The organism is Agrobacterium sp. M50-1 (assembly GCF_049843495.1).
In the GTDB taxonomy this organism is placed as follows: domain Bacteria; phylum Pseudomonadota; class Alphaproteobacteria; order Rhizobiales; family Rhizobiaceae; genus Agrobacterium; species Agrobacterium radiobacter.
In genome coordinates this window covers 1-114,236 of the sequence record NZ_JBBHZH010000011.1, presented here as the reverse complement: position 1 = coordinate 114,236, position 114,236 = coordinate 1, and the positions used below count along the sequence as shown (strand labels likewise).

At 61.2% G+C, this 114,236-nt stretch carries 102 protein-coding genes and 1 pseudogene; 44 read left to right on the top strand and 59 right to left on the bottom strand.

Annotation, left to right across the window (positions count from 1 at the left end):
- Positions 1-144 precede the first annotated feature (144 nt).
- The 5 genes from lysS to WDZ78_RS21660 all read right to left on the bottom strand — a co-directional run bounded on the left by lysS (position 145) and on the right by WDZ78_RS21660 (position 7,276).
- Positions 145-1,644, bottom strand: coding sequence for a lysine--tRNA ligase (gene lysS / locus WDZ78_RS21680; RefSeq protein ID WP_045022439.1), 1,500 nt, complete (start codon positions 1,642-1,644; stop codon positions 145-147).
- Between the two features lie 252 nt (positions 1,645-1,896).
- A complete protein-coding gene (gltX, locus tag WDZ78_RS21675) occupies positions 1,897-3,354 on the bottom strand; it encodes a glutamate--tRNA ligase (protein WP_425674215.1) in 1,458 nt (485 codons plus the stop codon).
- 245 nt (positions 3,355-3,599) lie between these two features.
- Positions 3,600-5,372, bottom strand: coding sequence for an SLC13 family permease (locus WDZ78_RS21670; protein ID WP_425674214.1), 1,773 nt, complete (start codon positions 5,370-5,372; stop codon positions 3,600-3,602).
- Positions 5,373-5,645: 273 nt separating this feature from the next.
- A complete protein-coding gene (locus WDZ78_RS21665; protein ID WP_425674213.1) occupies positions 5,646-6,407 on the bottom strand; it encodes a TerC family protein in 762 nt (253 codons plus the stop codon).
- Positions 6,408-6,589: 182 nt separating this feature from the next.
- Complete coding sequence (locus tag WDZ78_RS21660) at positions 6,590-7,276, bottom strand: TetR/AcrR family transcriptional regulator (RefSeq protein WP_425674212.1); 687 nt, start codon at positions 7,274-7,276, stop codon at positions 6,590-6,592.
- A gap of 160 nt (positions 7,277-7,436) precedes the next feature.
- Here WDZ78_RS21660 and WDZ78_RS21655 point away from each other — a divergent pair, with 160 nt between their 5' ends.
- The 12 genes from WDZ78_RS21655 (at position 7,437) to WDZ78_RS21600 (ending at position 23,789) form a co-directional block, all read left to right on the top strand.
- Positions 7,437-8,651: an HlyD family secretion protein gene (locus WDZ78_RS21655; protein ID WP_020009090.1), complete on the top strand. Its 1,215-nt coding sequence runs from the start codon at positions 7,437-7,439 to the stop codon at positions 8,649-8,651.
- Positions 8,652-8,685: 34 nt separating this feature from the next.
- On the top strand, positions 8,686-10,269 hold the full coding sequence (locus tag WDZ78_RS21650) for a DHA2 family efflux MFS transporter permease subunit (RefSeq protein WP_020009089.1): 1,584 nt from the start codon (positions 8,686-8,688) through the stop codon (positions 10,267-10,269).
- A gap of 228 nt (positions 10,270-10,497) precedes the next feature.
- Positions 10,498-11,148 (top strand): pyridoxamine 5'-phosphate oxidase family protein, encoded by a 651-nt coding sequence (locus tag WDZ78_RS21645; RefSeq protein WP_425674211.1) that lies wholly within the window; start codon positions 10,498-10,500, stop codon positions 11,146-11,148.
- Between the two features lie 117 nt (positions 11,149-11,265).
- A complete protein-coding gene (locus tag WDZ78_RS21640; RefSeq protein ID WP_425674210.1) occupies positions 11,266-12,288 on the top strand; it encodes a LacI family DNA-binding transcriptional regulator in 1,023 nt (340 codons plus the stop codon).
- 104 nt (positions 12,289-12,392) lie between these two features.
- On the top strand, positions 12,393-13,847 hold the full coding sequence (xylB, locus tag WDZ78_RS21635) for a xylulokinase (RefSeq protein ID WP_425674226.1): 1,455 nt from the start codon (positions 12,393-12,395) through the stop codon (positions 13,845-13,847).
- A 240-nt stretch (positions 13,848-14,087) separates the two neighbouring features.
- Entirely contained in the window at positions 14,088-15,398 is a 1,311-nt protein-coding gene (gene xylA, locus WDZ78_RS21630; protein WP_174055139.1) for a xylose isomerase, read from the top strand.
- Between the two features lie 815 nt (positions 15,399-16,213).
- Positions 16,214-17,593, top strand: a complete 1,380-nt coding sequence (locus WDZ78_RS21625; protein ID WP_425674208.1) for a GH1 family beta-glucosidase — start codon at positions 16,214-16,216, stop codon at positions 17,591-17,593.
- A 245-nt stretch (positions 17,594-17,838) separates the two neighbouring features.
- Positions 17,839-18,468, top strand: a complete 630-nt coding sequence (locus WDZ78_RS21620) for an NAD(P)H-dependent oxidoreductase (RefSeq protein WP_425674207.1) — start codon at positions 17,839-17,841, stop codon at positions 18,466-18,468.
- A gap of 368 nt (positions 18,469-18,836) precedes the next feature.
- Entirely contained in the window at positions 18,837-19,877 is a 1,041-nt protein-coding gene (locus WDZ78_RS21615; protein WP_425674206.1) for a methionine ABC transporter ATP-binding protein, read from the top strand.
- Entirely contained in the window at positions 19,867-20,535 is a 669-nt protein-coding gene (locus WDZ78_RS21610) for a methionine ABC transporter permease (RefSeq protein WP_425674205.1), read from the top strand. Before WDZ78_RS21615 ends, WDZ78_RS21610 begins: the two co-directional genes overlap by 11 nt.
- Positions 20,536-20,568: 33 nt before the next feature.
- The gene (locus tag WDZ78_RS21605) at positions 20,569-21,348 is read left to right on the top strand and encodes a MetQ/NlpA family ABC transporter substrate-binding protein (RefSeq protein WP_020009080.1); all 780 of its coding nucleotides are present in this window, start codon (positions 20,569-20,571) and stop codon (positions 21,346-21,348) included.
- A 197-nt stretch (positions 21,349-21,545) separates the two neighbouring features.
- Positions 21,546-23,789 (top strand): bifunctional diguanylate cyclase/phosphodiesterase, encoded by a 2,244-nt coding sequence (locus WDZ78_RS21600; RefSeq protein ID WP_425674204.1) that lies wholly within the window; start codon positions 21,546-21,548, stop codon positions 23,787-23,789.
- A 217-nt stretch (positions 23,790-24,006) separates the two neighbouring features.
- Here WDZ78_RS21600 and WDZ78_RS21595 read toward each other — a convergent pair whose 3' ends face one another.
- The 3 genes from WDZ78_RS21595 to WDZ78_RS21585 all read right to left on the bottom strand — a co-directional run bounded on the left by WDZ78_RS21595 (position 24,007) and on the right by WDZ78_RS21585 (position 26,608).
- Positions 24,007-24,951, bottom strand: a complete 945-nt coding sequence (locus WDZ78_RS21595; RefSeq protein WP_425674203.1) for a rhodanese-related sulfurtransferase — start codon at positions 24,949-24,951, stop codon at positions 24,007-24,009.
- 276 nt (positions 24,952-25,227) lie between these two features.
- Complete coding sequence (locus WDZ78_RS21590; RefSeq protein ID WP_020009076.1) at positions 25,228-26,136, bottom strand: CHAD domain-containing protein; 909 nt, start codon at positions 26,134-26,136, stop codon at positions 25,228-25,230.
- A complete protein-coding gene (locus WDZ78_RS21585; RefSeq protein ID WP_003505452.1) occupies positions 26,120-26,608 on the bottom strand; it encodes a CYTH domain-containing protein in 489 nt (162 codons plus the stop codon). Before WDZ78_RS21585 ends, WDZ78_RS21590 begins: the two co-directional genes overlap by 17 nt.
- 170 nt (positions 26,609-26,778) lie before the next feature.
- Here WDZ78_RS21585 and WDZ78_RS21580 point away from each other — a divergent pair, with 170 nt between their 5' ends.
- The 4 genes from WDZ78_RS21580 to WDZ78_RS21565 all read left to right on the top strand — a co-directional run bounded on the left by WDZ78_RS21580 (position 26,779) and on the right by WDZ78_RS21565 (position 29,403).
- Positions 26,779-27,417 carry a 2-dehydro-3-deoxy-phosphogluconate aldolase gene (locus tag WDZ78_RS21580; protein ID WP_080864529.1) on the top strand — a complete coding sequence of 213 codons (639 nt, stop codon included), beginning with the start codon at positions 26,779-26,781 and terminating at the stop codon, positions 27,415-27,417.
- 108 nt (positions 27,418-27,525) lie between these two features.
- Entirely contained in the window at positions 27,526-28,221 is a 696-nt protein-coding gene (locus WDZ78_RS21575) for a tellurite resistance TerB family protein (RefSeq protein WP_003505454.1), read from the top strand.
- Positions 28,222-28,493: 272 nt separating this feature from the next.
- The gene (locus WDZ78_RS21570) at positions 28,494-29,180 is read left to right on the top strand and encodes a GNAT family N-acetyltransferase (RefSeq protein WP_425674202.1); all 687 of its coding nucleotides are present in this window, start codon (positions 28,494-28,496) and stop codon (positions 29,178-29,180) included.
- Positions 29,173-29,403 carry a hypothetical protein gene (locus WDZ78_RS21565; protein WP_020009073.1) on the top strand — a complete coding sequence of 77 codons (231 nt, stop codon included), beginning with the start codon at positions 29,173-29,175 and terminating at the stop codon, positions 29,401-29,403. The genes WDZ78_RS21570 and WDZ78_RS21565 overlap by 8 nt, the downstream gene beginning before the upstream one ends.
- Here the strand turns inward: WDZ78_RS21565 and WDZ78_RS21560 are convergent.
- From WDZ78_RS21560 to WDZ78_RS21550, 3 genes are all read right to left on the bottom strand, one after another.
- Positions 29,394-30,443 carry a nickel/cobalt transporter gene (locus tag WDZ78_RS21560; RefSeq protein WP_425674201.1) on the bottom strand — a complete coding sequence of 350 codons (1,050 nt, stop codon included), beginning with the start codon at positions 30,441-30,443 and terminating at the stop codon, positions 29,394-29,396. The genes WDZ78_RS21565 and WDZ78_RS21560 overlap by 10 nt on opposite strands.
- Positions 30,437-31,078 carry a DUF1007 family protein gene (locus WDZ78_RS21555; RefSeq protein WP_020009071.1) on the bottom strand — a complete coding sequence of 214 codons (642 nt, stop codon included), beginning with the start codon at positions 31,076-31,078 and terminating at the stop codon, positions 30,437-30,439. Before WDZ78_RS21555 ends, WDZ78_RS21560 begins: the two co-directional genes overlap by 7 nt.
- A gap of 107 nt (positions 31,079-31,185) precedes the next feature.
- A complete protein-coding gene (locus tag WDZ78_RS21550; RefSeq protein WP_425674200.1) occupies positions 31,186-32,364 on the bottom strand; it encodes a hypothetical protein in 1,179 nt (392 codons plus the stop codon).
- Positions 32,365-32,634: 270 nt separating this feature from the next.
- Between WDZ78_RS21550 and WDZ78_RS21545 the strand changes: the two genes are divergently transcribed.
- Together WDZ78_RS21545 and WDZ78_RS21540 are read left to right on the top strand one after the other, a co-directional pair.
- A complete protein-coding gene (locus tag WDZ78_RS21545) occupies positions 32,635-32,922 on the top strand; it encodes a hypothetical protein (RefSeq protein WP_003505460.1) in 288 nt (95 codons plus the stop codon).
- 541 nt (positions 32,923-33,463) lie between these two features.
- Positions 33,464-34,111, top strand: coding sequence for an outer membrane protein (locus WDZ78_RS21540; protein ID WP_020009069.1), 648 nt, complete (start codon positions 33,464-33,466; stop codon positions 34,109-34,111).
- 3 nt (positions 34,112-34,114) lie between these two features.
- Here WDZ78_RS21540 and WDZ78_RS21535 read toward each other — a convergent pair whose 3' ends face one another.
- Positions 34,115-34,288 carry a hypothetical protein gene (locus tag WDZ78_RS21535; protein ID WP_425674199.1) on the bottom strand — a complete coding sequence of 58 codons (174 nt, stop codon included), beginning with the start codon at positions 34,286-34,288 and terminating at the stop codon, positions 34,115-34,117.
- Positions 34,289-34,322: 34 nt separating this feature from the next.
- On the opposite strand from WDZ78_RS21535, the gene WDZ78_RS21530 reads away from it, so the two are divergent.
- On the top strand, positions 34,323-35,504 hold the full coding sequence (locus tag WDZ78_RS21530) for an MFS transporter (RefSeq protein WP_425674198.1): 1,182 nt from the start codon (positions 34,323-34,325) through the stop codon (positions 35,502-35,504).
- Positions 35,505-35,605: 101 nt separating this feature from the next.
- Here the strand turns inward: WDZ78_RS21530 and WDZ78_RS21525 are convergent, their stop codons facing one another.
- The 3 genes from WDZ78_RS21525 to WDZ78_RS21515 all read right to left on the bottom strand — a co-directional run bounded on the left by WDZ78_RS21525 (position 35,606) and on the right by WDZ78_RS21515 (position 39,111).
- On the bottom strand, positions 35,606-36,598 hold the full coding sequence (locus WDZ78_RS21525) for a WD40 repeat domain-containing protein (protein ID WP_111793182.1): 993 nt from the start codon (positions 36,596-36,598) through the stop codon (positions 35,606-35,608).
- A 483-nt stretch (positions 36,599-37,081) separates the two neighbouring features.
- A complete protein-coding gene (locus WDZ78_RS21520; protein ID WP_425674197.1) occupies positions 37,082-38,197 on the bottom strand; it encodes a CobW family GTP-binding protein in 1,116 nt (371 codons plus the stop codon).
- 113 nt (positions 38,198-38,310) lie between these two features.
- Positions 38,311-39,111, bottom strand: a complete 801-nt coding sequence (locus WDZ78_RS21515) for a creatininase family protein (RefSeq protein ID WP_425674196.1) — start codon at positions 39,109-39,111, stop codon at positions 38,311-38,313.
- A gap of 79 nt (positions 39,112-39,190) precedes the next feature.
- On the opposite strand from WDZ78_RS21515, the gene WDZ78_RS21510 reads away from it, so the two are divergent.
- The 3 genes from WDZ78_RS21510 to WDZ78_RS21500 all read left to right on the top strand — a co-directional run bounded on the left by WDZ78_RS21510 (position 39,191) and on the right by WDZ78_RS21500 (position 42,318).
- Positions 39,191-39,700, top strand: a complete 510-nt coding sequence (locus WDZ78_RS21510) for a MarR family winged helix-turn-helix transcriptional regulator (RefSeq protein WP_003505467.1) — start codon at positions 39,191-39,193, stop codon at positions 39,698-39,700.
- Positions 39,701-39,833: 133 nt separating this feature from the next.
- Positions 39,834-40,856, top strand: a complete 1,023-nt coding sequence (locus WDZ78_RS21505) for a LacI family DNA-binding transcriptional regulator (RefSeq protein WP_003505469.1) — start codon at positions 39,834-39,836, stop codon at positions 40,854-40,856.
- Positions 40,857-41,355: 499 nt separating this feature from the next.
- Entirely contained in the window at positions 41,356-42,318 is a 963-nt protein-coding gene (locus WDZ78_RS21500; protein ID WP_099087099.1) for a 2-hydroxyacid dehydrogenase, read from the top strand.
- A 232-nt stretch (positions 42,319-42,550) separates the two neighbouring features.
- Here the strand turns inward: WDZ78_RS21500 and WDZ78_RS21495 are convergent, their stop codons facing one another.
- The 11 genes from WDZ78_RS21495 to WDZ78_RS21445 all read right to left on the bottom strand — a co-directional run bounded on the left by WDZ78_RS21495 (position 42,551) and on the right by WDZ78_RS21445 (position 55,230).
- Positions 42,551-43,678 carry a Gfo/Idh/MocA family protein gene (locus WDZ78_RS21495; protein WP_425674195.1) on the bottom strand — a complete coding sequence of 376 codons (1,128 nt, stop codon included), beginning with the start codon at positions 43,676-43,678 and terminating at the stop codon, positions 42,551-42,553.
- A 215-nt stretch (positions 43,679-43,893) separates the two neighbouring features.
- A complete protein-coding gene (gene iolB, locus WDZ78_RS21490; protein WP_020009061.1) occupies positions 43,894-44,706 on the bottom strand; it encodes a 5-deoxy-glucuronate isomerase in 813 nt (270 codons plus the stop codon).
- Between the two features lie 95 nt (positions 44,707-44,801).
- A complete protein-coding gene (gene iolE / locus WDZ78_RS21485; RefSeq protein WP_425674194.1) occupies positions 44,802-45,710 on the bottom strand; it encodes a myo-inosose-2 dehydratase in 909 nt (302 codons plus the stop codon).
- 1 nt (position 45,711) lies between these two features.
- Entirely contained in the window at positions 45,712-47,538 is a 1,827-nt protein-coding gene (iolD, locus tag WDZ78_RS21480) for a 3D-(3,5/4)-trihydroxycyclohexane-1,2-dione acylhydrolase (decyclizing) (RefSeq protein ID WP_425674193.1), read from the bottom strand.
- The gene (locus WDZ78_RS21475; protein ID WP_080864515.1) at positions 47,535-49,451 is read right to left on the bottom strand and encodes a bifunctional 5-dehydro-2-deoxygluconokinase/5-dehydro-2-deoxyphosphogluconate aldolase; all 1,917 of its coding nucleotides are present in this window, start codon (positions 49,449-49,451) and stop codon (positions 47,535-47,537) included. The genes iolD and WDZ78_RS21475 overlap by 4 nt, the downstream gene beginning before the upstream one ends.
- 203 nt (positions 49,452-49,654) lie before the next feature.
- Complete coding sequence (locus WDZ78_RS21470; RefSeq protein WP_020809640.1) at positions 49,655-50,470, bottom strand: MurR/RpiR family transcriptional regulator; 816 nt, start codon at positions 50,468-50,470, stop codon at positions 49,655-49,657.
- A gap of 168 nt (positions 50,471-50,638) precedes the next feature.
- Positions 50,639-51,355, bottom strand: a complete 717-nt coding sequence (locus tag WDZ78_RS21465; protein ID WP_425674191.1) for an ABC transporter ATP-binding protein — start codon at positions 51,353-51,355, stop codon at positions 50,639-50,641.
- Entirely contained in the window at positions 51,336-52,100 is a 765-nt protein-coding gene (locus tag WDZ78_RS21460) for an ABC transporter ATP-binding protein (RefSeq protein WP_425674190.1), read from the bottom strand. The genes WDZ78_RS21465 and WDZ78_RS21460 overlap by 20 nt, the downstream gene beginning before the upstream one ends.
- On the bottom strand, positions 52,097-53,104 hold the full coding sequence (locus WDZ78_RS21455; RefSeq protein ID WP_425674189.1) for a branched-chain amino acid ABC transporter permease: 1,008 nt from the start codon (positions 53,102-53,104) through the stop codon (positions 52,097-52,099). The genes WDZ78_RS21460 and WDZ78_RS21455 overlap by 4 nt, the downstream gene beginning before the upstream one ends.
- Position 53,105: 1 nt before the next feature.
- Positions 53,106-53,969 carry a branched-chain amino acid ABC transporter permease gene (locus WDZ78_RS21450; protein ID WP_425674188.1) on the bottom strand — a complete coding sequence of 288 codons (864 nt, stop codon included), beginning with the start codon at positions 53,967-53,969 and terminating at the stop codon, positions 53,106-53,108.
- Between the two features lie 88 nt (positions 53,970-54,057).
- Positions 54,058-55,230, bottom strand: coding sequence for an ABC transporter substrate-binding protein (locus WDZ78_RS21445; protein ID WP_425674187.1), 1,173 nt, complete (start codon positions 55,228-55,230; stop codon positions 54,058-54,060).
- Positions 55,231-55,608: 378 nt separating this feature from the next.
- Between WDZ78_RS21445 and WDZ78_RS21440 the strand changes: the two genes are divergently transcribed.
- A complete protein-coding gene (locus WDZ78_RS21440) occupies positions 55,609-55,980 on the top strand; it encodes a hypothetical protein (RefSeq protein WP_425674186.1) in 372 nt (123 codons plus the stop codon).
- A 27-nt stretch (positions 55,981-56,007) separates the two neighbouring features.
- On the opposite strand, the gene WDZ78_RS21435 is transcribed toward WDZ78_RS21440, so the two are convergent.
- From WDZ78_RS21435 to WDZ78_RS21410, 6 genes are all read right to left on the bottom strand, one after another.
- Positions 56,008-57,741, bottom strand: coding sequence for a M14 family metallopeptidase (locus WDZ78_RS21435; protein WP_425674185.1), 1,734 nt, complete (start codon positions 57,739-57,741; stop codon positions 56,008-56,010).
- A 5-nt stretch (positions 57,742-57,746) separates the two neighbouring features.
- Entirely contained in the window at positions 57,747-58,595 is an 849-nt protein-coding gene (locus WDZ78_RS21430; protein ID WP_004430999.1) for an ABC transporter permease, read from the bottom strand.
- Positions 58,596-58,601: 6 nt separating this feature from the next.
- Complete coding sequence (locus tag WDZ78_RS21425) at positions 58,602-59,525, bottom strand: ABC transporter permease (RefSeq protein ID WP_003505487.1); 924 nt, start codon at positions 59,523-59,525, stop codon at positions 58,602-58,604.
- 88 nt (positions 59,526-59,613) lie between these two features.
- Positions 59,614-61,149: an ABC transporter substrate-binding protein gene (locus WDZ78_RS21420; RefSeq protein WP_425674184.1), complete on the bottom strand. Its 1,536-nt coding sequence runs from the start codon at positions 61,147-61,149 to the stop codon at positions 59,614-59,616.
- 41 nt (positions 61,150-61,190) lie between these two features.
- A complete protein-coding gene (locus tag WDZ78_RS21415) occupies positions 61,191-63,011 on the bottom strand; it encodes an ABC transporter ATP-binding protein (RefSeq protein ID WP_425674183.1) in 1,821 nt (606 codons plus the stop codon).
- Positions 63,012-63,149: 138 nt separating this feature from the next.
- Entirely contained in the window at positions 63,150-63,287 is a 138-nt protein-coding gene (locus WDZ78_RS21410) for a hypothetical protein (RefSeq protein ID WP_425674182.1), read from the bottom strand.
- A 211-nt stretch (positions 63,288-63,498) separates the two neighbouring features.
- Between WDZ78_RS21410 and WDZ78_RS21405 the strand changes: the two genes are divergently transcribed.
- The gene (locus tag WDZ78_RS21405; protein WP_026363369.1) at positions 63,499-63,801 is read left to right on the top strand and encodes a putative quinol monooxygenase; all 303 of its coding nucleotides are present in this window, start codon (positions 63,499-63,501) and stop codon (positions 63,799-63,801) included.
- A gap of 62 nt (positions 63,802-63,863) precedes the next feature.
- On the opposite strand, the gene WDZ78_RS21400 is transcribed toward WDZ78_RS21405, so the two are convergent.
- Positions 63,864-65,765 carry a bifunctional sugar phosphate isomerase/epimerase/4-hydroxyphenylpyruvate dioxygenase family protein gene (locus WDZ78_RS21400; protein ID WP_425674225.1) on the bottom strand — a complete coding sequence of 634 codons (1,902 nt, stop codon included), beginning with the start codon at positions 65,763-65,765 and terminating at the stop codon, positions 63,864-63,866.
- A 119-nt stretch (positions 65,766-65,884) separates the two neighbouring features.
- On the opposite strand from WDZ78_RS21400, the gene WDZ78_RS21395 reads away from it, so the two are divergent.
- On the top strand, positions 65,885-66,580 hold the full coding sequence (locus WDZ78_RS21395; protein ID WP_020009045.1) for a TetR/AcrR family transcriptional regulator: 696 nt from the start codon (positions 65,885-65,887) through the stop codon (positions 66,578-66,580).
- On the opposite strand, the gene aroQ is transcribed toward WDZ78_RS21395, so the two are convergent.
- The 12 genes from aroQ to pcaD form a co-directional block, all read right to left on the bottom strand.
- Positions 66,552-66,995, bottom strand: a complete 444-nt coding sequence (gene aroQ / locus WDZ78_RS21390) for a type II 3-dehydroquinate dehydratase (protein ID WP_425674181.1) — start codon at positions 66,993-66,995, stop codon at positions 66,552-66,554. The two genes, WDZ78_RS21395 and aroQ, sit on opposite strands and share 29 nt — an antisense overlap.
- Positions 66,992-67,861 carry a shikimate dehydrogenase gene (locus WDZ78_RS21385; RefSeq protein ID WP_026363368.1) on the bottom strand — a complete coding sequence of 290 codons (870 nt, stop codon included), beginning with the start codon at positions 67,859-67,861 and terminating at the stop codon, positions 66,992-66,994. The genes aroQ and WDZ78_RS21385 overlap by 4 nt, the downstream gene beginning before the upstream one ends.
- A 72-nt stretch (positions 67,862-67,933) precedes the next feature.
- Positions 67,934-68,692: an amino acid ABC transporter ATP-binding protein gene (locus WDZ78_RS21380; RefSeq protein ID WP_425674179.1), complete on the bottom strand. Its 759-nt coding sequence runs from the start codon at positions 68,690-68,692 to the stop codon at positions 67,934-67,936.
- Positions 68,693-68,721: 29 nt separating this feature from the next.
- On the bottom strand, positions 68,722-69,561 hold the full coding sequence (locus WDZ78_RS21375; RefSeq protein WP_425674178.1) for a transporter substrate-binding domain-containing protein: 840 nt from the start codon (positions 69,559-69,561) through the stop codon (positions 68,722-68,724).
- Between the two features lie 30 nt (positions 69,562-69,591).
- On the bottom strand, positions 69,592-70,431 hold the full coding sequence (locus tag WDZ78_RS21370) for a transporter substrate-binding domain-containing protein (RefSeq protein WP_003505503.1): 840 nt from the start codon (positions 70,429-70,431) through the stop codon (positions 69,592-69,594).
- 40 nt (positions 70,432-70,471) lie between these two features.
- On the bottom strand, positions 70,472-71,122 hold the full coding sequence (locus WDZ78_RS21365; RefSeq protein WP_060727295.1) for an amino acid ABC transporter permease: 651 nt from the start codon (positions 71,120-71,122) through the stop codon (positions 70,472-70,474).
- A 10-nt stretch (positions 71,123-71,132) separates the two neighbouring features.
- On the bottom strand, positions 71,133-71,801 hold the full coding sequence (locus tag WDZ78_RS21360; RefSeq protein ID WP_003505505.1) for an amino acid ABC transporter permease: 669 nt from the start codon (positions 71,799-71,801) through the stop codon (positions 71,133-71,135).
- A 364-nt stretch (positions 71,802-72,165) separates the two neighbouring features.
- A complete protein-coding gene (locus WDZ78_RS21355; RefSeq protein WP_020009038.1) occupies positions 72,166-73,227 on the bottom strand; it encodes a 3-carboxy-cis,cis-muconate cycloisomerase in 1,062 nt (353 codons plus the stop codon).
- Between the two features lie 12 nt (positions 73,228-73,239).
- Positions 73,240-73,860: a protocatechuate 3,4-dioxygenase subunit alpha gene (gene pcaG, locus WDZ78_RS21350; protein WP_020009037.1), complete on the bottom strand. Its 621-nt coding sequence runs from the start codon at positions 73,858-73,860 to the stop codon at positions 73,240-73,242.
- A gap of 2 nt (positions 73,861-73,862) precedes the next feature.
- Positions 73,863-74,603: a protocatechuate 3,4-dioxygenase subunit beta gene (gene pcaH, locus WDZ78_RS21345; RefSeq protein ID WP_425674177.1), complete on the bottom strand. Its 741-nt coding sequence runs from the start codon at positions 74,601-74,603 to the stop codon at positions 73,863-73,865.
- A complete protein-coding gene (gene pcaC, locus WDZ78_RS21340; protein WP_060724453.1) occupies positions 74,600-75,019 on the bottom strand; it encodes a 4-carboxymuconolactone decarboxylase in 420 nt (139 codons plus the stop codon). Before pcaC ends, pcaH begins: the two co-directional genes overlap by 4 nt.
- A 3-nt stretch (positions 75,020-75,022) precedes the next feature.
- Entirely contained in the window at positions 75,023-75,820 is a 798-nt protein-coding gene (gene pcaD, locus WDZ78_RS21335; RefSeq protein ID WP_425674175.1) for a 3-oxoadipate enol-lactonase, read from the bottom strand.
- Positions 75,821-75,914: 94 nt separating this feature from the next.
- On the opposite strand from pcaD, the gene pcaQ reads away from it, so the two are divergent.
- Positions 75,915-76,850, top strand: a complete 936-nt coding sequence (gene pcaQ, locus WDZ78_RS21330) for a pca operon transcription factor PcaQ (protein WP_020009034.1) — start codon at positions 75,915-75,917, stop codon at positions 76,848-76,850.
- Positions 76,851-76,972: 122 nt separating this feature from the next.
- Here the strand turns inward: pcaQ and pobA are convergent, their stop codons facing one another.
- Positions 76,973-78,145 (bottom strand): 4-hydroxybenzoate 3-monooxygenase, encoded by a 1,173-nt coding sequence (gene pobA / locus WDZ78_RS21325; RefSeq protein WP_003505514.1) that lies wholly within the window; start codon positions 78,143-78,145, stop codon positions 76,973-76,975.
- A gap of 117 nt (positions 78,146-78,262) precedes the next feature.
- On the opposite strand from pobA, the gene WDZ78_RS21320 reads away from it, so the two are divergent.
- The gene (locus WDZ78_RS21320; protein ID WP_425674173.1) at positions 78,263-79,186 is read left to right on the top strand and encodes a helix-turn-helix domain-containing protein; all 924 of its coding nucleotides are present in this window, start codon (positions 78,263-78,265) and stop codon (positions 79,184-79,186) included.
- On the opposite strand, the gene WDZ78_RS21315 is transcribed toward WDZ78_RS21320, so the two are convergent.
- Entirely contained in the window at positions 79,156-79,917 is a 762-nt protein-coding gene (locus WDZ78_RS21315) for an IclR family transcriptional regulator (RefSeq protein WP_425674171.1), read from the bottom strand. The genes WDZ78_RS21320 and WDZ78_RS21315 overlap by 31 nt on opposite strands.
- Positions 79,918-80,053: 136 nt before the next feature.
- On the opposite strand from WDZ78_RS21315, the gene WDZ78_RS21310 reads away from it, so the two are divergent.
- The 9 genes from WDZ78_RS21310 to WDZ78_RS21270 all read left to right on the top strand — a co-directional run bounded on the left by WDZ78_RS21310 (position 80,054) and on the right by WDZ78_RS21270 (position 89,451).
- Positions 80,054-80,761 (top strand): 3-oxoacid CoA-transferase subunit A, encoded by a 708-nt coding sequence (locus WDZ78_RS21310; RefSeq protein ID WP_425674170.1) that lies wholly within the window; start codon positions 80,054-80,056, stop codon positions 80,759-80,761.
- Positions 80,758-81,453, top strand: a complete 696-nt coding sequence (locus WDZ78_RS21305; protein WP_425674169.1) for a CoA transferase subunit B — start codon at positions 80,758-80,760, stop codon at positions 81,451-81,453. The genes WDZ78_RS21310 and WDZ78_RS21305 overlap by 4 nt, the downstream gene beginning before the upstream one ends.
- A gap of 10 nt (positions 81,454-81,463) precedes the next feature.
- Positions 81,464-82,669 (top strand): 3-oxoadipyl-CoA thiolase, encoded by a 1,206-nt coding sequence (gene pcaF / locus WDZ78_RS21300; protein ID WP_425674168.1) that lies wholly within the window; start codon positions 81,464-81,466, stop codon positions 82,667-82,669.
- A 435-nt stretch (positions 82,670-83,104) separates the two neighbouring features.
- Positions 83,105-84,133, top strand: coding sequence for a LacI family DNA-binding transcriptional regulator (locus WDZ78_RS21295; RefSeq protein ID WP_425674167.1), 1,029 nt, complete (start codon positions 83,105-83,107; stop codon positions 84,131-84,133).
- Between the two features lie 248 nt (positions 84,134-84,381).
- Positions 84,382-85,311: a sugar ABC transporter substrate-binding protein gene (locus WDZ78_RS21290; protein ID WP_425674165.1), complete on the top strand. Its 930-nt coding sequence runs from the start codon at positions 84,382-84,384 to the stop codon at positions 85,309-85,311.
- A gap of 166 nt (positions 85,312-85,477) precedes the next feature.
- Positions 85,478-86,377: a sugar phosphate isomerase/epimerase family protein gene (locus tag WDZ78_RS21285; RefSeq protein WP_425674164.1), complete on the top strand. Its 900-nt coding sequence runs from the start codon at positions 85,478-85,480 to the stop codon at positions 86,375-86,377.
- 10 nt (positions 86,378-86,387) lie between these two features.
- Positions 86,388-87,398: a Gfo/Idh/MocA family protein gene (locus WDZ78_RS21280; protein WP_425674163.1), complete on the top strand. Its 1,011-nt coding sequence runs from the start codon at positions 86,388-86,390 to the stop codon at positions 87,396-87,398.
- 8 nt (positions 87,399-87,406) lie between these two features.
- Entirely contained in the window at positions 87,407-88,192 is a 786-nt protein-coding gene (locus WDZ78_RS21275; RefSeq protein ID WP_425674162.1) for a TIM barrel protein, read from the top strand.
- Between the two features lie 212 nt (positions 88,193-88,404).
- On the top strand, positions 88,405-89,451 hold the full coding sequence (locus WDZ78_RS21270) for a LacI family DNA-binding transcriptional regulator (RefSeq protein ID WP_425674161.1): 1,047 nt from the start codon (positions 88,405-88,407) through the stop codon (positions 89,449-89,451).
- Positions 89,452-89,460: 9 nt separating this feature from the next.
- Here WDZ78_RS21270 and WDZ78_RS21265 read toward each other — a convergent pair whose 3' ends face one another.
- From WDZ78_RS21265 to WDZ78_RS21240, 6 genes are read right to left on the bottom strand one after another with little or no spacing between them, the layout of a single operon-like run.
- Entirely contained in the window at positions 89,461-90,510 is a 1,050-nt protein-coding gene (locus WDZ78_RS21265) for a carbohydrate ABC transporter permease (RefSeq protein WP_425674160.1), read from the bottom strand.
- A gap of 2 nt (positions 90,511-90,512) precedes the next feature.
- Positions 90,513-91,508: a carbohydrate ABC transporter permease gene (locus WDZ78_RS21260; RefSeq protein ID WP_060725525.1), complete on the bottom strand. Its 996-nt coding sequence runs from the start codon at positions 91,506-91,508 to the stop codon at positions 90,513-90,515.
- A 1-nt stretch (position 91,509) separates the two neighbouring features.
- Positions 91,510-92,613 carry an ABC transporter ATP-binding protein gene (locus tag WDZ78_RS21255; RefSeq protein WP_087746826.1) on the bottom strand — a complete coding sequence of 368 codons (1,104 nt, stop codon included), beginning with the start codon at positions 92,611-92,613 and terminating at the stop codon, positions 91,510-91,512.
- A complete protein-coding gene (locus WDZ78_RS21250; protein WP_425674159.1) occupies positions 92,613-93,965 on the bottom strand; it encodes a glycoside hydrolase family 28 protein in 1,353 nt (450 codons plus the stop codon). Before WDZ78_RS21250 ends, WDZ78_RS21255 begins: the two co-directional genes overlap by 1 nt.
- Positions 93,962-95,056 carry a glycoside hydrolase family 88 protein gene (locus WDZ78_RS21245; RefSeq protein ID WP_425674158.1) on the bottom strand — a complete coding sequence of 365 codons (1,095 nt, stop codon included), beginning with the start codon at positions 95,054-95,056 and terminating at the stop codon, positions 93,962-93,964. The genes WDZ78_RS21250 and WDZ78_RS21245 overlap by 4 nt, the downstream gene beginning before the upstream one ends.
- Positions 95,057-95,069: 13 nt before the next feature.
- On the bottom strand, positions 95,070-97,592 hold the full coding sequence (locus tag WDZ78_RS21240; protein ID WP_425674157.1) for a hypothetical protein: 2,523 nt from the start codon (positions 97,590-97,592) through the stop codon (positions 95,070-95,072).
- Positions 97,593-97,787: 195 nt separating this feature from the next.
- On the opposite strand from WDZ78_RS21240, the gene WDZ78_RS21235 reads away from it, so the two are divergent.
- Complete coding sequence (locus tag WDZ78_RS21235; protein WP_026363346.1) at positions 97,788-99,068, top strand: ABC transporter substrate-binding protein; 1,281 nt, start codon at positions 97,788-97,790, stop codon at positions 99,066-99,068.
- Between the two features lie 252 nt (positions 99,069-99,320).
- Positions 99,321-101,303 carry a phosphatase PAP2 family protein gene (locus tag WDZ78_RS21230; RefSeq protein WP_425674156.1) on the top strand — a complete coding sequence of 661 codons (1,983 nt, stop codon included), beginning with the start codon at positions 99,321-99,323 and terminating at the stop codon, positions 101,301-101,303.
- A gap of 56 nt (positions 101,304-101,359) precedes the next feature.
- On the opposite strand, the gene WDZ78_RS21225 is transcribed toward WDZ78_RS21230, so the two are convergent.
- The 5 genes from WDZ78_RS21225 to WDZ78_RS21205 all read right to left on the bottom strand — a co-directional run bounded on the left by WDZ78_RS21225 (position 101,360) and on the right by WDZ78_RS21205 (position 108,025).
- Positions 101,360-102,583 carry an MFS transporter gene (locus WDZ78_RS21225; RefSeq protein WP_020008927.1) on the bottom strand — a complete coding sequence of 408 codons (1,224 nt, stop codon included), beginning with the start codon at positions 102,581-102,583 and terminating at the stop codon, positions 101,360-101,362.
- Positions 102,583-105,012 (bottom strand): TonB-dependent siderophore receptor, encoded by a 2,430-nt coding sequence (locus WDZ78_RS21220; protein ID WP_020008926.1) that lies wholly within the window; start codon positions 105,010-105,012, stop codon positions 102,583-102,585. The genes WDZ78_RS21225 and WDZ78_RS21220 overlap by 1 nt, the downstream gene beginning before the upstream one ends.
- Before the next feature lie 107 nt (positions 105,013-105,119).
- Positions 105,120-106,088 (bottom strand): FecR family protein, encoded by a 969-nt coding sequence (locus tag WDZ78_RS21215; RefSeq protein WP_020008925.1) that lies wholly within the window; start codon positions 106,086-106,088, stop codon positions 105,120-105,122.
- An 84-nt stretch (positions 106,089-106,172) separates the two neighbouring features.
- Positions 106,173-106,679 carry an RNA polymerase sigma factor gene (locus tag WDZ78_RS21210; protein ID WP_020008924.1) on the bottom strand — a complete coding sequence of 169 codons (507 nt, stop codon included), beginning with the start codon at positions 106,677-106,679 and terminating at the stop codon, positions 106,173-106,175.
- 197 nt (positions 106,680-106,876) lie between these two features.
- Positions 106,877-108,025, bottom strand: coding sequence for an ROK family protein (locus WDZ78_RS21205; RefSeq protein WP_425674155.1), 1,149 nt, complete (start codon positions 108,023-108,025; stop codon positions 106,877-106,879).
- Between the two features lie 145 nt (positions 108,026-108,170).
- On the opposite strand from WDZ78_RS21205, the gene WDZ78_RS21200 reads away from it, so the two are divergent.
- The 6 genes from WDZ78_RS21200 to WDZ78_RS21175 all read left to right on the top strand — a co-directional run bounded on the left by WDZ78_RS21200 (position 108,171) and on the right by WDZ78_RS21175 (position 113,970).
- The gene (locus WDZ78_RS21200) at positions 108,171-109,400 is read left to right on the top strand and encodes an extracellular solute-binding protein (protein WP_425674154.1); all 1,230 of its coding nucleotides are present in this window, start codon (positions 108,171-108,173) and stop codon (positions 109,398-109,400) included.
- A gap of 87 nt (positions 109,401-109,487) precedes the next feature.
- Positions 109,488-110,528 carry an ABC transporter ATP-binding protein gene (locus tag WDZ78_RS21195; RefSeq protein WP_425674153.1) on the top strand — a complete coding sequence of 347 codons (1,041 nt, stop codon included), beginning with the start codon at positions 109,488-109,490 and terminating at the stop codon, positions 110,526-110,528.
- Entirely contained in the window at positions 110,528-111,382 is an 855-nt protein-coding gene (locus tag WDZ78_RS21190) for an ABC transporter permease (RefSeq protein WP_026363344.1), read from the top strand. The genes WDZ78_RS21195 and WDZ78_RS21190 overlap by 1 nt, the downstream gene beginning before the upstream one ends.
- The gene (locus WDZ78_RS21185; RefSeq protein WP_425674224.1) at positions 111,382-112,245 is read left to right on the top strand and encodes an ABC transporter permease; all 864 of its coding nucleotides are present in this window, start codon (positions 111,382-111,384) and stop codon (positions 112,243-112,245) included. Before WDZ78_RS21190 ends, WDZ78_RS21185 begins: the two co-directional genes overlap by 1 nt.
- 46 nt (positions 112,246-112,291) lie before the next feature.
- Complete coding sequence (locus WDZ78_RS21180; protein WP_174070906.1) at positions 112,292-113,188, top strand: glycerophosphodiester phosphodiesterase family protein; 897 nt, start codon at positions 112,292-112,294, stop codon at positions 113,186-113,188.
- Positions 113,185-113,970, top strand: coding sequence for an inositol monophosphatase family protein (locus tag WDZ78_RS21175; protein WP_425674152.1), 786 nt, complete (start codon positions 113,185-113,187; stop codon positions 113,968-113,970). Before WDZ78_RS21180 ends, WDZ78_RS21175 begins: the two co-directional genes overlap by 4 nt.
- 61 nt (positions 113,971-114,031) lie before the next feature.
- On the opposite strand, the pseudogene WDZ78_RS21170 reads toward WDZ78_RS21175, so the two are convergent.
- A pseudogene (locus tag WDZ78_RS21170) lies at positions 114,032-114,236 on the bottom strand (short-chain dehydrogenase/reductase); the annotation flags it as partial.

Sequence of the window (114,236 nt, the reverse complement as noted above, 5' to 3'; positions counted from 1 at the left end):
TCTGCAACGGATTGACTTTATTGGACGTGATTAGGTCCTCGGCACAGGCACGAGGATGACGCCGAAAAAATACGTCCCCTTCGCCACCAGCGAGAAAATCGGGGAGCGGCAGGCGGCCGCGAGGCCGCCCCCGGTTTCGTCTGATCAGTCCGCCTTGTTGCGGCGGGCCGGGAAGAGGATAACGTCGCGGATCGAGGGCGCGTTGGTGAGCAGCATGATCAGACGATCGACACCGATACCGAGGCCGCCGGCGGGCGGCATGCCCTGGTCGATGGCGTCGAGGAATTCGTCGTCGAGCTGCTTGTCCTTTTCGCCGCGGGCATGGGCTTGCTCCAGCTGCTCCACCATGCGGCGGCGCTGTTCTTCGGGATCGTTGAGTTCGGAGAAGGCGTTGCCCACTTCCCAGGCGTTGCAATAGCTCTCGAAACGCTCGACGAGGCGCGGTTCGCCCGGCACTTCCTTGGCGAAGGGCGAGATGTCCTTCGGGAAATGCGTGACGTGGCTCGGCTGGATCAGCGTGCCTTCCACCTTCTCTTCGAAGATGAAGGCAAGGCATTCGCCCCAGGTCCAGTCCTTCTCGACGGCAAAACCGGCGGCCTTGGCGGCAGCGCGGGCTTCTTCATCGGTCTTGATGGCGAGGAAGTCGATACCGGTCGCTTCCTTTACCGCATCGGGCATAGGAACGCGCTTGAACGGACCCTTGAAGGAGATCGTCTGGCCCTGGAATTCAACTTCGGTCGTGCCGTGCAGGGCAATCGCCAGCGTCTCGAACAGCCGCTCCACGAGACCCATGATGTCTTCGTAGTCGGCATAGGCCCAATAGCACTCCATCATAGTGAATTCAGGATTGTGCCTTGTGGAAACGCCTTCGTTGCGGAAGTTGCGGTTGATTTCGAAGACCTTGTCGGAAAGGCCTGATACCAGCGTGCGCTTCAGGAACAGTTCCGGCGCGATGCGCAGATACATGTCCATCTTCAGCGTGTTGTGGAAGGTCTTGAACGGATCGGCCGTCGCACCGCCATAAACGGTCTGCAGCATCGGTGTTTCCACTTCGAGGAAGCCTTCGTCCTCCATGAAACGGCGCATGCCGGACAGGATCTTCGAGCGCTGCAGGAAGCGCAGCTTGGATTCCTCGTTGGCGAGAATATCGAGATGGCGCTTGCGGTAACGCAGCTCGATATCGGAAACGCCATGCCACTTCTCCGGCATCGGCAGCAGCGACTTGGTCAGCATGGTGATTTCTTCGGCGTTGATCGTCAGCTCGCCGCGCTTGGTACGACGCACCTTGCCGGTCACGCCGATGATGTCGCCAATGTCGATCATCGGCAGAAGATTGCGCGCTGTTTCCGGCGTCGTATCCTTGTGGGAGAAGATCTGCACCTTGCCCGAGGCGTCATGGATATCCATGAACATGCCGGAATTGCGCGATGAATAAACGCGGCCCGCCACCGTCACCGTGTCGCCGGTTTCGACGTCGGCTTCGATATCGGCATATTTTTCCGCCAGCTCCGCATTGGTCAGCGTGCGGTGGAAATGCGCCGGATAGACATCGCCGATCTGCTCGCGCAGCAGCGCAAGTTTCTGGCGGCGCACTTCTGTCGCGTCGGAGGAAAGGGCGGTGGTTTCGGTTGTCTTGTCGTTCATTGTGTTCGCCTTTAGCGGGCTTTGTTTGTTGCGGGTGGCCTCTGTGCGCTGGGCTTACCCCCCTCTGCCCTGCCGGGCATCTCCCCCTCAAGGGGGGAGATCGGATGCCGCGCCCGCCCGTTCCATGGGCAAGGTGTCAGCCGCTTGTCGATCTCCCCCCTTGAGGGGGAGATGCCCGGCAGGGCAGAGGGGGGTAAGCCCCAGGCAGAGGGCGTATTCTAGAATGCTGCCGTCACCGCCAGCATCAAATTATCAGCTTCCGCTGCCGACCATCGTGGCCACAACGGCAATCGCCGCCTTCAGCCGCTGGCGCACCACGGAGCGGCCGAGCAGCGCCATGCTGTCAAACAGCGGCAGCGAACGCGACGAACCGGACATGGCGACAAAAAGCGGCGGCGTGACGACGCGCAGCTTCTTGCCCGTGCGTTCGGCGACATCGCGCAGTTCGGCCTCGATCGCTTCCACGTTCCAGTCCGGCATTTTTTCCAGATCGGCGGCAACGGTGGTGAGGATTTCGTGGATTTCCTCCGGCTTGCTCTTCAGGCCCGCAAAGGAGGCCGGCGTCAGGCCGGCATCGCTTGCCAGCAGGAAGCCGGCAAGGTTCGGCAATTCGCCGAGCTTGGAAATGCGGCTCTGCGCAAGCTTCAGGCCCTCGGTCAGGCGTGCATTCTCCATCGCCCATTCCAGCGTGCGGGAGATGAACTCTTCCGGCGAAAGCTTTTCGCGCAGCCAGCGGCCGTTCAGCCAGTCCAGCTTCTGGATATCGAAGATGGCGCCGGCCTTGGAAAGCGCTTCCGGGTCGAACTTCGCCGCCAGCTCGTCCATGGTCAAAAGCTCTTCGCCTTCGGCGATCTGGATGAAGAAGAGGCCAAGGAAGTTCATCAGCGCTTCCGGCAGGTAGCCGAGCGCGGAGTAATAGGAGATCGAGGTCGGGTTCTTGCGCTTGGAGAGCTTGGACTTGTCGGCGTTGCGCATCAGCGACAGATGCATGAACACCGGCTGCTCCCAGCCGAAATAACGATAAAGCAGGATGTGCTTGGGCACGGATGCCAGCCATTCTTCGCCGCGCGCCACATGGGTGATCTTCATCAGATGGTCATCGATGACGTTTGCCATGTGGTAAGTCGGCATGCCGTCGGCCTTGATCAGCACCTGCATGTCGACCGAATCCCACGGGATAGAGACATCGCCGTAGACGCCGTCATGGAAATCGCACGAACCTTCGGTCGGGATCTTCATGCGCACGACGTTGGCTTCGCCGGCGGCAACGCGGGCGGTCACTTCCTCGGCCTTCAGGTGGAGGCAAAGGCCGTCATATTTCGGCGGCTTGCCGGCGGCGCGCTGCGCCTCGCGCATCTGCTCAAGCCGCTCGGGCGTGCAGAAACAGCGAAAGGCATGGCCCTTTTCCAGCAGCTCTTCGGCATAGGGCAAGTACATCGGCTTGCGCTCGGACTGGCGATAGGGACCGTAAGGGCCACCGACATCGGGACCTTCCGACCAGGTGAGGCCGGTCCAGCGCAGCGCCTCGAGCACCTTCTGCTCATATTCCAGCGTTGAGCGGGTGGCGTCGGTATCCTCGATGCGCAGGATGAACTCGCCGCCGTGTTTCTTGGCGAAGAGATAGTTGAACAGCGCGATATAGGCGGTGCCGACATGGGGCTCGCCGGTGGGGGAAGGTGCGATGCGGACGCGAACGCCGGAAGTGGTCATGAAATTCACTCGTCGTGACGTGGCAGTGACATGGGGGCGAAGTAGCCCTTATATCACGGAGTTTTCGTTTGAATGCGGCAGGAAATCATGCGGAAAGACACGTATCACGCGCGCTTTTGCACATTCCCGTTCGGCATCGGCTTAGGCCATATTATGCCGCAGGCGTCAAGGAAATAAGGATATTTGCCGTCTTGCCTCGACGCATTGCAGCGATGCAAGGATGCCGCGCTTTTTCGGGAAAAGTTTCAGGAAACCGGCCAGACGTAAAGCAGCATGGGAATGCTGGCGATGACGATCATAATCGACAGCGGCAGGCCGAGACGCGGATAATCGCTGAAACGATAACCGCCGGGGCCCATCACCAGCGTGTTGCACTGGTGGCCGATGGGGGTGAGGAAATCGCAGCCCGCGCCGATCGCCACCGCCATCAGAAAGGCCTCGGGCCTGAAGCCGAGCGTGGTGGCGAAACCGGCGGCGATGGGGGCCATGACGAGAACGGTCGCGGCATTGTTGAGAAAGGGCGTGACCGCCATGGCGGTGAGCAGGATCATGCCGAGCGCCGCAAACGGCGGCAACCCCTGCGCCGCATGGCCGAGCCAGGCGGCGATCAACTCGCTCGCCCCGCTGGTGCGCAGACTGTCGCTGACGGGAATGAGGGCGGCGAGCATGACGAGGATCGGTCCGTCGATCGATTTATAGACCTCGGTCAGCGGGATCGCGCCGACGACGATCATCAGGAAGGCGGCGGCGAAGAATGCGACCGAGACAGGCACCAGTCCGCTGCCGGCGGCGATCATGGCGGCGGCGAGCACGATGACGGGCAGCAGTGCGCGGCGCTGCACGCCAAGCAGGATTTCCCGCTGCGCCAGTGGCAAGAGCGAAAACTCCTGCAGGACCTGCGGCAGGTTCTTGCGGCTGCCCTGCAAAAGAATGACGTCCCCGGCCTGCAATGTCAGCTCGGAGAGCCGCTGGCTGACGCGCTGGCCGCGGCGGTTGACGGCGATCAGATTGACGCCGCGCGTATAGGAGAGCGAAAGCTCGCGCGCCGAAATGCCGCTCAGCACCGATTCATTGCTGATGACCGCTTCCATGGCAATGAGATCGGCGGTCTTCTGGCCGTTCTCCATCAGCGGCTTGCCTGACAACAGCAGCTTTGCCTGCGAGACGATGCGGTCGAGCCCTTCCGGGCTGCCTTCGAGAAGCACGGTGTCGCCGGCCTTGAGCTTCACATCGGGGAAGGGGGAGATGCGCCTCGGCCCGCGCAGGATGGTGCTGGCGATGACGTCGCCATCGGCCTGTTTGAGCAATTCGCGCAGCGGCTTGTCCGTATAGGTGCTGTCGGCGGGCAGCGTCGCTTCTGCGGTATAGGCCGACTGGTCGAGAATATCCTCCACCGATGCCTGCTGGCGGTTGCGGACCGGCAGAAGGCGATAACCGAAGGTCAGGAAGATGATGCCGATGACGGTCAGTCCCGCGCCGACGGGAGTGAAGTCGAACATCGAAAAGCTCTGCCCGGTCATCTCCTCGCGCAGCCGCGAGACGACGATGTTGGGTGAGGTGCCGATCTGCGTCATCACCCCGCCCAGAAGTGCCGCAAAGGCCATGGGCATCAGATAATAGGAAACGGGGCTGCCGGATTTGCGGGCAAACTGAAAAGCGACCGGCATCATGATGGCGAGCGCGCCGATATTCTTGATGAAGGCCGACATGACAGCGACGACGATCATCAGAAAGGCAAGCTGCAGGCTCTTGGAGTGCATTTCGGGAAAATATTTCTTGATCGTCATATCGACGATGCCGGAGCGCGCCACGGCCGAACTGACGATCAGCGCGCTGCCGACGATGATGACGATATCATCCGAAAAACCGGAGAAAGCCTTCTCGAAAGGCACGACCCCCACCGCCACCGCCACCAGCAATGCGCTGCAGGCGACGACATCGTAACGGAACCTGTCCCAGATGAACGCGACCATCATGCCGGCGATCACGGTGAAGGCGAGGATCTGGTCGGTTGTCATGCTGCCTGTTTGCTTTCGAAGGAGAAAAACGCGCCGTCGCCGGGTGTACGGCGAGGATGCATTGAAACGCAAGCCGCGGCTTTGAGGTTCCGGACGGAAATAAAGATGCCGATCGGTGGAAGCGTGCTTCGCGCAGAAGGCTTTGGATGGCCGCCCATCTGCCTAAAGCTTTCCGTTATCCTCGGCCTTGAGCCGAGGATGAGGCGGTCCTTCATCAATCCGAGACCCGTCTGCAAACGGGCCCCGGAAAATCAGGGGCACGTCACGGCAACATCAATGCACGTCGCCGGCGGCTTCCGCCTTCTTTCGACGCCGCGCATTGCGGGCCAGCATGTTGAGCAGTTCCACCAGCGCCGAAAACGCCATGGCGGCATAAACGTAGCCCTTCGGAACATGGAAGCCCATGCCTTCGGCAATCAGCGTCGTGCCGATCATCATCAGGAAGGCGAGGGCCAGCATGACGATGGTGGGGTTGCGCTCGATGAAGTTGGCAAGCGGCGTTGCGGCCAGAAGCATCACGGTGACGGCGACGATGACAGCGACGATCATGATCGGCAGATGCGGCGTCATGCCGACGGCGGTGATGATGCTGTCCACCGAGAAGACGAGGTCGAGCAGCAGGATTTGGCCGATGGCGGCGCCGAAATTCATGCCCACGGGGCCGCCGACCATGTCTTCCTTATGGTCTTCCGGGTCGACATTGTGGTGGATTTCCTTGGTGGCCTTCCACATCAGGAAGAGACCGCCGGCGATCAGGATCATGTCCTTCCACGAGAAGGCATGGCCGAAGATTTCGAAGACCGGGGTGGTCAGCTGCACGATCCACGCGATGGTGCCGAGCAGGCCAAGCCGCATGACGAGCGCAAGGCCGATGCCGATCTTGCGGGCTTTTTCGCGCTGTTCAGGCGGAAGCTTGTTGGTGAGGATCGAGATGAAGATCAGGTTGTCGATACCAAGCACGACCTCCATGACGATCAGGGTGATGAGCGCCACCCAGGCGGCGGGGTCGGACAGTAGAGGGAGAACGGACTCCATCAGGGAATTTTTCCTTTCAGCAACAAGGCCACCCGAAACATTCGGTGGGTGGAATTTATAGCGCAATACGCGAGAAACAAGGAGACCGCCCCTGTGATGGGCAAGATTTCATCGAAATTTCGCGCAAACCGCGTATCTGACGCCGTGCCGTTGCCGGTCCGTTCGCCCGTTGCTGAATGATTTTACGCCTTGTCGGTTCCGTAGGCAGCCATGAACACGTTAATGGCGCTGCCGATTATCCGGTCCAGTTCCTCTTCGGGAACCGGGCCTTCCAGCTCGCCGAACAGCCGCAGCTTGAAGAAGGTGCCGGTGGAAAGCTCGATATATTGCCGCGCGGCCAACTCCGGGTCATCCACCTTCAGATGGCCGATCTCGACCTGATGTTGGATGAAATCCAACAGCACCGTGCGCACATTATTTGGCGCGGAGAGGAAAAATCGCTGCGCCAGCTTCGGCATGCGATCGATGACGCCGATCACCGAGCGCATGGCGGGGATCATGTCGGAACAGATCATCTTGTTGGCAAAAGCCTTGCCGAACTGTTCCAGCCCCTCGCGGACCTCCTCGGTGCCCTCGAGAATATGGCGCATGGAGGTGGCGAATTCGTTGCGGTGATGGTCGACGAGGGCAACGAACAAATCCTCCTTGTTGGAGAAATAGACATAGATCGTGCCCTTGGAAACGCCCGCTTCCCGGGTGATGTCGTTCATGCTGGCGGCATCGAAGCCCTTGCGCTTGAACACGCGCCAGGCGCCGGCCAGAATCTGGTCGCGTTTGGCCGGGTCTTCGCCCGCCGCAAAACGCCCGGCGGTATTACCCGGACAGCCCGTTTCCGTTTCCGTCTCCATATCCCTGTCTTCACTTGCCATCCCTGCCGCCTCTTAGCATCGTAATGGCGTAAAAAAAATTAACCGAACGTCGAACCAATCGGTTCGATAGCACTTGATATGTGTCAGGAAAGAGATTATGTCAATCGAACCGAACGGTTCAGTTCGAAAAACTTTCTTCAATTTATCACGGTACATTCTCATGTCGGCCCAGAAGAATAGCGCGGTTCGCGCCGTCAACGATGCGGAAGAGGCGGATATCTCTGCCAAGGCCGAGACCTCTCCCGCAAAGCCGGCCGAGGCCGTGCCGCAGCAGCCGGCCCAGACCGTTGCAGCACCGAAGGCCAAGAAGCGTTCGCCGCTTCTGCCGGTCTTCGCCCTTGCCATTCTCGCCGCCGGCGGCTGGTATGGTTACAACTGGTGGGTCGATGGCCGCTTCATGGTGTCGACGGATGATGCCTATATAGAAGGTGACATCGCGGTCATCGCGCCGAAGGTTTCCGGTTATGTCGCCAAGGTGAACGTGGTCGAAAACCAGGAAGTCAAGGCGGGTGACCCGCTGGTGACGCTTGATGACGGCGACTATCGCATCGCTCTGGAACAGGCCGAAGCCCAGATCCGCACCGAGGAACTGTCGCTGAAGCGTATCGACGCGCAGATCATCGGCGGCGAAGCCGCGCAGGAACAGGCCGTTGCCCAGAAGGGTGCGCTCGACGCCGCCCTTCGCGGCGCGGAAATCACCCAGAAGCGCGCCAGCGAACTGCAGGCGAAGGATGTCGGCACGGTTGCCGCTTCCGACAGCGCCCAGGTCGCGCTCGATCAGGCCAGGGCGAATGTCGTGGCGGGCGAGGCGGCGATTGCGTCGGCCAAGGCCAATGTCGAGCTTCTGCGCGCCCAGCGCGAGGAAGCCGAAAGCACCATCCGTTCGTTGCAGCTTTCCAGGGACAAGGCCGCCCGCGACCTGGCCTTCACGGTTCTGAAGGCGCCTTATGACGGCGTCATCGGCAATCTCGGTGTGCAGAACGGCGATCTGGTCTCTGTCGGCAAGCGTCTGGCTTCGCTGGTGCCGATGAACGAGCTTTATATCGACGCCAATTTCAAGGAGACGCAGCTTGCCCGCGTCGTGCCCGGTTCGAAGGTGCGCGTGCATGTCGACGCGTTTGATGACGCGACGATCGAAGGCACGGTGCAGTCGATTTCGCCCGGTTCCGGCTCGGTCTTCTCCATGCTGCCGCCGGAAAATGCGACGGGCAACTTCACCAAGGTCATCCAGCGCGTGCCGGTTCGTATCGTCTTCTCCAAGGAAGACCTTGAAAAGCACAATCTCCGCGCCGGCCTCAGCGTCGTTGTCGATGTTGATACCCGCACGGCGCCGGAAACCACCAGAACGGCGCAAGTCAACCCGGAAGCCAAGTAAGGCGCGTCTTTGACGCACCGTTGAGGGCAAGATCATGGCGGCTACGGTTGTCGGTACGGGCGGGGCGTCCATCCCCGCCGATCCCCCGATGGACAGGCGCAGGCTCATCGCGTTCTTCGCGATGGTCTTCGGCATGTTCATGTCCATTCTCGACATTCAGATCGTTTCCGCCTCGCTGGCGGAAATCCAGGCCGGCCTCGGCGCCGGCTCGGACGAGATCGCCTGGGTGCAGACCTCCTACCTGATCGCCGAAGTGATCATGATCCCGCTTTCGGGCACGCTGGCGCGCATCCTCTCCACGCGCGTGCTTTTCGCCACCTGTGCTGCGGGCTTCACGATTTCGAGCGCGCTCTGCGCCACCGCCACCAATATCGACCAGATGATCGTCTATCGGGCGATCCAGGGCTTTATCGGCGGCGGCATGATCCCGTCCGTCTTTGCGGCCGCCTTCACCATCTTCCCGCCGTCCAAGCGCTCGGTCGTCTCTCCGATCATCGGTCTCGTCGCCACGCTTGCACCCACCATCGGCCCGACGGTCGGCGGTTATCTCTCCAATGCCTTTTCCTGGCACTGGCTGTTCCTCGTCAACATCATTCCCGGCATCATCGTCACCATCCTGACCTGGAGCCTCATTGATTTCGACAAGCCGGAGCACTCGCTCTGGAAGAAGTTCGACTGGTGGGGGCTGATCTCCATGGCGGTCTTCCTCGGCTCGCTGGAATATGTGCTGGAAGAGGGCAACAACAAGGACTGGTTCAACGACGAGCATATCGTCATGGGAACGGTCGCCATGGTCATCGGTGCGGTGGTTTTCTTCTGGCGTGCCTTCAAGGTGGAATTCCCCGTGGTTGACATCCGCGCCTTTGCGGACCGCAACTTCTCCATCGGCTCGCTTTTCTCCTTCGTCATGGGCATCGGGCTTTACGGCCTGACCTATCTCTACCCGCTCTATCTTGGCCGGGTGAGGGGTTATGATGCGCTGATGATCGGCGAGACCATGTTCGTATCCGGTCTTGCGATGTTCTTCACCGCGCCGATTGCCGGCAAGGTTTCGACCAAGCTCGATCCGCGGGCGATGATGGCGATCGGCTTCATCAGCTTCGGCTGCGGCACCTGGATCATGACGCATGTGACGACCGACTGGGACTTTTACGAGCTGCTGATCCCGCAGATCCTGCGCGGTTTCGGCCTGATGATGTGTATGGTGCCGATCAACAACATCGCGCTCGGCACGCTGCCGCCGGCCCGTATCCGTAATGCGTCGGGCCTGTTCAACCTCACCCGTAACCTCGGCGGCGCTGTCGGTCTTGCCGTCATCAACACCATGCTGTCGCAGCGCACCGACGACCATTATGTGCGGCTGGCCGAACATATCAGCTACTCCAACCCGCAGGCGCTGGAATGGCTGAACAATGTCGGCGCCAACTATGATTCCTACGGGCTGGACGGCGCCTCCGTCGCCGTCAAGAAAATGGTCGGCATGGTCTCGCAGCAGGCCTGGATCTTGGCCTTTGCCGATGTGTTCTTCGCACTGACGCTGTTGTTCTCCAGCCTGATCTTCATGACCGTGCTGATCCAGAAACCCAAGGCAGCGCCGCCGCCAGACGCGGCGCACTGATAACAATCCCCTCCCATCCACCGCAGAGCTGGGGCCGTCGGAAATGACGGCCCCTTTTTTATATCCGGCTGAAATCCCGATTTCGCCTGTTGATCGCAGCGCGCAAGCGATGTATATCAATTCTTGAGGTACGTACCTCAAAAATGCGCAGATGGGCGAAAACCGGGCCGGGAGGACGGCTGACCCGGATTTTGGCCGGCTGGGCGGGGCAGTTCAGAGGGGGAGATCATGATGGCCTTGGAACTCAATCCAGACTTTGCAATCACGGATGAGCAGTCGCTTCGCGGGCTGTTCGAGCCGACACATGCCCTGGCGGTACAGAAGTGTCAGGACAGGCTCGGCGAGCATGCGCAGGAATTCATAAGGCGGTCGCCGTTTCTCTGCATCGGCACCCAGAATCTCGAAGGAAAGGCCGATGTCAGCCCCCGCGGCGATCCGGCGGGCTTTGTAAAGGTTCTCGATGCCCGCACCCTGGCGATACCGGACCGGCCGGGCAATAATCGCCTCGATACCCTCAGCAATATCATCGCCAATCCTATTGTCGGACTGTTGTTCGTCGTGCCAGGTTTCGACGACACCCTGCGGGTGAACGGGCGCGCGACACTGAGCAATGATCCCGAGATCCTGAAGTTCATGAGCATCGCGGATCGTACCCCCAAACTTGCCATCGTCGTAAAGGTGGACGAGGTTTTCATGCATTGCGCCAAGGCGTTCAGGCGCTCCCGCCTGTGGGATCCGGCACATTTCCAGGTCCGGTCGGAAATGCCCTCGCTTATCAAGATCATTCTCGATGAGACGACAGGTGCGCCGACGAACGGGGATGAGATGCAGAAGATGGACGAGCAGCTGGAGCAGGACTACCGGCGGACCCTTTATTAACCGCAGCCCATGCCGCTCTTGATATACCGCAGCCATTTGATGAATTGTGAGGTACGTACATCATTTTTCGATTTACGGCGGCGGCAAAGCTGGATATGCAAGGGGGAGGGAGGAGCCATGAAGCCTACAGTTCACGATATCGCCGAGCGCGCGGGCGTCAGTCTCGCCACCATCGACCGGGTGCTGAACATGCGCCCCGGCGTGCATGCGGCAACGCGGGCACGGGTGGAAGCGGCCATTGCCGAGCTGGGTTATGTGCGCGATATCGCGGCCGCCAATCTGGCCAAGGGCCGCAATTACTCGATGATCTTCATCCTGCCCGGCAATGACAATTCCTTCATGGCGACCCTGCGCGCCGAGGTGCGGGCTGCTGCCAGCCGTTCCCATCTGGAGCGCACGGCCATCCGTGTCATCGAGGTGCCGCCGTTTAATGCCGCGGCACTGACGGAAGCTCTGGAAGTTGCACGCCGGGAAAAACCCTCGGGCGTCGCCTTCGTCGCCACCGATTCCGAAGATGTGGCGGAAGTCGCCGACCGGCTGGCGGAAGACGGCATCGCCACGGTGACGCTGGTCTCCGATCTCTCCGGTTCGCGGCGCGATCATTATGCCGGTGTGGACAACGTCGCGGCCGGGCGCACGGCGGCGAGCCTGATGGGGCGTTTCCTCTCCGGACGCGGCGGCGATGTCGCTGTTGTCGCCGGCTCTATGCTGGTGCGCGACCACCGCGAGCGTCTGGAAGGATTTCGCGCCGTCATCGAATCCGAATTTCCCCAGCTGCGGCTGCTGCCGGTGCTGGAGGGCAGGGACGATCCGCTGACCGTCGAGACGCTGGTGCGCGAGGCGCTCGGCAATGCCGCACTGTCAGGCATCTACAGTCTCGGTGCGGGTAATCGCGGCCTCATCCGGGCGCTTGGGACCGCAGATGGCGAAAGGGCGCTTTCGGTCATCGCCCATGAACTGACGGAAAACACCGCCAATGCGCTGCGGGAAGGGCTGCTCGATGCCGTGCTCAACCAGGATGCCGGCCACGAGGTGCGCAGCGCCATCCGCGTGTTGAAGGCGCGCGCCGATGGCCTGCCCGTCATCGCCGCGCAGGAACGTATCCGTATCGACATATTCCTCAGGGACAATCTGCCCTGAGGAGAGCATTTCCAGGAAAAGTGGCCGCCGGTTTTCCGTCCGGAAATGCGGCGACTTTAAAAAACGCTGAAAGCGGCGCATGGCGCGCCGGAATGGAGAAATACATGTATCTCGGTCTCGATCTTGGCACGTCAGGCGTCAAAGCCCTGCTGATGGACGGCGATCAGAAAATCATCGGCTCGGCCAACGGCTCGCTGGACGTTTCGCGCCCGCATCACGGCTGGTCCGAACAGGACCCGGCGGACTGGATTGCCGCGACCAGAACAGCCGTTGCCGGCCTGAAGCAGAAGTTTCCTGGGGAGCTTGCCGCCGTCAAGGGCATAGGCCTTTCCGGCCAGATGCATGGTGCGACGCTTGTTGATGCCGATGGCAAGGTGCTGCGCCCCTGCATCCTGTGGAACGACACGCGCTCCCATGCCGAGGCCGCCGCGCTGGATGCCGATCCGCGTTTCCGCAAGATCACCGGCAATATCGTTTTCCCCGGCTTCACCGCGCCGAAGCTTGCCTGGGTGGCGAAAAACGAACCCGATATCTTCGCGAAAGTCGCCAAGGTACTGCTGCCGAAGGATTATCTGCGTCTTTGGTTGACGGGTGAATACATCTCTGAGATGTCCGACTCCGCCGGCACCTCCTGGCTCGATACTGGCGCGCGCAAATGGTCTTCCGAGTTGCTCGCCGCCACCGGGATGGATGAAAAGCACATGCCGTCGCTGGTGGAAGGCACGGATGAGGCGGGCGTGCTGCGCGCCGAGCTTGCTTCCGAATGGGGCATTTCCGGCCGTGCCGTCGTCGCCGGCGGCGCAGGTGATAATGCCGCTTCCGCCTGCGGCATGGGCACGGTGAAGGAAGGCCATGCCTTCGTGTCGCTCGGCACATCGGGCGTGCTTTTCGCCGCCAATGCATCTTACCTGCCGAAGCCGGAAAGCGCCGTGCACGCCTTCTGCCACGCGCTGCCCAACACCTGGCACCAGATGGGCGTCATCCTTTCCGCGACGGATGCGCTGAACTGGTATTCGCGCCTCACCGGGCAATCCGCCGCCGATCTGACCGGTGAGCTGGGCGAGACGCTGCTTGCGCCGACCGGCGTCACCTTCGCGCCCTACCTTTCCGGTGAGCGCACACCGCATAACGCCGCCGCCATCCGCGGTTCCTTCATCGGCCTTTCGCATGAAAGCGACCGCAAGGCGCTGACGCAGGCTGTGCTGGAAGGCGTCACCTTCGCGATCAGGGACAATCTCGAAGCGCTGAAATCCGCCGGCACCTCGATTTCCCGCGTCACCGCCATTGGCGGCGGCTCGCGCTCGGCCTATTGGCTGGCCTCCATCGCCACCTCGCTCGGCGTGCCCGTCGATATTCCGGCAGAGGGCGATTTCGGCGCCGCCTTCGGTGCGGCTCGCCTCGGCCTCATCGCCGCGACGGGGGCCGATCCGGTGGCGGTCTGCTCGCAGCCGGAGACGGCGCGGACGATCGAGCCGGTGGCTGATCTGGCCGGTGCCTATGAGGAGGCTTACCGGCGCTATCACGCGCTTTATCCGGCTATTCGGCCGCTTTCGCATTGAGGCGTTGAGTGTGCGGCTTCACCCCCCCTCTGCCCTGCCGGGCATCTCCCCCTCAAGGGGGGAGATCAGCAAGACGCGGTCTCGCCCTTCTCCAGCTTCGAGAATGAAATGACGAGACCGCGTCTTGCTGATCTCCCCCCTTGAGGGGGAGATGTCCGGCAGGACAGAGGGGGGTGAGCGGCAAACGCCGCCCCTGAAATTTTCGAACACCACCCAAACCCACCATGGAGGAACCACCCAATGACCACAGGCTTCTTCGGCGATATAGCCAAGATCAAATATGAAGGCCCCGACAGCACCAATCCGCTGGCCTTCCGCCATTACAACCCCGACGAAGTCGTCGCCGGCAAGCGCATGGAAGATCACCTGCGTTTTGCGGTCGCCTATTGGCACACCTTCACCTGGCCGGGCGGTGACCCCTTCGGCGGCCAGACATTTGAGCGCCCGTGGTTTGAAGATACGATGCAGGCCGCCAAGCTGAAGGCAGATGTGGCTTTCGAATTCTTCTCGCTGCTCGGTTCGCCGTTTTATTGCTTCCACGACGCCGACGTGCGCCCGGAAGGCAAGAACTTCGCTGAGAACACCAAGAACCTCAATGAGATCGTCGACTATTTCGCGCAGAAGCAGGCGGATACCGGCGTGAAGCTTCTGTGGGGCACGGCGAACCTCTTCTCCAACCGTCGTTTCATGTCCGGCGCCGCCACCAATCCCGACCCGGATGTCTTCGCTTTCTCCGCCGCAACCGTGAAGACCTGCATGGACGCCACCAAGAAGCTTGGCGGCGCGAATTATGTTCTGTGGGGCGGCCGCGAAGGTTACGAGACCCTGCTCAACACCGATCTTTCCCGCGAGCTGGACCAGCTCGGCCGCTTCCTCAATCTGGTAGTGGAATACAAATACAAGATCGGCTTTGAAGGCACGATCCTGATCGAGCCGAAGCCGCAGGAGCCGACCAAGCATCAGTACGACTACGATGTCGCCACCGTTTATGCCTTCCTGCAGAAGAACGGTCTGGAAAAGGAAGTGAAGGTCAATATCGAGCAGGGCCACGCCATCCTCGCCGGCCACTCCTTCGAGCACGAACTGGCCATGGCCAACGCCTTCGGCATTTTCGGTTCCATCGACATGAACCGCAACGATTACCAGTCCGGCTGGGATACCGACCAGTTCCCGAACAACGTGCCGGAAATGGCGCTTGCCTATTACCATGTTCTGGCCGGCGGCGGCTTCAAGAATGGCGGCACCAACTTCGATTCCAAGCTGCGCCGTCAGTCGCTCGATCCGCAGGACCTGCTGATCGGCCATATCGGCGGCATGGATTGCTGCGCCCGAGGCCTGAAGGCGGCGGCGAAGATGATCGAGGACGGCGCGCTTTCGAAGCCGCTTTCCGAGCGTTACGCCAAGTGGGATTCGGCCGAAGCCCAGAAGATGCTGCGCGGCGAGCTGAAGCTCGACGAGATTGCGGCACTGGTGGAGCGCGAGGATATCAATCCGCAGCCGAAGTCCGGACGTCAGGAATATCTCGAAAACGTGGTCAATCGTTACGTTTGACGGCCCGGTTCGTACAAAGGCAGTGAATGGGGGAACCTCCCCCATTTACTGGCTGGTTTAAGTTGCGAAACCTCTCTTCCGTCATGCTCGGGCCTGTCCCGAGCATCTGCAACGTCTCAATTGATTGAGAGGTGCTTGGATCCTCGGGACAAGCCCGAGGATGACGTTGAATATGCAGGATGCCGCCCACGCGGTCTCCTGCCCTGATGCTGCAGATACCATTCCATAGCGAGACTAAGAAGGTCGCACGCCGGATAAGGCGGCTCGCTCCTTGGCAGGCTTTGACGGGTGAGGAGAACTCTGCGCCACCCCTCCTTCGTTTTCAGTCACTTCCGAAAAAATTCTTCCCCTCCCATCCCCATCACCCCCTTTGGCCGCATCATTCCTCCCGCAACCGGAACGGAAGGGCAATACGCGCGGCGCCTTTTGCGAACCGGCTGCCGGCATCGAAAAGCATGGTTCTGGCAGACCGTGTTTCGGAGAGGCGTCCCGTACGGCCAGAGGCGGGAAGGGCCGATCGGATAGATGCCGTGAAAAGGCTGTAAGCGAGAGGCCGTGATTATGGTCTCTATGATGCGGCCCGGTGAATGCAAATACTTCCACCACTTCCCATTCCACCCGCATTCGCCGGGCCTGCCTCTTGCGCCGCCGGCTAACCGCTGCGGCGATATTAGCGCATGCAAAGCGCTTTGGGCTTGTTAACTGCGCAGCCTGAAACGTTGTAGATTCTTTGCGGCCCGACTGTACCTCGCAGGCGGCATGGTCTAAACCGCTGCTGATCTTTTTACACCCGATGGACGACAAGGGCCTCTCCGATGACCGATCCCAAAACGCTAGCAGCCCGTTTCCCCGGCGACTTCCTCTTCGGCGTCGCGACTGCCTCGTTCCAGATCGAAGGCTCCACCAGGGCGGATGGCCGCAAGCCCTCCATCTGGGACGCCTTCTGCAACATGCCGGGCCATGTCTTCGAGCGTCACAATGGCGATGTCGCCTGCGATCATTACAATCGCTGGGAACAGGATCTCGATCTCATCAAGGACATGGGTGTCGAGGCCTATCGTTTCTCCATCGCCTGGCCGCGCATCATTCCCGATGGTTTCGGGCCGATCAACGAGAAGGGTCTGGATTTTTATGATCGCCTCGTTGACGGCTGCAAGGCGCGCGGCATCAAGACCTATGCGACGCTTTACCATTGGGACCTGCCGCTGACCCTGATGGGCGACGGCGGCTGGGCCTCGCGCTCCACGGCGCACGCCTTCCAGCGTTACGCCAAGACCGTCATGGCCCGCCTCGGCGACCGGCTGGATGCGGTGGCGACCTTCAACGAACCCTGGTGCGCGGTGTGGCTCAGCCATCTCTACGGCATTCACGCGCCGGGCGAGCGCAACATGGAGGCGGCCCTTGCCGCCATGCACCACATCAATCTCGCCCATGGTTTCGGTGTGGAGGCATCCCGCCATGTCGCGCCGAAGGTGCCGGTGGGGCTGGTGCTCAACGCCCATTCCGTCATCCCGGCTTCCGATAGCGACGCCGATCTCAAGGCGGCCGAACGGGCCTTCCAGTTCCACAACGGCGCGTTTTTCGATCCTGTCTTCAAGGGCGAATATCCGGCCGAGATGATGGAAGCGCTGGGCGACCGCATGCCTGTGGTGGAGGCGGAAGACCTTGCCATCATCAGCCAGAAGCTCGACTGGTGGGGCCTGAATTATTACACGCCGATGCGCGTTGCCGACGATACGACGCCGGGCGCGGAGTTCCCCGCGACCACACCGGCCCCCGCCGTCAGTGATGTGAAGACCGATATCGGCTGGGAGGTTTACGCGCCGGCGCTCGAGTCGCTGGTGGAGGCGCTCTACAAGCGTTACGACCTGCCGGAATGCTACATCACCGAAAACGGCGCCTGCTACAACATGGGCGTTGAAAACGGTGAGGTGAATGACCAGCCGCGTCTCGATTATTATGCCGAACACCTCGGCGTCGTCGCCGATCTCATCCGCGACGGTTACCCGATGCGCGGTTATTTCGCCTGGAGCCTGATGGATAATTTCGAATGGGCCGAGGGCTATCGCATGCGTTTCGGCCTCGTGCATGTGGATTATGACACGCAGGTGCGCACGCTGAAGAACAGCGGCAAGTGGTACAGCGCGCTAGCCTCTGGTTTCCCGAAGGGGAACCATGGCGTGACGAAGGGGTGAGACCTCTCCACCGTCATCCTCGGGCTTGTCCCGAGGCCCGAGGATGACGTCGAGAAGATGCTACGAGGGCAGGCCAGAAAGTTCTCTCCCCTTATTATCAGTTTTCCAAACTTTTTTACCGGTTACCGCGCGGTGCCTGCTTGCACGCGCCGTCCCGTCTCCTATGTCAGACGGGCTACGACGGCGTAGCGTCCGTTCTGCCGGTCAAGGGGCAGGGCGGGCTGGTCCTCCCAGGGAAAACGAACATGCTTATCGAAAAACTCAACTGGCGTTACGCCACAAAGAAAATGGATCCTTCCAAGGCCGTGTCTGAAGACAAGGTTGAACGGATCGTGGAAGCGGCGCGGCTTGCGCCGACCTCCAGCGGCCTGCAGCCCTTCGAAGTGATCGTCGTCACCGATCCAGAAGTGCGTGCGAAGATCCGCGAGATCGCCTGGAACCAGGCGCAGGTCACCGACGGCTCGCACCTGCTGGTCTTTGCAGCATGGGACAATTACACCGAAGAGCGGATCAACCACATGTTCGATCTGGTCAATGAAGAACGCGGCATCAAGAATGAAGGCTGGGAAGCCTACCGTCAGATGCTGCTCTCCACCTATCCGCAGCGCGAGCAGCAGGTGAATTTCGAACACGCCGCCCGTCAGGCCTATATCGGCTTCGGCATGGCCGTGGCGCAGGCCGCTTTCGAGGGTGTGGATTCCACCCCGATGGAAGGCTTCGATCCCGCGAAGCTCGATGAAATCCTCGGCCTGCGTGAAAAGGGTCTGCGCTCCGTCACCATTCTGCCGCTCGGCTACCGTGAACCGGAAGGCGACTGGCTGGTGAACCTGAAGAAGGTGCGCCGCCCGGCCGAAGAATTCGTCAGCCGCGTGTGATTTTCATATCGCCGTGAAATCTTGACTGCCGCAGGGCCGCACACGCGGCTTTGCGGTAGATTTTTCCTCTCTTTTCAGATAATTGAAAAAACATCCCTGTTAAAAGGTGGCGTGTGCAGGCAAGTATGCGCCATCGAATTGCCGATCCCCGGCATTTCTGAGTGAAAGCCTGACGAAATGACCCGGAAAATCAGCTGTCATCGAATGTGCCCGAAGGCTGCATGAAGAGAGCGGTTCAGCACCGCAACAGGATTTTTTGAGACCCGATCCGTCACGCATTCCCAGAGTTCACAATGAGTTTTCCATCCAGTGCGGCATCGCCCGCGCGTTCAGAACAGGCGGTCCCGGAAGGGGCGGCAAAGGAGCCGATGGTCACGTTTGAAGGCGTGACCAAGACCTTTGGCGGCACGGGTGGCAAGCCCGGCTTCGCAGCCCTTGCCGGTATCGATTACATCGTGCCGAAAGGCTCCATCACCGGCATCATCGGCCGCTCGGGTGCGGGCAAGTCCACGCTGATCCGCCTCGCCAACGGCCTCGAAAAGCCCTCGACCGGCCGTGTGGTCGTTGATGGCGTCGATGTTGCGGCGCTCGATGAAAAGAGCCTGCGCACGCTGCGCCGCTCCGTGGGCATGATCTTCCAGCACTTCAACCTTTTGTCCTCGCGCACCGCTTTCGACAATGTGGCCCTGCCGCTCGAAATCGCCGGCATGGGCAAAAGGGAGATCGAAACCCGCGTTGCGCCGCTGCTCGATCTCGTCGGGCTTTCCGACAAGGCCAATCGTTATCCGGCGGAACTCTCCGGCGGCCAGAAGCAGCGTGTCGGCATTGCCCGTGCGCTGGCCACCCAGCCGAAGCTGCTTCTCTCCGACGAGGCGACATCGGCGCTCGATCCGGAGACGACCCAGTCCATTCTTGAACTTCTGAAGCGCATCAATGCCGAACTCGGCCTCACCGTGCTGCTCATCACCCACGAGATGGAGGTGGTGAAGACCATCGCCTCGCAGGTGGCTGTCATCGACAGGGGGCTGATCGTTGAGCAAGGCACGACCTTCGATATTTTCACCGCGCCGAAACACGAGACGACCCGCAGCCTGCTGTCGTCCTCGGTCGGCGTGAAGCTGCCGCACTGGGTTACCTCGGGGCTGAAGCCGCAGGCGGCGGAAGGTGATCGTGTTCTGGTTCGTCTGGTGTTCTTCGGCGAAACGGCTTTCCAGCCGCTCACGGCCCGACTGGTTGCCGAAATCGGCCCCGACGTGAACATCCTTGCAGGCACCATCGAGGAAATTTCCGGCCAGCCCTTCGGTTCGCTCGTCGTCTCCTACCCGGCCTCGACTGAGGTCACTGCCCGCGCCAGCCGCTTTTATGCTGAGACCGGTCTTCACACGGAGGTGCTCGGTTATGTCGCCTGATATGCTGTTCAACCTTCTCTCCAAGGGCCTGTGGCAGACGCTGCACATGGTCGCGGTCGCCGGCATCGTCGGCTCGCTGATCGGCGTGCCCATGGGTGTTTTCCTTGCCACCAGCGGCAAGGGCGAACTGTTTCCCGCGCCAATGACCAACCGCGTCCTCGGCCTCATCGTGAATGCGGCGCGCTCCACACCCTTCATCATTCTTGTCGTGGCGATCATTCCCTTCACCCGCCTCGTTGCCGGCACGTCGATCGGCACCAGCGCCGCCATCGTGCCGCTCACCGTCGCAACCGTGCCCTTCATCGCAAGGCTGGTGGAAGCGGCGATCCGCGAGGTGGACAAGGGTCTCATCGAGGCCGCCCGCGCCATGGGCGCCACCCCGCTGCAGATCGTCACCAAGGTACTACTGGCGGAGGCCAAGCCCGGTATCACGCTGGCGCTCACGCTCACGCTGGTCAGCCTCATCGGTTATTCGGCCATGGTCGGCGCAGTCGGCGGCGGCGGGCTGGGCGACCTCGGCATCCGCTATGGTTACCAGCGCTTCATGCCCGACGTGATGCTGGCGGTGGTTCTGGTGCTGATCGTGCTGGTGCAGCTGGTGCAGAGCGCCGGCGACAGGCTGGCGCGCAGCTTCGACAAGCGGACCCGCAAGAATTAACTGCGTTTATAATAACAACCCAAGGAGACACCCATGAAGAAACTCATCCTCGCGGCTTCGCTCGCCGCTCTCTTCACCGCCGGTCAGGCGCTGGCCGAGACCATCAAGATCGGCGTCACCCCCGCCGAGCACGCGCAGATCATGGAGCAGGTGAAGAAGATCGCGGCCGCCAAGGGCCTCGATATCGATATCATCGAATTCTCCGACTATGTCGTGCCGAACCAGGCGCTGGCCGATGGTGAGCTGCAGGCCAACTCCTTCCAGCACCAGCCTTACCTCGACAACCAGATCGCTGACCGCAAATTCGATCTCGTCAGCGTCGGCACCACCATCACCACCCCGATGGGCGTTTATTCGAAGAAGGTGAAGAGCCTTGACGAGCTGAAGGACGGCGCAACCGTCGGCATTCCGAACGACCCGACCAATGGCGGCCGCGCACTGCTGGTGCTTGCTTCCAAGGGTGTCCTCAAGGTCAAGGAAGAAGCCGGCCTGAAGGTAACGCCTGCCGATATCACCGAAAACCCGAAGAACATCCAGATCGTCGAACTTGACGCCGCCCAGCTGCCGCGCTCGCTTGATGACACCGACGCTTCGGTCATCAACACCAACTATGCGACGGCAGCCGGCCTGAACCCGAAGAAGGACGCCATCGCCGTCGAAAGCGAAAAGTCCCCTTACGCGAATGTCATCGCTGTTCGTGCGCAGGACAAGGACAAGCCCTGGGTGAAGACGCTGGTGGAATCCTACCAGAGCCCGGAAGTGAAGGCCTTCATTCTGGAAAAGTACAACGGCACGGTCATCCCGTCCTGGTAAGCCGCTCCGGCACTGTAAAAAATGACGACCTCTCCCGTTCGTGGGGGAGGTTTTTTGTTTCCGGGCGGGCGCAAATCCGCGTTCCATGAAAAACCCGGAGCATTTCAGGGAAGAATTTTTCAGAGTCGCTGCCGGACTGTCGTTTTATACCCGTGTTTTTTTGGGGCGGGGCCGCGATGCGGTTTAACGGCTTCTGAATGTTTCCTTCGGAAGATGATGCTTTCGAAGGGGATTTTATGCGGATTGCGCCGCGCAACATTGGGGACTATTTGCCGGTCGGGCGCAGAACCGCCGTGGGTGTTGTATTGTCCACCTTCGCGCTGGTGCTTCTCATCGTCACCGCTCTGGTCCTGTCCGCCCTCAGCCAGGTCCGCGAAAAAGCGAATTTGCTCGACAATGCCCGTTCGCGCGAGACGACGGCGGGTGCTCTCGTCACCTTTCGCGAACAGCTCGGCGCAACGCTGAATGACTACGCCGCCTGGGATGATGCCGCCGAATATGTCTACGCCCCTGATCGTTTTGACTGGGTGGCGAGCAATTACGGCGAGATGACGGTCAATAACGATCTTTTCGATACTGCCGTGATCATCGACGAGGATGACAAGGTTCGCATGGCCTATCAGAACGGCAAGCCGGCGACATGGAGGCCAGACGCCTATTTCGCCGGCGGCCTTAAGGAAATGATCGATCGCGTGCGGTCCATGCGTCCCGGCATCACCTCGCAGGTCACGGGTTTCGTCAAAACCGGCGATGGCATCGCCGCAGCCGGTGTTGCGCTCGTGCGGCTGAAATCCGGAGCGCTGCCGCCGGTCGATGCGGAGCGGCGTTATCTGGTTTTTGCCCGTCACTTCAAACAGGCGACGGTGGACAAGCTTGCCCGCAACTACGTCATCGAAGGGCTGGAACTGCAATATGGCGACGGGCCTGCCGCCAACCATGTGGATATCGTCAATCCCCTAGGTGAGGTGCTGGCGCGGCTCGTCTGGCGCTCGCACCTGCCCGGAGATGTCAGCTTTCATGAGGCGCGGCCGGTGGTCTTTACCGCGCTTGGCATTGCCGGCACGTTTTTCCTTGTCCTGCTCATCATCGGTTCGGCCACGCTGGACCGGCTGAAGGCGGATGAGGCGGCGGCGCGGGAGGAGGCGCTGCGCGACCGGTTGAGCGGGCTCAGCAACCGCGCGGGTCTCTTTGCGAAGCTGAACCGCATGGTTGACAACGGCCGCCACGAAAAGACGGATATCAAGCTTCTCTATCTCGACCTCGACGGCTTCAAGGAAATCAACGATTCCTACGGCCATGCCGCCGGCGACCGGCTGATCAAGGGCGTGGCCGCGGCGCTGAGGGTGCTGGTGCCGGAAGGCGCGGTGCTGGCGCGGCTTGGCGGTGACGAATTCGCCATTGCCATCCAGGGCAATGACGTCTGGTCGGAAGGCCGAAAACTGTGTCTGGCGCTTCTCGAACTCTTTACCGAGCCTTTCAGCATCGGTGAGAGGGTGGCGAGCATCGGCTGCAGCATCGGCACCTCGGTTTCCCGCGCCGGCGATATCAATGGCGAGGAACTGCTGCGGCGTGCCGATATGGCCATGTATCAGGCCAAGGAAAACGGACGCGGGCGTTATGTTTCCTATGAACTGAAGATGGATGCGCTGCGCGAGGAAAAGCTGCAGCTTGAAGCCGATCTGCGCTCCGCCATCCTGAACGACGAAATACAGGTGGTCTATCAGCCGGTCGTCAGCGCCGCCACGCGCTGCATCACCGGGGTGGAGGCGCTGGCCCGCTGGCAGAGGCCGGGATATGGTTTCGTGCCGCCGGATATCTTCATTGCGGCTGCCGAAACCAGCGGCCTGATCGACCGGCTCGGCCTTCTCGTCCTGCACAAGGCCTGCGAAACGGCGCGGCAATGGCCGTCCATCAAGCTGTCGGTGAATATCTCTCCCGTACAGTTCCGCAATCCGGCCTTCTCCGGCCATATCGCCGATATTCTTGACGCGACGCAGACACCGCCCGAAAGGCTGCGGCTGGAAATGACGGAAGGTTATTTCATCCAGCATCCGGAGCGGGCAAGTTCGGCGATCGACAAGCTGAAACAGCTTGGCCTGCATATTGCACTCGACGATTTTGGCGCCGGCTTCGCCAGTGTCGGGTATCTGCGCCGCTTCGGTTTCGACCGGATGAAGATCGACCGTTCGCTGATCATGGCGCTCGATAAGGGCGGCCGGTCGCTGGAAATGCTGCAGGCCACCGTGGCGCTGGCGAAGTCGCTCGATATTCCGGTGACGGCCGAAGGCGTGGAGACGGAAGAGCAGGCGGCCATCCTGCATCTGTGCGGCTGTGATGAATTGCAGGGTTACCTGTTCTCAAGGCCGGTCGCAGCCGAGGAGATTACCGTCATGCTGGATGGGCAGGATGCACCGCTCTTTGCGTTGCGGGCAGGGGCGTGAGGCTGATTACTTCCACCCATTCTTGATCACCTGAAGGTGCGGCCCATTTCTTCTCCCCGCCGGGGAGAAGGTGGCCCGAAGGGTCGGATGAGGGGGCCACGCTGCCGGATTTCGGAGAGCTTTCCCCCTCATCCCGCTGCCGCGGACTTCTCCCCGGCGGGGAGAAGAAATACCCGGCGCCCGCTCGATCCAAATGCAGTCCGATAGCTGTCCCGGTTTACCGCCCCAGATGCTGTTCGCCGCGCTTCTTTGCCAGTTCGATCTGCTGCTGCCGGTCGCGGAACCGCTGGCGGTCCTCGTCGCTGCGCTCGTCGTAACAGCTCGGGCAGGATACGCCTTCCTCGAATTTGGGCGACAGGCGAACTTCCGGCGTGATCGGGTTGCGGCAGGCGTGGCAGAGTTGATGGTCGCCTTCGGCAAGGCCGTGGACAACGGAGACGCGCTCGTCGAACACGAAGCAGGCGCCTTCCCACAGGCTTTCTTCTTGCGGCACTTCTTCCAGATATTTCAGGATACCGCCCTTGAGGTGATAGACCTCGTCGAAACCCTGTTCCTTCATGAAGGCGGTGGCCTTTTCGCAGCGAATGCCGCCGGTGCAATACATGGCGATCTTCGGCTTGTTGTGCAGGCCGGGATTGTTCTTCACCCAGTCGGGAAACTCGCGGAAGGTCTTTGTCTTCGGATCGACCGCGCCCTTGAAGACGCCGATGGCGGTCTCGTAATCGTTGCGGGTATCGATGACGATGGTGTCCGGGTCGGAGATCAACTCGTTCCAGTCGCGCGGGTCGACATAGGTGCCGACGATGCGGTTCGGATCGATATCCGGCACGCCCATGGTGACGATCTCTTTCTTGAGCTTCACCTTCAGCCGCACGAAAGGCATGTGCGAAGCGCGGCTTTCCTTGTGCTCCAGCGGGGCAAATTCCGGCTGGGCGCGCAGGAAGGAAAGCACGGCGTGAATGCCCGCATCCGGCCCGGCAATGGTGCCGTTGATGCCTTCGGCGGCAAGCAGCAGCGTGCCCTTGACGCCGTTCTTCTGGCAGAGTTCGAACAACGGCTCGCGCAGGCTCTCAAACCGCGGCAGGCGGGCGAAATGATAAAGCGCGGCCACAAGGAAATCACCAGAGGTTTCCGGGCGGGGGAGAATGGTCGTGTCGGTCATGGGCGCTGAAATACAGCGACGGCGGCCGCAAAGCAATATTTATCAGCGGGTCCGGGTATTTTGAAAATCGTCAAATATCTGACGGAGTGGGGCAAATGGGAGGCGCTTCATGCCTCAAATCCCGACATTGGCGAAAGCGCAAGACCTGTCTTCCGTCATCCTTGGGCCTGTCCCAAGGATCTAATCACGTCGCGCAAAATCGAAACGTTGCAGATCCTCGGGACAAGCCCGAGGATGACGCCGAGCCCGGCGGGACGTTTTCACGCCGTCTCCAGCCTATTTCGCCGCCCGCCGCCACAGCAGGCCGACGATGCGGCTTTCGGTGCGGGCGGATTCGGAAAAGACCTCGCCTGCCAGCGCAAGACCTTCCGCGCGCAGCGCCTGCTGCCGCTGGATGATGGCGTCGAGCAGCAGGGCCAGCCGCTCGCCATTGCCGAACCGGTCCGGCTCGCGGTCGGCGACGGCGGCGAGAACCGAAAGATCGTGCTCGTGGCCAAGAATATCCACCAGCCGCTTGGTATCGGCCCGCTTGGCGCGCATGGCGGAAGGCCAGAGGCGGCGCATCAGGCCCAGATGCATCCAGTAGGCCTGCCCCGCCTTGCGCAATTCGTGGAAATGTTCGACGTCGGCCTGCTCGTGGCAATCGGTGAGAGCCTTGCGCGCCCTTTTTCGCTGTTTTGCCCAGGCGGTTCTTATCAGCCGCGCGGTGTCTTTCAATTCATCCGGCAGCGACAGGGCTTCGAGCTTCCTGCGCGCTTCCCGGCAGCCGGCGATGGCGGCGGCAATGGCCTCGTCGAGACCCGCTTCATGTTCTATGGCGTCGTCGCGGCGTGTGCGCAGCATCGCGGTGATCGATCGCAACGCTTCGCCCTGCGCGTCCGAGCGCGCGAAGGCATCGAGATATTCCGCCGTCTCCACCAGCGCTGTCGCATCCCGCGCAAAGGCGAGGGAGCGGGCGATATCGCGAATACGGGCATTTTCCTCGCGGCCGAAATCCGGCGCCGCCTCGCGGATGAGGCGGTAGAGGGCGCGCAGCCGCTTGAAGCGTTTGCGGGCGTCGTGCACCGCCTCGTGCGATCCCGATGGCTGATCGCGCAGGATCGTGATCGCATCGTCGATCAGTTCCAGCCCGGCGCGACGGATTTCGTCGTCGAAGGGCTTTTTCGGATCAATTCTGAAGGGCATCCGACAGGTCTCCGTTCGGACAGTCCATGGCGAGCGACTGGTTGGAGAAACGCTTGTCTCCGGTTACTTCCCGGCCCAGCCATGACGGCAGAGCGGGATCGGCATTCTCGTCATTCATTTCCACTTCCGCCACGATCAGCCCGTGATATTTCCCTTCGAAAACATCCACCTCCCAGGTGAAGCCGCCGTGATCGACGGTGTGGCGGGTTTTCTCGATCACCACGCCCGGCGCGCTTGCCATCAGCTCTTCGGCATCCTTGAGGGGTATGGAATATTCATATTCGTCGCGGACAAGCGCGCTTGCGCCGATCTTGATGGTCAGGGTCGCGTCACGCTGGTCGACGATCCTCACCCGAACCGAACGGTCTTCCACCGAGGCGACATATGCCTGCCGGAAAGCCATGCTATGCGTTACCTCATTACGCCATTCACCGCCTGCAACCAGAAACTTCCGTTCAATTTCCTTGGCCATGCTGTCTCCGCGAACTGGTGCTGCAGATTATCGCACTATGACATTATGATGAAGCGAATTGATTGAAGTATCTGGATAAAAATGCGGCTGGCGCGCCTCGACATGAAAGCCGAGGCAGGCTAATTCGTAGACGGAATTTCAATCGTTTCAAACGCGCAAGGAGGCTCATCTTGGCCCAGGACTCCGAAAAACTGCTCTCCATCCTCAAGCTCCAGCCGGTCGTGCCGGTGCTGATCGTGGATGACGCCGCTTCCGCCGTGCATTTGGCGCGCGCTTTGGTCGCAGGCGGCCTGAAGGCGATCGAGATCACCATGCGCACGCCGGCGGCGCTCGACGCCATCCGCGCGGTTGCAGCGGAAGTGGAGGGCGCCAATGTCGGCGCAGGCACCATTCTCAACGCGAAGGATTTCGAAGCGGCGGCCGAAGCCGGCTCCACCTTCATCGTCAGCCCCGGCATCAATAAAAGCGTGCTGGAAGCCGCGCGCGGTTCCAAGGTGCCGTTGCTTCCGGGTGCGGCTACCGCCAGCGAAGTCATGGCGCTGCGCGACGAGGGTTACAAGGTGCTGAAGTTCTTCCCGGCCGAACAGGCAGGCGGCGCGCCTTACCTCAAGGCGCTGTCTTCGCCGCTCGCTGGCACCGTGTTCTGCCCGACCGGCAGCGTGTCGCTCAAGAACGCCAATGACTATCTCTCCCTGCCGAACGTCGTCTGCGTCGGCGGTTCCTGGGTTGCCCCGCGTGAGCTGGTGGCGACCGGTGACTGGGCGGGCATCACCAAGCTTGCCGCCGAAGCCGCCGCACTGCGCGCCTGATTTGCGTCCCGTCAAACCCGTTCACGAAGGCGTGAGCGGGTTTGACATTTGTATTCGGCCCACGACTTCCTATCTCCCCTGTAGATTTGACCTTTACAGGAGATTTTGATGTTCGACGCCAAGAAGCTTCTTGAACAATTCCTCGGCTCTCAGGTGCCGGGCCTTTCGGGAAGCGTCCGTGACAGAGCCGGGCAGGCCGCCGATATCGCCAAAAACAATCCCCTGAAGGCCGGTGCGCTCGCCGCCGCCATCTTAGGCACCAAGACCGGCCGCAAGCTCGCCGGCAATGTCGCCACCATCGGCGGTGTGGCTGCGATCGCCGGCCTCGGTTATCTCGCCTACAAGAATTACAAGTCCGGCCAGGCCCCGGAAGCCGCGCCGAAACCCGAGCCGGAGCTTCTCGCCCCGCCCGCCGATTCCGCCTTTCACCCGCAATCGCCGGCCCTTTCAAATGATTTCGCGCTGAAACTCATCCAGGCGATGATCGCCGCCGCGAAGGCCGATGGTCATATCGATGAGAAGGAGCGCGCCAATATCATGGACAAGGTGCAGGTCTCCGGCATCGATGATGAAGCCGAGCGGTTCCTCGAAAAGGAACTGGCCGATCCGCTCGACATCGACGCGCTGGTGGCCGCCGCCCGCACGGAAGAGCAGAAGGTTGAGCTTTACACCGCCTCGCGCCTTGCCATTGAGGCCGATACGCGGGCGGAGCGGGGGTATCTCGACCTGCTTGCCGGGCGTCTGGGGTTGCCGGATGCGCTGGTGGACCATATCGAGGCGACGGTGGTGGCGGCGAAGGTCTAGGTCGGAGTTTGGGGCTCACCCCCCTCTGCCCTGCCGAGCATCTCCCCCTCAAGGGGGGAGATCGGCAGGAGGCGCTACCACCACTTCATTCGCAAATGTCGAGAGAGGCGGAACATAACCGCTTGTCGATCTCCCCCCCTTGAGGGGGAGATGCCCGGCAGGGCAGAGGGGGGTGAGCCACAGCCGCCGAGACCACCGCATCCCACCCCACATGCACTGTTGTCATCCCGCCCCGCTTGCCCTAATCCTTCTCCCAGCAAATGGGGAAGAGAATGCGCGATCTGAGTGATTTTAAGGGATGCCCGGCGCCGCAGCCGGTGGTGTTGAAGGGCCGTTACGTCACGGCCGAGCCGTTTGATCGTGAAAAACATCTCGCAAAGCTCTGGTCAGCCCTTGGCGGCGAGGGCACCAATGCGCTTCTCAAATATTTCCCGCAAAACGCCTTCCCTGATGCCGACGCCTTTGGCGACTGGCTGATCAGCGCTGGCGAGAGGCTCAACTGGGTTACGCTGGTCTTCGTTGAGAACACGACCGGCGATATCGTCGGCATGGCGAGCTATATGCGGCCTGATCCGGCCAATGGCGTGGTCGAGGTGGGCTCCGTCGCCCATGGCGCGAAGATGAAGCGCTCGCCTCTTGCCACCGAGGCGCATTACCTGATGGCGAAACATGTTTTCGAGGATCTGGGGTATCGCCGTTACGAGTGGAAGTGCCACAATGAGAACGAGCCCTCCAAGATCACGGCGAAGCGTTATGGCTTCACCTTCGAGGGCGTCTTCCGCCAGCACATGATCTCGAAGGGGCAAAATCGCGATACGGCGTGGTTTTCGATGATCGACGGGGAATGGCCGCTGATCGGCAAGGCCTTCGAAGCGTGGCTTTCGCCTGACAATTTTGCAGCCGACGGGGTGCAGAAGCGCAAGCTTGAGGATATTCGCGCGGAGCTTGCCAATGCCTGAAACGCCGACATCAGGGAAAAAGGATAGGTCGCCGGCCATTGCCGCCGCCCTTATCATCGTCGGTTTCGGGCTCGTGTTCTTCGTCATGCCGAAGATCATGCTGTGGCTGGGCGATTATTCGCCCTGGCTCGCCGCCGCCTTCGGCGCGGTTGCCGTGCTGTGTTTCTTCCTGCTGTTCTGGCTGCGCGCCCGTTACCAGCGCCGCCGCGATGATCAGAACTGAAGCGAAGCGCCGAGCAGCAGCAGCCCCATGATCAGCACGAAAAGCGCGCCGGCGATTTCGATCGCATGGCTGACGCCGGCCGCCTTGCGGCTGCCGGGGCCGGCGAAACGCACGGCGAGCCCTTTGGCCGAGACGGCCATGATGGCGAGAGCCGACACCGTTATGGCGGTGCCGAGCGACATGGCGAGTACGGAGAGCACGCCGCCGAGATAAAGCCCGTTGAGAAGCGCAAAGCTCATGACGATGATCGCGCCCGAGCATGGCCGGAGGCCGACCGCGATGATGGCTGACCATGCTTCATGCAGGCTGAAGTTCTTGCCCTTCAACAGCATGGGGTCCGGCGCATGGGACTTTCCGCAGGCGTTGCAGAGATCACCCGTGCCGTTATGCTCATGATCTGCGAAAACCGGCTTGCCCTGAAAGCGCAGCCCGGTGCCCATGCCGGTGGTTCTGCCGGCCGTGGCTTCACCTGCTGCAGCAAAAACGGCGACCGGCTCGCGCCGGATACGCAGCGACCAGAGCTTTCGCACCAGGAGCCAGGCGCCGAACAGCGCCACCATCGCGAAGCTGGCGATCTCCATCGCCTGCGTGGCCTTGGTCATGGTGATGGAGGTGCCGCGCAGCACCAGCCAGGCGGCGCCTACAAGGCCGATGGCCATCAAACCCTGAATGAGCGCCGAAACGAAAGAAATGAGAATGCCGCGTTTCAGCTGCGTTTCATTGGCGATCATGTAGGACGAAATGACCGCCTTGCCGTGGCCGGGGCCGGCGGCATGGAAAACGCCATAAGCAAAGGAAAGGCCGATCAGCGAACCGAGCGCCCAGCTGTCCTCGCGCATGGCCTTCAACGCGCCGGTCAGCGCCCGGTAAAACATCTGCTGGTGCACGTTGATCCATTGCATCAGCGGTGCGAAGGGGCCGCCGACGGAAAAGGAAGGTTCGGCCGAGCCGATGCCGAGCGGCGACTGCGCATGGGCGACACCGGCCACGGCGATGAGGCCGATGGCGACGGCGGCAAGGTGTGCCCGGCTCCTCAGCATGAGACCTCCAGCCGAGTGGCGAAGAGCTTGGTCATGTCGGTGCCGGTCGGATCGTTGAAAAAGGCGTCGGTCAGAGAACTCTGGTTCTGCGAGATCACCTCGTCGGGATCGGGGCGGATGATATGATGCTTGCAGGCGTTCAGATCCTTGCCCTGCGTCGCGATATCGCTGTCCTTGGCGAAATCGATCGCCGTGTACATGGTTGGATCCCAGGCGCCGAAGCTGAGCTTGCCCTTGACAGCGAGCGGCTTGGTCGGCTTCACGGAGAAGAACATCAGAATCTGCTGGTCCTTGTAGTCCACGTGAATGGCGTCGGGCTTGGAAAACTCCACCGGTTTTCCATTGGCGGTGATGAAGGTGTAATAGGAATATTCGGCGAGCGATTCCAGCACCGTATTGCCGATTTCGGCCAGCTCGTCCTTGTCCAGCTTCAGATCGCTGTTCTTGTCGTAATCCATCACCACGCTTGCCGAAAACATCTCGTCAAAACGCCAGATATTGCGCACTTCCTGAACGGTGCCGTTAGGCCCCTCGACGATTTCCATCCGGGCTTCGGCAAAGATGTGCGGATGCGCAGCCGCGGCGACAGGAACGCAGGCGAGGCCGGCCGCGAGGAGCAAAAAGCGTCTGTTCATTATCCGGTCTGTCCTGCCTTCGAATCTTGAAGACCCGACTCTAGCAGAAATTGGGACCGAATTTCGACCTGATGCGTCTGATCCTTCGCGCGGGTCGCCAGGGAATTTCAGAAGGTGCCGCTGAAACGCGAGGTGATGCTGGAGCCGCTATAGGCGAGGTCGGTGTCGCGCTCACCATGCAGCAGGCGGTTGAACTCCAGCTCCAGCTTGCTGTTCTTGCCGGTATCGAAGGACAGCGTTGCGACCAGTCTTCGCTCGCTGGTATCGTAATTATAATAGATCCAGTCCTTGTGGACCCGGTTCAACGCAAGATCGAGCCCGACCTTTTCGGCGAGCCGGCTTTTCATGACGAGTTGCCAGCGACGGTGAAACTCGGCAATCGGATCATCCGGATCGAAAAGCGCATAGTCCTGCGAATAGCCGACGCCGAAGGCGATGCGCTCGGTGGCCTTCACCTCGGCTTCAGCCCGGAGATAGGGCCGGGTACGCTTTACCTTGTCGCTGATCTCATCACCGGAAATGGATGTGAAGCCCGCCTCGGCCAGAACCGCGAAGCGATCGGAGAACTTGTAGCCATAGGCCAGCGAGCCGCGCAGCGTATTGGCGGGGAAACGCTCATATTTTTCCTGTTGCCCCTCGGGCACGACGATACGGTCATAAGCAAGCGTCAGGCCCGCCTCGCCGCCGGCCAGCGGCCGCGCATGTTCGGCCTTCAGCGATAAAAGCGCCTCGTTTGCCTCCAGCCGGGTGGGCATGAAATAGGCCGGACGGAACCGCGCCTTGCCCTTCATCAGGCTGGCGAAGCTTGCCGTCAGCGTGTTCTTGCCGCCGAGCGCAAGGACGCCAAGCTGGGAAGAGGCCTCCAGCTTGTGATCGAGCTGCCGGTAACCAATGTCTTCTTCGGGCAGATGCAGGAAGATATCGCCGGCATCGCTGCGGGTGCCGCGCAGCTCGATGGCCCATTCCAGCTTTTCGGAAAACCGTTTAGTCAGTCCCAGCGCCGCGATGGTGTTGTGTTCATTGGCGAAGCGGTAACGGGGGAGGCGGACTTCCTCGTGTTCGAGCGAATAACGCAGCTCCGCACCATCAAGCACAACCTTGCCGTTGAGCCCGAAGCCGGCGCGCAGCGAAATTGCGCTCAGCCTGTTGGTGTCGGCGAAATAATTGGTGTCATAAGCAATACCGGACTTATAGGTGACATTATGCTCATCAGCCTTTTCACCCGCCCGCGCGCCGCAGGCGCAGGCAAGGCCGAGAACAAGCGCGATATATCCCCCCAGCCGCATTCGCATCTCCGGTCTCTAATTAAGCAATATCTTATATTTGGATGGTTAATAAAGTCTCCCGCACCGTTTTACTTTCGTAACTGAAACTCATGGCGTCTATGTCAAAATAGAGATGGCGGGTTCGAAAAGACGATATGTAAAATTCTATTAAAATCACCAGTATTAAAGTTAACTGTTTATTTTAATATTAGCCTTTGCTTGAATTAGAATCCTCTAAATATACAGTTCAGTTACGCCAGATGGCGTGATCAAACAAAAGAGGAGAGAGAAATGATTGCAAAGTTCGCTTGTGTAGCCGCTATTCTTACTGTCGCTTCCGTTGGTCAGGCCAATGCGGGCGGTCTTCTGGGTGGCATCCTGTCCGGCAACAGCAACAAGGGCGGCGCCCTTGTCGTCGTCTCGCCGAGCATCGATCTCGGCGTCAGCGGCATCCTGTCCAATAACGGGATTCTGAACGGCAACAAGACCGGCATCCTGAACGGCCTGCTGAACGGCAACAAGACGTCAGTCGATGTCATCGACAACAAGAATGACGGCGGCAAGAAGCGCCGGCACTAACTGAAATTTGGAACGGGATGGCGAAACCATCGGGCTTTTCTCCATCCCGCTCCAGCGAAACAGTTCGAAAATCATCAGGGATTTTCGACGCGAACGATGCGCAGCGCATAAGCCGGCAATGAACCACGAGTTGCGTGTGTTTGACGCATGGCATTTCCGGCAAGAACAAACGGCGCATCGCATGACTGGAAGGGGGCCTTGCGGCCCTCTTTTTTTGTCCGGGTCGCTGACAGGAACGACCCACACAAAAGTGCCTGAAGACCACTACTCATGATGGTTTTGTGAAGTCGTGAGAGCCCAGTTGCGGCAGAGCGGACGCCCTATGAATGTCCGCGTGAATTCCGGTTTATATTTGGTAAATATTGCAGATATTAATGGGAATACGTTCCGCGGCGGCCTTTTTGTCTAAGCTATTTACGCGATTTTAACCACGATGTTCTTCAATCTGTGGGTGCGCTAACCCCGTCATGATGCTGCGCTTCTGGTCGCGAAATACTCGCAGCCCGCAGGTGACGGGATGTTATTTTCAAGGAGCTATCGCATGTTGAAACAATCTCTTCTCGCGCTCGGCCTGCTCGGCGTTCTCTCCGGCGTGGCCGCTGCCGCCGACGCCGTCAGCGATATTCCGTCCGCACCTGTTGTCAACGACGTTGCGCCCGCCTTTTCCTGGGATGGTGTTTATCTGGGTGCGTCTGCGGGTTACGGCTGGAACCGGGTCAAGTCGACGACTTTTGGCGTCACCACGAAACATGAATTTGACGGCGGCCGTTTTTCCGGTTTCGCAGGCTATAATGCCGAAGTTGCCCCCTCCGTCATTCTTGGCGTTGAAGGCGATCTCGGTTACGCCTGGGGCGACAAGACCATCGTCACCAGCGAGGTTTCGGCAGGCCTGAACGGCTCTGCGCGCCTGCGCGCCGGTTACGCGATCGACCGCGCGCTGATCTATACCGCCGCCGGCTACACCGCGACGGACAGCGAAGTCAAAGCCCCGTTCGGTCAGGACAGCAAGGTCCTGCACGGCTGGACGGTTGGCGCGGGCGTCGACTATGCCTTCACCAACAACCTGTTCGGACGCGTCGAATATCGTTACAACGATTTCGGCAAGGCAACCTACCATACTGGTCCGATCACTTCGACCGGTGATGTCAGCGAACACGTCGTCAAGGTTGGCCTTGGCGTGAAGTTCTGACGGTTATTCCGTTTTCGACAGGGGGCGGCGCAGCGTTGCGACGCCCCACACGCCTAATGCGGTGGCGCCGGCATCGATCCGGCGAGGCTTGAAGGCGTTCCGCCGGAAACGAAAACGCACATTGCCTTCCGCGCAGGCTTGAACAGCGGGCCGTTTTGATGTGATGGTGGGTTCCATTCCACTCCCGCTTGCCAGTCTCCAGTCGATTCCCATGCTACAGAAAAGCACTTCGCCAGGCGCTTTTGACCGTCAGGCCTATTTGATCGCGCTGCTGGTTTTCATCGCCGGCAGCACCAATGCCGCTATCGTGCCGTTTATCGGGTTCTACATCATTCAGGTGCTCGGCCATCCGCCGGCGACGCTCGGTCTTTACAGCGTAACGGCGGCGCTGGCCTCCATCGCTGCCAGCCGTCTTTATGGCGAGCGGGTGGATTCCGGCGTGCGGATCAGGCCGCTGCTCATGCTTTCCGTCGCAGGCGCCTTCGTGGCGGCGGCGGCCGCAAGTTTCGGGCATCTGGCGCTGTTGGTTGCGGTAACGGCGACGGGCATGGGGCTTTCCAACGCCGCCACCACCCTCGTCTTCAGTTACGGCCGTTATCATGGCCGGGTCGAGGCGCTCGATACCACCGCTTATAACGCCTTCCTCAGAATGACGGTGTCGCTGGCCTGGATGCTGCTGCCGGCTGCAGCTTTCCTGATCGTTGATCTCGCCGGCGCAAAAGCCGTCTTCGTGAATGCCATGCTGATGGCGGCCATCTGGGGTGCGCTTGCGCTTGCCATCGTGCCGCGTGGGCAGACCTGCCCGATGGAGCGGCGGGATGAGGGCGCGGCCGATGCGGGGCGCAACCTGCCGCTGCTGATGGCGGCGGCGGCCAGTTTCTGCATGTCTTTCGCCCATGCTCTCTGCGCCTCGGCCCTGCCGGTATTTCTGGTGCGCGAGGTGGGCCTGCCGGATTATGCGCCGGGCCTGTCGCTCAGCGTCAAATGCGCCATGGAAGTCCTGCTTATCCTGCTCGCGCCGAGGATCATGCGCCGGATCAGCGCGCGGTTGCTTCTGAGCATCGCGGCGGTGACGGCGATCATCGCTTTCAACATCATCGCTTCGGTCACGACCCTGCCGGCCATGCTGGTGGGGGCGGCCATGGAAGGTTCCTACTACGGCCTCTTTGCCGGTACGTGCCTCACCTTCGTGCAGGGCTTTGCCCGCGGGCGCACGGCGCGGGCGACGGCGCTCTACATGAATTCGATCTTTCTTGCCGCACTTTTTGCGGTGCCGCTGATGGGGTTCGTGTCGCAATATGCAAGCTTCGGCGCCTCCATCCGGCTTGCTTCGGTCGGTGCGGGCGCTGCGCTGCTGCTCTTGTTTCTGACGAGGCGGCAGGTGGCCGATTAGGGCGCTCCGGTCCGGGTGGGGAGGATTTTATCTGGCCATGCGGCCCGAAACATTCCTCATTCCTGTGAGAAGGACAGGAATGAGGAGCAGGGTGTTGGCCCTCAAGCCGAAATATCGATGATCCCGCAATCGCCCGCTTCCGAGGCGAAGGCGAGCAATTTGCCGGTGGCGCTCCAGTCCATGGCTGTAATGGCGCCCTTGCCGGGGCGGCGAAGCAGGGCTTCCTTGCCGTCGGCCAGGCGCACACCGAGGATCATGCCGTCGATGAAGCCGATGGCGAGCACGTCTTCCACCGGGTGGAAGGCGACATTGGTGACCATGATATTGGCGCGGCTGCCGAGTTCTTCCGGGGCCTTGCCCATCGGGCCGTCCTTGCCGGAAAATGGCCAGACGATGGCGGCGGGCGCACCTGATGAGGCGAGCCATTTGCCCTTTGCCGACCAGGAAATGGATTTCACCTTGGCGGGATAACCGGTCATGCGCATGTGGCGGGCTTCCATGCCGCCCTTGGTCGCTTCCATCTTCCAGCCATGCAGGGCGTTTTCCTGCATGGTGGTGACGAGGAACTTGCCATCGGGCGAGAAGGTGACGCCGGTATGCGCGCCCTTCCATTCCAGATCGACCGGATCGCCCGCGCTTGCCACCCAATGCAGCGTCACGCCGTTATAACGGGCGACTGCGATGCGCAGGCCCTTGGGCGCAAAGGCGATGGCCTCCACCGTGCGCTCTTCCTTGAATTCCTTGACCGTACCGTCGGATAGCCGCACGAAGCTGGACTTGCCGACGCCATAAGCCACCGCCTTCTGCGGCCCGCCGGCAACGACGCCCACCCATTTGCGCGGCACATTGGCGAGCTCGCTGATACTGCCGTCATGGCCGATGCGCAGCACACGGCCGTCTTCGCCGCCGGAAAGCAGCGTGGCGCTGTAGGGATCGCGAATGCAGGTCAGAAGCCCGTCATGCGCCTCTGTCACCTTCTCTCCGCCATCCAGCCGGTGAATGGTGCCGGCGGCGGTGGCAAACAGGGGAATGTCGCCGAGAAAATGGGTCGAGACCACGTGGCCTTCGATATCAAGCGGGGCAACAGTCGGCATGGGGCATCGGTCTTTCGTATCTGTGTCGGATGGGGTGACGATGTCGACCCCGGCGGCAGGCATGGTTCTAAAACATTTCGGGCAAAAGCGGAACCGCTTTTACGTTCGGACGATTCGTGAAATCAAGGAGATAGAGCGATTTGTGGTAGAGGAACCACCCTACACGGCAGTTGAAAATCATTGACGCTCCGGCGCTCCGGGCTCACCCCCCTCTGTCCTGCCGGACATCTCCCCCTCAAGGGGGAGATCGCTCCGTGGCGAGGTTTCGCACCTCTCGACGGTCGAGAATGAAGTGACAAGAGAGCGTCTTGCCGATCTCCCCCCTTGAGGGGGAGATGTCCGGCAGGACAGAGGGGGTGAGCCCGGAGCGCCGGAGTGTCAATGATTTTCAACCGCCGTGTAGGGTGTCGAAGAACGCGCGTCGGGCGGATGACGGACGCAGCCGCACCCCGGCTCAGGGCCGGGGTGACGGAGGGATAAGGATCAGGCCGTCGCGAGGCAGGCGTTGAAGCTCTTTTCCAGCTTCTCGCGGTCCAGTTCGCGACCGATGAAGACGAGGCGGCTTTCGCGCTTTTCGTCTTCCTTCCACGGGCGCTGGTGGTCGCCCTCGATGATCATGTGCACGCCCTGCACCACGTAACGCTCGGCATCGCCCTTGAAGGCGATGATGCCCTTGAGGCGCAGGATGTTCGGGCCGTCGGTCTGGGTGACCTTCTGGATCCACGGGAAGAAGCGTTCGGGGTTCATCTCGCCGCCGCGCAGCGAGACCGACTGCACCGTCACGTCATGGATCGGCGAAACCGCGCCGTGGTGGTGATCGTGCCCATGGTCGTGATCGTGGTGGTGATGCCCGTGATCGTGGTCATGGTCGTGATGATGGTGATCATGATCGTGGTGGTGATGATCGCAATCGGGGCCGCAGACGTGGTCGTCATGGCCGTGCTCGAGGAAATGCGGATCGTTTTCCAGCGCGCGCTCCAGATTGAAGGCGCCCTGGTCGAGAACGCGGGCAAGATCGACACCCGACCGGGTGGTCTTGTAGATGCGCGCGGACGGGTTGATGGCGCGCACGATATCCTCGATGCGGACCACTTCCTCAGGCGAAACGAGATCGGTCTTGTTGACGACGACGACATCGGCAAAGGCGATCTGGTCTTCAGCCTCGCGGCTGTCCTTCAGGCGCAGCGGCAGGTGCTTGGCGTCAACGAGGGCGACGACGGCGTCAAGCTCGGTCTTTGCGCGCACGTCGTCATCCATGAAGAAGGTCTGGGCGACGGGAACCGGATCGGCAAGGCCTGTCGTTTCAACGATGATGCCGTCGAAACGGCCGGGCCGGCGCATCAGGCCTTCCACGACGCGGATCAAATCGCCGCGCACCGTGCAGCACACGCAGCCATTGTTCATTTCGTAGATTTCTTCATCAGACTCGACGATCAGATCGTTGTCGATGCCGATCTCGCCGAATTCATTGACGATGACAGCGTATTTCTTGCCGTGGTTCTCGGAGAGAATGCGGTTGAGAAGCGTCGTCTTGCCGGCGCCGAGATATCCCGTCAGGACGGTGACTGGAATGGGCTTGGCTATAGCTGTTTCGGTCATGGAAAACCCCGCGTGGAGAGAGGCTATCAAGCCTCAGGAAGATGTGTCGTCGTCCATATAGGCGCGACGCCCTGGCAGTTCAAAGAGATTTTGGCCGAATTCGGCCATGTCACTCAAATTTTGTTATGAAATAACGTTATGTCAAAAGCGTGGATATCTTCAAGCAGTTCGACTAGGCCATTCACAGCGTGGGAAATCAGCCTTTCGCCCTTTTCCGCTGTCGCGGCGGCGGCGTTTCCGGCAGCCCCGTCAGGGTTGAGATCGCTCATCAGCCAGCCGAAGGCGTGTGGGCCATAGGCGCGCAGGTGTTTGAAGCGGCTGGCGAAATCGCTCTGGCGGGAGGGAAAGTCGGCGGCCTTCTGCATCGCCACCCGCTCGGGGTGAAGCGCCAGCATGACCGATGTCTCGATATCGCCGCCATGAATGTCGACCGCCTTGTCCTGCGGCTTCACGATATCGGCCGGCACGCCGAAACGGGTCCAGCTTGTGGCGACCGCCAGCATGCCGAAACGGGCACGGGCCTCGGTGGCGACAATGGTCATCAGCGGTGAATTGCCGCCATGGGCGTTCAGCATCACGACTTTACGCACGCCCTTTTTATATTCCGTCTCGGCAATGCCGAGCCAGCGCTCGATGGCCTCATCGTAACGCAAGGTCTTGGTGCCCGGCACATTCATGTGTTCGATGGAATATCCGACCGGTTCCACCGGCAGGAAGGAGACAGGCAGATGGCGGGGCAGGGCGGCGGCGAGGCGGGCGACAATGCCTTCGGCAATCAGCGTATCGGTCTCGAAGGGCAGGTGAGGCCCGTGCTGTTCATGCGCGCCGAGCGGCAGCACGGAAATTGCACCTGTTGCGCGAAGATGAGGGTCTGTTACGTTTTCGTCGTGATAATGCGTGTATGAGTTTGGCATCTGGCAGTCCGCGCGTGTATTCGGTAAGGATTTCCAGCAACATATATCGGTTCCGCCACAGGGTAAAAGGCACTCGCATATGAGCAAGGACAAATCCGGGCATAAGGACAAAAGCGCCAAGAAGGAAAAGGGCGGCAAGAAGGTAAAGGACGCCAAAAAGAGGGATGAGAACTTCAACCCCGAGGAGCTGGCGCAATCCATTACCCAGGCCGCCCGCTCCATGCGCACGGCGCTGAGCCACAGCCTTGCCGAAAGCGGGCTTTATGCCGGGCAGGACGGCGTCATCTTGGCGCTGGCGCAGGAAGGCAGCCTGACGCCGGGGCAGATCGCCCAGAAACTCGGCGTCAAGGCGCCCACCATGACGCGCACCATCGGCCGCATGGAAGCCCAGGGTTTCGTGGAACGCAGCGGCGACGACGAGGATGGCCGCGTGACGCTGGTGAAGCTGACGGAAACGGGCCTGAAAAGCGTCGACCACATCAACACCTCGATAGCCGATTGCGGAGCGAGGGCGATTGAAGGGCTTTCGGCCAAGGATATTCGCAACGTTGTTAAACTTCTCAAGGCAATCGACGCCAATCTTCAATAATTTTGTTGAAATTTTTAAAAGAACCATCTGTTTTGTGGGTATTCCTTAAACGGGTTGCGGATTTTGTTTAAATTGTTTAATTGCAATTTAAACGGAGACATCCGTCAGTGACACGCGTTTGGGGAGGAATGCCGTGGCCCAAAAGGTCAAACTGTCTACGATTGCCGAAAGCCTCGGTCTTTCGACCGCCACCATCTCTCTTGCATTGCGCGATAGCCCGCTGGTCGCTGCCGACACGCGGGACAAGATCAAGGAACAGGCGCGGGCGCTGGGTTATATCTATAACCGCCGCGCCGCCAGCCTGCGCACCTCGCGCTCCGGCATTGTCGGCGTGGTGTTCCATGATGTGATGAACCCGTTTTACGGGGAAATCCTCAAAGCCATCGAAAGCGAGCTGGATCGCAGCCGCCAGACCTTCATTCTTTCCAACCATTATGATTCGGTGGAAAAACAGCGCACCTTCATCGAGACGCTGCTGCAGCTCGGTTCCGACGGCATCATCATGTCGCCCGCCATCGGCACGCCGATCGAGGACATGACGCTGGCCGAAGAAAACGGCATGCCCGCCATTCTGGTGGCGCGCTCGATGGACGGCGTCGACATGCCGACCTATCGCGGCGATGACAGCTACGGCATTTCGCTTGCCACCAACCACCTGATCAGCCTCGGCCACCGCACCATCGCCATGGTTGGCGGCACGGACCAGACCTCGACCGGACGCGACCGTTACCAGGGTTACGTCAATGCGCTGCGCAAGGCGGGCATCGAGGTTGATCCGAACCTGCGCATTCCCGGCCCGCGCTCCAAGCAGGGCGGGTTTGAGGCGGCGGTGCATTTCCTGTCGCTGCCGCAGAAGCCGACCGCGGCCGTGTGCTGGAACGATCTCGTCGCCATCGGTCTCATGAACGGCATTTCCCGTGCGGGTCTGGTGCCGGGTGTCGATATCTCGGTAACCGGCTACGACGATCTGGAAGAAGCCGCGATCGCCACCCCGGCGCTGACCACCGTTTCCAACGGCCAGGCCGAAGTAGGGCGCTTAGCGGCCCGCGCATTGCTCGACAGGCTGGCGGGCAGCCATGAGCCTGACGGCATTCACCTCATCAAGCCGGAAATGCGTATCCGGCAATCGACCGGGCCGGTGCGGCCGCGGGTGTGAGCCTGACCTGATGTGCAGGAGTGGTCTTGGCGTCGCACTTCCCCGTCTCACGCTTTGACCCGAAAGCCAGCCGAGGTGCGTCCGCGCGGCGGGAAAGGACTCTTTTTTAGGAAGATGGTCCCGCCACCTGCGCCGACGTCATCCTCGGGCTTGTCCCGAGGATCTGCAACGTCTTGATTTTGTCGACGTGATTAGATCCTTGGGACAAGCCCAAGGATGACGTCGCGAGAAACCATATCCTTCGCGCTTGACCTCCGTTCAGGCGCAACCTCTCTAGAGATTTATACCGAATACCGGCGGATCAGGTCGGCATGACGGACGTGCATGTGTCGCAAAAAAATCGGCATGAAACTTCCGTCTGGCCCCATAGCATCCCCTTATTGCCCTTTTCACGGCCGTCTTTGTTTGAAAGGATCGCCGCCCAGAGGAGTGGGATGGCGAAAGGTTCGCCTGAAGCCTGCTCCGGCTATTGGAATGTTATCAGGAGGAATATCCGCTCATGTCTGACAAAAAGGCCGTCGTTCTCGTTCCCGGCAAGATCAACCCGCGCGTTCTTGAACGCCTCGAAGGCAAGGTCGAGATCGTGACAGTGCCTGCCGGCGCCGAGCCGGTTCTGCCTGAGGGTGCGGCGGAGCGCATCAATGCCGTCGCTGTTTCCGGCGTCGTCAACGCCAAATGGATCGATGCGTTGCCGAAGCTGGAGATCATCGCCAATTTCGGTGTGGGTTATGATGGCGTGGATGCCAAACATGCCGCCACGCGCGGCATCGTGGTGACGAATACGCCCGACGTGCTGAACGATGAAGTGGCGGATACGACGATTGCGCTTTTGATCAATACCGTGCGCCGGCTCTATCAGGCCGAGACTTGGCTGCGTGACGGCAAATGGGTTGGCGAAGGGCCGTTTGCCCTCTCTCCCTTCTCGCTGCGCGGCCGCAAGGTGGGTCTGTTCGGCATGGGCCGTATCGGCCAGGAAATCGCCAAGCGGCTGGAGCCCTTCAAGGTGGAGATCGGATACCACACCCGCAGCAAGCGGGATGGCCTCCCCTATACCTATTACGGTTCGCTGAAGGAGATGGCGGAGGCTGTCGACATCCTGATCTGCATCGTGCCGGGCACGCCGGAAACGCATAAGGCGATCAACGCCGAAATCCTGACGGCGCTTGGGCCTGAGGGCGTATTCGTCAATGTCGGGCGCGGCTCCAGCGTCGATGAGGATGCGCTGCTTGAGGCGCTTAAAAACGGTGCTTTGGGAGCTGCCGGCCTCGACGTGTTCTATGCCGAGCCGAAGGTGCCGGAAGCCTTCCTGTCGCTGCCGAATGTCTCCCTGCTGCCGCACGTCGCCTCCGCCTCGGTTCCGACGCGCAATGCGATGGCCGATCTGGTTGCGGATAATATTCTCGGCTGGTTCAGGGATGGCACGGTGCTGACGCCGGTGCCGGAAACGCCGGTCAAGGGGTAATCCTTTTCCAGCGTCATCCTCGGGCTTGTCCCACTGCTGCCCGGTTTAAATTTCCAGACAGGCTGCAGTCCCCTTGAAGTCGGTGGTGAGGGGTGCACATTCTCTCGACGTCATCCTCGGCCCTGTGCCGAGGATCTAATCACGTCGAATAAAATCAAGGCGTTGCAGGTGCTCGGGACAGGCCCGAGCATGACGAAAGAGGTGAAACTTGGCGCTCACCTCATACCCGTCCCTATTCCGCAATCTCCTCCGCCGTCACCCAGCGCCCTTCGGCAAACGACCGGGCCATGGCGTGGATGCTGCGCTCGATCTTCAGCCCTTCCTCGAAATCGATGATATGGGCCTTCTTTCCCTCGATCGCCGCTATCAGTTCGCGGCATTCGATCACCTTCAGATCATTGAAGCCGAGGCCGTGGCCGGGGGCGGGGATGAAGCGGTCATAGGGCTTGTGGTGGGGGGCGGTGAGGATGGTTCTGAAACCCTGCTCCTCGGGGCGTCCGTCCGTGGTGTAGAGCTGGAATTCGTTCATCCGCTCCTGGTCGAACAGGATCGAGCCGGTGGAGCCATAAATTTGGATGGCGATGCGGCCCTTGCGGCCCCAGGCGGAGCGGTTGGCGATGAGCACGGCGGAAATGCCGCCCTCAAGCTTCAAGAGAACGCTGGCAAGATCATGCGTCTCGACGGCGCGCTCGCCGCCGCCGGCAAGCGGGCGGGTCTCATAGGGTTTCACCATATCGGTGATGGCGCTTTCGGCATGGCCGAACAGGGCAAAGAGCAGCGATAACGGATGCACGGCGAAATCGTCCAGCGCGCCGTAACCGGAGGACGCCTCGCTTTTCCAGTAGAAGGGCTGGGTAGCGTCGGCCATGAAGTCCTCGTCCATTTCGGCGCGGACGTGATAGACCCTGCCGATTGCGCCCTCGTCGATCAGGCGGCGCATGTGGCGGATGACAGGGTTCTGGATGTAGTTGTAACCCATGGCTGCCGCTTTGCCGGAACGGCGGGCGGCATCGCGCATCTTTACCGCATCGGCAAAGGCGGGCGCCATCGGCTTTTCGCACCAGACATGTTTGCCGGCCTCAAGGGCGGCAATCGCCATTTCCGGATGGAAAGCATTCGGTGTGGTGACCGAGATGACGTCGATCTCGGGATCGGACAGCAGGTCGCGCCAGTTGCCTGTCGAGCGGGCGAAGCCGAACTCGGCGGCTTTCTTTGCGGCAAGCTCGGGATTGACTTCCGCGAGCGTCACGAGGCGGGGGCGCTCCACATCGCCGAAGACGCTGGTGACATTGTTCCACGCCAGCGCGTGGCATTTGCCCATGTAACCGGTGCCGATAAGGCCCACGCCAAGAGCGGCCATGGTATTCTCCTCCCGAGAGTTTTAGAATTAAATCAATGTATTGAGCGTTTATTGAAATGTGGCAGGCGAAACAAAGCCCCTCCGCCCTCATCCCTGTGCTTGTCACAGGGATCCAGCCAGCCCAAGTCCTTGGGCTGGGAAGACTCTCCCCGTCGCGCAGACGCGCGCCGGCTGGATTCCTGTGACAAGCACAGGAATGAGGACAGGTGAGTGAATTACGGATTATCCCGCTTGAAAATCCAGTCGTGATCCGGGTGGTTCTTGAAGCGCCATTTGCGCATCGGCCCCGCCATCACGTTCAGATAATACATCTCGTAACCATAGGGCGCGCCGCAGGGGTGATGGCCCTTCGGGACGAGCACGACATCGCCATCCGACACCGCCATGGTCTCGTCCAGCGAGCCGTCCTCAGTGAAGACACGCTGGAAGCCGAAACCCTGCGCCGGGTTGAGGCGATGATAATAGGTCTCCTCCAGATAGGTCATGTCGGGGTAGTTGTCCTCGTCATGCCGGTGCGGCGGATAGGACGACCAGTTGCCTGATGGCGTGAAGACCTCCGTTACCAGCAGGCTGTCGGCCACGTCGCGTTCTTCCATGGCGATGGGGAAGATATAACGCGTATTGGCGCCCTTGCCGCGTTCGGTCAGCTGCACACCGGTTGGGCCAATCTGCTGCGCCTCACGGCTGCCTTTTTCGCCGGGTGCGGTGCAGACGCCGACGGTGCAGTCGGTCGTCGCCGTCAGCGACCAGTCAGAGCCGGCGGGAACATAAACGCAATGCGGCGGCTTGCGCTCGAAGACATTCATGCGGTCGCCAAGTTCGCCGAACTCCTTGCCGCCTGCGGAAATCTTCGCCTTGCCTTCGACCAGCACGAGGATGACTTCCGTATCGCCGGTGTTTTCCGCCGCCGTTTCGCCCGGCTTCAGGCGGTAGAGGCCGAAGCCGACATAACCCCAATCCGCGCTTTGGGGCGTGATATCGTGCACCTTGCCGCTGGTCGCGACCGGCTTGCGCAGAAGTGAGGTCATGGTGGTGTTCCTTTTTGGTCAGTCGTAAAATTTATCGGGCGGCTGTTCCGACGTTCCCTCATCCCTGTCCCGGGGAACAGGAATGAGGAAAGGCTTCAGGCAGCCTCAGCCTTGTCCAGCCCCGCCTCGCGCGCAAACGCCTTCAGCGATTTCAGTCCAAGGCTCTGATATTCGAACGGGTTGCGCACATCAGGATCCTGTTCTGCCTCGATGACCAGCCAGCCGCTGTAATTATGCTCGGCCGCCACTTTCAGCACCGGCGGGAAGTTCACGCCGCCTTCGCTATCACCCGGCACGGTGAACACGCCGCGGCGAACGCCTTCAAGGAAGGAAAGCCGCTCGCCCCGTACCTGATCAGCAATGGCAGCGCGCACGTTCTTGGCATGGATATGGCCGACGCGACCCATGTATTTCTGCGCGACGCGCACGGGATCGCCACCGCCGAACAGGCAATGGCCGGTATCGAGCAGCAGGTGAGTCTTCGGACCCGTGTGTTTCATCAAGAGGTCGATCTCCTCTTCGCTCTCCACCACCGTTCCCATGTGGTGATGATAAACGAGGGTGATGCCCTGTTCGGCGGCAAAGGCGGCCAGCGCTTCGACACCGGCGCCGAACGACGCCCAGTCCTCGGTCGCAAGGCGCGGACGGTCGACCAGCGCCTTCCCGTCATCGCCGTGGATGGCGTTGGAGGTCTCGCAGACGATGATGACCTTCGAGCCCATGGCCTTCAAGAGATCAAGCGCCGGCTGCATGGCCTTCTTTTCGGATTCGATGTCGTCGGTCAGAAGGTTCAGCGAATGCCAGCCGGAGACGAAAGAGAGGCCGCGCGGCGAAAGCACGCCCTTCAGGCCTTCCGGGTCGGTCGGGAACTTGTGGCCCTTCTCGATGCCGTCGAAGCCGATTTTGGCGGTTTCATCAAGGCACTGTTCGAGGCTGATATGCGCACCCAGCGTGCGGTCGTCGTCGTTCGACCAGGCGATCGGGTTGGTTCCGTAACGGATCATCTTACTGTCTTTCCTTGACATGGTTTTCATAACGGGCGCGGGCCGGGCCGATTTCGGCGCGGTCGGACACTTCGGGCACCGCGACATCCCACCAGTGACCGCCGGCCTGCGGCGTCGGATAGGGGTCGGTATCGATGACGATCACGGTCGTGCGGGTGGATTCCCGGGCGCTGGCGAGCGCTGCTTCCAGCTCGGAAATGGTGGAGACCTTGCGAGCATCCGCCCCCATCGAGCCGGCATGGGCCACGAAATCGATGGCGATCGGGTTGACGTTGGTGTGGGCGTAGAGATTGTTGAACTCCGCGCCGCCGGTTTCCATCTGCAGCCGGTTGATGCAGCCGTAACCCCTGTTGTCGGTGATGACGAGCGTGATCTTGACGCCCATGGCGACCGATGTGGCAAGCTCGGAATTCATCATCATATAGGAGCCGTCGCCGACCATGACGATGACGTCCCGGTCCGGTTCCGCCATCTTGATGCCGAGGCCGCCCGCCACTTCATAACCCATGCAGGAGAAGCCGTATTCCATGTGATAGGAGAGCGGCAGCTTGGATTTCCACAGCTGGTGAAGCTCGCCCGGCATGGTGCCGGCCGCGCACATGACGACGGTATTGTCACGCGACTGGCGCTGCACCGCGCCGATGACCTGCATGTCTGTCGGCAGGCTGTTGGCGTTGTCCTCGCCCGGCGCCGCCGTATCGGCATCGGCCTTTTCGAACCATGCAGCCTTGAGACCGGCATCCGGCGCCGCGAAACGGTGGCTGCCGAGGGCGGCCGACAGTTTTTCAAGCCCGATCTTCGCATCCGCCGTCAGGCTGATCGCATCATGCTTGGCGCTGTCATAGGGCTGAACGTTGAGCGCAAGAATTTTACGGTTCGGGTTCTTGAACAGCGCCCAGGAGCCGGTGGTGAAATCCTGAAAGCGGGTGCCGACGCCGAAGACCAGATCGGCCGTTTCACTGATGATATTGGCGCATTCCGCACCGGTGACGCCGACCGGGCCGAAATTGAGATCGTGATCCCAGGCAAGCGCCGATTTACCGGCCTGCGTTTCGACGACCGGAATGGAATGGGTTTCGGCAAAGCGCTTCAGCGTTTCGGTTGCGCCGGCAAAATGCACGCCGCCGCCGGCAACGATGATGGGGTGCTTGGCCGCCTTGAGCGCAGCGACGGCCTCTTCGAATTCCACCACATCCGGTTCAGGGCGGCGCTGACGCCAGACCCGCTTTTCGAAGAAACTTTCAGGGTAATCATAGGCTTCAGCCTGCACATCCTGGCAGAAGGCCAGCGTGACCGGGCCGCAATCGGCCGGGTCCGTCATGGTGCGCATGGCGCGGGGCAGGGCTGTCAGCAACTGTTCCGGCCGCATGATGCGGTCGAAATAACGGCTGACCGGACGGAAGCAGTCATTCACCGTCATGGTGCCGTCGCCGAAATCTTCCAGCTGCTGCAGCACGGGGTCTGGGCCGCGATTGGCGAAGACATCGCCGGGGATCAAGAGCACCGGCAGGCGGTTGACATGCGCGAGCGCTGCCGCCGTCACCATGTTCGCCGCACCGGGGCCGATGGAGGAAGTGACCGCCATGGCGCGGCGGCGGCGCAGCTGCTTGGTATAGGCAATGGCCGCATGGGCCATGGATTGCTCGTTCTGGCCGCGATAGGTCGGCAGCTCGTCCCTGATGCCATAAAGCGCTTCGCCGATGCCGGCGACATTGCCATGGCCGAAAATGGCCCACATGCCGGCGATATAGGTTTCGCCATGTTCATTCATCTGCGCCGCCAGGTAACGAACCATGGCCTGCGCAGCCGTCAATCTGATTGTCTTCACGCTGCCTCTCCCTTTTTGGCGCGCGCCTCATCCCAAATACGGCACAGGCTGGTGTAACGCTGCGCCATATCCCTGACCGCATCCTCATCGGTCATCTTGCCGGAAAGCCAGCCGCGGGCGGCGTCGGCAAATATCGTGCGGCCAACGGCGAAACCTTTGACCAGATCGAAACCGGCGGCAAGACGGAAGCTTTCTTCCAGCTCGCTTTGCGGCGCGTCGAGGCCGAGAACGACGATGCCACGCACATAAGGATCGTTGCGATGCACGGCGTCGCAGGCGTTCTTCCACGCGGCACGGGTCTTCATCGGCTCAAGCTTCCACCAGTCAGGATAGACGCCGATCTCGTAAAAGCGCTCGATGATGCGGGCGGCGGTCAAATCGTCGGTCGGGCCAACCTTGGAGGGAATGACCTCCAGCAGCATTTCCAGCCGGTTGCGACGTGCCGCCTCGAACAGGCGCATCACGGTCTCTTCCTGTGCGGCGCGCATCTCCTCGGTATCATCGGGGTGATAGAAACACAGAACCTTGACGACATTTTCAAGCGGCCATTCCGAAAGGCCGCCGAAATCCTTGCCGAGATCGGGTTCCAGCGTCAGCGGGCGCGAGCCCGGCCATTCCACCGGACGGCCGATCCACAAGCCGGAGCCGCTGGCGGCAAACAGCGCATCGCGGCCAAGACGGCCATCGCAGAGAATACCATAACCCGCCTCACCGCCGGCAACCTGCTGTGCGGCCTGAAGGCAGAGCTTCTTGAAGGCGCCGATCTGCTCGTGCTTGACGCCAAGCTCGTCGGCGATCGCCTCCAGCTGCATGCGGTGATCGAAGGCGAAGACGCGCATCGTCTCCCAGTCGCCCTTGCGGTTGGTGGACCAGTGCACCTGCTCCAGCGCTTCGTCCTTGCGCAGCGCCCTGTTGCGGATGCCCGCCTTGAAGAAATATTGCAGTTCTTCCCAGCTTGGATAGGCCGGGGTGCAGCCGTGACGGGAGACGGCGAAAGCGCCGCAGGCATTGGCGTATTTCAGCGTCGTCGGCCAGTCCTCGCCGCGCAGCCAGCCGCGGAACAGCCCGGCCATGAAACCGTCACCGGCACCCAGAACATTGAAGACCTCGATCGGGAAACCTTCGCCCGTCTCGCCATCATCGAGGCTATCGGGAATAGCGCCGGTGAAGACGACGGCGCCCATCGGTCCGCGCTTGCACACCAGCGTCGCATTCGAGACCTTGCGCACGGCGTTGAGTGCCGTGAGCGTATCTGTGGAGCCGCCGGCGATGTGGAACTCCTCTTCCGTGCCGACAATCAGGTCGAAGAGATGCAGGGTGGATTGCAGCTTGGCGGTAACCTTCTGCGATTCCACGAAACGGCTTTCGCCATCGCCATGGCCGGCCACACCCCAGAGATTGGGGCGGTAATCGATATCGAGCGCGGTCTTTGCGCCATTTTCACGGGCGAGTTTCAGTGCTTTCAGCACTGCCGCTTCCGTTTTCGGATGCGACAGATGCGTGCCGGTGGCGCAGATGCAGCCTGCCTCGGCGATGAAAGCGGGATCGATATCGTCTTCGCTGAGCGCCATGTCGGCACAGTTTTCACGATAGAAGATCAGCGGGAACTGGTTCTGGTCACGAATGCCGAGCAGCACCAGCGCGGTCAGCCGCTCCGGGTCCGTCTTCACGCCGCGCACATCGACCCCTTCGCGCACCAGCTGTTCGCGGATGAAGCGGCCCATATGCTCGTCACCGACGCGGGTGATGACGGCGCTGTTGAGCCCCAGGCGCGCCGCGCCGGCGGCGATGTTTGTGGGCGAGCCGCCGATATATTTGGCAAAGGAGGCCATGTCCTCCAGACGGCCGCCAACCTGCGAGCCGTATAGATCGACAGACGAGCGCCCGATCGTGATGAGATCAAGTTTTTTCAAAAGGTTCCTCCTTAGCACCGCGCTTTTGCGCGGTGTGCCTCATGGTGTCGGGCGGATCAGGCAATCATGCCGCCACCTATCGCCATCCCGTTTCGGTGAGCCTCCTCCGCTCACATATCCCGTCACGAGACGGACGATTATGGAACGCCCGTTTCATGGATTTGGATCATAAATTCTATTTTTTCCGTTTTCAATAAAAATATTCAGGCCGTCTTGCGTGTTCCCACAGCAACCGCCAGCGTGATGGCGAGACAGAGCGTGGCGGAAAGCGAGCGGAACGCGCCGAAATCGATCTCCGTCACGGTCAGCAGCGTCGCACCTGACTTTCGGAGCGGATTGACGGCGGAATCGGAAAGCGCCACGACCGGAATGCCGTTGGCGCGGGCATTTTCCGCAAGTTCCAGCGTTTCCGCGGAGTAGGGGGAAAAGGTGATCGCGATCAGGGCGTCGTCGCGGGAAATGGCGCTGATATTGCCGAGCCCGCCGACGGCGCTGTGCAGAACCGCCGGCACCTTCATCTTCTCGAAGGCATAGGCCAGATAGCTGGCAATGGGAAAAGAGCGCCGCAAACCGATGATATGCACGGTGCGCGCTTTTGCCAGTGCAGAAACCGCCTCGTCAAGCTGCCGCGTATCGACCGATTTCAGCAGCATTTCCAGCGAGGAACGGCCGGCTTCCACAAATTCCGCCAGCAGGCCGGAGGCGCTTTCATCGCCCTTTTCACGCAGATGGTCGAGCCGCGTGGCATAATCCGGCCAGCCGCCGACATAGGAATCGCGAAACAGGCGTTGCATTTCCGAAAAGCCGGAAAAACCCATGATCTGGCAGAAGCGCATGAAGGCCGAAGGCTGCACACCGGCGCCTTCGGCCATTTCGGCGACGGTGGAAACGGCGATGCGATCCTGATTGGAAGCGACATAATCGGCGCATTGCCGCAATCGTTTCGGCAAACCCTCCGCGACCTGGAGCAGCCGCTCCTCAAAAGCCTTTACGGAGTCTGGCGCCTCGATTGCCGTCATTGTCATTCCCTCATGCAGACTGAAATCGTGTGCACTTTAACTGCAATGGAATTTTTATTCCATTGGGTTTTTCGAGGTATGAGTGATGGACGGGATTTGGGGCAGGAATGGGCAGCATACTCTCCTCATTCCTGTGACAAGCACAGGAATGAGGGTGGTGAGGGGGACTCAGTGCAGCCCGCCAACCCCAAGATGCGTATCGATAATACCAGGGTTCTCTGCAAGTTCGCTTGATGGCCCTTCCCAGACGATGCGGCCGCGTTCCATGATGATGGCGTGGTCGGCGAAGTCGATGGCCATCTGGATGCGCTGTTCGACAAGAAGAATGGTCATTTCGCCGGATTGGGCGAGCTTGGAGAAGGCTGCCATCAGTTCTTCGCAGATGACGGGGGCGAGGCCTTCGAGCGGTTCGTCAAGCAGCAGCACGCGCGGCTGGCCGAGAATGGTGCGGGCGGTGGAAAGCATCTGCTGTTCGCCGCCGGAGAGCTGCGAGCCAAGATTGCGGCGGCGTTCCTTCAGGCGTGGAAACAGCGTGTAGGCTTCCTCGATGGCCGATTTCGGCCTGTCTTTGAGGCCGACGAAGAGGTTTTCCTCAACCGTCAGTGTGGGGAAGACATCGCGGGTCTGCGGCACGTAACCGAGACCGGCTTTGGCGCGGGCGGCACTCGGCAGGGTGGCGATATCCTGTCCGCCGAGGCGGATATCGCCGGCGAAGCGTTTCGTCTGGCCGGCCAGTGTGGCGAAGAGGCTGGTCTTGCCGACGCCGTTGCGGCCAAGCACGGCAAAACGCGAGCCCGACGGCACGGAAAGCGACAGGCCCTCGATGACCCTTGTCGGGCCGTAACCGGCGGTGAGGTTGGTGATTTCAAGCGGCGCTGCGGGCATCGGCGTAACTTCCCAGATAGGCTTGGCGGACTTGCGCATTGCTGGTCACTTCATCCGGCGAACCGTCGAAGATGACCGCGCCTGCGGCGAGCACCACCACACGTTTGGCGAAACGGAAGACCAGATCCATGTCGTGTTCGATCATCAATATGGCGAGATCGGCCGGCAGCCGGTCGAGCGCCTGTTCGATGCGCGCCGTCTCCGTGGAAGGCACACCGGCGGCCGGTTCGTCCAGCAGCAGGATTTTCGGGCGGAGCGCCATGGCGAGCGCGATCTCGATCAGACGCTGCTGGCCATAGGCGATTTCGCGCACCCGGGTTTCGGCAAGGCCAAGCAGACCCAGCGTGCCGAGAATGTCGCGCGCTTCGCTCATCACCGAGGGCATGGCGCGGTATCGGCCGAAGATCCGGCCCGTCTTGCCTTCACGCTGGAGAATAGCGAGGGCCACATGTTCCTCCGGCGTCATGTCCTGAAACAGCCGGGTGACCTGGAAGGAACGGACGAGGCCGCGCTTTACCCGCTGGCTGGAACTGAGGCCTGTCACGTCCTCACCGGCGATGCGTACTGTGCCCGCCGAGGGCTTGACGTTGCCGGTGACGAGATTGACGAAGGTTGTCTTGCCGGCGCCATTGGGGCCGATCAGCACCGTGCGGTCTCCCGGCGAAAGCGACAGCGAGACATTATTGGTGACGACGAGGCCGCCGAAATTTTTCTGCAGGCCGGAGACTTCGAAAATGGCGTTCATTTGCGGCCTCCGCGGATGCGCATGATGATCTGTTCACCCGCGCCATAAAGCCCGCGCGGCGCAAAAAGCACGACGGCAATCAGCAGCAGGCCGACAATGGTGAGCCAGTGGAACGGGTTGGCGGCGGAAACCACATCCTCGAACCACATGAAGGTGACGGTGCCGATCAGCGCGCCGTAAAGCGAACCCGCGCCGCCGAGCACCAGCATGACCAGCCCTTCGGCAGAGAGTGTGAAGCTGAGGCTGTCGAGACCGACGACCTGGGTGGAGATGGCGTTCAGCGCGCCGCCGATACCGGCCACGATGCCTGATATGACGAACATCTTCAAAATAGTGCCGTTGACCGAACCGCCCATGGCCTGAATTCGGATGCTGTCCTGCTTGACGCCGCGGCACAACATGCCGAACGGCGAATTGACCACCACCTTGAGGGCGAGGAAGACGAGAAGCAGCAGACAGACGCCATAGATATAGGCGGTGCGGCCGAAAAGATCGAATTCGAAAGTGCCGAACAGGGCGTCGGGGGAGACGCCCGATAGCCCGTCGCTGCCGCCGGTCCAGCCGGAGGCCTTGTTGGCGGCTTCGTGGAACAGGTGGATGACGGCGATGGAGAGAACGAGCTGCGGCAGGCCGTGGGCGCGCAGCAGAACGGTGCCGGAGACCAGCCCGGCCACACCGCCCGCCGCCGCGCCGATGGCGGTCATCAGCAGCGGATCGGTGATCTCGAAATGGGCCGCGGCAATGCCGGCGGCATAGGCGCCCGCGCCGAAGAGTGCGGCATGGCCAAGTGTCGCGACGCCGCAATAACCGGTGACGAGATCGATCGACAGCACCAGCAGCGCGATGGCGATGATGCGGGTGAGCAGCGCCAGATTATCCGGAAACAGATAATAACCGGCGACAGCGGCGGCGATGATGAGGAGCGGCCCTGCGAGCGCGCGCAGCGGCGAACGCGTCTTCGGGATTTCTGCCGTTTCAGTCACGTCGTTCATGAGCACCGCCATCTCATTTCGCCCTTCCGAGAAGGCCGCGCGGGAACAGCGTGATGATCACGATGACCGCCAGGTAAAAGAAGAATTCGCCATATTCGGGGGCGAGATACCGCCCGGTCGTGTCGATCGCGCCAAGCAGCAGACAGGCGATCAGCGCGCCGGGAATGGAACCCGCGCCGCCAACCGAGACCACCACGAGGAAGGTGACCATGTAGCGCAGCGCATAATAGGGTTCGACCGGCAAAAGTTCCGCGCCGATGACGCCGCCCATGGCGGCTAGGCCGACGGCGATGGCGAAGCTGACGGCATAGATGATCTCGGTGCGAACGCCGAGTGCGGCGGCCATGGCGGCATTATCGACAGCCGCGCGCAGCTTGATGCCGAAGGCCGTTTTTTCGAAGGTGAACCACAATGCGCCGGCAACAGCCAGACCGCAGGCGATGGCGAAGATTCGATGCGTGGCGATGGTGCGGAAGCCGAGATCGGTGGGGCCGGCCAGCTGCTGCGGCAAGGGTATGGTCTTCAGTGTGGGACCGAAAACGAAATTGGCGATGCCGATGATGCAGAAGGTGATGCCGATGGTCATCAGCACCTGTGTCAGCTCCGGCGCGCCATAGATGCGGCGATAGAGGAAACGTTCGAGCGGAATGGCGATGACGATGGTGCCGACAATGGCGACGATGATCGCCACGGCGTAACCGAGGCCGAGGCCGTGGGCGGCGTAGGAGGCGAGATAACCGCCGATCATGGCGAAGGCGCCATGTGCCAGATTGACCACCCGCATCAGCCCCATCGTCACCGAAAGGCCGATGGAGATGATGAACAGGACCATGCCATAGGCAAGCGCATCGACAAGGATGCTGAAGACCGTCTGCATGCTGAAAAACCCTCCCGGTGCTGCAATGCCCATCCGGGCCGGAGACGGGCCGCTACTGGCGGCCCGACAACGTCGTCAAAGCTGTCGTTTACTTCGCGGCGGCGAGGCCCGGATCGCCCTGTTTTTCGAAGGTCTGGACTTCCTTGTTGTAATAGGCGCCGTCATCAGCCTTGGCCACTTCGCGCAGATAGATGTTCTGCGTGATATGGCGGCTTTCCGGATCGATGCTGACAGGGCCGCGCGGGCTTGTCCAGGAAAGACCCTTCACCGCGTCCACTGCCTTTTCAGCATCCTGCTTGCCGCCGGTGGCCTCGATCATCTTACTGATGACATACATGCCGTCAAAGGCGCCGACGGAAGGGAAGGACAGCTCCTTCGGATTGCCGATCGCCTTGGTGGCGGCTTCCACGAAGGTCTTGTTTTCAGGCGAATCATGCGAGACGGCGTAATGGAAGGTCGTCTGCATGCCGAGTGCGGCTTCGCCAAGCGCCGGCAGGTCGGATTCCTGCGTCAGATCGCCCGGTGCGAAGAGCTTGACACCTGAAGATTTCAGGCCGTTATCGTTGAAAGCCTTGACGAAACCGAGCGTCGTCGGGCCCGATGGCAGGAAGGCGAAGACGCCTTGAGCGCCGGAATCCTTCACGCGCTGCATGATCGGGCTGAAATCATTGGTGGAAAGCGGCATGCGGATGGTTTCCACCACTTCGCCGCCAGCGGCCGTAAAGGCGGCCTTGAAGGCATTTTCCGCATCGACGCCCGGGCCGTAATCGCTGACCAGTGAAATGACCTTCTTCACGCCGCCATCAAACGCCACCTTGGCGATGGGGGTAGAGGTCTGCCAGGTGGTGAACGAGGTGCGCACCACATAGGGGCTCTTGGTCACGATGGCCGAAGTGGCGGCATTCATGATGACCATCGGCACATTGCCCTGCTTCAGAAGCGGCGTAACCGCCATGGCGTCGGGGGTGAAATAGAAGCCGGCGAGATATTGCACGCCTTCCTTAACCACCAGTTCCTGCGCCAGCGCCTTGGACTGCGCCGGATCGGCCTGCGGCACATCGCGATAGACGACCTCGACCGTGTCATCGCCGACCTTGTTGCCGTGAAGGGCGAACCAGGCATCGATGCCGGCCTTGAAGTTCTTGCCCTGCAACGCGAAGGGGCCGGAGAACGGACCGACCACGCCGACCTTGATGGTCTCGGCATAAGCGGCAGTACTGAAGCAGATGGCCGCGATGGCGGCGGTGATCCGTAATTTCATGAATTCCTCCCAATTGATCCGTGGCTCCCATCCACCGATCCAGGCTGCCAGATTGATGAGTGCGGTGGCCAAAGTAAAATGAAATAAGGGGGGTGATAAATAACCTGACGGTTATCAATACCCGTCCCGCAGGGTTTGTCTCATGCGAGATCGCACAATAGTGATCATCCCGTGATTCTCAATGTATAGCGCCGCCCCAGCCATCACGACCGGGTGTTTTCGCGGCACGTGGTATCGAAATGCTTCGTCATGAAAACCAGCTTTTGTGACATATTTCGAAAATGACGGTCATACCCGCGCAAGCCTCGTGCCTTAACCAGTTCTAAGGGGATTGTTTGTAGCCTCGCGAAGCATATTGTGAACTTTATTTGGTGTCTGATGGGCGAATATCAAAATAGAGTTGTTGAGTTGATGCGAGATCGCGTTGGCGAAAGTATACTCAACAATAAGATCGAGCGCCGCGAAGCATTTCTTCGCAAGGCGCTGACGCTGTATCACGTCATGGGCGGAGACGCGCAAGGCATGCACGCTGCGGTGGAGGATGTGGTCAACCTGCAAAAGCCGAGTGTCGATGTCGCTATTGGCGACGTAGTGCATGAACTGGCAGCAATCGGTCACGTTGCCGATCTCGATATTATTCAGGCCGGGTACAACAAGCTTGACGCCGCTAATTTGCATATTGTGAGCAAGGGCAAGAGGCTTTTGCAGAAGCAGCGGGACCAAAAACTCGCCGGCACGGTGGGAAAATAGGCCGCCCATCGAGGGCGGCCTGCAATATCAGGCCACTTCCCCGACGAGAATCTCCTGCCATGCCTCATAGGCGGAGAGAACCGTTTCCATCTGCGCCGTGTGGCCGGTGATGAAATCGTCGCCATAGATCGTTTCATCGGGATATTCGGTGATCAGCGTCATCGGCACGGTGTGGCGGTCGTCGATGGAGGACAGGCACGGAAAGCCGTTGATGATGCGGAAACCGGTTTCGCCGGCATGGGTCTCGTAAAGTGCGATCTGGCGGTTGTTGTAATCGAGCAGGCCGGGAATGGCGCCAAGATGGCGGGTCACCCGGTCGAGCAGGGCTTCGGCCTGGCTTTCCCAGTCCGCATGGTGGCGGATGATGAGGAAAAAGCCCTTCGGCAGCGTCCACATGGCGAAATTGCGCGGTACATAACCGGAAAGTGGCCGGGTCCATTCATGCGAGGGATAACCGTGCAGGTTCACATGCAGGCTGGCGCCGCTCATCTCCTGCGCCTTGAAGCGGATTTCCTTCTCGTTGATATGGCTGCCGGAATTTTCCTGCGTGCGATATTCGAGATCGTCGCCAAGCGCCGTGTAACGCGCCGCATGGTGCATATGGCGGGGATTATCGACGCGCAACCGCTGGTGCAGCGCGTAACCGTCAGGATTTTCCAGCGGCGAAATGGTGAAATGCGCGCCCTTGCGCTCAGCGAGTTTGCGGGCGGCGCGGATGGCGCCGACGATGCCTGTGGTCTCGTTGGGGTGCTGGCCGCCGCTGATCATCACCGCGGCATCGCTGCCGGTGACATAACGGGCGGCAAGAATGCGACCGGAGCGGGAGCGGGCCTCGAAGGCCTCGCCGCCGATATCCGCCAGTAGCGCCGCCAGCTGGCCTGCCGCAACCGGTTCGCTGGCCGTATCGATCGGCTGTTCACGGCCATCGAGAAAAGCGGTGGTGAGCGTGCGGGCCTCGATGCGGACGGAGACTTCACCTTCGCTTTTCACGATTTCCGGCACGATCTGGCCGGGCTTGAGGCCCCGGTCACCCAGCGGCCGGCCGGACTTCTTCTGGAAGAATTCCAGCAGCGAGAAATAGAAATCCTCATGCAGCGCTTCACGCAGGCTGATGACCTCGTCGCCGACGGAGAGGGGCAGATCTTCGGCCGGGTGCGCGACGCGGATGTTCAGCTCTTCGAAATAGGGTTCTTCATCGCCCCAGCCGTGGCTGGCGACGGCATGGATCGCCGCTTTGAACAACCGCTCGTAGTCCGTCTCCAGCCGCTCGCCCGCAGCATCGCCTGCAAGCCGGAACCAGCCGGTGGGCGAGACATTGGTTTCGCCGACGATATCGGCGTGAACCCGGTTTGGGGCGAGAACCTTCAGGGTTTCCTTCTTGCCGTTGCGGCTCAGCGTAACGTCGTAATGGAAGGCGTCGTCCTCGCGGCTGATGAAATCGATCTTCGCATCGCCCACCAGAGCCGCCAGCGGATAGGCTTCCAGCCGGAAGCGGTTGGCGGGTGCATTTGCGTGCACCGGGTAACGCACCTCGATGGTGTCGACGCCGTCCAGATTGATCTCTTCCAGAAAGGTGAAGAGGAGCGGCTTGTAGGCGCTGCGGATGCGGGCGCTGACGCCTTTTTTCTTCAGCCTGTTTTCGGCGTCGCGGCGGCTTTTGGCGTCATCGAAGGTCCATGCCTCGAAGGACTGGCCGGGTTCGGCACTGGCGACAAGAGCATCCAGAGTGCGTCCGAAGGTCTGGTCGAAAATCTGGCTCATCGCTGTTACCTCGAGGTTCTGCCGGTGGGGTCGAGGCTGTCGCGCAGCCAGTCGCCGAGAAGGTTGAGGCCAAGCACCGTCAGAAGGATAGCAAGACCCGGGAAGACGCTGACCCACCATGCTGTCTGCAGATAGGTGCGGCCATCCGCCAGCATGCCGCCCCAGCTCGGAATGGTCGGATCAACGCCGAGGCCGAGGAAGGTGAGGCTGCTTTCCAGCAGGATGTTGTTTGCGACATTCAGCGTCATCAGCACGATGACAGGGCCGATAAGGTTCGGCAGCAGGTGCTGGAGGATGATGCGCCAGTCCTTCACGCCGATGGCGCGAGCGGAAAGGATGAATTCCCGCTCCCGCAGCGTCAGCACCGAGCCGCGTACGAGGCGAGCATATTGCACCCATTGCGAGACGATCAGGAGGATGATGGTGTTGGTGAGGCTGCCGCCGACAATGGCGATGAAGGTGATGGCCAAGAGAATGAAGGGCATGGCGAGCTGGATATCGGCAAAGCGCATGACCAGCATATCCCAGAAGCCGCGATAATAACCGGCGACCAGGCCGACGATCACGCCGAAGACCACGGCCCCGATGACCGAGGTGAAACCGACGAGCAGCGAAATCTTGCCGCCGGCCACGACACGGGCCAGTACGTCACGGCCGAGCGGATCGGTGCCGAGCGGATGGGCGGCGCTAGTAAAGGGCTTGGCAAGGCGCGCCATCAGGTCGATCTTTTCGGCACCGCCCGGAAACAGCACGTCGGAAAGAAGAACGGCAAGGCAGATGACGACGGTAAGCAGGGCGCCGAGGATGAATTCGAGATTGTTGAAGCGCGACAGGCGCGAGGTTTTGGCAGCCATCGTCAATTACTCCGTGCGGATGCGCGGATCGACCAGCCCGTAGGCGATATCGACCAGAAGGTTGATGCCGACGATCATCAGCGACAGCACGGTGATGACGGCCTGAAGCACGGGATAATCGCGCGCGCCCACCGCATCGAAGGCGAGCGTGCCGAGGCCCGGCCAGTTGAAGACACGCTCAATGACGACGATGCCGCCGAGCAGTCCGCCGAATTGCAGGCCGAAATAGGTGATGAGCGGAATGGCGCAGTTGCGCAGCGCGTGTTTGTAGAGAACCTTGCTTTCGCTCAGGCCCTTGGCGCGCGCCACCATGACATATTGCGAGCGCAGTGTATCGAGCATGGCCGTGCGCACCAGACGCACATTGGTGGCTGTCAGGATCACGCCCATGGTGACTGACGGCATGATGTAGCTTGCAAAACCGCCCATGCCGCTGGGCGGCAGCCAGCCGAGCGTGATGGAGAACAAGAGCACCAGCATGGTGGCGAGCCAGAAATTCGGGAAGGACAGGCCGACGAGCGAGAAGATGCGGATCACCTGATCGGCCGTCTTGCCGCGCGAGGTCGCGGCCTTGATGCCGAGCGGGATGGAAAGCGCAATCGACACCGCCATGGAGATGAAGGCGAGAAGCAGCGTCGCGGGCAGGGCATCGGCGATGAGGCGTGAGACCGGTGTGCTGCCAGTGAAGCTGCGGCCGAAATCCAGCGTCACGAGACCCTTCAGGAAGCTGAAATATTGCACGAAGAACGGCCGGTCGGTGCCCAGCGCCGCGCGGATGCGCGCCAGATCGTCTTCCGTCATGCTGCCGCCGCCCTGGAACATGGTGACAGCCGGGTCGCCCGTCAGGCGGATGGCGAAAGAAACGAGAAGGGTGATGGCTATGACGACAAAAATCGCCTGCAGCAATCGCTTGATGAGGAAACCGGCCACGTTTTTTACCTTGCGAGGAAACGGGGAAGAGAAATCCCGCCTTGCCCGCGAGAGGCGGACAAGGCGGCGTGTCAGAGGATCAACCCGCTTATTCGACGGTCACGTCGGTAAGCTTCAGGCGGTTATCCGGCGGCGCGACGAAACCCTTGACCCGCTTGTTGATGCCATAAATGGCATTGGTGTTGTAAAGCGGGATTTCCAGCGCGCGTTCGGCGGTATAGCTGCCGATTTCCTTGAGGATTTTTTCGCGCTCGGCACGGTCGGTCAGCGGACGCTGGGATTCCAGCAGCTTGTCCAGCTTTTCGTCCTTGTCGTAAGGGTTCCACTTTTCACCCGAGTGATACATGGAATAGGCCGTGTTGTCGTAATCGAAGGTCCAGCCGCCCCATTTCTGCTGGAACATCGCGCCGGTCTTGCCCTGCGGGATGATGTCGTTCAGGAGAACGTTGGTTTCATAGGGCTTGATGGTGGCGGTGATGCCGACCATGGAGAGATAGCTGGAAATGACCTGCGCCACCTCGTTCATCGTCGCGTCATTGCCGCGGATATCGATCTGCAGCGCAGCACCTGCCTTGACGCCGGCTTCTGCAAGCAGCTTTTTCGCACCTTCCGGATCGTAAGGTAGCGGCTTCAGATCGGCGTCGTAACCGAAGGACAGCGCGCTCTGGAAGCTTGCGATTTCGGAGGCCTGACCGGCAAGGATCGACTTGACGATGGTGCCACGGTCGACGGCCATGATGATCGCCTTGCGCACCTTCGGATCGGCGGTGATGCCGTCACGGGTGTTGAAGCGCAGCGCATCGACCGTCGGGCCGGGCACACTGACGATCTCAAGCTTGGAATCGCCCTCGATAACCGGGATCATGCCGATCGGGATGGTGGGCGGAATGACGAGATCGACGCGGCCGGCCTGCAACTCGGCAACGGCGGTCGCCGGCTCGGCGATGAAGCGGTATTCCAGTTCGGAAAGCTTTGGCGCGCCGCCCCAGTAATCCGGGTTGGCTTCCAGCTTGATATTGGTCTTCGGCGCGTAGGAAACGAATTTGAATGCGCCGGTGCCGACTGGGTTGAGGTTGAAATTGTCCTCGCCCTTTTCCTTGATATAGGCAGGCGGAACGATCATGCCGCCATAACCGGCAAGCTTGGTCAGCAGCACCGGATCGGGCGCCTTCAGCTTCATGTCGACGGTGTAATCGTCGATAACGTCGACGCTTTCGATGGCGACATAGTTGGAGCGCTGCGGGCCCTTGGCGCCCTGTTCGCCGAGAAGGCGCTCGAAGGTGAACTTGACGGCGGCGGCGTTGAAGGGCTCGCCATTATGGAACTTGACGTTCTGGCGCAGCTTGAAGCGGATGCGTTTGCCTTCATCCAGCTCTTCCCAGGATTCGGCAAGGCCGGGCACGACCTTCAGATCCGGGCCGCGATAGGTCAGGCCGTCGAAGATGTTGGTGGCGACAGCGGCCCATTGCACGAGGAAGGTGTCGATCGGATCCCAGCTGCCCGGGTCCTGCGGGCTGGATATGGTCATCTTGCCGGCGGCAAGAGCCGGTGCGGCGGTGAAGGCCGTGGCGGCCATGGCAAGTGCGACGAACGTTGTCGTCATCCCCTTCTTGATTATTGTCATCTACCTGTTCCTCTTCAGATGGTTGCGGTTCTGGTTGTTATTCAGGCGCTCTTCGCGATGAAGTGGCCCGGATTGATTTCCTCATGGGCGAGAATGGCCGGCTCGTCGCCGACACGGCGCACGGGATTGGGGATTTCGCCCTCGATCATGGCGATGCGGCGCTCGATGGTCGGATCGGCGACCGGCACGGCCGAAAGCAGGCGGCGGGTATAATCATGCGTCGGTGTTTCGAACACCTGCTGGCGGCTGCCCATTTCCATGATCTGGCCGAGATAAAGCACGGCGACGCGGTGGCTCATCTTTTCCACGACAGCCATGTCGTGGCTGATGAAGAGATAGGCGAGCCCGCGTTCGGCCTGCAGGTCCATGAACAGATTGATGATCTGCGCCTGAATGGAGACGTCGAGCGCCGACAGCGCCTCGTCGGCGATGATGAGCTTCGGATCGGAAGCCAGCGCACGGGCAATACAGACACGCTGGCGCTGGCCGCCGGAAAACTCGTGCGGATACCGCGATGCGTGCTCGGAGGAGAGGCCCACACGCTCCAGCAATTCATCCACACGCCGCCTTACGGCCTTCTGATCATTGATCAAGCCATGGGTGTTGATCGGCTCGGCAATCGAAAAACCGACCGTCTTGCGCGGATCGAGCGAGGCGAAGGGGTCCTGGAAGATATATTGCACTTCCTGGCGCATGCGAAAACGTTCCGCCGCCGACATCTGCGAATAGCTGCGGCCGTTGAAGGATATTTCGCCTGACACCGCCGATTGCAGCTGCTGGATGGTGCGGCCGATGGTGGATTTGCCCGACCCGGATTCGCCGACCAGCGCCAGCGTTTCGCCGGCATGAATATCAAAGCTCACCTTCTGCACGGCGCTGCAACGGTGGGTCGCCTTGCCGAACAGGTTCTTGCGGATATCGAAACGGACAAACAGGTCCTTTACCGACAGCAGCGGCTTGGCGTCATATTTCGCGGTGTTTTGCACACGCTCCTCACCAACCACGACCGGCTGGCCGTCCTGCAGCACTGTGAGGGGCAGGCGCTTTGGAAACTCCTCGCCTTCCATGCTGCCGAGGCGCGGAACGGCGGAAAGCAGGGCGCGCGTGTAAGGGTGCTGCGGATTGGCGAAGATATCCTTGACCGGACCTTCCTCCACCTTCTTGCCCTTCCACATGACGACGACGTCGTCGGCCATTTCCGCCACCACACCCATGTCGTGGGTGATGAAGACCATGCCCATGCCGAGCTTCTTCTGCAGGTCGCGCATGATGTTGAGGATCTGCGCCTGAATGGTGACGTCAAGCGCCGTGGTCGGCTCGTCGGCGATCAGAAGCTTCGGCCGGCAGGCGAGCGCCATGGCGATCATCACGCGCTGGCGCATGCCGCCGGAAAGCTGGTGCGGATAACGTTTCAGAAGTTCGGCCGCGTCGGGCAGGCGCACCATTTCGAGGAGTTCCTGCGCCTGCGCCATCGCCGCCTGCTTGCCCATCTTCTCATGCAGGACAAGCACTTCGCAGATCTGGTCGCCGATGGTGAAGACGGGGTTGAGCGAGGTCATCGGCTCCTGGAAGATCATGGCGATCTCCTTGCCGCGGATCGAGCGCATCTCTTTCTGCGAAGCCTTCAGCAAGTCCCTGCCTTCAAACAGGATTTTGCCGGTGGGGTAGGTGGCGCCCATCATGTCGGCAAGGCGCATGGTGGAAAGCGAGGTGACCGATTTTCCCGATCCGGACTCGCCGACGACCGCGACCGTGCGGCCGGGTTCGACGCTGAAGGAGATATCGTCCACGACGCGGCTATTGCCGAACTCGACGCTCAGGCCTTCGACCGAGAGGAGGGCGTTTGCGGGTGCGGCAGTCATGTCAGCGTCTCCGGCGTGGCCTGCGCGGCAAAGCTGGCGCGGCCATGTGAAAATGAGGAAGGGGGAAATGTCTCGGGCAGGTGCGTGCTGGACGACGCCATGGGCAAGGACGGGGATGTCGCGAGGAGCTGCATGTCTTCAGGCCGTTTTGTCGGCGGAATGCACATAGGCCGTCGCCCGCAGACGCGGCACATTCGATGTCACCGAAGCGCCGAAGGCAACCTCATGAATGTCGGCCGGATGATTGGCGTCGGCCGCAGATTCGACGATGCGCATGTAACTTAAATTCCCCACCCTTGTTTTGCCGAAAAAGCTAACAAAACCGAACAATCATGTCCAGAGTGTTGAACAATTTTTGTGTACTGCTCTACAAATGCGCAGCTGCATCGATTTTGAGCGCGGGTTCCTGAAGAATGCTTCGCAATGATGCGTGTATTCCAGGATAATTGTCGTTAAAAACCTTTGAGAAGAACGATGAGGAACGGGAATGCCGGGCATGAACAACAAGGCAGGCGCAGTCAGGCTGAGGGGCTTTTTACGGTGCTTGTCCAAGGATGATGTCGAACTGGTGCGACGCCACCTTCCCGAACATCTGCGTCTGACCAGAGCGGAACCCGGCTGTCTTTCCTTCGATGTGTCCGAGACGGACGATCCCCTGATCTGGCAGGTGGAGGAGCTTTTCGCCGACCGTGCCGCCTTCGATTTCCATCAGCAGCGGACGCGGGCATCCGAGTGGTTCACAATGACTTCCGCCATTCCACGCGACTACGAGATAACGACATTGGCGTGAATGAAAACGGGCCGCAGCGGCATTCCTGCCGGCTGCGGCCTGTTCGGATTCTGCGCCGGGACTTATTCCTTCGGCATGCCGACCGGCGGGGCGAGCCGTCGTTGTGCGGCAATACGGAAGGGCGCGTTCATTGCGCCATAACCGCCATAGGCCCCGCGCCTTTCGATGATTTCGAAGAAGAAACCCTCGCCGAAGGTGCGGCTGTAGATCTGGAAATATTCGCCATTGTCGTCGCGGTCATAGAGAATGCTCGCGGCCCGCAGCGCGTCGGAAAATTCCGGCTCCAGCCCGAAACGGGCTTCCAGATCGTCGTAATAATTGCGTGAGATCGGCAGGGCGTGGAAACCGCGCGCCTGCATCGCTCTGGCCGTTGCGAAAATATCGTCGGTGGCGAAAGCGATGTGCTGGATGCTGGTGCCGAAGCCCTCGGCCAGAAATTTGCCGGCGAAGGTCTTGCGATTATCCGCACCGTTCATGGTCAGGCGGAAATGCGGCGAGGGAACGCTTTCGATGGCCTGGCTGCGTACCAGCCCGCCCGGATCGACCACATCGACCATCGGCGTGCGGCGGGTGGAAAACAGCGAGGTGTAAAACAGAAGCCAGGTCAGCATTTCATCATAATGCGTTGTTTGCGCGAGATGATCGATGCGCTTTAACCCGGCATCGCCTTCCCCTTCCGGGATGCCCGTGGAGACGAATTCCTTGTCCCAGATGGAGGCGAGCGCCGGCGAAGCATCAAGGAAATAGATGACGCCGTTGCCCACACCCTGAATGGCGGGAACGGCGACTTCGCCTGATTTGCGCGGCTCGGCGAAGGTGGGCGCGCCGAGCGCTGCGGCCCGGGCAAGCGCCGCCCCGGCATCATCCACCTTCAGGCCGAAGGCATAGGCATTGGTGCCGTGGATGGAATAGGACGCACCGGCGAAACTGTCGCCGTCATCGCTGGTATTGATAACGATGCGGATGTCACCCTGCGTATAAAGATCGACACTGCGGTTGCGATGCCGTGCGGTTTTCTCAAAACCAAGCGTGGCAAGCAGAGCTTCCAGATTGGCCTTTTCTTCCGGCGCGGTGGTGAATTCCACGAATTCAACGCCTTGCGTCTCAACCCGTTCCGGCATGGCGGGCACATCGATGCGGATATCCGGTTCGAGACGCCGCACCTGATCCATGAGGTTGATAAGCGAGCGGTGACCGTCTTCGGCGAGCAGGCGCGCGGAGCCGCCGCGGAACTGGTCGTTGAAGATTTCGAGCGATATCGGGCCGCTATAGCCGGTTGCGGCCACGGCGCGCATGAAATCCACGACCGGCAGATCGCCTTCGCCCGGCATGTTGCGGAAATGGCGGCTCCAATAAAGCAGGTCCATGTCGATCAGCGGCGCATCGGCCAGCTGCACGATGAATATCTTGTCGCCGGGAATGGAGCGGATCGAATTCGGGTCGATCTTGCGCGACAGCGTGTGGAAACTGTCGAGAATGATGCCGACATTGGCGTGGTCTGCGCGGCGCACCACTTCCCAGGCATCACGGTGATCGCTGATATGGCGGCCCCAGGCCAGCGCCTCGTAACCGACGCGCACGCCGTGTTTCGCCGCAAGCTCCCCCAGTTGATGGAAATCGGCGGCGGCGCGGTCGATGCCGCCGAGCGAGACCGGCGAGACATTCGAGCAGATCAGCATCAGGTCGGTGCCGAGTTCGCCCATGATATCGAACTTGCGCTGCGCTCTCTCGAAGGCGCGGGCGCGGTGCGGTTCCGGCATGCCCTCGAAATCGCGGAAAGGCTGGAAAAGGGTGATATCCAGCCCGTGGTCGGCGGCCAGCGCCTTCACCTCGCGCGGCGAGGCGTCATAGGCCAGGAAATCATTCTCGAAAATCTCCACGCCGCTGAAACCCGCCTTGGCGATGGCCGCCAGTTTTTCCGGGAACTCGCCGCTGATCGACACGGTTGCGATGGATGTGCGCATTGGCATGCCGTGTCCTGTTGTGTCATAGCTCGCCATATTGCCTTCCTTTTCAGCCTTATGTACTAATTGGTTAATAAAGGGGACGCCGCCGGATGGCAGCCCCGTCCAGGGAATGAAGCATGAGCAAAAGCACGACCTTGAGCGACGCCCGCGATACCCGGCAGGCGAAACGCGACCCGGAAGGGGTGCGCCGGGACATTCTTTCGGTCGCGATGGAGGAGTTTTCGCAAAACGGCCTGTCGGGCGCGCGCATAGACGAGATCGCTGCCCGCACGCGAACCTCCAAGCGCATGATCTATTATTATTTCAGCGACAAGGAGAGCCTTTACCAGCGCGTGCTGGAGGAGGCTTATGCCAAGGTGCGCGGCGGCGAAAGCGATCTGGAGCTGGACGATCTGGAGCCGGCGGCGGCGCTCGACAAGCTCTGTCGGTTCACCTTCGATCACCACAGGCGTAATCCGGCCTTCATCCGCATGGTGATGATCGAGAACATCCATCATGGCCGGCACATGCAGTCTTCCGAAACGATCCGCCAGTTGAACCGCCCGGCCATCGACGCGCTGGAAGGCGTGCTGCTGCGCGGCCAGAAGCGCGGCATCTTTCGTGAAGGCATCGATGCGCTGGAACTGCACTGGCAGATCAGCGCGCTGTCCTTTTTCAACGTCTCGAACGTCGCGACCTTCTCGTTCATCTTCGGCGACAGCCTTTATACGGACAGGGGCCAGGAGACATTGTCGCGGCATGTCAGCGACATGGTGTTGCGTTATGTGCTGACGCCCGCCCATATCACGACGGGCGCGAAAGACGGCCGATGAGGTGGCGCAGCGCCACGTCATAACCTTCGATGCCGAGACCGGCGATCACGCCTTCGGCGCGGGTCGAGACATAAGAATGGTGCCGGAAAACCTCGCGTTTGTGGATGTTGGAAATGTGAACCTCGATCACCGGCCCCTCGAAGGCATTGAGGGCGTCGAGGATGGCCACCGAAGTGTGGGTGAAGGCCCCCGGATTGATGACAATGCCCGCGGACTTGCCGCGGGCTTCGTGAATCCAGTCGATCAGCTCATATTCCCGGTTGCTCTGGGCAAAAAACAGATTGTGGCCCGCGGTTTCGGCGATCCCACGGCAATTGGCCTCGATATCGGCCAGCGTTTCATAACCATAGATTTCCGGCTGGCGCTGGCCGAGCAGGTTGAGGTTGGGGCCGTTGAGGATGGTGAAAAGGCTCATGCGACCCCCTCCGCCATGCAAAGCTCGGTGAAATGCGCGGTCATGCGCCCGGCATCCGGTTCGCGGCCGCAGAAGAGGCGGAATGCGCCAACGGCCTGAAACACCGTCATGCCGCCGCCGGGCAGGGTGCGACAGCCCTTTTTCGCCGCAGTCGCCAGCAGCTCGGTGACGAGCGGCATATAGACGATATCGGCCACCCAGTGCCGCTGTTCGATGAGATCGGCCGCAACCGGCATGCCGGGATGGGCGGGCATGCCCATTGGCGTGGCGTGGATCAGGCCATCGGCAAAGGGCAGCGAGGCGGCGGGATCGTTCACGGCATGCGCGCGGCCTTCGCCGAAGCGGGCATTGAGTTCCCGGGCCAGTTGTTGCGCCCGCGGGAAATCCCGGTCGAAAATGTCGAGACTGATAATATCGAGCTTCAACGCGGCATGGGCGACCGCCACACCCGCGCCACCGGCGCCGACCAGAAGCGCCCGGTCACGCTTGGCATCCGGCAGGCCGCGAACGAAGCTTTCGTAAAAGCCGTACCAGTCGGTATTGTGGCCGATGCGGCGTCCATCCTTAAAGACGACGGTGTTGACCGCGCCCAGCATGCGGGCATCGTCCGACAGTTCGTGCAGATGCGGTATGACGGCCTGCTTGAAGGGATGGGTGATGTTGGTGCCGGCAAAACCGCGCGACTCCAGCTCGTCCAGCAGGTCGGGAAGGGCGCTGGCCGGCAGTTTGCGGGCGGTGACATCGACAAGCTCGTAGGAATAGTCGAGACCATGGGCCGCCCCTTCGCGCATGTGCAGCGCGGGCGATTTGGAAAGTTGTATATCGGCGCCTATCAGGCCGACCTTGAAGGATGTTTTCTCTGTCATGATCACGTGTCGCTCATCGGACGGTGTGGGAGAGGCGGGATTATTCCCGCCCGCCTTAAGAGCGCGCGAACCTCAGTGGTGGGCGAGAATTTCGCCGAGGAACGTGCGCGTGCGCTGGTGCTTGGGATCGCGGAAGAATTCCTCCGGCGGGCCTTCCTCGATGATCTCGCCTTCCGACATGAAGATCACCCGATCGGCCACCTGCCGTGCGAAGCCCATTTCATGGGTCACGCAGATCATCGTCATGCCGTCGCGGGCAAGGCCGATCATGGTGTCGAGCACTTCTTTCACCATTTCCGGGTCGAGCGCCGAGGTCGGCTCATCGAACAGCATGGCCTTCGGTTCCATGCACAGCGCCCGGGCGATTGCTGCGCGCTGCTGCTGGCCGCCGGAAAGCTGGGCCGGGTACTTGTCGGCCTGGTTGAGAATGCGCACGCGTTCCAGATATTTGCGCGCCGTCGTCTCCGCATCGGCCTTGGAAAGACCCTTCACCCGCATGGGTGCGAGCGTGCAGTTTTCCATGATGGTCTTGTGCGGAAAGAGATTGAAGCTCTGGAACACCATGCCCACTTCGCGGCGAACCGCATCGATGGCGCGGCTGGAATCCGACAGCGTCGTTCCCTCGACCGTGATCTTGCCCTCCTGGATCTCCTCCAGATGGTTGATACAGCGGATGAGCGTGGATTTGCCCGAACCGGACGGGCCGCAAAGAACGATTTTTTCGCCTTTGCGAACCGTCATATTGACGCTTTTAAGCGCGTGGAAGGCTCCATACCACTTTCCTACCCCTTCAAGGGTGATCAGCGGAGCCTGAGCGGCGGATTGCGGCATGGAACTTTCCTTCATGCTTGGCAGCAGTTTTAGTTGATGGTGTAGGGAATGTCGGGAAGCGAGGCCGGAAACTGCGGCACCGGGCGCTTCATCCATTTGGCGTAGACTTTCGCGAGGTCGCCATTGGCCTTGATCTTGTCCAGATAGGCGTTCAGCGCTTCGTTCCAGTCCTTTTCGCCGGGGCGCGTGGCGGCGCTGTTATAGAGGGTCACGAGGTCGAACTTCACCTCATAATCCTTGCCGCCGGCGGCCGAAAGCCGGTCGCCATAGAACTGGTTGCCACCGATCGCCTCGATTTGGCCCGACAGGATCGCCTGGATGGTGGCGGCGTCGTCATCGAAACGAAGGATATTCGCTTTCGAACCCGCGCCGGCGGTCAAGGCCGTGTCCATCGGGCTGGATTTCGGCGCACCGACCGTCATGCCCGTCAGATCGTCGAAACTGGCGATCTTCTTGTCCTTCGTGGCATAGACCGACATGACATTATGCGCGTAAGGCTGCGCATATTGCACGTTCTTCGCGCGCTCCGGCGTCATCCCCATCGATGCGAACAGGGCGTCCACCTTGCCGGTGCGCAGCGAAGGAATGCGGTTGGCGACTGCGAGCGGCACGAATTCCACCTTCAGCCCCAGATAATCCGCAAACCCCCTCGCCAGATCGGCATCATAGCCTTCCTGAACGCCGGTGGAATTGATGAAACCCCAGGGCGCATTATCGCCCTGGATACCGATTACGACCTTGCCGCTGGCTTTTGCCTCGTCAAGGGTTCTGGCATCCGCCGCTGCGGGCGTCAGAACGGGCAGCAAAGCTGCCGCCAGTCCCGCCGCAACGGTTGCTCGCCAACCCCTGAGGGTTTTCAAGATCCTCATTGCTTTTCTCCTCCCAAATCCAGACAGCCGTTACTTCACGGTGAAAGGGATGTCGGGCAGGCTGTCCGGGAAGGCCGGAACTTCGCGCTTCATCCACTTGTCGTAGATCTTGGCGAGCTGGCCGTCGGATTTGATCTTGTCGAGGAAGGCGTTGACGGTTTCGTTCCAGTCCTTTTCACCCGGGCGGGTGCCGGCGCCGTTATAAAGCGTCGTCAGGTCGAACTTCGGTTCGTATTTGCCTTCGGCAGCCTTGTTCAGGCGGTCGCCGTAGAACTGGTTGCCGCCGACGACCTCGACCTGGCCTGAAATCAGCGCCTGAATATTGGCGGCGTCATCATCGAAGCGCAGGATATTGGCCTTGGAGCCGGCGCCGGCGGTAATCGCCGTATCCATGGCGCTGGATTTCGGCACGCCGACGTCAATACCGGTCAGATCGTCATAGCCGCCGATTTTCTTGTCCTTGGGGCCGTAGACGGAGAGCACGTTGCCGGCATAGGGCTTGGAATATTGAATGGTCTTGGCGCGTTCTGCCGTCATGCCCATGGTCGCAAACAGGAGATCGACCTTGCCGGTCAAAAGTGCGGGAATGCGGTTGGCCACGGCGAGCGGCACGAATTCCACCTTGACGCCGAGATAGTCAGCAAAGGCCTTGCCGATATCGGCATCGAGGCCGTCCTGCACGCCGCTGGAATTGACGAAGCCCCACGGCGAGTTGTCGCCCTGAATGCCGATGACGACCTTGCCCTTGGCCTTGGCCTCTTCCACCGTGCCGGCGAAAGCATCGACTGGTACGACGAAGGGCAGGGCAACCGTTGCCGCGGCGAGCGCGAGCAGGGCGCGACGAGAGAGTTTCATGCTGGTGGTTTTCATCTTTGGCTCCTCCTTACAAAGCTGATGAGTTCTTCACGACTTAGCGGGTTGCGGTCTGCAGCCGCTTTTCAACGCTGGCGCCCCACAGGGAAAGCGGCCAGCAGATCAGGAAATAGATGACGCCGACGAGGGCGAAGACGGTGAGCGGGCGGAACGTCTGGTTGGAGACGATCTGGCCGGCGCGCGACAGCTCGACGAAGCCGACAATGGCCGCAAGCGAGGTGCCCTTGATGAGCTGCACGAGGAAACCGATGGTGGCCGGCAGCGAAATCTTGAATGCCTGCGGCAGGACCACGTCCTTCATGCGCGAGATGTAATGCAGGCCGAGCGCATTGGCGGCTTCCGTCTGGCCCTTCGGCACCGCCTGGATGCCGCCGCGCCAGATTTCGCCGAGAAAGGCGCTGGCATGCAGCGTGAAGGCGATGGCGACCGCGATCCACGCATCGACATTAAAGCCCGCAAGCGCCACGCCGTAATACACCACGAAAAGCTGCATCAGGAGCGGCGTGCCCTGGAAAACGGCGATGTAACCGGTGCTGGCGCGCTGGATTGCCGGGCTGTCTGCGACGCGGGCAAGCGCCACGCAAAGGCCAAAAACGCCGCCGCCGATAAAGCCGATGATGGTCAGCGCAAGCGTCCATTTCAGACCTTGCAGCAGGAAGAAGAGTTCGTTGGGACCGATGGATGCCATTGTCTTTTCCTCACTTGACCGGATAGCTGAAGGATGCACGGGAGATGAGCGAGAAAATGCCCATCATCAGCGAGGAAATGACCAGATAAAGCAGCGTGATCGAGAAATAGACCTCGAAGGACCGGAACGTATCCGCCTCGATCTTCTGCGCCACCGAGGTCAGCTCGTAAGCCGCGATCGAGGTGCAGACCGAGGTGGTCAGCGTCAGCATGATGAACTGGCTGGTGAGCGACGGGTAGACTGCCCGCAGCGCCGGCTTCAGGATGATATGGCGGAAGATCTGCGTGCGGTGAAGACCGAGCGCCAGTCCCGCTTCAACCTGGCCCTTGGGAATGGAATCGACACCGCCGCGAATGATTTCAATCGCATAGGCGCCGCCGTTCAGAGCCAGCGCGATGATGGCCGTCACCGTCGGGTTGAGCTTGATGCCGATCTGCGGCAGGGCGAAGAAGATGAAGAATATCTGCACCAGAAACGGCGTGTTGCGGATGGCTTCCACAAAGCCGATGACGAGCCCGCGCAGCAGCTTGAACCGCGAGCGGCGGGCGACCACGCCCAGAACGCCGATGACGGTGGCGAGTGACATGCCCGCAATCGCAAGGCCGATCGTCGCCAGACACGCCAAAAGCAGCTCGGGCAGGCGGTCTATGACCGCCGAAAAATCGAGACTGTAAGACATTCTTCCTCCCAACCCGTTCGGGTCCGGACAGGCGTTTCGCCTTGCCCGCATCGCTTTGGAAACCTTGCGGCGCCAAAGCCCTCCATTTGTCGGTGCCACTGCAGGTTTCAAACCCTTGTCGGCGGCGTCCTGTTAATCTTAATGTTTGTACCAGTTAGTTCATTTTTGTGTCAAGCGCTATGTCCGGTTAAAAAGCAGCTTCCGCGCTGTTTTTTCATTCTCTGTATTTTTGAATAAAGTCTTTTTTATCAATGACTAATGCGAAGAAGCGCAAGCGCTTTCCACGCGTCGTCGAGCCGCCTTCGGCCTGCCGTTCGGCAGTGTCCGGAAGCCCTGTTGGCACACCAAATGGACCGCCTTGCGGCTAGTTTTCGCCTGCGCCCAGCCTGTCTATCTGCCCCGCCAATCGCTCGGCGATCAGCAGCGAGGCGCCCGTTGCCGTCACCATTTGCGGAAGCGACAGCCATTCCAGCATCCAGCCGGCGCCCGACCTTTCCTGTTCGTGCACCAGAGACTGGTGCAGCGCCGATATCTGCACGGCATTAAAGCGTGCGAGCGTCACCAGCGTTTCGGCATTGACCGGGTTCTGTTTGTGCGGCATGGCAGAGGAGCCGCCGCCGCCGGAGAGAAGGATTTCCCCACCGAGTTCGGCCATCAGCGCGATATCCTGCCCGAATTTGCCGAGCGTACCGGTGATAAGCGAGAGAATATTGCCGAATTCGGCGATGCCGTCGCGCTGGCTCTGCCATTGCTGTCTGTCTGCAAGGCCGAGCCGTTTTGCAAGATCGGCGCGCACCGCTTCGGCATTGTCGCCGAGCTTTTCCAGCGTGCCGGCAGCCCCGCCGAACTGCAGGGAAAAACCGCCCTGCGTGAAGGTTTCCAGACGCAGCAGGTGACGTTCCAGCGGTGCGATCCAGCTTGCCGCTCGGTCGGCCACGGTGATGCCGATGGCGGCCTGCATGCGGGTATAGCCCGTCAACGGGTTATGGCCGTCGCGGGCCGCAATGTCTCCCAGCGTGTCGATGAGGTGACCGAGCCGGGCAGCGATGATTTCCGCCGCCATCTTCAACCGCAGCATCAGGCTGGTATCGATGACATCCTGGCTCGTTGCACCGAAATGCACCTTGTCCGCCGCCTGACCGGCGACCGCGGCCCGCATCTGCCGGATGAGTTCGGGAACCACAACCCCGTCCTTTGCGACGCCGTTGCGAAGCCCGGTCATATCGGCGGCAAAGTCCGAAAGTCCCGAGACGATCGCTTCCGCCACATCCTCGGAGATGATGCCGGCCTTCGCTTCCGCCTGCGCCAGCCCCGTCTCGAAACGGACCATGGCGTCGATATCCGCTCTTGCCGAAAACAGCTCGACGATTTCACTGTCGCCGAAAAGGCCGGACAGAAACGGATGCTCGAAGGGGGAAAGGCTCATCTTCTGTCTCGCTCAAATATCGAAAAACACGGTTTCGCCTTCGCCCTGAAGGCGGATATCGAAACGATAGACGTTACCTTGCTCCTTCTGGGCGACAAGCGTGGCGATGCGGCTCTTCTGCTCAACACGGGCAAGAACCGGATCGGCAGCGTTGGCCTCCTGTTCTTCCGGGAAATACATGCGGGTCTGCAGGCCGATATTGATGCCGCGTGCGACGATCCAGAAGGTGATGTGCGGCGCCATCGGCCGGCCGTCGCGGAACGGCACCGTACCAGGCTTGATCGTCTCGAAAACGAACTCGCCGGTATCCATGTCGCCGGGCGAGCGGCCCCAGCCGATGAAATTCGGGTCGGCCTTGCCGCGCGTTTCGCTGGGGCTGTTGTAATACCCATCGGTATCGGCCTGCCAGATTTCGATCAGCGCGTCTTTGAGCGGCATTCCCGCGCCGTCATAGACCGTGCCGCGCACGCTGATGCGTTCGCCGCGCGCCTTGTCGTTATAAAGCGGGCCGGAACCGAGATCCTTTTCGAACACACCTTCGATGCCGACGAAGTTGGGCGTGCAGCCGATATGCACATAGGGGCCCGCCGTCTGCGAGGCGGTTTCCTTGAAATAGTTGAGCGGCTGAACCATGGTCAGTTGCCCTCCATGCGGTTTTCGAAAAGGGTCGAGCGGCGGCCGCGCAGGACGATATCGAACTTGTAGGCGAGCATATCCATCGGCAGCGTCGCATTCATGTCCAGCGGCGCGATCAGTCTTCTGATCGCATCCTCATCCGGAATGGTCTTGACGATCGGACATTTCCAGATCAGCGGATCGCCTTCGAAATACATCTGGGTGATGAGGCGCTGGGCGAAACCGTGGCCGAAGACCGAGAAATGGATGTGGGCCGGCCGCCAGTCATTGACGCCGTTCGGCCAAGGATAAGCGCCCGGCTGGATGGTCTTGAACCAGTAATAGCCGTTTTCATCGGTGATCGTGCGGCCGACGCCGCCGAAATTCGGATCGATGGCGGCGAGGTAGCTTTCCTTCTTGTGGCGGTAGCGGCCGCCGGCATTGGCCTGCCAGAATTCCACCAGTGCGCCATCCACGCCGCGGCCGCGCTCGTCCAGCACCCGGCCGTGCACCAGAATGCGGGGGCCAACAGGCATTTCGCCGGGGCGGGCATAGTTGAGGATGAGATCGTTATCCAGCGGGTTCAGCATGCCATGGCCGAAGACCGGCCCGGTGATCTCGCTCCTGGTGCCCTCAAGCGAAATCAGAGCGCGCTGCTGCGAGCGCAGGATCGAGGTCTTGTATCCGGGTGCATAGGCCAGCGGGTGAATATCGCGGTTGCGCGCGAAGAACGGCCCGGTTTCGGGCGGTTGGTTGCTCATTTCGTCTCCTCCTCGCTGGAACTATCGGCTTTCATACCGGCCAGGGCAAGCTTGGCGATCTTGAAAGCGTGGTTGGCGGCGGGCACGCCGGCATAGATCGCCACATGCAGCAGCGCCTCGCGAATATCCGCTTCGGTGGCGCCGGTATTGGCGGTGGCGCGAACATGCATGGCCAGCTCCTCATCCTGCCCGAGCGCAGCGAGCAGGGCGATGGTGACCATCGAGCGCTCCCGCTTCGTCCAGTGGTTGCCGGACCACACAGTTCCCCAGGCGGCTTCGGTGATGAGCTGCTGGAAAGGCTGGTCGAAACCGGACGTCATGGTCTGCGCCCGGTCCACATGGGCGTCGCCGAGCACGGAGCGGCGGGTTTTCATGCCCTGTTCGAATCTTGCGTTCTTGTCGATATGGTCCGCCATCGGTCAATGCTCCGGCAATGTCTTGATAAAAATGGTGGCTGCCTGCGCGTAAGCGAGCGGCTGTTCAAGGCAGGGAATGTGGCCGCAGCCGGCGATGGTGACGAAGCGGCTTGCGGGAATGAGACCCGCCAGCGATTGCACCAGTTCCGGCGGTGTCGAGCCGTCCTGATCACCCGCGATACAAAGCGCCGGAACGGCGATACGCCCGGCCTTTTCGGTAAAATGCGCATCGCGGATGGCGGCGCAGGTGCCGCTATAACCGGCTTCCGGTTGTTGCGAGAGCATGTTGCGCGCGCCGGCATAGGCGGCATTGTCAGGCTGGCGGAAGGAGGGTGTGAACCAGCGCTCCATGACGGGATCGACCAGCGAGGTGAGGCCATCGGCGGCGATCTTGTCAATGCGGGCATTCCACATCTCGGCTGTGCCGATCCTGTGGGCGGTGTTGCTGAGTATGAGCGCGCGCACCAGGTCTGGACGGCGGGCATAAAGCCCCTGCGCAATCAGGCCGCCAACGGACAGACCCCAGATGATTGCGCCTTTTACGCCGAGATGATCGAGCAGCGCGATCAGGTCAACGGCGTGATCGTCGATGGAATAGGGAGCGTGCCCGACATCGGAAAGCCCGTGGCCGCGCTTGTCATGCAGCACATAGGCATAATCATCACCGAGCGCTTCGATCACCGCATCCCAGATGCGGAAATCGGTGCCGAGCGAATTGATGAAGGCGATGACCGGCTTGCCTGTGTCCAATCCCTTGACGCGATAATGGATCACGGTCTCGCCGCAGCGCAGAAAATGCATGATGTGCTCCTCCTGTCAGGGATATTGCAAGCGTGTTCCGGTTAAGTAAAATGACATTATCGATGAAAATCATAACCTGTGGATTATATGAGCGATGGTCGATCAGCGTATCAAGTTCCGCCACCTGCAGACTTTCGTGGAGGTGGCGCGGCAGAAAAGCGTCATCCGGGCTGCGGAAATCCTGCATGTCAGCCAGCCGGCGGTGACGAAGACGATCCGTGAGCTGGAAGATATTCTCGGTGTCTCGCTGTTCGATCGGGAGGGGCGCGGCATCCGCATCAGCCGTTATGGCGAGGTGTTCCTGCGTCATGCGGGCGCGACGATGACGGCGCTGCGGCAGGCGGTTGATTCCGTTTCGCAGGAGGCCGCGCGCGCCGGTCCGCCGGTGCGGGTCGGCGCTCTGCCTACGGTTTCGGTGCGAATCATGCCGAAGGCGATGGCCGGTTTTCTGGCGGAAAAGACCGGCAGCCCGGTGAAGATCGTCACGGGCGAAAACGCCGTGCTGCTGGAACAATTACGGGTCGGCGATCTCGATCTTGTTGTCGGCCGCTTGGCCGCGCCGCAGAAAATGGCGGGCTTTTCCTTTGAGCATCTCTATTCGGAAAAGGTCCGCTTCGTGGTGCGCGCCGGCCACCCGCTGTTATCGCCCGGCCTTTCGGTGTTCGACCATCTGCACGAATATCCGGTGCTGATGCCAACACGGCAATCGGTCATCGGCCCCGTCGTCGAGCAGTTCCTGATCGCCAACGGCGTTCCGGCCCTGCCTATCCGCATCGAAACCGTATCGGACGCCTTCGGCCGCGCCTTCCTGCGCACCAGCGATGCGATCTGGATCATCTCGGAAGGTGTGGTGGCGGCGGATGTGGCGGATGGTATTCTCGCAATCCTGCCTGTTGAGACCGGCGATACCAGCGGCCCGGTGGGGCTGACGGTGAGGGCCGACACGCAGCCCACGCTGCCGCTGTCGCTGCTGATGCAGGCCATCCGCGAGGCGGCGGGCGAGTTGCTGGATGGTAGGGCTGAAGGGTGATCACGCTCTCGACGTCATCCTCGGCCCTGTGCCGAGGATCTAATCACGTCGAGTAAAATCACTACGTTGCAGATCCTCGGGACAGGCCCGAGGATGACGCCGACACAAGTGGCGTGGCCCACCTAATAGGGAAGCCCCACATAATTCTCCGCAAGCGCGGTGGAAGCGGCGCGCGATTGCACGAGGTAGTCCAGCTCCGCCTCCTGTATGCGCTGGCCGAAATCTCCGGTATCGGGGAAACGATGCATCATAGTCGTCATCCACCACGAGAAACGTACGGCCTTCCAGACGCGGGACAGCGCCTTCTGCGAATAGCCGTCGATGCCGGCCTCTGACCGGTCGCGGTAAAATTCGATCAGCGCCTCGCTCAGATAATGCACGTCGCTGGCGGCGAGGTTGAGGCCCTTGGCGCCGGTGGGCGGCACGATGTGGGCGGCGTCTCCGGCAAGGAACAGTCGGCCGAACCGCATCGGTTCGCAGACGAAGGAGCGGAGCGGCGCGATGGACTTTTCAAAGGACGGGCCCGTCACCATCGCGTCCGCATGGTTTTCCGGCAGGCGGCGGCGGATTTCGTCCCAGAAACGCTCGTCGCTCCAGTCCTCCGGCCGGTCATCCAGCGAACATTGGATGTAATAACGGCTGCGCGTGTGCGACCGCATGGAACAGAGCGCAAAACCACGCGGATGGTTGGCGTAGATGAGTTCGTGGTTGACGGGCGGCACGTCAGCGAGAATGCCGAGCCAGCCGAAAGGATAGACCTTCTCGAATTCCTTGATCGCGCCCTGAGGCACCGATTTGCGGCTGACCCCGTGAAAACCGTCGCAGCCGGCGATGAAATCGCAATCGATCCGGTGGGTTACGCCATCTTTCTGATAGGTGACATAGGGGCTGGCGCCATTAAAATCATGCGGCTCGACATCAGATGCATCGTAAATGGTCACGAGGCCGGCTGCTTCGCGCACATCCATCAGGTCATGGGTCACCTCGGTCTGGCCGTAGACCATCACATGGCTGCCGCCGGTCAGGTCGAAGAGATCGATACGGTGGTCGCGGCCGTCGAAGGTGAGAGAAAAACCGTCATGCGGCAGGCCTTCGCGGCGCAGGCGCTTATCCGCGCCGACCTTTTCCATGAGCTGCACCGTGCCTTCTTCCAGCACGCCGGCGCGGACACGGCCGAGGATGTAATCCTTGCTGACCCGGTCGAGAATGACGGTCTCGACGCCTTCTCTGGCCAGAAGCTGGCCAAGCAGAAGCCCTGAAGGGCCGGAGCCGATGATGACGACCTGGGTGCGCATTGTTTCCTCCCGAACTTGTCTCCTATCAAGAAATTGCCGAGGGGATGCGGCAAGCTCAATGGACTTTCTGATCCGCAAATTGCACAATCCGACCATTGTGAGGAGGAGCGAAGGAACATGCGGCTTGCTGCAAGTGAAGGTTTGTATGGCGAAGAAGCGGTGCAAGGCACTGATTTCCGCTTTCATTGCGAGACGCTTTTTTCCAGAAGCAGCCTGCACCGCTTTGAAATCGGCCTGCACCGTCACGCTGCCTTTCAGCAAATCTTGTACATTTGGGGCGGTGAGGGCGATGCCCTGCTGGATGGCCGCATCGAGGCGATCCACCCGCCGGTCGCCATTGTCGTGCCGCCGGGTTTCGAACACGGCTTCCGGTTTTCTCGTGATATTGGCGGGGTTATCGTCACCGTGCTGCCGGGCGCGTTGCCGGCATCGGTGCAGGCGCTGTTGCTGCGGAATTTTCAGCGGCCGGTCCTGTTGCCGTTGCGGGATTTTACCGATGGTGAACGCCTGCGCAGCGGATTCGAACAGATTTCCGCCGAATATGAAACCCGCGAAACAGGCCGGGATGCCATCATTGAAGGCCAGTTCGCCATCGTGACGGCGCTTCTGGCGCGGGCGGCGCGGCCTCTGCTTGAGGGAACCGGCGAAGGTCTTGCGGAACAGCGTTTCGAATTGCTGCTGTCACTGATTGCGCGCCATATTCGCGAGCCGCAGAAAGCGGAGTTTTATGCGAAAAAGCTCGGTCTTTCCGAGACGCATCTCAATCGCCTCGTCCGTTCCGTTTCCGGCCTCAGCCTGCAGCGGCTGATCGCTAAGCGTCAGATCGAGATCGCCCAGCAGGAACTGATCTTCACGGTCTCGAGCGTGCAGATGATTGCCGAGGGACTGGGTTTTGCCGATCCGGCTTATTTCAACCGGTTCTTCAAGCGCGAGACCGGCATGACGCCGCGCGCCTGGCGGTTGGCGGAGCAGCGGAAAATGGGGGATTCCGGTGTTCGGCAGGCGCCGTCTCAGACCAGCATTCTTTCCAGTTCGCGCTGAACGCCAAGTAGGGCGGGCAGGTATCGCTCCACCAGATCCTCCATCGAGGCGACCGAGGCGGCAAGCCCGACATTGAGGGCGGCCACTGTCTGGCCGCGCATGGTTTTCAGCGGCACCGCGATGGAGCGAAGGCCGATCTCGACCTCCTGATCGATCAGCGCATAACCGCGATTACCGGTAGCCTCGATTTCAGCGAGCAGGGCGTCCATGGCAATAATGGTCTTTTCCGTGCGCGCCACCAGCCGGGAGGCTTCGAGAATGTCGTGCTGCCGCTCGGCCGTCTGCGCCGAAAGCAGAACGCGGCCCATGGAGGTGCAATAGGCCGGCAGGCGCGAACCCGGCATCAGCGCAATCGACATGACCCGCTGCTGCGCGGCGCGGGCCACATAAACGATTTCGGTCTCGTCCAGAATGGAGACGGAGGTGCTCTGGCCGATTTCCTCCGACAGCCGGTCGAGCAGCGGCTGCACGATGCGCGGCAGCGGCATGGTGGCAAGACAGCCGGTGCCGAGCCGCAGCACCTTCGGCGTCACGGTAAAGAACTTGCCGTCATAAGCCGCATAACCGAGTTCCGAAAGCGTCAGCAGGCAACGCCGTGTCGTGGCGCGGTCCAGCCCGGCAATCTCGGCGGCATCGGAAATCGACAGGCGCGGGCGCTCGGCGCTGAAGGCCTCGATCACCCGCAACCCCTTGGCGAGACCGCCCATCATGTCTCTTTCGTTGACGGCCATGTCATGGCTCCATTTGTGCGATATACGAACAAAAATCATATAACGCACAAAATCCTTGCCGTCGAGGTGGTTTCGGATTTACCTCACGGTCAGGCAGCCTTGCGGGTTCCATCCGTCCGGCTGGATGGAGGTTTTAATGGACAAGACAATCAAGAGCGCTGAAGAGGCGCTTTCCGGCATCGGTGATGGTGCGACGATCATGATCGGCGGTTTCGGCGGCTCCGGCGCGCCGATCGAGCTGATCCATGCGCTGATCGACAAGGGGCCGAAGAACCTGACGGTCATCAACAACAATGCCGGCAACGGCCGCATCGGCATTGCGGCGATGATCGACGCGGGCATGGTCAGGAAGATGATCTGCTCCTTCCCGCGCTCGTCCGATCCGCGCGCCTTTACGGATCGCTATCTGGCAGGCGATATCGAGCTGGAACTGGTGCCGCAGGGCACGCTTGCCGAGCGCATCCGCGCCGGCGGTGCCGGCATTCCGGCCTTCTACACCCCCACAGGCTTCGGCACGGAACTGGCTGAAGGCAAGGTCATCGCGGAATTCGACGGGCGGTCCTACGTGCAGGAACGCTGGCTGAAGGCGGATTTTGCCATCGTCAAGGCGGAGCTTGGCGATACCTATGGCAACCTCACCTACAACAAGGCGGGGCGCAATTTTAACCCGCTGATGTGCATGGCCGCGAAGACCACCATCGCGCAGGTCTCGAAGATCGTCGAAGCCGGCGAGATCGATCCGGAGCATGTCGTGACGCCCGGCATTTTCGTGAAGGGCGTCGTGGAAGTTCCCGATCCGCGACAGGAAGAAGTCCTCATTCGCGCGGGAGTAGCCTACGCATGACCACGACCATCGACACCCGCGAAGACATCAAGCTTTCCAACGCCCAGATCGCCTGGCGTGCGGCGCAGGACATCGAGGACGGCGCTTACGTCAATCTCGGCATCGGCTTTCCGGAAATGGTGGCGCGTTACCAGCCGCCCGGCCGTCAGGCCATTTTCCACACTGAAAACGGCATCCTGAATTTCGGCGAAGCGCCGCCGGAGGGCGAAGAGGACTGGAACCTCATCAATGCCGGCAAAAAGGCCGTCACATTGAAGCCGGGTGCAGCCTTCTTTCATCATGCCGACAGTTTCGCCATGGTGCGCGGCGGGCATCTGGATGTGGCGATCCTCGGCGCCTACCAGGTGGCGCAGAATGGCGATCTCGCCAATTGGCGCGTCGGCTCCAAGGGTGTGCCGGCCGTGGGCGGGGCGATGGATCTGGTGCATGGCGCCAAGCAGGTCTTCGTCATCACCGAACATGTGACCAAGAATGGCGAGCCGAAGCTGGTGGAAAAATGCAGCTTCCCGCTGACCGGCGTCGGCTGCATCACTCGCATCTATACCAGCCATGCCGTCATCGACGTGGTGGATGGCCGCTTCGTGCTGCGTGAAAAACTGCCGTCGATGACGTTTGACGAATTGCAGGCCATGACCGGCGCGCCTTTGACGGTCGATGGCGAGGTCGTTGATCTCGTCGCCCCGGAACTGTGAGGAAAAACCGATGACCGATGCATTCATCTGCGACTATATCCGCACGCCGATCGGCCGCTTCGGCGGTGCGCTTTCCCCGGTGCGGGCCGACGATCTCGGTGCAATTCCCCTGAAGGCGCTTGTCGAGCGCAACCCGTCCGTTGACTGGGAAGCCGTCGAAGACGTGATCTTCGGCTGCGCCAACCAGGCGGGCGAGGATAACCGCAACGTCGCACGCATGTCGCTGCTGCTCGCCGGTCTGCCGGTTTCGGTTACCGGAACGACCATCAATCGCCTTTGCGGTTCGGGCATGGACGCCCTCATCGCGGCCGCCCGCGCCGTGAAATCAGGCGAGGCGGAACTGATGATCGCCGGCGGCGTCGAAAGCATGAGCCGCGCGCCCTTCGTTCTGCCGAAGGCGGAGAGCGCGTTTTCCCGCAATGCCGAAATCTATGACACCACCATCGGCTGGCGCTTCGTCAATCCGCTGATGAAGGCGCAATATGGCGTCGATTCCATGCCGGAAACCGGGGACAACGTCGCCATTGATTATCAGGTCTCCCGCGAGGATCAGGACGCCTTCGCCGTTCGCAGCCAGCAGAAGGCGGCCGACGCGCAGGCCAATGGCCGTCTCGACAGGGAAATCGTGCCGGTGACGATCCCGCAGCGCAAGGGCGATCCGCTGGTGGTTTCGAAGGATGAGCATCCGCGCGCCACAAGCCTCGAATCGCTGGCGAAGCTGAAGCCGGTCAACAAGCGCGAGGGCGCAACGGTGACGGCGGGCAATGCATCAGGCGTCAATGACGGTGCGGCCGCACTCATCGTCGCATCGGCGGAAGCCGCGAAGAAATACGGGCTGACGCCGATTGCCCGCATTCTCGGCGGCGCCGCCGCCGGTGTGCCGCCGCGCGTCATGGGCATCGGCCCGGCCCCGGCATCGGCCAAGCTTTTGGCGCGGCTCGGGCTGAAGCAGGAACAGCTCGACGTGATCGAGTTGAACGAGGCCTTCGCCAGCCAGGGCCTTGCGACGCTGAGGCAACTCGGCATTGCGGACGACGATGCGCGGGTGAATGCGAATGGCGGCGCCATCGCGCTTGGCCATCCGCTCGGCATGTCCGGTGCGCGCATTGCCGGCACCGCGGCGCTTGAACTTTCGCTGACCGGCAAGCGCCTTGCGCTTTCCACCATGTGCATCGGCGTCGGGCAGGGTATTGCCGTGGCGCTGGAGCGGGTCTGACGGGATAGCGGCATTCGGCGTCGTGATAACGGTGCAAATGCCGCCGTAAAACGGTACGAATGCCCGCTGCCGCAGCTTCCTTACGTGTGACAGTGGCCATTCAGGTTACTCGGCAGGTGATTTTTTTGATCTGACGCATCCCAGCCCCCTCATTCCTGTGCTTGTCACAGGAATCCAGCCGACGCGCGTCTGCGCGGCGGAAGGACTCCTTTCAGCCCAACGACTTGGGTTGGCTGGATCTCTGTGACAAGCACAGAGATGAGGGGAGGAGGCGTGCTGGGCCAAGCAAGCCGGCCCTGCGATGCAGGCCCCGGTCGATTATTCCCTGATAAAGTACTCCACGCCCTTATCCCTTCGCACATGTTGAATTCCATCACCATCCGTGACATGTTTTGCAAGACATGACAGGAATCTTTCCGTCTATTGGGTGCCCGCATGAAACGTCCCACCATCACAGATGTGGCAAAGGCCGCAGGCGTCAGCGTCGCCACCGTCGACCGCGTGCTGAACGGTCGGCTGCCGGTGCGTGAGGAAACCTCCCGGCGGGTGTTCGACGCGGCGGAGAAGATCGGTTTTCACGCCACCAACATCATTCGCCAGCGCATGCTGGCCGATCTGCCTTCCTATAGTCTCGGCATCATCCTGCGCAAGGAACGGCACGCCTTCTACCAGACATTTGCCGACGAGCTGGAGCTTGCGGCGCGCAACGTCCGGGATCGCCATCTCAATCTGCGCATCGAATTTGCCCAGTCGGGCGAGCCGAGCGAGCTTGCAGCCCTTTTAACGGGCATGAAGGGCCGTGTGCAGGCCGTGGCGGCCACCGGGCCGGACCATCACGATGTCACTGCCGCCGTCGAGGCCCTGAAGGCGAAGGGCATTCCTACATTTTCGCTGCTTTCGGATTTCGCCCAGGGGGTGCGGGAAGCCTATCTCGGCGCCAACAACATGAAAGTGGGGCGCACGGCGGCCTGGATGATCTCGCGGCTGGCGCGCAGCAAGGGCAAGGTGCTTCTGCTGCTCGGCGGTCACCGTTTTCACGGCCATTCGCTGCGCGAGACCGGCTTTCGCAGCTATATGCGCGAATATGCGCCGGAATTCGAGGTGATGGACGCGCTGATCACGCTGGAAACGCGGCGGCTGACCTATGAGCTAGTGATGGACACCATCGCAAAACACAAGGACCTGGTCGGCATCTATTGCGTCGGCGGCGGCATGGAAGGCGTGATAGAGGCGCTGCAGCAGGAAAACCGGCAGGAGAGCATCGTCTGTCTTGTCAACGAACTGACGCCCGAATCACGTCAGGCGCTGCTGGAAAAGCGTATCAGCGGCATATTCCAGACGCCGCTTCGCGAATTATGCACCGATCTCATCGCGACCATGGTGCACACCATAGAACATGGCATGGCGGAAACGCCGGGGCAGCGGTTTGTGCCCGCCCATCTGTGGGTTCCTGAAAGCCTTTGATGGTTTGATCGATTCTATCATAAATTCCGCGTCTCTTTCTATCAGCCTTGATGGTTTCGGCTGCCGCTGACCCGTTGACGCCGGGCGCGGACTGGGAAATCTTGGCCGCATGTGGAACGGGCAGGAGGCTGGTCCACGACACCAACGATGTTTCCGGATTGCCGCACGCCGCAGCCGGAGCCGGCGAAATGGCCGGCTCCGGCGACATAGAATGATGCAACCAGCGGCGATTTCCGCGGGAGGAAACCTTGAAAAAATTACTGATGGCGACGGCGCTCTGCATTTTCGCAACGCCGGCTCTTGCCGAGACCCGCGTTGCGGTCTCCATGACGTCTTTCGACAACCCGTTTCTGACGATCCTGCTTAACGGCATCAGGGCCGAGGCCGGGCGCGATAAAAATATCGAGCTTCTGGTGGAAGACGCCCAGCTCGATCCCTCGAAGCAGCTCAATCAGGTGCAGAATTTTATCGCCAATGGCGTCGATGCGATCATCGTCAATGCCGTTGACGGTGACGCCACGGCCGCGATCACCAAAGCCGCGTCCGCCGAAAAAATCCCTCTCGTTTATGTCAATCATCCGCCAGCCGAACTGGAAACCGGCCTGCCTGATGGTACTGCCTTTGTCGGCTCCAACGAACTCGATTCCGGCACCATGGAGGCGGAAGCGGCCTGCAAGCTGATGGGCGGCAAGGGGAATGCCGTCATCCTGATGGGGCCTTTGGAAAACCATGCCGCGCTGGTCCGCACCAAGGATGTGGAAACGGTGTTTTCCCGGCCGGACTGCAAGATCGACATCCTCGAAAAGCAGACGGCGAACTGGAGCCGCACGCAGGCGCAGGATCTCGTCTCCTCCTGGCTGACGGCGGGTGTGCAGTTTGATGCCGTCATTGCCAACAATGATGAAATGGCGATCGGCGCCGCGCAGGCGCTGAAGGCGGCGGGCGTTTCAATGAAGGACGTCGTCATCGCCGGCATCGACGCCACGCCTGACGGTCTTGCCGCCATGCAGGCGGGCGATCTCGACATCACCGTCTACCAGAACGCGACGAAGCAGGGCGAAGTATCCGTTCAGACGGCGCTGAAAGCCGCTGCCGGTGAAAAAGTCGAAAAGACGCTCTGGGTGCCCTTCGAACTGGTGATGCCGGAAAACCTCGGGGAATATCAGGCCCGGAACTGAACCGGAGTTTTGGCCGGCATGCTGACCGAATGCTGTCAGCAGAGCACAAACATGGCCGCCCGCGAAAAAAGCCGGCCAAAGGCCGCGGTCTCCTCTCCTGGACCGCGGCCTTGCATAACCGGCCCGCAAGGGCCCTTCGACAGACAATAATGACAAGGAAGCGTATATGCGCATCGCCATCGACCCTTTCATGCACCGCCATCTCAGCCTCGAAGCCCTCCCGGCCAAAGTGAAGGAACTCGGCTTCGACTGGATCGAACTCAGCCCGCGCGCCGATTTCCTCGAATGGTTCAAGGCGCCGCGTGTGTTTCCCGAGCGCATCCGGTCCTTCAAGAAGGCGCTGAAAGACGCTGACGTCGGCATCGCCTCGCTGCTGCCGATGTATCGCTGGGCCTCCAATGACGAGACCGAACGGCAGGCGGCGGTCAAACACTGGAAACGCGCCATCGAGATCGCCATCGAACTGGAGGTCGACACGATGAACTCCGAATTCGGCCGCGGTCCGCATCCCGACAAGGGGTCATGTTATTGCTGCCACACCGGCTCGATGATCGAGGCCTGCGAGGATGCATGGTGGCGCTCGATGGAAGAACTGGTGCCGATCTTCGAGCGCGAAAACATCAACCTGCATGTCGAGCCGCATCCGGAAGACTGGTGCGAGACGTTGCAGCCGGCGCTGGACATCATACGCACCGTCAATTCGAAGAACGTCAAATTCCTCTATTGCGCGCCGCATACCTTCTATTTCGGCGACGACACCAAAGCGATGCTGCGCGAGGCGAAGGATGTGCTGGCGCATGTGCATGTGGGGGATACCTTCAACCACAAGGCCAGTTCCGGGCTGCGCTACATTCTCAATCCACCGGGCACACAGGCGCGGGTGCATCAGCACTTGAATATCGGCCAGGGCGAAGTGCCGTGGGACGACTTCTTCAGCACGCTCTCCGAAATCGGCTTCGACGGCATCATGACCTCCTGCGTCTTCGCCTGGGAGGACAGGGCCGATGAATCGGGCCGGTTCATGTGTGCCGAGATCAACAATTACATCGAAAAATACCGGAAGTGAGGTTTTGAAAATGACTGTGAGAATTGGTGTTATCGGCACCGGCGCCATCGGCCGCGACCATGCCCGCCGCATCAACAAGGTCCTCGGCGGCGCAAAGGTCGTCGCGCTGAGCGATGTCAATCATGGATCGGCAGAAGCGGTGCGCAATGACATCGCCCCGGATGCGGAAATCTTCGCCACCGGCGAGGAGTTGATCGCCTCACCCGATGTGGATGCTGTGCTCGTCACCTCCTGGGGCGCGACGCATGAGCAATATGTGCTGGCGGCAATAGCCGCCGGCAAGCCCTGCTTTTGCGAAAAGCCGCTGGCGACAACGGCGGAAGGTGCAAGACGCATCGTCGACGCCGAGGTGGCCCATGGCGGACGGCTGGTTCAGGTGGGTTTCATGCGCCGGTATGACGCCGGTTACGTGGCGTTGAAACAGGCCGTCGACAACAGGATCGGCGCGCCGATCATGGTGCATGCCGCCCATCGCAACCCGGCGGTTCCGGAGCAATATGTGACCCCGATGGCGATCCACGACACGATGATCCACGAGATCGACGTGCTGCGCTGGCTGCTCGATGATGACTATGTTTCGGCCCGGGTTCTCTTTCCCCGCTCGGCGGCCAGAAGCCATGCGCGGCTGAAGGACCCGCAGATCGTCATTCTGGAGACGGCGAAGGGCACGATCATCGACGTCGAAATCTTCGTAAACTGCCATTACGGTTACGATATCCAGTGCCAGGTGGTGGGCGAGGACGGCATTGCCAGCCTGCCGGAGCCGATGTCGGTGCAGACGCGCCTCGGCGCCAAGCTGCAGAACGATATCCTCACCGACTGGAAGGATCGCTTCATCGCCAGCAACGATGTGGAATTGCAGGACTTCATCCATGCGGCGGCGAAGGGAACGGCATCGGGTCCCAGCTCCTGGGACGGCTATGTGGCGGCCATCACCTCCGACGCCTGCGTCGCTGCGCAGGAGACCGACGGAGCAGCCGTCGCAATTAAGCTTCCCACTCGTCCCGCCCTTTATCAGTGAGGTCTTTCATGCGTTTCGCCATCAACCACATCACCGCCCCGAAGCTCTCCCTTGAGGAGTTCTTCGCCACAGCCCGCGAACTCGGCCTCACCGAAGTTGAAATCCGCAACGACCTGCCTGACATCGTCGGCACGGTGCAGCCGGCTGCCGTGAAGGCGGCGGCCGAAAAGGCCGGCGTGACGATCATCTCGATCAACGCGCTTTATCCCTTCAACGTCTGGTCGGGCGATTTACCAAAACGGGCAGTTGCCATGGCGGACTATGCAGCGGCAAGCGGTGCGAAGACGCTGGTCATGTGCCCGCTCAACGACGGCAAGGAAGTCTCGTTCGATGATCTCGTGGCCGCGCTGAAGGCCATGAAGCCGATCCTTGAGGAACGTGGACTGACCGGCCTTGTCGAGCCGCTCGGTTTCCCTGTCTCGTCGCTGCGCACCAAGGCCGAGGCGATCAAGGCCATCGACGCGGCAGGCGGCGGTGATGTCTACAGGCTGGTGCACGATACCTTCCACCACCATCTTGCGGGCGAGACAGAGTTCTTCCCCGAACGTACCGGCCTCGTGCATATTTCCGGCGTGACCGACCCCGCAGTCTCCGTCGCCGATATGCTGGACGCCCACCGTGTACTGGTGGATGGCGGCGACCGGCTGGAAAATATTGCCCAGATCAGAACGCTTGAGGCGGCCGGTTACAGGGGGCTTTACAGTTTCGAGCCCTTTGCGGCGGAGGTGCACGCGTTGAAGAACCCAGTCGCTGCCTTGAAGGATAGCATCGACCATATCTCCCGGGCGCTTTGACCGCCTTGCCGCCCGCGGTTTGCTGCGGGCGGCGTTTCCGGGGCTAAACGATCGGTAAAAACCCAGAGAAATCAATTCCGCATTTACGGATGATGCTGTAGTCTTCCGCTGACGAGAGAGCAGTAAACAGGCACGGGTATTCTTCAGATCGACTGCGCGAGGCAGGCTTTCTGCCCGCACCGTCTGAAGAAGAGTGGTTGAATTTTCCCTATATGAAAGCGGATAGGAAAACGACGCTTAAGGACGTGGCGCGGGAGGCGAATGTTTCGCTGAGCACGGCGTCGCACGCCATCAATGGCACCGCACCCTTGACCACGCAGGTGCGCGAGCGGGTGCTGGAGGCGGCCCGCGCACTCGGTTATCTCGAAAACCGGCGACAGAAGGCGACCATCGCCACTTTGCGTGTCGTGCTTCTGGCCATGACCAATGATGCCGCGCCGCAGAGCGATCTCAACATGGTCAGCTGGACGATGCTGAACGGCTTCCGGCGCGAATGCGAGCGGCGCGGCATTCGTATCGTTCCCTATGTGAGCGCGACGAGCCGGCTCGACCCCGCTTTGGTGGCGGCGGCGGCGGACGCCGACAATGTCGATGGTATCGTTATCCTGAATGATGACAGGCCGCAGCTGGTCGAGGCGCTGTCGGCGCTTTCGCGGCCGGTGGTGCTGATCAATGGCGAGGATCCGGCCATGATCGTCGATACGGTAACGGCCGAGAACCGTTTTGGCGCGCGGCTCGGTATCGAGCATCTGCTGTCGCTCGGGCATCGCAATATTCTGCACATCACCTGGAAGGGCCGCACGACGATCCGCCGCCGTTATGACGGTTACAGCGACGCGTATCTCGCGGCGGGCCTCACTGTTCCCGCCGATATGGTCATCGAGGTGGAAAGTTACGAGCCTGAATGGGGCGAGGCCGCCATCCGCCGCCTGCTCGCCGAAGACAAGCCGCTCAGAAACGCCACGGCGATTTTCTGCGCCGCCGACAATCTGGCGCTCGGCTGCCTGAAGGCGCTGACGGAGGCCGGAATCCGGGTGCCGGACGATATCTCGGTGCTGGGGTTTGACGATATCATGCCGGCGGCCTTCAGTGCGCCGCCGCTCAGCACCATCCAGTTGCCCGCCGACCGGCTGGGCGGTGCCGCGCTTGCGCTGCTGGAGCAGCGGCTTATGGCGGCTGATCCGACACGTCCGGCGCACCGGCTCGAGCTCGGTTGTCGGCTGGTGTTGAGGGGCAGCATCGCGCCGCCCCCCAAGTGATGTCAGGGTTCATTTCATTCCCGTGCCGGCAATACCCGTCGTGATATAGCGCTGCAGGAACAGGAACACGACGGTGACAGGCGCCAGGCTGAGGAAGGTCATGGCGAGAATATAGTGCCATTGCACCGAGAACTCGCCCTGGAAGGCATTGAGGCCCACCTGCAGCGTGAAGTTTTCGCGGCTGCTGAGAACGATCAGCGGCCAGAGGAAGTCATTCCAGCGCCATAGCACCGAAAAGATCGCGAGAACCGCAAGAGCCGGCGCCGTCAGCGGCAGGATGATGCGCCAGAAGATGCGGAATTCGCTTGCCGCATCGACGCGCGCCGCCTCGATCAGCTCGTCGGGGATGGTCAGCATATATTGCCGGAGCAGGAACACGCCCGTCGGCGTTGCTACGGTGGGGATGATGACACCCCAGAGATTGTCGACGAGACCGACGCCGACGATGACGAGATAGGCCGGCACCATGACGACGGTGAGCGGGATCATCAGTGTGGAGATGATCAGCACGAAGATCGCCTTCTCGCCACGGAAACGGTATTTCGAGAGCGCGAAGGCGGCCATGGCGTTGACGATCAGCGTCAGGATGGTTGCGACAAAGGTGACGAAGACCGAGTTCTTGAGGAAGGTCAGGAAGCTGAACTGTGTTAGCGGATCGGTGAAGTTCTCCGTCGCAATGGTCAGTTTCTGGACGGGCGTTACTCCGCGCGTGTCGACGCTGACGGGCGGGCCGGGATTGGCCGGATCGACCATCTGGGCTTTGAGGCCGACGCGACGGATCATGGCCATTTCCCGCTCCATGCCATCGATGCTGGCTTTCCACAGGCTGAGCGGCTTGTCGTAACCCTGCACCTCCACCTGCACGGCGTCGCGCGGCAGGAGGCTCGGCGGAAACCGCGTGATCTCGGCTTCCGGTTTCAGCGATGACATGGCGGCCCAGACGACCGGGATGAGGACGGCAAGCGTGCCGCCGATGAGCCAGACCCAGGAGAGGATATCGGTGAGGCCGATCCGGCCGGGACGGCGGGTGCGCGTGAGGAAAGAGACGGCGTTGGACATGGTCAGGACTCCATCTTTTTGCCGAGGCGCAATTGCACGAGCGTCAGCGCGAGAAGCACAAGGCCCATCAGAACCGATGCTGCGGAGGCAAGGCCGAACAGCCTCAGATCGCTGCCGAACGCCATCTGGTAGATATATTGCACCACGAATGTATTGGCCGTGCCCGGTCCGCCGCCATTGGTGAGAACCCACGCTTCATCAAAGATTTGCACCGAGCGGATCATCAACAGGATGAGCACGACGAGCAGGTTGGGACCAAGCAGCGGAAGCGTGATGCGGAAGAGCGTGCGCCGGGGCGAAGCGGCGTCGATGGCGGCGGCCTCATAGAGGTCCTTCGGGATGGCCTGAAGGCCGGCCAGCAGGATCAGCGTATAAAAGCCCATGTGGAACCAGACAGAGACCACCACGACGAAGAAACGCGACCAGCCGACATCCAGAAGAAAGATTTCCGGCGGCACGCCGAGCATCTGGAAAAAGGCGTTGAGCAGGCCGTTGCGGTCGAGGAACCATTTCCAGATGAGGCCGATGACGACCGGCGACAGCAGGACCGGGTAAAAAAACATGGCGCGGAAGAAACCGCGCGCGGCAATCGCCCGGTTGAGGATGAGCGCGGTGATGAGCGCGACCAGCAGCGTGGCGATGACGTTGAAGCCGACGAACCACAAAGTGTTCCAGATCGCCGTCCAGAACAGGGATTCCCGGCAGCTTCCGGGGTCCATATAGCTCTGGCAATCCAGCAGCTTGCCGAAATTCTCGAAACCGACGAAGGGGCGGTCGGTGATCAAAAGTTCGGTGCCGCCGGTAAAGGCGTAACCGACGGCAATCGCAATCGGCAGGAAGGTGAAAATGCCGAAGAGAACGAGGTTCGGCATCAGGAAGATATAGGGCATGCGCCTTTTGCCGATCAGCCGCTCGATGAAGTTGAGCGGCACTTCGGCAATCGCCATCACGGCGTCGAGCGCACGGTCGGACAGTCTCGCGAGCTTCGGATTGGCCATGCTACCCTCTCCCCTCGCTCGCAAGGCGCGGCAGCGCCAGTTCGGTGGCGGGATCGAAGACATGCACCTTCTCACGCGCCGGCATGATCTTCAGCACCGAGCCGGAAGCGGGCGCGAAATGGCCCGCCTGATGCACGATGATCTGCTCCTTCTCACCCTTGATATTGCCGTAGAGATAGGTCTCGGTGCCGAGGCTTTCGTGGTACTGCACCTCGAAGGGCAGGCCGGCATCCGCGATGGTGAAATGCGAGGGGCGTATGCCCGCCAGAACCGCCTGTCCCGGACTGACGGTTGCCGGATCGACAAGGCAGGGCAGGGACACGCCGTAGCCGGCGTCGATGGCGATGCCGCCGTCTTCGCCCTTGGTGATGACGCCCTTCAGCATGTTCATGCGCGGCGAGCCAAGGAAACCGGCGACGAAGAGATTGCGCGGATTGTCGAAAAGCTCGAGCGGGCTGCCCACCTGCTCGATGCGCCCGGCGCGCAGCACGACGATCTTGTCGGCCATGGTCATGGCTTCCACCTGATCATGGGTGACATAGATCATCGTCGTCTTGATATCGCGATGCAGCCTCGTGATTTCGGCGCGGGTCTGGACGCGCAGCGCCGCATCGAGGTTGGAAAGCGGCTCGTCGAACAGGAAGATATCAGGCTCGCGCACGATGGCGCGGCCGATGGCGACGCGCTGACGCTGGCCGCCGGAAAGCTGTTTCGGCTTGCGGTCGAGATAGGGTTCGATGGCCAGCATGCGCGCCGCCTCGTTGATGCGGCTTTCGATTTCCGCCCGCTTGAAGCGCAGGTTCTCCAGCCCGAATGCAAGGTTCTTGCGCACGCTCATATGCGGATAAAGCGCATAGGACTGGAAGACCATGGCGATCTTGCGCTCGGCGGGAGAAAGCGCGCTGACATCGCGATTTCCGATGGCGATTGTGCCCGACGTGACGTCTTCGAGACCGGCGATGATGCGCAGCAGCGTCGATTTTCCGCAGCCTGAAGGGCCGACGAAAACGACGAATTCGCCGTTTTCGATCTGAAGATCGATATCATGCAGCACATGAACGGCGCCGAACGCCTTGTTGAGGTTTTCGAGTTTCAGACTTCCCATCACCTGCTCCCTTCGGACAAGTTCGTCGTCGCGACGATCTCTTGGCTGTTCCAGCCCTCGGGCAAGGGCGTCGTTCTTTTGATGGCGACATCGCGCGCCGCAAATCCTTCCACGCCGGCAAGATAGACCGCAGGCATTCCGCCGGGATAATCCTCCATTCCGACGATCCGGCCCTCAGCATCCTGCGTCCAGGCATTGGCGCGGCCGGCGGCATGGGGGCTTGGCGCAATATCCGCATTTGTGGGGCGCAGATCGTATTGCAGGCCGGTGCCGAGCTTGCCGGGCTGCTGCGACAGCGTGATGCGCTCCAGCCGGACATTGTGAATGCCGGCCTTCGATGTGGCGACGAGGTTGATCGCCCCTTCCATGGAGCCGCTCAGATCTTCCACGACCAGATTGTCGACGCTGCCGGCCTGACGCTCCGGGCGGCGGTCGACGACGGTGACGGTAACCGCTTCACCCGAACCCCAGAAGCCGCCCGGCGTTTCGTGGCATTCGGTCTCGATCCTTGAAAAGCGGATGTTGCGCATCGCGCCGCCATCGCGGGAAAACAGGCCGATGCCGCGATTGGACTGGACGATTTTGCAATCCTCGAACACGACATTGGTGAAATCGCCGAAGGATTCCGTGCCAAGCTTCAGCGCGCAACTCATGCTGGAAACGGTGCAGCGGCGAACGGTGATGTCGGCGCAGGCTCCCACCGCCTTGCCATCCGGCCCGGCGCTGGTCTTCAGGCAGATGCCGTCATCGGCAGTCGAGATGAAACAATCCTCGATCAATGCGCGCCGGCAGGCGTCCAGCACGATGCCGTCGGTATTCGGCAGGCGGCGATCGTTTTCGATGCGGAGATTGCGGAAATGAAGGTCCTCGCAATCGACCATATGCAGCGTCCACATGGGTGAGGCGCTGACGTGGAGGTTTTCGAGGCGCACGTTGCGGCAGGCTTCCAGCACCATGACGCGCGGGCGTTTTTTGGCCGGGATATAGGTGCCCATGACCTTGTCGTCGCCGATGATGAAGTTTTCGCCGCCGGCCTCGATGCGGCCGGGACCGGTGACGGCGACGTCATGCGCGCCGCGCGCGATGATCATGCCGCGGTTGGAATCCTCGGCGATGACCGAAACCGTCGTATCGGCATAGGCCTCGTAATCGGAAACGGGTGCAAGCACCGCGTCTTCGGCAAGGTGCAGTTCCACGCCGCTTTTAAGAACAAGGCCGCCGCTGACATGGCGTCCGGCTGCGAGCGATACACGCCCGCCGCCTGCGGCCGATACGGTGTCTATTGCCTGCTGGATGGCGGCAGTGGCGTCGTGGCCATCGGCTGCGGCTGTGATTTCGCGGTTCATGCTCATGATGCCTGCGGCCTTTTCAGAAAAACGTCGATCAAAAGCAGCATGGTCAGCGCCTGCCCATAGGGCGTGGGCAGATTGGGAATGCGGCGGTAGAAATCGAGATCGTGGCCCATCGGCGTGCCATCGGAGACGCCGTGAACGACACCTTCGTCATCGATATTGCCCAGCACCGCCTTCAGCGCGCGCTCGGCATGGGGGCGGTTTTCTTCGCCTAGGATGCCAGCCTCGATGCCGCGCAGAATGCCATAGGCGATGCCTGCCGTCGCCGATGTCTCGACCGGCGAGGTCGGGTCGTCGAGCAGCGTGTGGAACATGCCGTCCTCACGCTGATATTGGCGCAGCGACCGCACCTGGCTCGCCAGCACATTGGCGAGGAAACGTTTGTCCTTTCCGGCAAGCGTCGGCGCCAGTTCGAAGAGTTCGGGAATGGCGACGGTGATCCAGGAATTGCCGCGCGCCCAGAAGGCGTCAGCGAAATTATGGCGGCCGTTGAAGGTCCAGCCGTGATACCAGAGCCCGGTGACGGGGTCCGACAGATAACGTGTATGGATCATGAACTGGTAGACCGCCTCGTCTATCCAGTCCTGGCGTTTGCAGACGACGCCGGCGCGGGCGAGGAAGAGACATGCCATGAACAGCGTGTCGTCCCATAATTCGCCTTCATTCAGCCGTTCCTTGACGACGTGCTGGAAGCCGCCATCTTCGGTTTTCGGCAATTCATGCACCAGCCAGTCGGCCCAGTCTTCCACCAGCGCCCGGAAATCCGGCCGGTCGACGTGTTCGGTGAGGATGACGAGCGGCAGCATCGGCGCGGAACTGTTGATCTGGCGCGGCGGCAGGCCACGCTCGATCTGCCAGCCATACCATGTCACGAGGTCGTCCAATGCCTTCCGGTCGTTGGCGGCCAGCGCCCGGCGCAGGAAACCGTAAAGGCCCACGCCCACTTCCCAGTCCCATTCATCGAACTGGATCTTGCCATCGGAACTGCCGCTGACCAGACCTTCCTGAATGCCCTTGAGGCGGCTGAAGGCGGCGGCGACATTGTCGATCGTCGTCCTGAGAGTGTCTTTTTCCATGCTTGGCTGGTTCATCTGTCAATTCCGCCTAGGAGTAGAAGGGTCGCGCCGCGCCGCCCGATGCGGGGTCGGCGCTGTCGAAGGTGATTTGGGGTTGCGGCTGGTCATGGTCGAAGGCCATGGCTTGCCCGCCGATGGTGAAGGCGCCGTCCCAGCTGAGGGTGAGGTCCGGTCCGCCCGGCGGCGTGGCCGAGAGCAGCCGGTTTTCGGCATTGAAGGTGACCTGCGTGGCGAGAATTTTCTCGCGGAAACGGGCGAAAGCTTGCGTGTCGCCGCAGCCGATGACGCCGATCCAGCCGGCGCGGTGGCCGGGCGATCTGATCTCGCGGTTGGCGGTGGCGCCGGCGGTGATGGGCTGAAGCCCGTTCGTTGCGTAAAGGGCGGCAAAGCCGCGGCCGGAACGGGTGATGAGCCAGTTGCCTTCCGTCAACAGCTCGTCCAGCCCGTCGCGGCCGAGATAGGCGTGGGTCCAGTCATTGCGGTGATCGTCCGTGTCGAAGATCAGCATGGCCAGATCGCGATGCTGCGCCACGCGGGGCAGGATGCCGCTTCCCGCCCAATAGGAAGGGCGCTGCGTGCCCCACGGGTCGTCTTCACCGGGATGATTGACCCAGAGCCGCGCCATCGGGTGGCCGGCAAGCTTGATATCCATGACGTGCTGCTGATGGCCCTTGCGGCCGGTTTTGTGATCGACGACGGTGGAAAGCTGCGCGGCTTCGTTCTTGAACAGCACGAGCTTGCCGGGCTCCAGCCCCTGCGCATAACGGGCTTCCACCATGCGGCCGCTTTCCAGCCGGGAGAGGGCGGCAAGATGCGCCGGCGGCAGGTAGTCACCGCAGCAGAACATCGGCAGCGAGGCGACGCCATTGTTGAGCCAGCCTTGACCGAATGCTACCTGCGCAAAGGGCGCCAGTTCCGTCAGCGGCCCGGCGCGCAGCTCCTTGTCATAAGCCCGTCCTTGCGAACCGGAAGGGACGCCACCCAGCGTGTGTAGCGCGATCATCTCGAAAATGAGATCGAGCTGGTGGCGTGCGCGGGCGGCAAGTTCCGGCCCCGCCCAATGTTCGATGGCAAGAAGGCCGATGAAATCCACCGGGTAGTAGGCGGCGGAGTTCCATTCGGCGAGGCCATGCGCCTCGACGCTGTCGAACCAGCGCTCCAGACGGTCGGCGGCCAGCGCCGCCTGCTGCCGGCCGGAGCGGCCCGACGCGGTGAAAAGGGCATCCGGCAAATAGTCGCCGGCCAGCAGCTGGCTGGTGTGGAAACAAAGAACATGGTTCTCACTCCAGAACCACATGACGTCATTGCCCGGTTCGTCCACCCAGTAACGATAGCCGAGGATCGTTGCATCGATCCGCGCCCGCATGTCGGCCGGCAGCCGGTCGCCATAGGCGCGCACCAGCCAGAGCAGCGGGATCATCACGAAATCGGAGCAGTCTTCGCGCCTGTCGATGGAATGCAGCGTCGCATCAACGATGCCGCCAATCGTCTCGATGTCATCGCTGCCGGTGGCGACCATCGCCAGCGCGCGGCCGATGCGCCAGGCGCCGAAACGGGCGCTGAAGGAGAGGGCCGCCTTTTTGCGCTCGTTGATATCGGCATTGGATGCTTCCGGCGCGATATCATGCATGAAGGCGGCGTCGATGAGGCGGGTGACCGTTCCCGCTCCCGAACCCATGGTGATCCTGACACCGTGATATCCGTCCGGAATGCCCGACGTTCCGGGGATCGTCAGCGCGGATTGCCCGGCCTTCAGCACGGTGTCCACTTCCGCAAGCGCGGCGCGCTCGTGGCCATGGCTTTTGACGGCAATATGCACCGGCAGGTCGTTTGCCGGGGCCGCGCCGAAGACCAGTTCGAGAGGCGTGCCGGAAAATACATCCCGCGCCGGGTGAACGTCACGCACCAGCGCGGCAAGGCGCTTCGTCTCTTCGCGGTCGAGCGGCACCGGCAGCACGACGGTGAGGGGCACGGGATCGATGACCTCAAGTTCGAAAAACCAGATGATGTCGCGCTCCGCCAGATCTTCGCAGAGCAGCAGCACCTCGTTATCGCCGGCCGCCAGATCGAGCGTGATGTTGCGGCTGCTTTCGACATTGCGGATAAAGGGTTCAAAACGCACCTGTTCGACGCCGCCTACCCAGATGCGCACGCCGCCGCAGGTGCGCAGCCGGAAATGCGCCTTCCTTGCAGTCTCGCTGCGGAAAGCGCCCTTCAGCCAGCGCTGCACATGGGTCGGAACATGCCAGAAGCCGGTGAATTCGACGCGGCGGTTGGAGCCCGGCAGGTTGAGGTGTGACACCGGCCAGCCGGTATCGGGCGAGATGTCGCGGCCGATCATGGTCTCCTGGAAGGCCTTGCGGCAGGGAAGGTCGCCAACATCCACGAAACCATTGATGAAGCGATAGTTCACGCGGTCTTCGGCGGGGGCGGCGATGCCGGGAAACGACGTTTCCACCAGATCCGAGACGATCCAGGCGGTCACCGTCTCGCCATCCGCGACGGTATATGTCGGCTGCGACGCGTTCGCCGCAAATGCTGCATCCGTCATAATGGATCGCCTCCCATCGATCTATAATGAAATTATTTTCACAAATCTGTTTTCGCTCTTTCGCGTCGATTTGTGCGATTTCGCCAAAACAAACAGCTTGACGTTTATTCTGTCAAGCCGCAAAACATTATAAATCGAATTAAGCAGAGGAGCTTCCATTCGATTTATGAAAATATTTTCATTGGGAGGATGAGCATGATGAAACTGTTTTCGGGCGTCAGCGCCCTCGTAGTGGCCTCCGTCGCCGGTCTTGCGACGGCCCAGGCCGAGACCCGCACGATTACGTTCCTTTTTACCGATGACGACCAGGGTTACGTGCAGCGCATGTCGGAACTCAGCAAGGAGTTCGAGACGGCCAATCCCGGCGTGAAGATCAATTTCGTATCGTCGGGTTATGACGCCGTTTCCAAGCAGCTGCCGGTGCAGCTGGCGGTGGGCGAGGGCCCTGACATCGCCAAGATCACCGACTGGCAGCTCGCGCCCTATTATCTCGACATGCGGCCTTACATGAAGGATGCGGAAGCCTTTGCGAAACTGCATGGTTCCAGCCTTGACCAGCTTCGCCTGCCCAATGTCAACGACCCGAAATCGATCAATGGCTATATGGCGTCGCAGACGCTGAACCTGCCTTTCGTCAACAAGACGCTGTTCGAGCAGGCCGGCGAACCCTTGCCCGGCCCGACCGCCAAGTTAAGCGAGATCGTTGAAGCGTCCGCCCGCGTCGCCAAGTCGACCGGCGTGCAAATCCCCTTCACCATGGACCGTTCCGGCCACCGCTTTTCCGGCGGCGCCTTCTCTTATGGCTCGACCTATGTGAAGGACGGCAAGTTCAGCTTCCCTGATGATGCGGCGAAAAAATACATCGCCGATCTCTTTTCATGGACGCAGAACGGCAGCTTCCCCAAGGAAATGTGGGGTGCCGCCGGTGGTTCCCAGTACAAGAACATGGGTGACGAGTTCGTCAACGGCAATGTCGTGACCTATCTCGCCGGCAACTGGATGGTCAATCCGTTCCAGAACAAGATCGGCGACGGTTTCGAATGGACCGCGATCAATGCGCCCTGCGGCGATGCCGGCTGCTACGCCATGCCCGGCGGCACCGCAATCGTCGGCTTCAAGCGCACCAAATATCCTGAGGATGTCGCCCATTTCATCGAATTCCTCGGCTCCGAAAAGGTGCAGCGGGAAATCGCCGAAAACTATGTCATCCTGACCGGCGCGGAAATCGCCGATCCGCAATACAAGCTGAAGAGCGAAAACGCCAAGGCGGCGATGAAGGTCTTCCTCGACAACAAGAAGAACGTGCCGAAGGCCGCGCGTGAATTCGAACGGGCCAAGGGCGGCAGCGCCATGTATCAGCAGATCGTGCAGCGCATGAGCCAGCTCATCGTCGGTGAATTGACGCTCGACCAGACCTACAAGGTTCTGGAGGATGACGTCGCCAAGATCAACGAGGCTGTCGCGGTCAAGAAGTAACGGCACGGCCATCCGCTTTTGGCGGAATGGAGAAGCCGTCGGACGATATGCCCGGAGTGATACTCCGGGCATATTCCGCCGTTTCCTTGCGGAGGCGGCGCATCGTCGCCAGGGAACCGCCGCAAGGAGCCGTTCCCGTCGGCCCATCGAAAAACTGAAATATGCTTTGTTTAAACCTGACGATGAGGCGCGCGGAACGCCGCGCCGCCTGTTTTCGTCACGCGTCACTCGCTGAAAATCATAGGATTCGTCATGGCCAGACTGAAGATGTCGTCTTTCTTTTCCGCACGCTCGACCCTGCTCGCCTCGGTCGCCTTGCTGGTTTTTGTTCCCGGCGCGCAGGCTTTCGATGCCGCCCAACCGGTGGGGCGTGGCTATGCCATCACGGTGCCGGAACCGGGCGCGACATATCCGCTGCCGCTCGCCGACAATTATCGCAACCAGACCGGCAAGAATGAGAAGGGCGAGGATGTCCGCGCCTATGACGACCGGGACAATCCGATCATTGAAATCCTCTCCGGTTTTAATCGCATCTGGACGCTTGGCGATGAAAAATGGGCCGATGGTGGCGCCAATGGCGACGGCCCGGCGGATTTCAGCCATGTGAAGATCGTCGATCCCGCTGTCTGGCAGGAAAACATGCGTTATGTGCTGTCCGTCACCGGCGAAAACCGCACGCGTGCCGCCGCTTTCGAAGCCTATATGAACGACCGCCGCTCGCAGGGCTACAGCGTCATCGAGGGCCTGGGCCCGCTTGCCGCCTGGTATCGCGAAGGGGCGGGTGCGACGACGACGATCAATCACACGCCTGCGGATTTCGATCCGAACGAGGTCATCACCCGCAAGGAGGACGACAAGGGCACCGAGGCGGGTGCGGCGGATAGCGAGCTGAAGGATTTCGTCGCTTTCATGAAGGTGATCCGCGGCCCGGAAGGCACGACATCGCCGGCCAAATATTTCTATTCCTCACCGCGTCCCTGGCGCATGAACGCCAAGGGCGAGGTGATCGAGACCGGTAAGGAAACGATCGGCGACCGCGCATTCGAAAGCTATGACAGCGACCCCGGTGTCATCGTGCCGGCACTGAAATATGCGCGTGAAACCCGTGGTCGCGGCAAGGATGGCGGTTTCCCGAGCGGGCACACCAACGCCGCCTATCTCGCTGCCATCGCTTATGCCTATGCCGCGCCGGAGCGCTTTTCCGAATTACTGACGGCGGCCTCCGAACTCGGCGAGAGCCGTATCGTCGCCGGCATGCATTCGCCGCTCGACGTGATCGGCGGCCGCATCACGGCAACCGCCATGGCTGCGGCCATGCTGCAGGATCCGAAAAACGCCGAGGTGAAGAAGGCGGCGCATGAAGCCTTGCAGGCCTATTTCACTAAGCGTCTGCCGCAGGGGCAGTCGCTTGTCGATTTCGCCCATGGCGCAAAGCCGGATGCCGACCGCTTTGCCGATGATGCGAAGAACGGGGTGGACTATCGTCGGCGCATGACTTTCTCCTTCAGCCGCGACAAGGCCGTGGGAGATGCGCCGATGGTGGTGCCGAAGGGCGCGGAAGTGCTGCTGGAGACGCGTCTGCCCTATCTCGACGCCGCAGAGCGGCGCGCCGTGCTGTTTTCCACCGGCATCGAGGCCGGTTATCCGCTGCTCGATGACAGCAATGGCTGGGGCCGCATCAACCTGGTGGCCGCTGCCGGTGGCTACGGCGCGTTTGACGGCGATGTCGAGGTGACCATGGACGCCGCCGCCGGCGGGTTCAATGCGGCGGACCGATGGACCAACGATATCGCCGGGGCAGGGCGTCTCGTCAAATCCGGCAGCGGGGCGCTGACGCTCAGCGGCCATAACAGCTATGGCGGCGGCACGATTGTCAGGGACGGAACATTGGTGGCTTCCGCCGCCGATGCTCTTGGAACAGGCGGCGTGCTGGTCTCGGGCGGCGCGCTCTCCCTTGCGGCAGAGAAGGACGTCGTCATCGGCGGCGACTATGCGCAGTCGGGCGGCACGCTGGCGCTTGATCCGCAAAAGGCTGCACTGCGGATCAAGGGCAATGCGGTGCTGGACGGCGCGACGCTGAGGCTTGCTTTTGATGGCGGCGCGCCAGCTGCCGGAACGCGGCTCGCGGTGCTGTCCGCCAATGGCCTGACCGGCACATTCGCCACGATCGATGCGGGCAATGTGAAGGTGCGGCCGGTCTATACCGGTTCGGCACTGTCGGTGGTGGTCGAATAGGCCGATGCAAGAGGCCTGCCGGGCGCGGTTGAAGCCGCCGCGCCCGGAGGTTCGGTTCAAGAGTCCTGCCGCCGCATCAGCAGGAAGATGACCGGTGCGGCGAGCACTGAAACGATGGCGGCAATGATGAAGGAGGCCTGATAGCCGAATTTTTCGGCGATCGCGCCTGCGCCCAGCCCGCCGATCATGCCGACAACGCCATCCATGCACTGGAACAGGGTGAAATCGACCCCGGCCTGCCGGGGGTCGGACCAGCCCATGAAGCAGGCGTAAAGCGCGACGAAGCCGATGGACATGATGCCCGACGAGCTAGCCACCGCAACGGCCATGACGACCCATTGCGAAATATCGCGATGAACGCTGAAATAGGCGAAAAGGCACAACAGCGCCGTCTGCACGAAGATGGCGATGAGCAGGATTCGTGACGCCCCGTAGAGGCGTACCAGCGTGCCGCCGAGCAGCGCGCCGGCGAAACCGACGATCATGCTGCCCACGCCATTCAGCGCGCCGATGGTGGCGAGGTCGAAACCGTAATCGACCAGGAACGGGCCGAGCATTGCCAGGCCCCATTTCTGCGCCGCGACATAAACGGCCGCGACGAGAAGGCCGGTGCGGACTTCCCGTCGCCTGAGCGCGTTTTTGATCGATGGCAGGTGGTCCCGTGTTTGCGGGACCGTTCTTGCCGCCGGGCCGAGCAGGAAGGGGAGCGCGAGCAGGATGACGAGCCCGGCCATGACCAGCGTGGCGCTCGTCCAGCCGGCGCGCTCCACCAGCACCAGAAACAGGCCGGCGCCGATGGCGGAGCCGAGATAGGAGCCGCCCACCTGTGCGGCATTGCCCCAGCCATGATGCTCTTCCGCCAGCGTTTCGACCGCATAACCGTCGCAGGCGATGTCGACTGTCGCCGTCACCAGCGCGATTACCGACAGGATGGCGATTGCGACGGAAACCGGCGACGGGCCGGTGAAAGCAAGGACAGCGAGGCCGCAGGCGCAGGCGGCGATGCCCGTGCCGACGATCACCCGCGACCGGTTCCTGCCGACGGGCGGCAGCCGGTAACGCTCCACATGCGGCGACCAGAGGAATTTCAGCGCCCAAGGCAGAACGACGAGATAAAGCAGGCCGATCTGGTCCAGCGGCAGCCCGGCGGTTCTGAGCACCGCCGGCAGGCCGAGAAAGGTTAGCCCGCCAATCACGCTCTGGCCGACATAAAGCCCGCCGACCGCGACGAAGACGGCGGCCGGCGACGGCTTGGTTTTTGCAGGGTTCTGCTGCAGCATCAGAAGCGATACCGGATGCTGCCGACGACCTTGCGGCCTTCGTCATAATAGCAGAAGCCCGTGGTGCAGACCTGTTTCACCTCGTCGAGAAGGTTGGTGGCATTGATCTGCAGTTTCACCCCTTCCAGCGAGGGCAGGGCCTTGCCGAGATCGTAGCGTAGCGATGCATCGACGAAGGTGCGGGCCTCGTTGTCGAGAATGGGCGTGTGCTGGTTGTCGCCGAAGCTCGATCCGACATAACGAACGCCCGCGCCGATGCCGAGGCCTTCGAGCGCACCGCTCTGGAACTCGTAATCGGCCCACAGCGAGAAGGTGTGATAGGGCGAGGAATTGAGCTGCTTGCCCACCGTTTCCGACGTCAGTTTGGTAATTTCAACGTCGTTATAGGAATAGGAGCCGATGAGGCTCCAGCCATTGTCGAGCGAGGCCGTGGCTTCGAGTTCCACGCCGCGCGAGCGCAGGTCGAGCTGGCGCAGCAGGTTGATGCCGGACGAGGTCTCATAGACCGTCGCATTGTCCTGATCGAGATTGAAGAAGGCGGCGCTTAGCAGGGCGTTATATTGCGGCAGGGCATATTTCACGCCGAGCTCATATTGCTTGCCGACCGTCGGCTGCGCCTGGCCCGTAACCGTTCCCGTGGTGATGATGACGCCCGGATTGGCGACGAAGGAGGTGCCGTAGCTGACATAGGGCATCACGCCGCTGTCAAAGACATAACCGAGGCTGGCGCGGCCGGTCGTCTTGGTTTCATCGCCGTCATAGGTGGGAGCCGTTGCGTCTCCGACGGTCTGGGCCTGATATTCGGTGTCCAGCCAGTCGTGACGAATGCCGGCCGTCAGGCGCCAGCGGTCGATTTCGACCTGATCCTGCGCATAGATGCCGAGCGTGTTCATCCTCTGCTTCAGTATCAGCGACACATCAGGCACATAGGTGAAGGTGTCGGTGAAGGGGCTGGCGCCGTTGCCCTGTTTCGAGGTGTAGGACATGTGGCTGAAGTCGATACCCGTCAGCAGCGTATGTTTTGCCGGGCCGGTGTCGAATTCTGTCTTCAGGTAATTGTCGGCGGAGACGCCTTCATTGTCCTCGATGGTGATGCCGGGATAATTGGCGAAGACCCATTGCTGGTCGGCCGAAAGGGCCGAATAACGCGCCTTGCTGTAGAAGGTGACGTTGTCGTTGATTTCATGCTCGAACTCATAGCCGATACGCCATTGTTTCTGCTCGAAATCATTAAAACGGGAATCGCCGCCATAAACCGGCGTCGCGCCGATCGACTTGCCATCGCTGCCGTAATTGTTGATGTATCCCCAGGTGCCGCCGGTGGTGCTGTCCATATATTCGCCGAGCAGCGTCAGCTTGGTGCCTGCATCCGGCTGGAAGGTGAAGGCCGGCGCGATGAACAGCCGGTCGTCCTTGATGGCGCTGATTTCGTTGCGGCCATCGCGGGCCACCCCGGTCAGTCGGTAAAGCATGGTCTTCTCATCATCGACGGCGCCGGAAAGATCGAAAGCGCCCTGCACGCGGCCGAAAGAGCCATATTGCAGCTCCACCTCGCGCAGCGTCTCTTCGGTCGGGCGTTTCGAGATGATATCGACAATGCCGCCGGAGCTGCTTGCGCCATAGATGGAGGCGGCCGGGCCGCGCAGGATGGAAACCGCTTCCACGCCATAGGGCTCAAGCCGGGCGCTGCCGTTCTGGCTGCTGACCTGCCGCAGGCCGTCGCGGAAGATGCCGGTGGCGCTGAGATCGGTGCCGCGCACCTTGAAGGCGTCGAAACGCGGCTCCGCGCCATATTGGCCGATGCGCGCGCCGGGCGTGTAGTTCAGCGCTTCCGAGAGGTTCTGCGGCTTCAGGTCGTCGAGTTGCTTGCGGCTGACGGTGGTGATCGACTGGGCGGTTTCGGCAACCGGCGTATCGGTCTTGGTGGCGGTGCGGCCGGATTTGCCGACATAGCCATTGCTCTCGATGATGCCCCTGGCGCCTTCAAGGCCGGTGCCCTGCACGGTGATCGGCGCAAGCAGGGTGCTGCCGGCGGCAGCCGAACTGCTGCTTTCGCCGGTCTGGCTGGCGGGATCGAAAATGCGGACGGTATTGCCGCCGGCCAATGCGTAGTTCAGTCCCGATCCGGCCAGAAGCCCGCTGACGGCCGCCGATACGCTGAGCGTGCCCTTGACCCCGGCCGTGCTGCGGCCCTTCGTGATCGCGGAGGGGTAGACCATGCGCAGATTGGCCTGGCGGCCGAAGCTGAGAATGGCGTTTTCCAGCGGCCCTGCGGGAATGGAGACGGTGACGGTGGCGGGTGCGCCGCTTGCGGCGGGCGGTGTCTGCGCGCTGGCGGTCGTGGCGCCCGGACCTGCGGCGACGATACCCCCGATGATCGCCGTCGTCGTCAGCCAGAACCAGCCGCGTGCCTGCTTGCCCAAATTCATGTCATTCCCTCTCACTCGTGATCTCATGCCCCCGCTGAAACGGGTCCTGATTGCCTAGAGTGAAAAGGCGGGCCGACTCCTGACGTCGGATTTGCGAAAAAGTTATTTTATCGCGAGCGGACGAAAACCAGCATTCCGGAAAGCCGCGATACCGAAACGGGAAGGCTCTCTTCGAGAATGGTGAGCGCCTGATCCGTGTCCTTGAGGTCGAAGATGCCGGAGACGTGCTGTCTCGCCGCCGCCTCATCGAGGATGACGATGCGGCCCCGGCGATATTGCGAGAGAATATCGAGAACCTCGCGCAGCGGCTGGCCGGAAAAGACGAGCTTGCCTTCGCGCCAGGCCATGCTGTTGGCGACATCCTTGCGGGCGCGCACCAGCCTGCCGTCGCCGCCAAGGGTAACGGCCTCTCCGGGTGTCAGCACGGCGATCTCGGCGCCTGTGGTCACTTCCACCCGGCCTTCTTCCACCTGCACCTCCTGCGGCAGCGCGCCATTGCCGGTGCGCACCGAATAATGGGTGCCGAGCGCCTTTGCCGTCAGCGCTCCATCCTCGACGATGAAGGGCCGCTCCGGGTTTTTGGCGACATCGAAATAGGCTTCGCCGCGAAAAAGGGTGATGCGCCGTTCCTTTTGCGAATAATGAACCGCAATCGCCGTGTCGGTGTTCAGGCTGACGCGGCTGCCGTCTTCCAGCGAAACCATGCGTGTTTCGCCGATTTCGGTGTAATAATCCGCCTGCCAGCGGTCCTTCAATCCGCTTTTCTCCACAAACATCGCTGCAAGCCCGATGAGGCAGAGACCGGCAACACCCGCCAGCATTGCCCGGCGAGGTCCGCGCCGTTTTCGCTGTTCAACCGGCGCAAGCTCTATATCGCCAAGCTCGCCCCAGAGGCTCTGCATGTCCTCATAGGCGCTAGCATGGGCGGCATCGGCCCGCAGCCAGACATGAAACGCCTCGCGCTCCGCTTCCGTCGCGTCTGCCGATTGCATGCGCGCCACCCACAGCGCGGCCTCTTCGGCCAAAGCGTCATCGGTCAAGCCGTTATCCTTCAGACCGTCCGGGCGCTTGTTCATGTCCTGATCTGCCGTTTGTTGCGTGCTGAGATGTGGTCCTTTTCCCTTATAGAGTGAAAAAGGATGCGAACACCTGATGCCGGTCTACATTTTTATTTGCGCGCGGACCTGACGGCAGTGCAGCAGCGCCTTGATGATGTGTTTTTCCACCATGTTGCGGGAAATGCCGAGAAGGGCGGCGATTTCGCCATTGGAATGGCCATGCAGGCGGCTGAGCACGAAGACCTGCTGGCAACGCTTGGGCAGGGCCTCGATGGCCCGCGCCATTAAAATAAGGTGCTGCCGCCCGGCGACGATCCGCTCCTGCCCCGGCTCTTCGCAGGCAACGGCAAAACCCGCTTCGTAAGGTGCGAATAACGGCCGCTCGCGCGACTGGCGAATGGCTGTCAGGCGGGCGACGGACCGGGCGATCTGGAAGAGATAGGCCTGTGGATTGTCGATCAGCGTGGCATGAGAAACCTCCAGCGCCCGCAGCACGGTTTCCTGCATGGCGTCGGCAGCGTCTTCCCGGTTCTGCAGGCGCCGGCGGAAAAACCGCATCAGGCGGCTTTCCTCCTCGGCATCGAGAACCTGTAACAGGGCTTTGCTCATCAATCGACCCGGTGACGTATTGGCTTGGCGCATGAAGCAGCTCGATATGCTGCGTCATGTCGCGATAAACATGATATTTGTAATCATATTTATCGCCTTCGGATGCAAGCTGCCAACCAGTAAAAAACCGGGGGCGAAATCAGGCTCACGTTTCCGTGATGATTGTTGCGGGATTACATCAGGCCGCTTGGGCTGAGTTACAGGAAATAGCGCACCCTGAGCGGCAGCAGCGCCGCACCGATGGCGGATGGATCGCCCTTTGTTTCGCTGAGAACCAGCTTCGCCTCCTTCGGCCCGACACCGTAACGATGTTCGCGCCGGGAGGGCATGTGCGTGCGTTCGATCATCATCTGCCCCAGCGCGCGTGGCAATTGTCCGCCAAAGACGATGGCCTGCGGATCAAGGACCGCGATCAGGCTCGCCACCAGCCTGTCCACCTGCGGCATCGTCTCGGTCAGCCATTCCTCGACGCCCGGCCATGCGGGGTCAAACTGCTGGTAAAGCGCCTCGATCGAATGGATGTCGATGCCGTTTTTCTGCAGGGTGGTGATCAGATATTGCAGGGCCGGCCGTTTGGACGATTCATCCGGGCTGTATATGCCGCTGAATTCGCCGGCATTGCCATGAAAGCCGTGAAACGGCTGGCCGCCGAGGACCAGTCCGCCGCCGAAACCATAATTGAAGGACAGATAGGCGAAGGTCTGGCACCAGGAACCGACGCCGCGAAGGCTTTCGCCGATTGCGCCCGTGGTGGCGTTGTTTTCCAGCCAGACCGGCAGGCGGAACCGTTTCTCAAGGATCGGCTTCAGGTCCATCAGCGACCAGTCGCGCAGAGGTTCCGGGGCGTTGAAGGCGCGGTCTTCCGACACGAAGAAGCCTGACATGGAAAAACCGAGACCAAGCAGGCGTTCGCGCGGGATGCCGTGCTCCGCCAGCAGCCGTTCGAGGGCCAGCGACAAGGCGGCAAGCGTCTCCTCCCGGTCCTCCGGAAGCATCTTCAACTTTTCCTCGACAATCACGTCGCAGCGAAAATCGGCGATGCAGATCACCACCGAGTCGGTGTTGATGGAAATGCCGAGCGAATAGGCCGCCTCCGGCGCCAGCTCAATGGTCGGGCTCGGCTGGCCGCGTGTTCCCTTGAGTGGCGCTCCCGTGCGTAAAAGCCCGCGCTCCAGCAGGCCTTCGATCAGCCGGTGTACGGATTGCTGCGTGAGGTTGGTGTGGCCGGTAATCGATGCGCGGGCAATGGGGCCGTGGCGGCGCACGATGTCCAGAATAAGACGCTCGTTTTCGCTGGCAAGCGGCTGGCGGTCGAAGGTCTGCTGCGGCGTCTGATCTGTGGTCATGGCCTTGGATAACGGCTGCGCGGAGCGGCGGCAACATGGGGCATTGGTTTGCGACAGCATTTTTCACTGGACTGTCACAAATATTACACTTAGAGTGTATTAATAAGGGGCCGGTCAACAACGGGTCCCCAGGAGGAACCATTCAATGCGCATGAAATTTCTTGCGATCGCCGCGCTTGCGCTGGCGACGACGGCGGCGCCGTGCCTTTCGGCAGACAGCAACATGAAAAACCTCGACTTCGATCTGTCGAAGGTCACGCGTGACAATTTCTATGAGATCGTCGTTCCCGCCGCCAAAGCCGAGGGCGCGGTGACGATGTATAATTTCGCCGGCAGTTTCGCCGATACGTGGAAAGAGTTGATCAGCCGTTTCGAAGCCAAATACGGCATCAAGGTCGCTTATAGCGATGTGAAGGGCGATCAGGCGAACCAGCAGCTCATCGCGGTGCAGGCGGCCGGCCAGGATTCGCCCGTCGATGCCTATTTTGCCGGTGGCGGCAGCTATCCGCTTCTCTCCTCCAAGGGCGTTGTCGGCAATATTCCGCTGACGAAAATCCTGCCGAACATGGCCAATTACAATCCGCAATTGGCCGAAACCGTCTTCGGCAAGTCGCATGGCGGCAGCTTCCCGCTGGTGCATCTCAACCAGACCGCAATCGGTTACGATTCCGCCTTCGTGAAGGCCGAGGATGTGCCGAAGAGCTTCGAGGACCTGCTTGCCTGGGCGGAAAAGAACCCGAAGCGCCTTGGTGTCACCCTGCCGGCCAAGGGCGGTTCCGGTGGCGGCTTCATCTATTCGGTGGCGCTCAATTATCTCACCGGCGACTGCCGGGCAAAGCTCACCGACTATAATCAGACGCTGCAGCAGGCCGAAGACTGGGCCATGGAGTCCGAGTGCCTTACGCCTGTCTGGGACTATTACCGCCGTCTTCTTGCCGTCGCTGAACTGACCAATGGCAATGCCGACACGCTCAACCTCATCAATAACCAGCAGCTTCACATGGGGACCGTCTGGGAAGACCAGGTCATGAGCTTCCTCGGCACCAAACAATTGCCGGACAGTTTTCGTGTCACGCTTCTGGAAAAGGGCCAGGTCGGTTCGGGTGACGCGATGTTCGTGCCGGCCAATGCGAAGAACGTCGCTGCGGCGCTGCTGCTGATCGACATGGCGATGAGCAAGGAATTCCAGCTCTGGAAGCTGGAAAACAAGGCCTCCCGCTCTCCGCGCGCCGATGTCACCAATGATCTGATGCCGAAGGCCGTGCAGGAGCATGTGCTGCCGCAGAGCGTCTATCCGCGCCTGTCTCTCCCGGCTTTCTGGGACATGTCGACGGCGCTTGCCGAGGCGCTCGATGAGAAAGTGCTGAACCAGTAACGCCGTCTGGATCGCCGGATCGTGCGGGCCGCGAGTGGCTTGCACGGTCCGGAGACCTTTGGTCAAAAAATATGAGGGAGCCTCGCCATGAGTGAACTCGAGATAAGCAATATCAGTAAGGATTACGGGGCGAGCCGGGCGCTTCATCCCGTATCGATCACCGTTGAGCGGGGCGAATTTGTCACCATTCTCGGCCCCTCGGGTTGCGGCAAGTCCACGCTTTTGCGCATCCTCACCGGCATCAGCCAGCCGTCGGGCGGGGAAATCCGGCTTGGCGGCAAGCGTATCGATCAGGCGCCGCCGGAGGCGCGTGATATCGCCATGGTGTTCCAGTCCTATGCGCTTTTCCCGCATATGTCGGTCGTCAAAAATCTCGGCTTCGGCCTGAAGATGAAGAAGGTTGCGAAGGATGAGCGGGCGCGGCGCATCGCCCATGCGCTTGAGATATGCAATCTCACCGGTCTGGTGGATCGCATGCCGCGGCAATTGTCCGGCGGCCAGCAGCAGCGCGTGGCTCTGGCGCGCGCCATCGTCATGCAGCCGAGCCTGCTTCTGTTCGATGAGCCGCTCTCCAACCTCGACGCCAAGCTCCGCGATACGTTGCGCCATGAGCTGACCGAGCTTCACCGCCGCATTGGCGCCACCAGCCTTTATGTGACGCATGATCAGGCCGAGGCCATGGCGATGTCTGACCGGATCGTCGTCATGAATGCCGGCCGTGTGGTCGAGGTCGGCACACCGCTCGAGCTTTACCGCTCGCCGAAACATGCCTTTACCGCCGGCTTCCTTGGCCAGACCAATCTTCTGCCCGTCTCCGCCGAGGGCGAGCGGGCGCAATTGCCCTGGGGCCAGTCCGTGACGCTGGATCGGGCGGCGGCCGGCAACGTCCAGATTTCCGTTCGTCCGGAAAACATCCATATAAGCGCCGATCAGGCCGGTGACGGCACGGTTTGCGCCGTCTCCTTCATGGGCGCCAATGCGCTCTACACGGTCGAGATCGGCGGCCGCCAGATCAGGGTCAGCCAGTCCGGCGCGGACAATCTGATCGATGCCGGAAAAAGGGTTGCCCTCCAGTTTCCCGGTTCAGTCCATCTTCTCGATGACAGGATGGCGGGGGAGGCGGCATGATGGCCGGGGTTCTCCGTGACAGGCGCGCCCAGCTTCTCCTCCTGCTGGCGCCGGGGGTGGGTTATCTTCTGGTCTTCTTTGGCGGGCCGCTGCTGTCGGCGCTGATCGGCAGTTTCAGGCAGGAAGATGGCGGCTTCACGCTGATGTTCTACCAGCGGATTTTCACCCGTGCCTCGATGCTCCGGGGTCTTACGACCTCCATCTATTACGGCGTCATGCCTGTCATCGTCTCGCTTGCGGCCTCGGTGCCGCTGGCGCTTTTGATCCGCAAGAGCTTTCTCGGGCGAAAACTGTTCAGCGGTCTTTACAAACTGCCGATGGCGGTGCCGGGCATCATCGTTGGCCTGATGGTGATCGTCGTTTTCGAAAGGGGCGGTTTTCTCGACCGGCTGGTCGCGCCGCTCGGGCTGGAACTGCCCAAGCTCGTGCGTGACGACTGGGGCATCGGCGTCATTCTCGCCAGCGTCTGGAAGCAGATACCCTTCATGACGCTGATCATCACCAGCGCTTTTGCGGCCATTCCCGAGGATATCCGTTACGCTTCGCGCACGCTTGGCGCTTCGCGGCTGAAGACCTTTTTCTTCGTGGAGGTGCCGCTTGCCATGCCAGGCATCACCGCCGCCATTCTTCTCACCTTCATCGGCTCCATGGGTTCCTATGCCATTCCCGACATTGTCGGCCCGCCGACGGCCCGGCCTCTTTCGGTGCTCATGATCCAGGAGTTCAATCAGGGCCGTTTCAATCAGGTCTATGCCATGGGCATGGTGCTGAGCCTCTTCGCGGTCTCCGTCCTCATTCTCTACTATTCCCTGACATCCCGCATCGGCCCCGGCCAAAACCGAGGAGACGCATGATGAGCACTCTCGCCATCGAAAACGACGCCATTGTCCGCCGCCGCGCCTTTACGCCGGAGGACCGGATTTTTGTCTCCATCGGGCTTTATGGCGCGCTGACGCTTGCCATTGCCCTGCCGCTGGCGCTGATGTTCCTCTGGAGCATCGCCGACGGCTGGTCGCCGCCGCTTGTCGTGCCGAAGGATTACACCACGGCGCGCTGGGCGGGCATTCTGGGCGATGCGAGCCTCATCCGCGCTGCCATCAACAGCATCGTCATCGCCGTCGTCGTCACCTTCCTGACGGCGGCCATTGCGCTGCCCACGGCCTGGGCCATGGCGCGTTTTCCCTTCCGGCTGAAACGGCTGGTGGAAATCTTCATCCTGGCGCCGATCATCATTCCGGGGCTGGTCGTCGCCGTCGGCATCGGGCAGGTGTTCCTGCTTCTCGGGCTTGCCTATTCGGTTACGGGGGTCATTCTCGTGCAGATCGTCGGCACCCTGCCGCTGATGATCCGGCTGATGACGGCGACGCTGGAGACCATTCCCGATGATCTCATCCATGCCGCCCGCTCGCTCGGCGCGGGCACGGTCGGCATTGTTTTTCACATCATCCTGCCGCTTGCGGTGCCCGGCCTTCTGGCCGGCGGGCTGATGTCCTTCATCGGCAGCTTCGAGGAATTCGACAAGTCCTTCATCGTCGGCGCGCCCGTTGTCGAGACCCTGCCGATCAAGCTCTACATGTATCTCGACCCCTATTCGATGCAGCTGCCGCTCGCCTCGATCGTTTCCTTCATCCTGCTCCTTCCCGCACTCATCGTCTTCATCATCGCCGGCCGCATCCTGCGCGACGATCTGATGGCGGCGGGCATGGGGAAAATCTGATCCGGGCGCTCAAACCCGGTAATTGCAACGTCCGAAAGTGAAAACCATGCACCAAACTCTTGCAGCCTCCCGTAAGACCTCCAATCCCTGCAATGTGCTTGCGCTCTGCTCGCGCGACAATCCGGCCATCCTGACCATCGCCCATCGCGGTTTCTGGACGGCCACAGCGGAGAACTCGCTCGCCTCCGTCCGCGCTGCGGTCGCCGCCGGTGTCGAGATGATCGAGATCGACACGCAGGCGACGGCCGATGGTCGGCTGGTCGTCATTCACGATGAAACGCTCGACCGCACCACGACGGGCAAGGGCACCGTGAGCGCACTGTCTTTTGAAGTGGTTCGCGCAGCGAAGCTGAAGGCCGGCGCGGGTGGCGATGCGGCGGATGTGACCGAGGAATGCGTGCCGACGCTGGAAGAATTGCTGGAGGAGGCGCGCGGCAAGATTACCGTCAATATCGACACCAAATTCACCCGCGATCTGCCGCAGGTCATGGAAACCGTGCTGCGGCTCGGTGTTGAAGACCAGGTGCTGGTCAAGACCGATATCGATCCCGAGGCCAGCCGTTTCGAGGTGTTGGACACCGACTGGTTCGGCAAGATTCCGCATATGCCGATGTTTCCGGTGAGAAAAGGCAGGTTCGCCGAGGATCTGCGCCGCATCGAGGCATTGAAGGCGCCGATGATCGAGGTGAAATTCACCGATATCGCCGATCTCACCGAAGGCCGTGCGGAGATGGAGCGCCAGAATATCCGCCTGTGGATCAATTCGCTCGACGTTTCCCATTGCCTCGATTTCAACGATACGCGGGCGCTTTCAAATCCCGAAGCCGTGTGGGGCGCCCTTGCCGAGGCTGGCGTCGGTGCGATCCAGACCGATGAAGTCGAAGCCTTTACCAGCTGGCTGAAGGCGGGCGCCGGCGAGACGGGCAGGGCGTGGACACGATGAGCGAGCGTCTCGAACGCGCCGTCGCCATTATCGAGGAAGCGATGGGCCTTGCCCTTCGCTTTTTCGAGGCGCGCGACGCCATCGCCACCCGGACGAAGGGCTTTCAGGATTTCGTTTCGGACGCCGACACCACGGTCGAACGACTGGTGCGTGACCGTCTGGCGGCTGCTTTTCCTGGCGAAACCGTGCTCGGTGAAGAAATGGGCGGCGTGGCCGATGACGCCTACTGGATCATTGATCCCATCGACGGCACCGCGAATTTCCTGCGCGGTTCGCCGCTCTGGGGCATCTCGCTCGGCTTCGTGCGCAACGGCCGGCCGGAACTCGGCGTCGTTGCCATGCCGGTCTTCGGTCATATCTATGCGGCGGCGGAGGGGACCGGGCTGATGCTGAACGGCAAGCCCCTTGCCCGCCATGTGCCTTTCGAGGATGTGCAGGTCATGTCGCTCGGCGACAGCGCCGCCGCCGATGCGGAAGAAGTGGCGGCTCTCAACGTCGGGCTCAGGCATGCGGGCTGGGTGGTGGAATCCATCCGCTCGACATCGATCGGCCTTGCCTTTGCCGCACGCGGCGTCTTCGACGGCCATCTGCAGAAGCTGACGACCATGTGGGATATCGCCGGCGGCGTCGTTCTCGCACGGGAAGCGGGTCTCGATGTCCGTATCGGAACGCGCCCCGGCAGCGGCATCCCCTGGGTCGCGGCCGCAACGCCGGCGCTGATGGCGGTGACGGAGGGATTGTGGCCGCAGATCGCAGAAAAAGTGCCGGCGGAACCTGCGTGAGCACTTGTGAAAGCCGATGGCAGGTGTTGCTGAAACATCTGCCATCCGCCGCTTTCGGGCGTCACTTCGCCCGGGCCAGCGCAATTGCGTCAGGGCCAGCGGGAAAACGGAGCTGGCCGGACACATCATGGGCGGCGCTCCAGATCGCTTCGGCGACATCCTGTTCGCTGGTTGTCATGGCCGGTTTGGCGAAGCCTTCGAGAATTGGGCCCGCGAAGTCCATGTAATCGTCCGGCAGCAGCTCTTCCAGCGGAAGGATGGCATTT

Bases quoted from the DNA above. Each gene is read 5' to 3' on its own strand.
- lysS (WP_045022439.1), bottom strand. From the start codon at position 1,644: ATGAACGACAAGACAACCGAAACCACCGCCCTTTCCTCCGACGCGACA.
- gltX (WP_425674215.1), bottom strand. From the start codon at position 3,354: ATGACCACTTCCGGCGTTCGCGTCCGCATCGCACCTTCCCCCACCGGC.
- WDZ78_RS21670 (WP_425674214.1), bottom strand. From the start codon at position 5,372: ATGACAACCGACCAGATCCTCGCCTTCACCGTGATCGCCGGCATGATG.
- WDZ78_RS21665 (WP_425674213.1), bottom strand. From the start codon at position 6,407: ATGGAGTCCGTTCTCCCTCTACTGTCCGACCCCGCCGCCTGGGTGGCG.
- WDZ78_RS21660 (WP_425674212.1), bottom strand. From the start codon at position 7,276: ATGGCAAGTGAAGACAGGGATATGGAGACGGAAACGGAAACGGGCTGT.
- WDZ78_RS21655 (WP_020009090.1), top strand. From the start codon at position 7,437: ATGTCGGCCCAGAAGAATAGCGCGGTTCGCGCCGTCAACGATGCGGAA.
- WDZ78_RS21650 (WP_020009089.1), top strand. From the start codon at position 8,686: ATGGCGGCTACGGTTGTCGGTACGGGCGGGGCGTCCATCCCCGCCGAT.
- WDZ78_RS21645 (WP_425674211.1), top strand. From the start codon at position 10,498: ATGATGGCCTTGGAACTCAATCCAGACTTTGCAATCACGGATGAGCAG.
- WDZ78_RS21640 (WP_425674210.1), top strand. From the start codon at position 11,266: ATGAAGCCTACAGTTCACGATATCGCCGAGCGCGCGGGCGTCAGTCTC.
- xylB (WP_425674226.1), top strand. From the start codon at position 12,393: ATGTATCTCGGTCTCGATCTTGGCACGTCAGGCGTCAAAGCCCTGCTG.
- xylA (WP_174055139.1), top strand. From the start codon at position 14,088: ATGACCACAGGCTTCTTCGGCGATATAGCCAAGATCAAATATGAAGGC.
- WDZ78_RS21625 (WP_425674208.1), top strand. From the start codon at position 16,214: ATGACCGATCCCAAAACGCTAGCAGCCCGTTTCCCCGGCGACTTCCTC.
- WDZ78_RS21620 (WP_425674207.1), top strand. From the start codon at position 17,839: ATGCTTATCGAAAAACTCAACTGGCGTTACGCCACAAAGAAAATGGAT.
- WDZ78_RS21615 (WP_425674206.1), top strand. From the start codon at position 18,837: ATGGTCACGTTTGAAGGCGTGACCAAGACCTTTGGCGGCACGGGTGGC.
- WDZ78_RS21610 (WP_425674205.1), top strand. From the start codon at position 19,867: ATGTCGCCTGATATGCTGTTCAACCTTCTCTCCAAGGGCCTGTGGCAG.
- WDZ78_RS21605 (WP_020009080.1), top strand. From the start codon at position 20,569: ATGAAGAAACTCATCCTCGCGGCTTCGCTCGCCGCTCTCTTCACCGCC.
- WDZ78_RS21600 (WP_425674204.1), top strand. From the start codon at position 21,546: ATGTTTCCTTCGGAAGATGATGCTTTCGAAGGGGATTTTATGCGGATT.
- WDZ78_RS21595 (WP_425674203.1), bottom strand. From the start codon at position 24,951: ATGACCGACACGACCATTCTCCCCCGCCCGGAAACCTCTGGTGATTTC.
- WDZ78_RS21590 (WP_020009076.1), bottom strand. From the start codon at position 26,136: ATGCCCTTCAGAATTGATCCGAAAAAGCCCTTCGACGACGAAATCCGT.
- WDZ78_RS21585 (WP_003505452.1), bottom strand. From the start codon at position 26,608: ATGGCCAAGGAAATTGAACGGAAGTTTCTGGTTGCAGGCGGTGAATGG.
- WDZ78_RS21575 (WP_003505454.1), top strand. From the start codon at position 27,526: ATGTTCGACGCCAAGAAGCTTCTTGAACAATTCCTCGGCTCTCAGGTG.
- WDZ78_RS21570 (WP_425674202.1), top strand. From the start codon at position 28,494: ATGCGCGATCTGAGTGATTTTAAGGGATGCCCGGCGCCGCAGCCGGTG.
- WDZ78_RS21565 (WP_020009073.1), top strand. From the start codon at position 29,173: ATGCCTGAAACGCCGACATCAGGGAAAAAGGATAGGTCGCCGGCCATT.
- WDZ78_RS21560 (WP_425674201.1), bottom strand. From the start codon at position 30,443: ATGCTGAGGAGCCGGGCACACCTTGCCGCCGTCGCCATCGGCCTCATC.
- WDZ78_RS21555 (WP_020009071.1), bottom strand. From the start codon at position 31,078: ATGAACAGACGCTTTTTGCTCCTCGCGGCCGGCCTCGCCTGCGTTCCT.
- WDZ78_RS21550 (WP_425674200.1), bottom strand. From the start codon at position 32,364: ATGCGGCTGGGGGGATATATCGCGCTTGTTCTCGGCCTTGCCTGCGCC.
- WDZ78_RS21545 (WP_003505460.1), top strand. From the start codon at position 32,635: ATGATTGCAAAGTTCGCTTGTGTAGCCGCTATTCTTACTGTCGCTTCC.
- WDZ78_RS21540 (WP_020009069.1), top strand. From the start codon at position 33,464: ATGTTGAAACAATCTCTTCTCGCGCTCGGCCTGCTCGGCGTTCTCTCC.
- WDZ78_RS21535 (WP_425674199.1), bottom strand. From the start codon at position 34,288: ATGGAACCCACCATCACATCAAAACGGCCCGCTGTTCAAGCCTGCGCG.
- WDZ78_RS21530 (WP_425674198.1), top strand. From the start codon at position 34,323: ATGCTACAGAAAAGCACTTCGCCAGGCGCTTTTGACCGTCAGGCCTAT.
- WDZ78_RS21525 (WP_111793182.1), bottom strand. From the start codon at position 36,598: ATGCCGACTGTTGCCCCGCTTGATATCGAAGGCCACGTGGTCTCGACC.
- WDZ78_RS21520 (WP_425674197.1), bottom strand. From the start codon at position 38,197: ATGACCGAAACAGCTATAGCCAAGCCCATTCCAGTCACCGTCCTGACG.
- WDZ78_RS21515 (WP_425674196.1), bottom strand. From the start codon at position 39,111: ATGCCAAACTCATACACGCATTATCACGACGAAAACGTAACAGACCCT.
- WDZ78_RS21510 (WP_003505467.1), top strand. From the start codon at position 39,191: ATGAGCAAGGACAAATCCGGGCATAAGGACAAAAGCGCCAAGAAGGAA.
- WDZ78_RS21500 (WP_099087099.1), top strand. From the start codon at position 41,356: ATGTCTGACAAAAAGGCCGTCGTTCTCGTTCCCGGCAAGATCAACCCG.
- WDZ78_RS21495 (WP_425674195.1), bottom strand. From the start codon at position 43,678: ATGGCCGCTCTTGGCGTGGGCCTTATCGGCACCGGTTACATGGGCAAA.
- iolB (WP_020009061.1), bottom strand. From the start codon at position 44,706: ATGACCTCACTTCTGCGCAAGCCGGTCGCGACCAGCGGCAAGGTGCAC.
- iolE (WP_425674194.1), bottom strand. From the start codon at position 45,710: ATGATCCGTTACGGAACCAACCCGATCGCCTGGTCGAACGACGACGAC.
- WDZ78_RS21470 (WP_020809640.1), bottom strand. From the start codon at position 50,470: ATGACGGCAATCGAGGCGCCAGACTCCGTAAAGGCTTTTGAGGAGCGG.
- WDZ78_RS21465 (WP_425674191.1), bottom strand. From the start codon at position 51,355: ATGCCCGCAGCGCCGCTTGAAATCACCAACCTCACCGCCGGTTACGGC.
- WDZ78_RS21460 (WP_425674190.1), bottom strand. From the start codon at position 52,100: ATGAACGCCATTTTCGAAGTCTCCGGCCTGCAGAAAAATTTCGGCGGC.
- WDZ78_RS21455 (WP_425674189.1), bottom strand. From the start codon at position 53,104: ATGGCGGTGCTCATGAACGACGTGACTGAAACGGCAGAAATCCCGAAG.
- WDZ78_RS21450 (WP_425674188.1), bottom strand. From the start codon at position 53,969: ATGCAGACGGTCTTCAGCATCCTTGTCGATGCGCTTGCCTATGGCATG.
- WDZ78_RS21445 (WP_425674187.1), bottom strand. From the start codon at position 55,230: ATGAAATTACGGATCACCGCCGCCATCGCGGCCATCTGCTTCAGTACT.
- WDZ78_RS21440 (WP_425674186.1), top strand. From the start codon at position 55,609: ATGGGCGAATATCAAAATAGAGTTGTTGAGTTGATGCGAGATCGCGTT.
- WDZ78_RS21435 (WP_425674185.1), bottom strand. From the start codon at position 57,741: ATGAGCCAGATTTTCGACCAGACCTTCGGACGCACTCTGGATGCTCTT.
- WDZ78_RS21430 (WP_004430999.1), bottom strand. From the start codon at position 58,595: ATGGCTGCCAAAACCTCGCGCCTGTCGCGCTTCAACAATCTCGAATTC.
- WDZ78_RS21420 (WP_425674184.1), bottom strand. From the start codon at position 61,149: ATGACAATAATCAAGAAGGGGATGACGACAACGTTCGTCGCACTTGCC.
- WDZ78_RS21415 (WP_425674183.1), bottom strand. From the start codon at position 63,011: ATGACTGCCGCACCCGCAAACGCCCTCCTCTCGGTCGAAGGCCTGAGC.
- WDZ78_RS21410 (WP_425674182.1), bottom strand. From the start codon at position 63,287: ATGCGCATCGTCGAATCTGCGGCCGACGCCAATCATCCGGCCGACATT.
- WDZ78_RS21405 (WP_026363369.1), top strand. From the start codon at position 63,499: ATGCCGGGCATGAACAACAAGGCAGGCGCAGTCAGGCTGAGGGGCTTT.
- WDZ78_RS21400 (WP_425674225.1), bottom strand. From the start codon at position 65,765: ATGCGCACATCCATCGCAACCGTGTCGATCAGCGGCGAGTTCCCGGAA.
- WDZ78_RS21395 (WP_020009045.1), top strand. From the start codon at position 65,885: ATGAGCAAAAGCACGACCTTGAGCGACGCCCGCGATACCCGGCAGGCG.
- aroQ (WP_425674181.1), bottom strand. From the start codon at position 66,995: ATGAGCCTTTTCACCATCCTCAACGGCCCCAACCTCAACCTGCTCGGC.
- WDZ78_RS21385 (WP_026363368.1), bottom strand. From the start codon at position 67,861: ATGACAGAGAAAACATCCTTCAAGGTCGGCCTGATAGGCGCCGATATA.
- WDZ78_RS21380 (WP_425674179.1), bottom strand. From the start codon at position 68,692: ATGCCGCAATCCGCCGCTCAGGCTCCGCTGATCACCCTTGAAGGGGTA.
- WDZ78_RS21375 (WP_425674178.1), bottom strand. From the start codon at position 69,561: ATGAGGATCTTGAAAACCCTCAGGGGTTGGCGAGCAACCGTTGCGGCG.
- WDZ78_RS21370 (WP_003505503.1), bottom strand. From the start codon at position 70,431: ATGAAAACCACCAGCATGAAACTCTCTCGTCGCGCCCTGCTCGCGCTC.
- WDZ78_RS21365 (WP_060727295.1), bottom strand. From the start codon at position 71,122: ATGGCATCCATCGGTCCCAACGAACTCTTCTTCCTGCTGCAAGGTCTG.
- WDZ78_RS21360 (WP_003505505.1), bottom strand. From the start codon at position 71,801: ATGTCTTACAGTCTCGATTTTTCGGCGGTCATAGACCGCCTGCCCGAG.
- WDZ78_RS21355 (WP_020009038.1), bottom strand. From the start codon at position 73,227: ATGAGCCTTTCCCCCTTCGAGCATCCGTTTCTGTCCGGCCTTTTCGGC.
- pcaG (WP_020009037.1), bottom strand. From the start codon at position 73,860: ATGGTTCAGCCGCTCAACTATTTCAAGGAAACCGCCTCGCAGACGGCG.
- pcaH (WP_425674177.1), bottom strand. From the start codon at position 74,603: ATGAGCAACCAACCGCCCGAAACCGGGCCGTTCTTCGCGCGCAACCGC.
- pcaC (WP_060724453.1), bottom strand. From the start codon at position 75,019: ATGGCGGACCATATCGACAAGAACGCAAGATTCGAACAGGGCATGAAA.
- pcaD (WP_425674175.1), bottom strand. From the start codon at position 75,820: ATGCATTTTCTGCGCTGCGGCGAGACCGTGATCCATTATCGCGTCAAG.
- pcaQ (WP_020009034.1), top strand. From the start codon at position 75,915: ATGGTCGATCAGCGTATCAAGTTCCGCCACCTGCAGACTTTCGTGGAG.
- pobA (WP_003505514.1), bottom strand. From the start codon at position 78,145: ATGCGCACCCAGGTCGTCATCATCGGCTCCGGCCCTTCAGGGCTTCTG.
- WDZ78_RS21320 (WP_425674173.1), top strand. From the start codon at position 78,263: ATGCGGCTTGCTGCAAGTGAAGGTTTGTATGGCGAAGAAGCGGTGCAA.
- WDZ78_RS21315 (WP_425674171.1), bottom strand. From the start codon at position 79,917: ATGGCCGTCAACGAAAGAGACATGATGGGCGGTCTCGCCAAGGGGTTG.
- WDZ78_RS21310 (WP_425674170.1), top strand. From the start codon at position 80,054: ATGGACAAGACAATCAAGAGCGCTGAAGAGGCGCTTTCCGGCATCGGT.
- WDZ78_RS21305 (WP_425674169.1), top strand. From the start codon at position 80,758: ATGACCACGACCATCGACACCCGCGAAGACATCAAGCTTTCCAACGCC.
- pcaF (WP_425674168.1), top strand. From the start codon at position 81,464: ATGACCGATGCATTCATCTGCGACTATATCCGCACGCCGATCGGCCGC.
- WDZ78_RS21295 (WP_425674167.1), top strand. From the start codon at position 83,105: ATGAAACGTCCCACCATCACAGATGTGGCAAAGGCCGCAGGCGTCAGC.
- WDZ78_RS21285 (WP_425674164.1), top strand. From the start codon at position 85,478: ATGCGCATCGCCATCGACCCTTTCATGCACCGCCATCTCAGCCTCGAA.
- WDZ78_RS21280 (WP_425674163.1), top strand. From the start codon at position 86,388: ATGACTGTGAGAATTGGTGTTATCGGCACCGGCGCCATCGGCCGCGAC.
- WDZ78_RS21275 (WP_425674162.1), top strand. From the start codon at position 87,407: ATGCGTTTCGCCATCAACCACATCACCGCCCCGAAGCTCTCCCTTGAG.
- WDZ78_RS21270 (WP_425674161.1), top strand. From the start codon at position 88,405: ATGAAAGCGGATAGGAAAACGACGCTTAAGGACGTGGCGCGGGAGGCG.
- WDZ78_RS21265 (WP_425674160.1), bottom strand. From the start codon at position 90,510: ATGTCCAACGCCGTCTCTTTCCTCACGCGCACCCGCCGTCCCGGCCGG.
- WDZ78_RS21260 (WP_060725525.1), bottom strand. From the start codon at position 91,508: ATGGCCAATCCGAAGCTCGCGAGACTGTCCGACCGTGCGCTCGACGCC.
- WDZ78_RS21255 (WP_087746826.1), bottom strand. From the start codon at position 92,613: ATGGGAAGTCTGAAACTCGAAAACCTCAACAAGGCGTTCGGCGCCGTT.
- WDZ78_RS21250 (WP_425674159.1), bottom strand. From the start codon at position 93,965: ATGAGCATGAACCGCGAAATCACAGCCGCAGCCGATGGCCACGACGCC.
- WDZ78_RS21245 (WP_425674158.1), bottom strand. From the start codon at position 95,056: ATGAACCAGCCAAGCATGGAAAAAGACACTCTCAGGACGACGATCGAC.
- WDZ78_RS21240 (WP_425674157.1), bottom strand. From the start codon at position 97,592: ATGACGGATGCAGCATTTGCGGCGAACGCGTCGCAGCCGACATATACC.
- WDZ78_RS21235 (WP_026363346.1), top strand. From the start codon at position 97,788: ATGATGAAACTGTTTTCGGGCGTCAGCGCCCTCGTAGTGGCCTCCGTC.
- WDZ78_RS21230 (WP_425674156.1), top strand. From the start codon at position 99,321: ATGGCCAGACTGAAGATGTCGTCTTTCTTTTCCGCACGCTCGACCCTG.
- WDZ78_RS21225 (WP_020008927.1), bottom strand. From the start codon at position 102,583: ATGCTGCAGCAGAACCCTGCAAAAACCAAGCCGTCGCCGGCCGCCGTC.
- WDZ78_RS21220 (WP_020008926.1), bottom strand. From the start codon at position 105,012: ATGAATTTGGGCAAGCAGGCACGCGGCTGGTTCTGGCTGACGACGACG.
- WDZ78_RS21215 (WP_020008925.1), bottom strand. From the start codon at position 106,088: ATGAACAAGCGCCCGGACGGTCTGAAGGATAACGGCTTGACCGATGAC.
- WDZ78_RS21210 (WP_020008924.1), bottom strand. From the start codon at position 106,679: ATGAGCAAAGCCCTGTTACAGGTTCTCGATGCCGAGGAGGAAAGCCGC.
- WDZ78_RS21205 (WP_425674155.1), bottom strand. From the start codon at position 108,025: ATGACCACAGATCAGACGCCGCAGCAGACCTTCGACCGCCAGCCGCTT.
- WDZ78_RS21200 (WP_425674154.1), top strand. From the start codon at position 108,171: ATGCGCATGAAATTTCTTGCGATCGCCGCGCTTGCGCTGGCGACGACG.
- WDZ78_RS21195 (WP_425674153.1), top strand. From the start codon at position 109,488: ATGAGTGAACTCGAGATAAGCAATATCAGTAAGGATTACGGGGCGAGC.
- WDZ78_RS21190 (WP_026363344.1), top strand. From the start codon at position 110,528: ATGGCCGGGGTTCTCCGTGACAGGCGCGCCCAGCTTCTCCTCCTGCTG.
- WDZ78_RS21185 (WP_425674224.1), top strand. From the start codon at position 111,382: ATGAGCACTCTCGCCATCGAAAACGACGCCATTGTCCGCCGCCGCGCC.
- WDZ78_RS21180 (WP_174070906.1), top strand. From the start codon at position 112,292: ATGCACCAAACTCTTGCAGCCTCCCGTAAGACCTCCAATCCCTGCAAT.
- WDZ78_RS21175 (WP_425674152.1), top strand. From the start codon at position 113,185: ATGAGCGAGCGTCTCGAACGCGCCGTCGCCATTATCGAGGAAGCGATG.